This is a genomic window from Duganella rhizosphaerae (assembly GCF_040364205.1).
In the GTDB taxonomy this organism is placed as follows: Bacteria; Pseudomonadota; Gammaproteobacteria; order Burkholderiales; family Burkholderiaceae_D; genus Rugamonas; species Rugamonas rhizosphaerae.
In genome coordinates, this window is sequence record NZ_BPWK01000020.1 from 1 (window position 1) to 110,827 (window position 110,827).

Annotated in this window: 108 protein-coding genes, 1 other RNA gene and 1 riboswitch (1 of these 110 cut by a window edge); of the genes, 39 read left to right on the plus strand and 70 right to left on the minus strand. The window is 63.7% G+C overall.

The features are described 5' to 3' along the window. Positions 1–162: 162 nt before the first annotated feature. The 3 genes from RUGAMON1_RS29080 to RUGAMON1_RS29090 are packed head-to-tail and all read right to left on the minus strand — an operon-like array spanning position 163 to position 4,125. Positions 163–918, minus strand: coding sequence for a hypothetical protein (locus RUGAMON1_RS29080; RefSeq protein ID WP_445233784.1), 756 nt, complete (start codon positions 916–918; stop codon positions 163–165). A 13-nt stretch (positions 919–931) separates the two neighbouring features. Beyond that, positions 932–1,633, minus strand: a complete 702-nt coding sequence (locus RUGAMON1_RS29085) for an ABC transporter ATP-binding protein (RefSeq protein WP_445233785.1) — start codon at positions 1,631–1,633, stop codon at positions 932–934. Between the two features lie 8 nt (positions 1,634–1,641). Continuing rightward, the gene (locus tag RUGAMON1_RS29090) at positions 1,642–4,125 is read right to left on the minus strand and encodes an ABC transporter permease (RefSeq protein ID WP_445233786.1); all 2,484 of its coding nucleotides are present in this window, start codon (positions 4,123–4,125) and stop codon (positions 1,642–1,644) included. Positions 4,126–4,306: 181 nt separating this feature from the next. On the opposite strand from RUGAMON1_RS29090, the gene mgrA reads away from it, so the two are divergent. Next, positions 4,307–5,344, plus strand: coding sequence for an L-glyceraldehyde 3-phosphate reductase (gene mgrA, locus RUGAMON1_RS29095; protein WP_445233787.1), 1,038 nt, complete (start codon positions 4,307–4,309; stop codon positions 5,342–5,344). A 16-nt stretch (positions 5,345–5,360) separates the two neighbouring features. Here the strand turns inward: mgrA and RUGAMON1_RS29100 are convergent, their stop codons facing one another. Then, positions 5,361–5,684, minus strand: coding sequence for a hypothetical protein (locus RUGAMON1_RS29100; RefSeq protein WP_445233788.1), 324 nt, complete (start codon positions 5,682–5,684; stop codon positions 5,361–5,363). A 165-nt stretch (positions 5,685–5,849) separates the two neighbouring features. On the opposite strand from RUGAMON1_RS29100, the gene RUGAMON1_RS29105 reads away from it, so the two are divergent. Genes RUGAMON1_RS29105 through RUGAMON1_RS29130 form a run of 6 tightly spaced genes read left to right on the plus strand, consistent with a single transcriptional unit; the run spans position 5,850 to position 11,422 of the window. Then, positions 5,850–6,167 (plus strand): DUF4148 domain-containing protein, encoded by a 318-nt coding sequence (locus tag RUGAMON1_RS29105; protein ID WP_445233789.1) that lies wholly within the window; start codon positions 5,850–5,852, stop codon positions 6,165–6,167. Between the two features lie 14 nt (positions 6,168–6,181). Further along, the gene (locus tag RUGAMON1_RS29110; RefSeq protein WP_445233790.1) at positions 6,182–7,624 is read left to right on the plus strand and encodes an efflux transporter outer membrane subunit; all 1,443 of its coding nucleotides are present in this window, start codon (positions 6,182–6,184) and stop codon (positions 7,622–7,624) included. 50 nt (positions 7,625–7,674) lie between these two features. Further along, on the plus strand, positions 7,675–8,172 hold the full coding sequence (locus tag RUGAMON1_RS29115) for a MarR family winged helix-turn-helix transcriptional regulator (RefSeq protein WP_116992904.1): 498 nt from the start codon (positions 7,675–7,677) through the stop codon (positions 8,170–8,172). 14 nt (positions 8,173–8,186) lie between these two features. Further along, positions 8,187–10,346 (plus strand): FUSC family protein, encoded by a 2,160-nt coding sequence (locus RUGAMON1_RS29120; RefSeq protein WP_445233791.1) that lies wholly within the window; start codon positions 8,187–8,189, stop codon positions 10,344–10,346. Further along, positions 10,336–10,536: a DUF1656 domain-containing protein gene (locus RUGAMON1_RS29125; protein ID WP_116992902.1), complete on the plus strand. Its 201-nt coding sequence runs from the start codon at positions 10,336–10,338 to the stop codon at positions 10,534–10,536. Before RUGAMON1_RS29120 ends, RUGAMON1_RS29125 begins: the two co-directional genes overlap by 11 nt. A gap of 25 nt (positions 10,537–10,561) precedes the next feature. Further along, entirely contained in the window at positions 10,562–11,422 is an 861-nt protein-coding gene (locus RUGAMON1_RS29130) for an HlyD family secretion protein (protein ID WP_445233792.1), read from the plus strand. A gap of 5 nt (positions 11,423–11,427) precedes the next feature. On the opposite strand, the gene RUGAMON1_RS29135 is transcribed toward RUGAMON1_RS29130, so the two are convergent. From RUGAMON1_RS29135 to RUGAMON1_RS29160, 6 genes are all read right to left on the minus strand, one after another. After that, the gene (locus RUGAMON1_RS29135; protein WP_445233793.1) at positions 11,428–11,895 is read right to left on the minus strand and encodes an ester cyclase; all 468 of its coding nucleotides are present in this window, start codon (positions 11,893–11,895) and stop codon (positions 11,428–11,430) included. A gap of 113 nt (positions 11,896–12,008) precedes the next feature. Then, the gene (locus RUGAMON1_RS29140) at positions 12,009–12,755 is read right to left on the minus strand and encodes an SDR family oxidoreductase (RefSeq protein WP_445233794.1); all 747 of its coding nucleotides are present in this window, start codon (positions 12,753–12,755) and stop codon (positions 12,009–12,011) included. A 129-nt stretch (positions 12,756–12,884) separates the two neighbouring features. Then, on the minus strand, positions 12,885–13,217 hold the full coding sequence (locus tag RUGAMON1_RS29145) for a hypothetical protein (RefSeq protein WP_217940723.1): 333 nt from the start codon (positions 13,215–13,217) through the stop codon (positions 12,885–12,887). A 9-nt stretch (positions 13,218–13,226) separates the two neighbouring features. Continuing rightward, on the minus strand, positions 13,227–13,892 hold the full coding sequence (locus RUGAMON1_RS29150) for a thiol:disulfide interchange protein DsbA/DsbL (RefSeq protein WP_445233795.1): 666 nt from the start codon (positions 13,890–13,892) through the stop codon (positions 13,227–13,229). An 83-nt stretch (positions 13,893–13,975) separates the two neighbouring features. Next, a complete protein-coding gene (locus RUGAMON1_RS29155; RefSeq protein ID WP_445233796.1) occupies positions 13,976–14,872 on the minus strand; it encodes a cobalamin-binding protein in 897 nt (298 codons plus the stop codon). Next, positions 14,872–16,863, minus strand: a complete 1,992-nt coding sequence (locus RUGAMON1_RS29160) for a TonB-dependent receptor (RefSeq protein WP_445233797.1) — start codon at positions 16,861–16,863, stop codon at positions 14,872–14,874. The genes RUGAMON1_RS29155 and RUGAMON1_RS29160 overlap by 1 nt, the downstream gene beginning before the upstream one ends. A 66-nt stretch (positions 16,864–16,929) precedes the next feature. Continuing rightward, positions 16,930–17,104: riboswitch (cobalamin riboswitch) on the minus strand. Positions 17,105–17,215: 111 nt separating this feature from the next. Between RUGAMON1_RS29160 and RUGAMON1_RS29165 the strand changes: the two genes are divergently transcribed. Beyond that, positions 17,216–18,013 carry a DODA-type extradiol aromatic ring-opening family dioxygenase gene (locus tag RUGAMON1_RS29165; RefSeq protein WP_445233798.1) on the plus strand — a complete coding sequence of 266 codons (798 nt, stop codon included), beginning with the start codon at positions 17,216–17,218 and terminating at the stop codon, positions 18,011–18,013. Positions 18,014–18,094: 81 nt separating this feature from the next. Here RUGAMON1_RS29165 and ylqF read toward each other — a convergent pair whose 3' ends face one another. Continuing rightward, a complete protein-coding gene (gene ylqF / locus RUGAMON1_RS29170) occupies positions 18,095–19,045 on the minus strand; it encodes a ribosome biogenesis GTPase YlqF (RefSeq protein WP_217940730.1) in 951 nt (316 codons plus the stop codon). A 132-nt stretch (positions 19,046–19,177) separates the two neighbouring features. On the opposite strand from ylqF, the gene RUGAMON1_RS29175 reads away from it, so the two are divergent. Beyond that, on the plus strand, positions 19,178–21,175 hold the full coding sequence (locus tag RUGAMON1_RS29175) for an OPT family oligopeptide transporter (protein WP_445233799.1): 1,998 nt from the start codon (positions 19,178–19,180) through the stop codon (positions 21,173–21,175). Positions 21,176–21,485: 310 nt separating this feature from the next. Here RUGAMON1_RS29175 and RUGAMON1_RS29180 read toward each other — a convergent pair whose 3' ends face one another. Further along, positions 21,486–22,412: a histone deacetylase family protein gene (locus tag RUGAMON1_RS29180; RefSeq protein WP_445233800.1), complete on the minus strand. Its 927-nt coding sequence runs from the start codon at positions 22,410–22,412 to the stop codon at positions 21,486–21,488. Between the two features lie 134 nt (positions 22,413–22,546). Between RUGAMON1_RS29180 and RUGAMON1_RS29185 the strand changes: the two genes are divergently transcribed. The 6 genes from RUGAMON1_RS29185 (at position 22,547) to RUGAMON1_RS29210 (ending at position 30,580) form a co-directional block, all read left to right on the plus strand. Further along, positions 22,547–24,559, plus strand: coding sequence for an alpha/beta hydrolase family protein (locus RUGAMON1_RS29185; protein WP_445233801.1), 2,013 nt, complete (start codon positions 22,547–22,549; stop codon positions 24,557–24,559). Between the two features lie 87 nt (positions 24,560–24,646). Next, positions 24,647–25,567, plus strand: coding sequence for an AAA family ATPase (locus RUGAMON1_RS29190; RefSeq protein WP_445233802.1), 921 nt, complete (start codon positions 24,647–24,649; stop codon positions 25,565–25,567). A gap of 6 nt (positions 25,568–25,573) precedes the next feature. Then, positions 25,574–26,569 carry a DUF58 domain-containing protein gene (locus RUGAMON1_RS29195; protein ID WP_445233803.1) on the plus strand — a complete coding sequence of 332 codons (996 nt, stop codon included), beginning with the start codon at positions 25,574–25,576 and terminating at the stop codon, positions 26,567–26,569. A 40-nt stretch (positions 26,570–26,609) separates the two neighbouring features. Beyond that, on the plus strand, positions 26,610–28,688 hold the full coding sequence (locus tag RUGAMON1_RS29200) for a transglutaminase TgpA family protein (RefSeq protein WP_445233804.1): 2,079 nt from the start codon (positions 26,610–26,612) through the stop codon (positions 28,686–28,688). Then, complete coding sequence (mltB, locus tag RUGAMON1_RS29205) at positions 28,679–29,815, plus strand: lytic murein transglycosylase B (RefSeq protein ID WP_445233805.1); 1,137 nt, start codon at positions 28,679–28,681, stop codon at positions 29,813–29,815. The genes RUGAMON1_RS29200 and mltB overlap by 10 nt, the downstream gene beginning before the upstream one ends. Positions 29,816–30,244: 429 nt before the next feature. Next, complete coding sequence (locus RUGAMON1_RS29210) at positions 30,245–30,580, plus strand: hypothetical protein (protein WP_008446241.1); 336 nt, start codon at positions 30,245–30,247, stop codon at positions 30,578–30,580. Positions 30,581–30,641: 61 nt separating this feature from the next. Here RUGAMON1_RS29210 and cysM read toward each other — a convergent pair whose 3' ends face one another. Beyond that, the gene (gene cysM, locus RUGAMON1_RS29215; RefSeq protein ID WP_445233806.1) at positions 30,642–31,544 is read right to left on the minus strand and encodes a cysteine synthase CysM; all 903 of its coding nucleotides are present in this window, start codon (positions 31,542–31,544) and stop codon (positions 30,642–30,644) included. A gap of 159 nt (positions 31,545–31,703) precedes the next feature. Between cysM and RUGAMON1_RS29220 the strand changes: the two genes are divergently transcribed. Next, positions 31,704–33,473 (plus strand): FAD-dependent oxidoreductase, encoded by a 1,770-nt coding sequence (locus RUGAMON1_RS29220; RefSeq protein WP_445233807.1) that lies wholly within the window; start codon positions 31,704–31,706, stop codon positions 33,471–33,473. A 34-nt stretch (positions 33,474–33,507) separates the two neighbouring features. Here RUGAMON1_RS29220 and RUGAMON1_RS29225 read toward each other — a convergent pair whose 3' ends face one another. From RUGAMON1_RS29225 to gyrA, 19 genes are all read right to left on the minus strand, one after another. After that, positions 33,508–35,256, minus strand: coding sequence for a methyl-accepting chemotaxis protein (locus tag RUGAMON1_RS29225; RefSeq protein WP_445233808.1), 1,749 nt, complete (start codon positions 35,254–35,256; stop codon positions 33,508–33,510). 119 nt (positions 35,257–35,375) lie between these two features. After that, positions 35,376–36,269 (minus strand): polysaccharide deacetylase family protein, encoded by an 894-nt coding sequence (locus RUGAMON1_RS29230; RefSeq protein WP_445233809.1) that lies wholly within the window; start codon positions 36,267–36,269, stop codon positions 35,376–35,378. 44 nt (positions 36,270–36,313) lie between these two features. Continuing rightward, a complete protein-coding gene (locus RUGAMON1_RS29235; protein ID WP_445233810.1) occupies positions 36,314–37,636 on the minus strand; it encodes an MBL fold metallo-hydrolase in 1,323 nt (440 codons plus the stop codon). A 12-nt stretch (positions 37,637–37,648) separates the two neighbouring features. Beyond that, positions 37,649–39,013, minus strand: a complete 1,365-nt coding sequence (locus RUGAMON1_RS29240; protein WP_445233811.1) for a M28 family peptidase — start codon at positions 39,011–39,013, stop codon at positions 37,649–37,651. Positions 39,014–39,159: 146 nt separating this feature from the next. Then, the gene (locus tag RUGAMON1_RS29245; protein WP_445233812.1) at positions 39,160–39,564 is read right to left on the minus strand and encodes a ComEA family DNA-binding protein; all 405 of its coding nucleotides are present in this window, start codon (positions 39,562–39,564) and stop codon (positions 39,160–39,162) included. Positions 39,565–39,677: 113 nt separating this feature from the next. Further along, positions 39,678–40,625 carry a D-glycero-beta-D-manno-heptose-7-phosphate kinase gene (gene rfaE1, locus RUGAMON1_RS29250; protein WP_445233813.1) on the minus strand — a complete coding sequence of 316 codons (948 nt, stop codon included), beginning with the start codon at positions 40,623–40,625 and terminating at the stop codon, positions 39,678–39,680. A 20-nt stretch (positions 40,626–40,645) separates the two neighbouring features. Continuing rightward, positions 40,646–42,013, minus strand: coding sequence for a UDP-glucose dehydrogenase family protein (locus RUGAMON1_RS29255; protein ID WP_445233814.1), 1,368 nt, complete (start codon positions 42,011–42,013; stop codon positions 40,646–40,648). A 12-nt stretch (positions 42,014–42,025) separates the two neighbouring features. Further along, on the minus strand, positions 42,026–43,201 hold the full coding sequence (gene lapB, locus RUGAMON1_RS29260) for a lipopolysaccharide assembly protein LapB (protein ID WP_445233815.1): 1,176 nt from the start codon (positions 43,199–43,201) through the stop codon (positions 42,026–42,028). Positions 43,202–43,224: 23 nt separating this feature from the next. Then, positions 43,225–43,527, minus strand: coding sequence for a LapA family protein (locus RUGAMON1_RS29265; RefSeq protein WP_117014747.1), 303 nt, complete (start codon positions 43,525–43,527; stop codon positions 43,225–43,227). 174 nt (positions 43,528–43,701) lie between these two features. Further along, positions 43,702–44,007, minus strand: coding sequence for an integration host factor subunit beta (locus tag RUGAMON1_RS29270; protein ID WP_008446215.1), 306 nt, complete (start codon positions 44,005–44,007; stop codon positions 43,702–43,704). A 10-nt stretch (positions 44,008–44,017) separates the two neighbouring features. Continuing rightward, a complete protein-coding gene (gene rpsA / locus RUGAMON1_RS29275) occupies positions 44,018–45,697 on the minus strand; it encodes a 30S ribosomal protein S1 (RefSeq protein ID WP_020705490.1) in 1,680 nt (559 codons plus the stop codon). Positions 45,698–45,802: 105 nt separating this feature from the next. Further along, positions 45,803–46,471 (minus strand): (d)CMP kinase, encoded by a 669-nt coding sequence (cmk, locus tag RUGAMON1_RS29280; RefSeq protein ID WP_445233816.1) that lies wholly within the window; start codon positions 46,469–46,471, stop codon positions 45,803–45,805. Positions 46,472–46,500: 29 nt separating this feature from the next. Then, positions 46,501–47,814 (minus strand): 3-phosphoshikimate 1-carboxyvinyltransferase, encoded by a 1,314-nt coding sequence (aroA, locus tag RUGAMON1_RS29285; protein ID WP_445233817.1) that lies wholly within the window; start codon positions 47,812–47,814, stop codon positions 46,501–46,503. A gap of 73 nt (positions 47,815–47,887) precedes the next feature. Next, complete coding sequence (locus RUGAMON1_RS29290; RefSeq protein WP_445233818.1) at positions 47,888–48,817, minus strand: prephenate dehydrogenase; 930 nt, start codon at positions 48,815–48,817, stop codon at positions 47,888–47,890. A 2-nt stretch (positions 48,818–48,819) separates the two neighbouring features. Further along, positions 48,820–49,929 carry a histidinol-phosphate transaminase gene (gene hisC / locus RUGAMON1_RS29295; protein WP_445233819.1) on the minus strand — a complete coding sequence of 370 codons (1,110 nt, stop codon included), beginning with the start codon at positions 49,927–49,929 and terminating at the stop codon, positions 48,820–48,822. Positions 49,930–49,953: 24 nt separating this feature from the next. Next, a complete protein-coding gene (pheA, locus tag RUGAMON1_RS29300; RefSeq protein ID WP_445233820.1) occupies positions 49,954–51,027 on the minus strand; it encodes a prephenate dehydratase in 1,074 nt (357 codons plus the stop codon). 7 nt (positions 51,028–51,034) lie between these two features. Further along, the gene (gene serC / locus RUGAMON1_RS29305; RefSeq protein ID WP_445233821.1) at positions 51,035–52,147 is read right to left on the minus strand and encodes a 3-phosphoserine/phosphohydroxythreonine transaminase; all 1,113 of its coding nucleotides are present in this window, start codon (positions 52,145–52,147) and stop codon (positions 51,035–51,037) included. A gap of 10 nt (positions 52,148–52,157) precedes the next feature. Further along, on the minus strand, positions 52,158–52,697 hold the full coding sequence (locus RUGAMON1_RS29310) for a DUF2059 domain-containing protein (RefSeq protein ID WP_445233822.1): 540 nt from the start codon (positions 52,695–52,697) through the stop codon (positions 52,158–52,160). 122 nt (positions 52,698–52,819) lie between these two features. Then, positions 52,820–55,480, minus strand: coding sequence for a DNA gyrase subunit A (gene gyrA, locus RUGAMON1_RS29315; RefSeq protein ID WP_445233823.1), 2,661 nt, complete (start codon positions 55,478–55,480; stop codon positions 52,820–52,822). A gap of 438 nt (positions 55,481–55,918) precedes the next feature. On the opposite strand from gyrA, the gene ompA reads away from it, so the two are divergent. The 7 genes from ompA to RUGAMON1_RS29350 all read left to right on the plus strand — a co-directional run bounded on the left by ompA (position 55,919) and on the right by RUGAMON1_RS29350 (position 62,239). After that, positions 55,919–56,632: an outer membrane protein OmpA gene (gene ompA / locus RUGAMON1_RS29320; protein ID WP_445233824.1), complete on the plus strand. Its 714-nt coding sequence runs from the start codon at positions 55,919–55,921 to the stop codon at positions 56,630–56,632. Between the two features lie 147 nt (positions 56,633–56,779). Continuing rightward, entirely contained in the window at positions 56,780–57,475 is a 696-nt protein-coding gene (gene ubiG, locus RUGAMON1_RS29325; protein WP_445233825.1) for a bifunctional 2-polyprenyl-6-hydroxyphenol methylase/3-demethylubiquinol 3-O-methyltransferase UbiG, read from the plus strand. A 10-nt stretch (positions 57,476–57,485) separates the two neighbouring features. Then, on the plus strand, positions 57,486–58,178 hold the full coding sequence (locus RUGAMON1_RS29330) for an HAD-IA family hydrolase (protein ID WP_445233826.1): 693 nt from the start codon (positions 57,486–57,488) through the stop codon (positions 58,176–58,178). 219 nt (positions 58,179–58,397) lie between these two features. Beyond that, positions 58,398–59,435 carry a hypothetical protein gene (locus RUGAMON1_RS29335; RefSeq protein WP_445233827.1) on the plus strand — a complete coding sequence of 346 codons (1,038 nt, stop codon included), beginning with the start codon at positions 58,398–58,400 and terminating at the stop codon, positions 59,433–59,435. Positions 59,436–59,585: 150 nt separating this feature from the next. Further along, entirely contained in the window at positions 59,586–60,695 is a 1,110-nt protein-coding gene (locus RUGAMON1_RS29340) for a hypothetical protein (RefSeq protein WP_445233828.1), read from the plus strand. A gap of 95 nt (positions 60,696–60,790) precedes the next feature. Then, positions 60,791–61,678: an RNA polymerase sigma-70 factor gene (locus RUGAMON1_RS29345; protein ID WP_445233829.1), complete on the plus strand. Its 888-nt coding sequence runs from the start codon at positions 60,791–60,793 to the stop codon at positions 61,676–61,678. Positions 61,679–61,774: 96 nt separating this feature from the next. Further along, positions 61,775–62,239, plus strand: a complete 465-nt coding sequence (locus RUGAMON1_RS29350; protein WP_332854746.1) for a carboxymuconolactone decarboxylase family protein — start codon at positions 61,775–61,777, stop codon at positions 62,237–62,239. A 2-nt stretch (positions 62,240–62,241) separates the two neighbouring features. On the opposite strand, the gene RUGAMON1_RS29355 is transcribed toward RUGAMON1_RS29350, so the two are convergent. Continuing rightward, positions 62,242–63,351 (minus strand): DegT/DnrJ/EryC1/StrS family aminotransferase, encoded by a 1,110-nt coding sequence (locus RUGAMON1_RS29355; RefSeq protein ID WP_445233830.1) that lies wholly within the window; start codon positions 63,349–63,351, stop codon positions 62,242–62,244. Positions 63,352–63,471: 120 nt separating this feature from the next. Between RUGAMON1_RS29355 and RUGAMON1_RS29360 the strand changes: the two genes are divergently transcribed. Then, positions 63,472–64,491, plus strand: coding sequence for a sensor domain-containing diguanylate cyclase (locus tag RUGAMON1_RS29360; protein ID WP_445233831.1), 1,020 nt, complete (start codon positions 63,472–63,474; stop codon positions 64,489–64,491). 35 nt (positions 64,492–64,526) lie between these two features. On the opposite strand, the gene RUGAMON1_RS29365 is transcribed toward RUGAMON1_RS29360, so the two are convergent. The 4 genes from RUGAMON1_RS29365 to RUGAMON1_RS29380 form a co-directional block, all read right to left on the minus strand. After that, complete coding sequence (locus RUGAMON1_RS29365) at positions 64,527–64,757, minus strand: hypothetical protein (protein ID WP_445233832.1); 231 nt, start codon at positions 64,755–64,757, stop codon at positions 64,527–64,529. A 162-nt stretch (positions 64,758–64,919) separates the two neighbouring features. Further along, positions 64,920–65,954: a S41 family peptidase gene (locus RUGAMON1_RS29370; RefSeq protein ID WP_445233833.1), complete on the minus strand. Its 1,035-nt coding sequence runs from the start codon at positions 65,952–65,954 to the stop codon at positions 64,920–64,922. Between the two features lie 65 nt (positions 65,955–66,019). Continuing rightward, positions 66,020–66,772: a LytR/AlgR family response regulator transcription factor gene (locus RUGAMON1_RS29375; RefSeq protein ID WP_445233834.1), complete on the minus strand. Its 753-nt coding sequence runs from the start codon at positions 66,770–66,772 to the stop codon at positions 66,020–66,022. Next, the gene (locus RUGAMON1_RS29380; RefSeq protein ID WP_445233835.1) at positions 66,772–68,103 is read right to left on the minus strand and encodes a sensor histidine kinase; all 1,332 of its coding nucleotides are present in this window, start codon (positions 68,101–68,103) and stop codon (positions 66,772–66,774) included. Before RUGAMON1_RS29380 ends, RUGAMON1_RS29375 begins: the two co-directional genes overlap by 1 nt. A gap of 582 nt (positions 68,104–68,685) precedes the next feature. Between RUGAMON1_RS29380 and RUGAMON1_RS29385 the strand changes: the two genes are divergently transcribed. Next, positions 68,686–68,907 (plus strand): hypothetical protein, encoded by a 222-nt coding sequence (locus RUGAMON1_RS29385; protein WP_445233836.1) that lies wholly within the window; start codon positions 68,686–68,688, stop codon positions 68,905–68,907. A gap of 564 nt (positions 68,908–69,471) precedes the next feature. On the opposite strand, the gene RUGAMON1_RS29390 is transcribed toward RUGAMON1_RS29385, so the two are convergent. From RUGAMON1_RS29390 to RUGAMON1_RS29435, 10 genes are all read right to left on the minus strand, one after another. Beyond that, positions 69,472–69,915 (minus strand): hypothetical protein, encoded by a 444-nt coding sequence (locus tag RUGAMON1_RS29390; protein WP_445233837.1) that lies wholly within the window; start codon positions 69,913–69,915, stop codon positions 69,472–69,474. Positions 69,916–70,608: 693 nt separating this feature from the next. Further along, positions 70,609–70,950, minus strand: a complete 342-nt coding sequence (locus RUGAMON1_RS29395) for a hypothetical protein (protein ID WP_445233838.1) — start codon at positions 70,948–70,950, stop codon at positions 70,609–70,611. 244 nt (positions 70,951–71,194) lie between these two features. Continuing rightward, positions 71,195–71,518, minus strand: a complete 324-nt coding sequence (locus RUGAMON1_RS29400; RefSeq protein WP_445233839.1) for a hypothetical protein — start codon at positions 71,516–71,518, stop codon at positions 71,195–71,197. Positions 71,519–71,703: 185 nt separating this feature from the next. Next, positions 71,704–72,117, minus strand: coding sequence for a hypothetical protein (locus tag RUGAMON1_RS29405; RefSeq protein ID WP_445233840.1), 414 nt, complete (start codon positions 72,115–72,117; stop codon positions 71,704–71,706). A 588-nt stretch (positions 72,118–72,705) separates the two neighbouring features. Further along, positions 72,706–73,098 (minus strand): hypothetical protein, encoded by a 393-nt coding sequence (locus RUGAMON1_RS29410; RefSeq protein ID WP_445233841.1) that lies wholly within the window; start codon positions 73,096–73,098, stop codon positions 72,706–72,708. A gap of 107 nt (positions 73,099–73,205) precedes the next feature. Next, positions 73,206–73,517, minus strand: coding sequence for a hypothetical protein (locus RUGAMON1_RS29415; protein WP_445233842.1), 312 nt, complete (start codon positions 73,515–73,517; stop codon positions 73,206–73,208). A gap of 442 nt (positions 73,518–73,959) precedes the next feature. Continuing rightward, positions 73,960–74,343, minus strand: a complete 384-nt coding sequence (locus tag RUGAMON1_RS29420) for a hypothetical protein (RefSeq protein WP_445233843.1) — start codon at positions 74,341–74,343, stop codon at positions 73,960–73,962. A 579-nt stretch (positions 74,344–74,922) separates the two neighbouring features. After that, positions 74,923–75,234: a hypothetical protein gene (locus RUGAMON1_RS29425; protein ID WP_445233844.1), complete on the minus strand. Its 312-nt coding sequence runs from the start codon at positions 75,232–75,234 to the stop codon at positions 74,923–74,925. 97 nt (positions 75,235–75,331) lie between these two features. Beyond that, on the minus strand, positions 75,332–76,018 hold the full coding sequence (locus RUGAMON1_RS29430) for a DUF6348 family protein (protein ID WP_445233845.1): 687 nt from the start codon (positions 76,016–76,018) through the stop codon (positions 75,332–75,334). Between the two features lie 162 nt (positions 76,019–76,180). After that, positions 76,181–77,047: a phage integrase N-terminal domain-containing protein gene (locus tag RUGAMON1_RS29435; RefSeq protein WP_445233846.1), complete on the minus strand. Its 867-nt coding sequence runs from the start codon at positions 77,045–77,047 to the stop codon at positions 76,181–76,183. Between the two features lie 857 nt (positions 77,048–77,904). On the opposite strand from RUGAMON1_RS29435, the gene RUGAMON1_RS29440 reads away from it, so the two are divergent. Further along, entirely contained in the window at positions 77,905–78,090 is a 186-nt protein-coding gene (locus RUGAMON1_RS29440) for a helix-turn-helix transcriptional regulator (protein ID WP_445233881.1), read from the plus strand. Here the strand turns inward: RUGAMON1_RS29440 and RUGAMON1_RS29445 are convergent. From RUGAMON1_RS29445 to RUGAMON1_RS29455, 3 genes are all read right to left on the minus strand, one after another. Continuing rightward, positions 78,087–79,349 (minus strand): tyrosine-type recombinase/integrase, encoded by a 1,263-nt coding sequence (locus tag RUGAMON1_RS29445; protein ID WP_445233847.1) that lies wholly within the window; start codon positions 79,347–79,349, stop codon positions 78,087–78,089. The two genes, RUGAMON1_RS29440 and RUGAMON1_RS29445, sit on opposite strands and share 4 nt — an antisense overlap. Before the next feature lie 161 nt (positions 79,350–79,510). Next, positions 79,511–79,871, minus strand: a transfer-messenger RNA (tmRNA) gene (gene ssrA, locus RUGAMON1_RS29450). 191 nt (positions 79,872–80,062) lie between these two features. Further along, the gene (locus RUGAMON1_RS29455) at positions 80,063–80,905 is read right to left on the minus strand and encodes a hypothetical protein (protein ID WP_445233848.1); all 843 of its coding nucleotides are present in this window, start codon (positions 80,903–80,905) and stop codon (positions 80,063–80,065) included. A gap of 189 nt (positions 80,906–81,094) precedes the next feature. Between RUGAMON1_RS29455 and RUGAMON1_RS29460 the strand changes: the two genes are divergently transcribed. Genes RUGAMON1_RS29460 through RUGAMON1_RS29470 form a run of 3 tightly spaced genes read left to right on the plus strand, consistent with a single transcriptional unit; the run spans position 81,095 to position 82,406 of the window. Beyond that, on the plus strand, positions 81,095–81,739 hold the full coding sequence (locus RUGAMON1_RS29460; RefSeq protein WP_445233849.1) for a TetR/AcrR family transcriptional regulator: 645 nt from the start codon (positions 81,095–81,097) through the stop codon (positions 81,737–81,739). Positions 81,740–81,764: 25 nt separating this feature from the next. Further along, the gene (locus RUGAMON1_RS29465; protein ID WP_445233850.1) at positions 81,765–82,064 is read left to right on the plus strand and encodes an antibiotic biosynthesis monooxygenase family protein; all 300 of its coding nucleotides are present in this window, start codon (positions 81,765–81,767) and stop codon (positions 82,062–82,064) included. Positions 82,065–82,103: 39 nt separating this feature from the next. Continuing rightward, positions 82,104–82,406 (plus strand): hypothetical protein, encoded by a 303-nt coding sequence (locus tag RUGAMON1_RS29470; RefSeq protein ID WP_116993451.1) that lies wholly within the window; start codon positions 82,104–82,106, stop codon positions 82,404–82,406. 16 nt (positions 82,407–82,422) lie between these two features. On the opposite strand, the gene RUGAMON1_RS29475 is transcribed toward RUGAMON1_RS29470, so the two are convergent. From RUGAMON1_RS29475 to RUGAMON1_RS29485, 3 genes are read right to left on the minus strand one after another with little or no spacing between them, the layout of a single operon-like run. After that, positions 82,423–84,708, minus strand: coding sequence for a putative bifunctional diguanylate cyclase/phosphodiesterase (locus tag RUGAMON1_RS29475; protein ID WP_445233851.1), 2,286 nt, complete (start codon positions 84,706–84,708; stop codon positions 82,423–82,425). A 1-nt stretch (position 84,709) separates the two neighbouring features. Beyond that, the gene (pncB, locus tag RUGAMON1_RS29480) at positions 84,710–85,903 is read right to left on the minus strand and encodes a nicotinate phosphoribosyltransferase (RefSeq protein WP_445233852.1); all 1,194 of its coding nucleotides are present in this window, start codon (positions 85,901–85,903) and stop codon (positions 84,710–84,712) included. Beyond that, on the minus strand, positions 85,900–86,790 hold the full coding sequence (locus RUGAMON1_RS29485; RefSeq protein WP_445233853.1) for a cysteine hydrolase family protein: 891 nt from the start codon (positions 86,788–86,790) through the stop codon (positions 85,900–85,902). Before RUGAMON1_RS29485 ends, pncB begins: the two co-directional genes overlap by 4 nt. Positions 86,791–86,915: 125 nt before the next feature. Here RUGAMON1_RS29485 and RUGAMON1_RS29490 point away from each other — a divergent pair, with 125 nt between their 5' ends. After that, complete coding sequence (locus RUGAMON1_RS29490; protein ID WP_445233854.1) at positions 86,916–87,446, plus strand: DUF3455 domain-containing protein; 531 nt, start codon at positions 86,916–86,918, stop codon at positions 87,444–87,446. 75 nt (positions 87,447–87,521) lie between these two features. Here the strand turns inward: RUGAMON1_RS29490 and RUGAMON1_RS29495 are convergent, their stop codons facing one another. Further along, complete coding sequence (locus tag RUGAMON1_RS29495) at positions 87,522–88,133, minus strand: FMN-dependent NADH-azoreductase (protein WP_445233855.1); 612 nt, start codon at positions 88,131–88,133, stop codon at positions 87,522–87,524. Between the two features lie 140 nt (positions 88,134–88,273). Between RUGAMON1_RS29495 and RUGAMON1_RS29500 the strand changes: the two genes are divergently transcribed. Continuing rightward, positions 88,274–89,269 carry a LysR family transcriptional regulator gene (locus RUGAMON1_RS29500; protein WP_445233856.1) on the plus strand — a complete coding sequence of 332 codons (996 nt, stop codon included), beginning with the start codon at positions 88,274–88,276 and terminating at the stop codon, positions 89,267–89,269. Here the strand turns inward: RUGAMON1_RS29500 and RUGAMON1_RS29505 are convergent. The 4 genes from RUGAMON1_RS29505 to RUGAMON1_RS29520 all read right to left on the minus strand — a co-directional run bounded on the left by RUGAMON1_RS29505 (position 89,247) and on the right by RUGAMON1_RS29520 (position 91,596). Next, entirely contained in the window at positions 89,247–89,555 is a 309-nt protein-coding gene (locus RUGAMON1_RS29505) for a chaperone modulator CbpM (protein ID WP_445233857.1), read from the minus strand. The two genes, RUGAMON1_RS29500 and RUGAMON1_RS29505, sit on opposite strands and share 23 nt — an antisense overlap. 3 nt (positions 89,556–89,558) lie before the next feature. Next, on the minus strand, positions 89,559–90,497 hold the full coding sequence (locus tag RUGAMON1_RS29510) for a DnaJ C-terminal domain-containing protein (RefSeq protein WP_445233882.1): 939 nt from the start codon (positions 90,495–90,497) through the stop codon (positions 89,559–89,561). Positions 90,498–90,564: 67 nt separating this feature from the next. Continuing rightward, positions 90,565–90,900 (minus strand): beta/gamma crystallin-related protein, encoded by a 336-nt coding sequence (locus tag RUGAMON1_RS29515; protein ID WP_445233858.1) that lies wholly within the window; start codon positions 90,898–90,900, stop codon positions 90,565–90,567. A 15-nt stretch (positions 90,901–90,915) separates the two neighbouring features. Next, positions 90,916–91,596: a beta/gamma crystallin family protein gene (locus tag RUGAMON1_RS29520; RefSeq protein WP_445233859.1), complete on the minus strand. Its 681-nt coding sequence runs from the start codon at positions 91,594–91,596 to the stop codon at positions 90,916–90,918. A gap of 178 nt (positions 91,597–91,774) precedes the next feature. Here RUGAMON1_RS29520 and RUGAMON1_RS29525 point away from each other — a divergent pair, with 178 nt between their 5' ends. The 3 genes from RUGAMON1_RS29525 (at position 91,775) to RUGAMON1_RS29535 (ending at position 96,164) form a co-directional block, all read left to right on the plus strand. Continuing rightward, positions 91,775–93,187: an MATE family efflux transporter gene (locus tag RUGAMON1_RS29525; RefSeq protein ID WP_445233860.1), complete on the plus strand. Its 1,413-nt coding sequence runs from the start codon at positions 91,775–91,777 to the stop codon at positions 93,185–93,187. Between the two features lie 132 nt (positions 93,188–93,319). Then, complete coding sequence (locus RUGAMON1_RS29530; RefSeq protein WP_445233861.1) at positions 93,320–95,536, plus strand: S9 family peptidase; 2,217 nt, start codon at positions 93,320–93,322, stop codon at positions 95,534–95,536. Between the two features lie 133 nt (positions 95,537–95,669). After that, the gene (locus tag RUGAMON1_RS29535; protein WP_445233862.1) at positions 95,670–96,164 is read left to right on the plus strand and encodes an Hcp family type VI secretion system effector; all 495 of its coding nucleotides are present in this window, start codon (positions 95,670–95,672) and stop codon (positions 96,162–96,164) included. A gap of 58 nt (positions 96,165–96,222) precedes the next feature. Here the strand turns inward: RUGAMON1_RS29535 and RUGAMON1_RS29540 are convergent, their stop codons facing one another. The 3 genes from RUGAMON1_RS29540 to RUGAMON1_RS29550 all read right to left on the minus strand — a co-directional run bounded on the left by RUGAMON1_RS29540 (position 96,223) and on the right by RUGAMON1_RS29550 (position 99,410). After that, positions 96,223–96,414: a CsbD family protein gene (locus RUGAMON1_RS29540; protein ID WP_445233863.1), complete on the minus strand. Its 192-nt coding sequence runs from the start codon at positions 96,412–96,414 to the stop codon at positions 96,223–96,225. Between the two features lie 117 nt (positions 96,415–96,531). Next, on the minus strand, positions 96,532–97,152 hold the full coding sequence (locus RUGAMON1_RS29545) for a class I SAM-dependent methyltransferase (RefSeq protein WP_445233864.1): 621 nt from the start codon (positions 97,150–97,152) through the stop codon (positions 96,532–96,534). A gap of 221 nt (positions 97,153–97,373) precedes the next feature. Continuing rightward, positions 97,374–99,410, minus strand: a complete 2,037-nt coding sequence (locus RUGAMON1_RS29550) for a M13 family metallopeptidase (RefSeq protein ID WP_445233865.1) — start codon at positions 99,408–99,410, stop codon at positions 97,374–97,376. Positions 99,411–99,642: 232 nt separating this feature from the next. Here RUGAMON1_RS29550 and RUGAMON1_RS29555 point away from each other — a divergent pair, with 232 nt between their 5' ends. Both RUGAMON1_RS29555 and RUGAMON1_RS29560 read left to right on the plus strand, forming a co-directional pair. Next, positions 99,643–100,470: an HDOD domain-containing protein gene (locus RUGAMON1_RS29555; RefSeq protein ID WP_445233866.1), complete on the plus strand. Its 828-nt coding sequence runs from the start codon at positions 99,643–99,645 to the stop codon at positions 100,468–100,470. A 160-nt stretch (positions 100,471–100,630) separates the two neighbouring features. Beyond that, complete coding sequence (locus RUGAMON1_RS29560) at positions 100,631–100,909, plus strand: flagellar protein FliT (RefSeq protein ID WP_445233867.1); 279 nt, start codon at positions 100,631–100,633, stop codon at positions 100,907–100,909. Between the two features lie 106 nt (positions 100,910–101,015). Here the strand turns inward: RUGAMON1_RS29560 and RUGAMON1_RS29565 are convergent, their stop codons facing one another. Continuing rightward, positions 101,016–102,242 carry an aspartate aminotransferase type Ic gene (locus tag RUGAMON1_RS29565; RefSeq protein WP_445233868.1) on the minus strand — a complete coding sequence of 409 codons (1,227 nt, stop codon included), beginning with the start codon at positions 102,240–102,242 and terminating at the stop codon, positions 101,016–101,018. A 90-nt stretch (positions 102,243–102,332) separates the two neighbouring features. Then, positions 102,333–103,733, minus strand: coding sequence for a type IV pilus assembly protein FimV (locus RUGAMON1_RS29570; protein ID WP_445233869.1), 1,401 nt, complete (start codon positions 103,731–103,733; stop codon positions 102,333–102,335). A 154-nt stretch (positions 103,734–103,887) separates the two neighbouring features. Between RUGAMON1_RS29570 and fumC the strand changes: the two genes are divergently transcribed. Next, positions 103,888–105,285 (plus strand): class II fumarate hydratase, encoded by a 1,398-nt coding sequence (gene fumC, locus RUGAMON1_RS29575; protein ID WP_445233870.1) that lies wholly within the window; start codon positions 103,888–103,890, stop codon positions 105,283–105,285. A gap of 107 nt (positions 105,286–105,392) precedes the next feature. On the opposite strand, the gene RUGAMON1_RS29580 is transcribed toward fumC, so the two are convergent. Beyond that, positions 105,393–106,313: a hypothetical protein gene (locus RUGAMON1_RS29580; RefSeq protein ID WP_445233871.1), complete on the minus strand. Its 921-nt coding sequence runs from the start codon at positions 106,311–106,313 to the stop codon at positions 105,393–105,395. A 191-nt stretch (positions 106,314–106,504) separates the two neighbouring features. Between RUGAMON1_RS29580 and RUGAMON1_RS29585 the strand changes: the two genes are divergently transcribed. Next, the gene (locus RUGAMON1_RS29585; RefSeq protein ID WP_116993472.1) at positions 106,505–106,723 is read left to right on the plus strand and encodes an RNA-binding S4 domain-containing protein; all 219 of its coding nucleotides are present in this window, start codon (positions 106,505–106,507) and stop codon (positions 106,721–106,723) included. A gap of 157 nt (positions 106,724–106,880) precedes the next feature. Then, positions 106,881–107,171: a hypothetical protein gene (locus RUGAMON1_RS29590; RefSeq protein ID WP_445233872.1), complete on the plus strand. Its 291-nt coding sequence runs from the start codon at positions 106,881–106,883 to the stop codon at positions 107,169–107,171. Here RUGAMON1_RS29590 and RUGAMON1_RS29595 read toward each other — a convergent pair. The 6 genes from RUGAMON1_RS29595 to RUGAMON1_RS29620 all read right to left on the minus strand — a co-directional run. Then, complete coding sequence (locus RUGAMON1_RS29595) at positions 107,168–107,632, minus strand: DoxX family protein (protein ID WP_445233883.1); 465 nt, start codon at positions 107,630–107,632, stop codon at positions 107,168–107,170. The genes RUGAMON1_RS29590 and RUGAMON1_RS29595 overlap by 4 nt on opposite strands. Before the next feature lie 30 nt (positions 107,633–107,662). Next, complete coding sequence (gene bufB / locus RUGAMON1_RS29600; RefSeq protein WP_445233873.1) at positions 107,663–109,321, minus strand: MNIO family bufferin maturase; 1,659 nt, start codon at positions 109,319–109,321, stop codon at positions 107,663–107,665. A gap of 23 nt (positions 109,322–109,344) precedes the next feature. Beyond that, positions 109,345–109,617 (minus strand): BufA1 family periplasmic bufferin-type metallophore, encoded by a 273-nt coding sequence (locus RUGAMON1_RS29605; protein ID WP_445233874.1) that lies wholly within the window; start codon positions 109,615–109,617, stop codon positions 109,345–109,347. Between the two features lie 286 nt (positions 109,618–109,903). Beyond that, positions 109,904–110,104, minus strand: coding sequence for a YjfB family protein (locus tag RUGAMON1_RS29610; protein ID WP_008446074.1), 201 nt, complete (start codon positions 110,102–110,104; stop codon positions 109,904–109,906). A 53-nt stretch (positions 110,105–110,157) separates the two neighbouring features. Further along, a complete protein-coding gene (mobB, locus tag RUGAMON1_RS29615; protein WP_445233875.1) occupies positions 110,158–110,694 on the minus strand; it encodes a molybdopterin-guanine dinucleotide biosynthesis protein B in 537 nt (178 codons plus the stop codon). 70 nt (positions 110,695–110,764) lie between these two features. Continuing rightward, positions 110,765–110,827: the final stretch of a hypothetical protein gene (locus tag RUGAMON1_RS29620; protein WP_445233876.1), read on the minus strand. It continues 132 nt past the right edge of the window; the window shows 63 of its 195 coding nt (coding positions 133–195); its start codon lies off the right edge, out of view; it ends in the stop codon at positions 110,765–110,767.

Below are 110,827 nucleotides of genomic sequence, written 5' to 3' on the forward strand. Positions count from 1 at the left end.
GTCTGATCAGCGTCACTCCGCCTGACCGCACCTACGTCCTTATTATCCGATGGAGATGCGGTATGCTCAATATACGAGGTCTGACATTCGGACACGAGCTCTGCCGTAACATGCCGTTACGGCAGAGCTCGTGTCCGAATGTCAGACCTGACCCCGTTTTTTTTATTGTAGCTGCAGGGTTTTGACAGTCTTGAAGTCGCTCTTCTCGCCGGCGCCGGAGGCGGTGTTGCGGCTCTCCTTGCGGATCGACACCAACCGGTTGCCGGCCAGCGCGTAGACGCTGGACTCTTCGTTCTTCGCCTCGAAGGTGACGACGATGAAGGCGCGGCCGTAGACGTTCTGCGTGATGCGGCTGGCCAGCGGCGTGCCGTCGGCAGCGATCCACACGTTCAGGCGGCCGTCGAATTCCTTGACGTATTTGCGATCGCGGTCAGCCAGCGCGTCGATGCCCTGTGCGAAGGTCAGCATGCGCGCCGGCTTGCCCTGGTAGACGTCGGCCTTCTCGGCCAAAAAGCTCGTCTTCTCCAGCATGTGCGACAGGCTGCTGGCCGCCGAGATCATCGGCCGCAGGTCGGTCGGGCTGAATTCGCGGGCGGCGTTCAGCGTCGGCGTCTTGGCGTTGGGGTTGCGGGCCACGTTCATCGCCTCGGCATCGAGCTTGGCCAGCATCTCGCGGCTGTAGCTGAGCTGCATGCCGCGCTGGCCATCCTCGATGGCGACAACCGCCTGGCCGCTGGTTTCGTCCGCATCCTTGCCTTCGCCGTTGCGGCGCCACACGCTCGAATCCAGTGTAGCCTTCAACGGCACCGGTTCCTGCAAACGCTCCAGCGCGGCCTTCAGATCGGCCAGGCCGTCGGCATGGGCGGCAGCGCCGGCCAGCGCCAGCACGGGAGTCAACATCAGGTTTAGCAAGCGCATTCAGTCCTCTTTCTCACGCGTGGCCCAAGCGGCCCGCAGTCATCGTAACGGTACGGCCGCAACGCGCGGCCACCGATAAATCGTGGGTAACCATCACCAGCGTCGAGCCGCGCTCGCGATTGAGCGCGAACATCAACTCGATCACCGCCGCGCCGGTGGCCGCATCGAGCGCGCCGGTCGGCTCGTCGGCCAACAGCAGCGGCGGCTCGCAGACGAAGGCGCGCGCCAGCGCTACCCGCTGCTGCTCGCCGCCGGACATGTACTTGGGATAGTGCCGCAAACGGGCCGACAAGCCCACTCGCTCAAGCATCGCCTTCGCCTTCTCGCTGGCCTGCCCTTCGCCGCGCAACTCCAGCGGCAGCATGACGTTTTCCAGTGCCGTCAGATGCGGCAGCAGCTGGAACGACTGGAACACGAAGCCCACGTTCTGCTGTCGGAACACGGCGCGGCCGTCTTCGGTGAGCTGGAAGATGTCGGTGTTTTCCAGCTCCACCGTGCCGCTGGTCGGCAAGTCCAGCCCCGCCAGTATGCCCAGCAGCGTCGACTTGCCGGAGCCGGACGCGCCGACGATGGCCAGCGTCTCCCCGGCTTGCACCGTCAGGTCGATGTCATGCAGGATGGTCAGTTCGCCGGTGGCGTCGGCCACCCGCTTGCACAGGTTTTTTACCGCAATCGCAGGCCGCAGCAGGCTGGCGGCGAGATTCATATTCGTCATTGATACTCCTAAGTTTCCCGAAGACTGAGTAATGGCGGCTGGTTCAGCACACCGCGCAGACCCGCCCAACCGCCCAACAGTGCGCACAGCGCACCGGCGGCCAGGCCGGCTATCCACAACAGCGGCGACCATTGCCATTCCAAGTGAAAGCTGAAGCGCGCCAGCGCCCAGCTGGCGGCCGTTGCGCCGCCGGCCGCCAACAAGCCCGCCAGGGCGCCGGTCAGCAGATGCTCGATCCATTGGGCCTGCGACAACTGCCTGCGCGTGGCGCCCAGCGCGCGCAGCAGGGCCGCCTGGCGCTTGCGCGCATCCAGCGATCCCGCCATCGCAGCGTACAGTACCAGCAATCCCGATATCAGCGTGAACCCGAACAAGAATTCCACCGCCGCGCTGACCTGCGCCAGCGTATCCTGCATGCGCTGGATGAAGGCGCTGATATCGAACACGCTCAGGTTCGGATAGTCGCGCGCCAGCAGGTAGGCGAAGCGCCGGTCGTTGGCCGGCACATGCACCGTGGTCGCCAATGTCATCGGCATGCCGGCCATCAACCTGGGCGCCACTTCAAACGCAGCGCCCACCTGGTGCGCGCGCCAGTCGATCTTGCGCAGGCTGGTGGCCTTGACCTCCAGCGTTTCGCCGGCCACGTCGAAGGTCAGGCTGTCGCCCAGTTTGATGCCGAGGATCTCGGCGATGCCATGGTCCACCGACACTTCCGCCGCAGCGCCGTCGTACCAGCGGCCTGCGGTGATGGTGTTGGGCGCCCGCAGCTGGTCGGCCTGCTCGATTTCGAGCTCGCGCTCGACCAGCTCCTTCGCGCGCGGATCGTCCGACTTGGCGGGCTTGCCGTTAATGCCGATCAGCCGTCCACGGCTCAGCACATGCATTGGCGGCTGGCCGTATGGCTTCAGACGCTCCGCCAGCTCCTGCTGCTGGTCCGGCTGGATGTTGATGACGTAGTGATTCGGCGCGCCGTCCGGCGTGGCCTGATGCCATGCCGCCAGCAGGTCGCCGCGCACCACCATCAGCAGCAGCAAGGCGGTCAGGCCCAGCGCCAGCGCGACGATCTGCGTCACGCTGGCCGCCGGACGGCGGCGCATGTCGGTGATGGCGAAGCGCCAGGCGGGATGATTGAACAGGCGACGCAAACGCTGGAGCGAACTCACACCCAGCCACGCCACCAGTCCGAAGACGAACCCGCACGATGCGAAGCCGACGGCCGCCATCAGGCCGAGCATGACATCGTCGGTCTGCCACACCAGCAAGGCGGTGAAGGCGGCGGCGCCCAGCGCATAGGCGACGACGGTGCGCGCCTGCGGCGCCTCTTGCTCGCGGCGCAGCAGGCGCACTTGCGACACATTGCGCAGCTGGAGCAGCGGCGGCAGCGCGAAGCCAAGCAGCAGCACCAGTCCCGACGCCAGCCCTTGCAGCGCCGGCTGCCAGCCGGGCGGCGGCAGGTCGGCGTCGACCAGCTTGCCCAGCCACTCCAGCAGCACGAAGTGGCAGCCGAATCCCAGCAGCACGCCGGCCATGCTGCCGGCCACGCCCAGCATCAGGAACTCCAGCAGATACATGCGCGTCTGCTGCGCCTGCGTCTGGCCCAGGCAGCGCAGCACGGCGCAGGCGTCGAGGTGGCGCTGCATGAAGCGGCCGGCAGCCATCGCCACCGCGATCCCGGCCAGCAGCGCGGACAACAGGCTGACCAGCGACAGGAATTGCCGCACCTGGTCCTGCATGGACTGGCTGTCCTTGCCCATCGATGCGAGCGAGCTGATTTCGATGCCCTGCTTGGGCGCGGCCGCGATGCGCGCCTTGAGCCATTGTTCGAAGCCCGCCACCTGCGCCGGCTCGCCCGCCAGCAGCAGGCGGTACGTGGCGATGGCGTGCTGTTGCAGCAAATTGGTGGACATCAGGTCGGCGCTGGAGATCATGGCGCGCGGCGCCAGCGTCACGAAGGATGCGGCGGCATCGGGCTCCGAGGCGATCACTCCGGCCACCGTCAGGCTACGGTCGCCGATGCGCAGCGTGGAGCCGGTGCGCAGGTTCAGCGCAGCCACCAGCGTCGCATCCACCCACACGGTGCCCGGCGCGGGAATGGCCGCGGCCACCGCGTCCGGCTGGCCGTCGCGGCGCAGCTTCAGGTGGCCGCGCAAGGGATAGGCATCGCTGACGCTCTTCAGCGCGACCAGCATCGACACGCCCTGCTCGTCCCGGCCGGCGAGGGCCATGTTCAGCATGGCGACCGTGTCCGCACTCCTCAGGCCGCGCCGCTGCGCCTCGGCGCGCACGTCGGCGGGCAAGGGCTGGTCGGACGCGAGCACCAGGTCGGCGGCCAGCACCTGGCTGGCGTTGCGCGCGATGCCGGCGCCCATGCGCGCGGTGAAGAAGTTCACCGACGACAGCGCCGCCACCGACAGCATCAGCGCCGCCAGCAAAAACCGCAACTCGCCCGCGCGCCAGTCGCGCAGCATCATGGAAAACGATAGTCTGAACATCTCGCCGCGTCCGATATAAAAACCGCAGCATGCCCAACCTTGACCAGGCAAGCCGCCGGAATGCGACGAAACGCCATACGCCGCGACGGTTTGCAAGAACGGACGGCTGGATTGCACGGCGCAATCCGGCCGACATGCCTATAATCGCAGATACCCTGTTCAATCCTGGAGTACCCCAACCATGACCTACCACGCTTCGCCGCACCGCTACGACGCCATGCAGTACCGCCGCTGCGGCCGCAGCGGCCTGCAACTGCCGCTGATGTCGCTCGGGCTGTGGCACAATTTCGGCGACGTCAGCACGCTCGCCTCGCAACGCGACATGCTGCGCACCGCCTTCGACCTGGGCATCACCCACTTCGACCTGGCCAACAACTACGGCCCGCCGTACGGCTCGGCCGAAACCAATTTCGGCCAGCTGTACCAGAAGGATTTCACACCCTACCGCGACGAGCTGATCATCTCCACCAAGGCCGGCTGGGATATGTGGCCGGGTCCTTACGGCCAGGGCGGCGGTTCGCGCAAGTATGTGCTGGCCAGCCTGGATCAAAGCCTGCAACGCATGGGCCTCGACTACGTCGACATCTTCTACTCGCACCGCTTCGACCCGGACACGCCACTGGAAGAGACCATGGGCGCGCTGGCGCACTCGGTCCAGCAGGGCAAGGCGCTGTATGTCGGCGTGTCGTCGTATTCGGCGGAAAAGACCGCCGAGGCGGCGCGCCTGCTGGCCGAATGGAAGGTGCCGTGCCTGATCCACCAGCCGTCCTACAATATGCTCAACCGCTGGATCGAGGAAGACCTGCTCGACACGCTGGCCGCGCAGGGCATGGGCTGCATCACCTTCACCGCGCTGGCGCAGGGCATCCTGAGCGACAAATACCTGAACGGCATTCCGGAGGACTCGCGCGTGAACCGCCCCGGCGGCGGCTCCTTGCAGAAGGCGCACCTGAGCGATGAAAACCTCGAACGCGTGCGCGGCCTGAACGAGATCGCCAAGGCGCGCGGCCAGACGCTGGCGCAGATGGCGCTGGCCTGGGTGCTGCGCGATCCGCGCGTCACGTCCACGCTGATCGGCGCCAGCAGCAGCGCGCAGATCCGCGAGAACGTGGCGGCCTTGCAGAACCTGGCCTTCAGCGCAAAAGAGCTGGCCGACATCGATGTGCTGGCCAAGGAAGGCGCCATCAATCTGTGGGCCGGCTCGTCGAGCCACAAATGAGGCCAGCTAATAAGGCCTAGTTAGTCCGCGACCAGTCGCGCCGCTCCGGGCGTTCGTCCGGCGCGCCTTCGTGGAAGGCGCCGTCCACCACCGGTATCGTCTCGATGTGATCGAAGCCGATGTCGGTATCGGGCGGCAGCGATTCAACGTCCACGCTGGCGCGCTCGCCGGTGCCTTCGGCGTCGGTGTCGCTATCGAGGCCGGTGTCCGGCTCGCCGGGGACGTCGCTGCCGCTGTCGGAATTGTCGCTGGGACCGAGCGCCCGCGTTCCATGGCCGCGCCCCAGCGAGCGGTCGGTGCCTACCGGTATGTTGTCCGGGTCCAAGGTACTGTCAGACATGATCTGCTCCTCCCTGTGAAAACTTCTATTTGACCACCGTCGCCGTGGCCGTTCCGTGCGCGTCCGCGCATAAAAACTATCGTACTAATAGGAATTTTTTACTTTACAAATGTATTATTCATCTCTATAGTTAACTCATACCGCAGCCAACCCAAGGAGAGCACCATGAGCATCACGACTAAAAACCTGATCACCGCCGCCGCCACCGCCGCATTTGCCATCGCCGCCGCAGCCACCACCGTCACCAGTGCGTTTGCGCAGACCACCGCGCCGGCTGCGGCCACTTCCACCTCCGCCGCCACCGCCGCCGCGCAAACCGCCGTCGCCAACGGCGCGCTGGCCACCGCCACCAAAGCCCAACCGGCCGGCCTGACCCGCGCCCAAGTGCAGGCCGAGTTCCTCGAAGCGCGCAAGAACGGCACGCTGATCGAGACCGAAGCCGACATGGATGTCGCCCAGACCAAGAAGCACAACGTCAAGTAATCGGAAACTGCCCCGTGAAATCGCCACGCGCCGTCCAGTCCTTCGCCCTCGCAGCCTGCGTGCTGGCGGTGCTGGCCGGTTGCGCCGACATGGGCAAGATCAAGCCGCAGGCAGTCGCGCTGAAACCGGCCGAACTGAATCCCGGCAAAGCCATCGCCGCCGCCAGCGCCACTGTCGCTTGGCCGGAGCAGCAATGGTGGCAAGCGCTGCATGACGCGCAGCTGAACCAACTGGTGGCCGCCGCGCTGGCCGACAACCCGACGCTGCGCGCCACCCAGGCGCGCGTGCGCCAGGCCGAGTCGCTGGCCGGTGTCGCCAAGGCCGGCACGCTGCCGCAGGTGACCGCCTCCGCCAGCGCCGACCGCGAACTGTATTCCGCGCACAGCACCGTGCCCGCTCCATTGGCCGGCAACTACGCGTGGAAGAACACGGCCGCGCTGTCCGGCTCCTACGACCTCGATCTGTGGGGCCGCAACCGCGACGCGCTGGCCGCCGCGCTGGACGAGGTGCACATGGCGTCGGCCGAATCGCAGATGGCCCGGCTGACGCTGGAATCGGCCATCGTGCGCAGCTACATCCAGCTGTCGCTGGAATACACGCTGCAGGACAGCGTGGCGCAGAACCTGGCGCAGCGCCAGCGCATCCTGGAGATCACGCGCAAGCGCCGGGCCGCAGGCTTGGCCAGCGAGCTCGAAGTCGCGAGCATAGAAACCACGCTGCCGGCCGGACGGCGCGAGCATGAGCAGATCGGCGAGTCGATCGCCCTGCTGCGCAACCAGCTGGCGGCACTGATCGGCAAAGGACCGGGCGACGGCGATGCGATCGCCCGGCCGATGCTGGCCCTCGATGCCGGCCATGGCGATGCGGTGCCGGCCTCGCTGCCGGCGGAACTGGTCGGCCACCGGCCCGACATCGCGGCCCAGCGCTGGCGGATCGAAGCGGCCGGCGCGCGCATCGCCGGCGCCAAGGCCGATTTTTACCCGAACATCAACCTGGCGGCCTTTGTCGGCTTCCAGTCGCTGGGGTTCACGCATTTTTTGGACAGTAACTCGTCGATGCGCGGCGTGACGCCGGCCATCAGCCTGCCGATCTTCGAAGGCGGCCGACTGCGCAGTCAACTCGGCAACCAGACCGCGCTTTATGACGGCGCGGTCGAGCAGTACAACGCCGCCGTGGTGCAGGCCATGGCCGACGTGGCCAACGCGGTGGTGCGCATCGAGTCGGTTCGGCAGCAGGACAAGCTGGCGCAGCGCGCCCTGGCCTCGGCCCGCCGACAGCAGGAGCTGGCCGAACGCGCCTACCGCGCCGGCATGACCGACGCGCTGAACGTGATCAACGCCCAGCTGACGCTATTGAACGAGGAACAGCAGATGGCGCAAGTGGCTAGCAAACAACTAGATAACTACACATTGTTGATGACCGCGCTCGGTGGCGGCATAAAACTGGAATTGCCATGATGCTTAGATAGTACAATCAAAGCCTTTGAAAAACGTATGAGGAGCAGGCAATGAGCAGTTTTGAAGCGACTAAAAAACGCCTGAAAAACATCCATGCCCGAATGCCGGAGTTCCCCGAGGATTTGATGCGCGTCTTGCGCATGACTTACCACATCCAAAAACGGATGAAAGACCTGAGCAACGCGGCGCTGCGCAAATATGAGCTGGTCGACGCCAGCTACATGGTGCTGGCCGTGCTGTACGGCTCGGACGACGAGACCTCGACGGCGTCCACGCTGGGCGAGGCCTGCATGGAAAAGCCGGCCAACCTGACGCGGGTGTGCAACGACCTGGAATCGCAGGGCCTGATCTCGCGCGGCAACCGCCCCGGCGACCGTCGCTGCGTGATGATCACGCTGACCGACGCCGGCCGCGAACTGGCCGCCAAGGTGCTGCCGGAAGTCTGGGCGACCACCACCCGCGCCTACGACGGCTACACCGCCGAAGAAGTTAAAGTACTTGAAGCGCTGCTGAAAAGGCAGCTGGACAATCTCGAAGCATTGACATAGCCTGAACTGACGCCATGAACCCTCCCCAAGCCGCCACTCCCCTCCAGGACCCAAGCGCGGCAAGGGGAGCGCTGCGCTGGCTGGCGGCGCAAACCGCCGGCTGGTTCAACACCGAGGGCGAGCGCTGGGTGTTCGTCGCCAAGACCATGCTGGCGTCCTTCTCCGCGCTGTGGCTGGCCTTCCGCCTCGGCCTCGACGCCCCCTACACCGCCCTCGCCACCACCGTGATCCTGGCCCTGCCCAGCAGCGGCATGGTGCTGGAAAAGGCTTTCTACCGTTTTCTCGGCACGCTGGTCGGCTGCTCGGCATCGCTGCTGCTGGTGGCGCTGTTCCCGCAATCGCCGCCGCTGCTGTTCATCGGCGTGGCGGTGTGGATCGCCCTGTGCACCGGCGGCGCCGCCATGCACCGCAACCAGCAATCGTACAGCTTCGTCCTGGCCGGCTACACCGCCTGCATGATCGCCGTCCCCGCCATCGACGCGCCGGACCGCGTGTTCACGCTGGCCATCACCCGGGTGACCGAGGTCGGGCTGGGCATCATCTGCGCCGCCGTGGTGCACGACGTGGTGTTCCCGCGCCGCCACTCGCGCACGGTGATGCGCACCGTGCAGGCGCGCTACGCCAGCTTCATCACCTTCTGCACGCAGGTGCTGGAGCAGCGCCTGACGCCGGCCGAGACGGAACTCAGCCACCTGAAGTTCGCCGCCGACATCGCCGCGCTGGAATCGGGCCGCGCCGCCGCCTTCTTCGAGGCCGACCACCCGCGTTCGCACACACGCCAGCTGCATGCCTTCAACGCCGCCTTCATGACGGTGCTGACCACCTTCTATACGCTGCACCGCCTGATCCACCGCCTGCGCGGCGCGGCGCCGGCGCACGCGCAGCCGGTGCTGGCGCTGGTCGAGCCGATGCACGCCCACCTGGCGCAGGCCATGGGCGACGAGCTGACGGCGGCACGCATGGAACAGATGCGCGCCGGCCTGGCAGGCGACATCGCCGCCGCCCGCGCGCAACTGGCGGCGGCAGCAGGGACAAAGACCGCGCCACTCGAACGCGCGCAGCAGATCGACTTCGACACGGCGGTGGAACTGCTGGAGCGCTACGTGCGCGACATGGAGGCCTTCGCCGCGCTCTATCACGGCCTGGCGCAGGAGAAGCGGCAGCAGGTCAGCGATCCCGGCGCCTACACGCCGAAGACACCGCCGGCCATCATCGTCGCCAGCGGCTTCCGCGCCGGCGTCACGCTGCTGCTGACGGCCGGCGCGTGGTACTGGCTGGCCTGGCCGTTTCTCGGCAACGCCATTTTGATGGCGACCATTTTCTGCGCGCTGGCCTCGTCGTCGCCGCGGCCGACGGCGCTGGTGCAGCAGGTGCTGATCGGCTTCCTGGTGGCCACGCCGCTGGCCTTCGCCACCGAATTCTTCCTGGTCGCCCGCGCCAACGACTTTCCGACGCTGATCGTCGCCGCGCTGCCGATCTTCGTGCTGGGCAGCTATCTGATGACCAGCCCGCGCTGGGCCGGCGTGGGCATCGGCATCTGCATGTTCTGCGCCACGCTGGTGGTGCCGACCAACTTGATGCACTACGACGTCGAGGGCTTCATGAGCAGCGAACTGTCGCTGACGATGGGCGTGGCGGTGGCCTACCTGATGTTCAAGGTGGTCCTGCCGGAACACACGATGGGCCAGAAGGACCACGTGGCCGCCGCCCTGTGGCGCGAGGCGCAAGGCGCGTGCACTGCGTCGCTGTACCGGCTGAAGCGGCGCTTCGACAACCGCGTGCGCGACCTGCTCAGCCAACTGAACGCCGCCTCCGGCCCGGCGCCCAACGAAGCCGCGCGCGCCGTGGTGCGCCAGGGCCTGACCTTGCTGGAGCTGGGCCACGCCGTGATCGAACTGCGCCAGCTGATCGCCAGTTCGCAGCCAGGCCCGGTGCCGGTGGCGCTGAAACTGGTGGTGCGCCAGCTGGCCGCCTACCTGCGGGCGCCGGCGCGCGCCAGCGGCGAGACGGCGCTGCAGTCGATACTGGACGCCGGCGCCAGCGTGCGCGCCGCCCTGCCCTCGGCCACGCCGGAACGCCAGCTGCGCCTGCACACCGCGCTGACCGACCTGCATTCCATTTACACGTCCCTGCTGGACCAGATCACTACAGGAGTAACCGGCCATGCCGCGTGAGATCGACTTTTTCGGCGTACTGCTGCCCGGCGTGCTGCCGCTGTTCCTCGTCAGCCTGGTGCTGCAGGTCGCGCTCGACAGCGCCTTGAGCCACCTCGGCGCCTACCGCCGCAGCTGGCATCCGGCGCTGGTGCGTCTGTGCCTGTTCGTCTGCATCTTCAGCGCCCTGCTGGTCACGCTGTACAAATAAATTCAACTCAATCAGAAAGCCCGCCGTGAGTGCATCCAAAATCTTCCGCTTTTCCCTGACCATGCTGCTGCTGGCCGCCGCCCTGTGGATGGGGCGTTCGGCCTGGGACCACTACATGGAGTCGGCCTGGACCCGCGACGGCCGCATCAAGGCCGACGTGGTCACCATCAGCGCCGACGTCGCCGGCACCGTCACCGACGTGATGGTGCGCGATAACCAGCTGGTCAGGCAGGGCGAGGTGCTGTTCGTGGTCGACAAGGCCCGCTACCAGAGCGCGCTGGTGCAGGCCAACGCCGTGCTGGCGTCGCAGCAGGTGGAGAAAGGCCGGCGCAGCAAGGAAGCCAGTCGCCGCGCGGGGCTGGACAACTCCATCATCTCGGCCGAGAGCAAGGAGACGGCGGAATTCGCGGTCGGCACGGCGGCGGCGCAGTACCAGGCGGCGCTGGCGGCGCGCAGCCTGGCGGAGCTGAACCTGGAACGCACGGTGGTGCGCGCGCCCGTGACCGGCTACGTCACCAACCTGAACGTGCACGCCGGCGACTTCGCCGCCGTCGGTGCGGCCAAGCTGGCGATGATCAACAGCGCCTCGTTCTACGTGGTCGGCTATTTCGAAGAGACCAAGCTGCCGCTGCTGAAGGTGAACGACGCCGTCGAAGTACACCTGATGAGCGGCGCGGCCCAGCTGCAAGGCCATATCGAGAGCATCGCCCACGGCATCACCGACCGCGACGCCAACACCGGCCGCGAACTGCTGGCCGACGTCAACCCGACCTTCAACTGGGTGCGCCTGGCGCAGCGGGTGCCGGTGCGCATCCATATCGACCAGCAACCGAAGGGACTGGAACTGGTGGCCGGCACCACCTGCACGGTGGTGATCCACAGCTAAGGGGATCAAGGCGAGGCTGGCACGATGCCCATCTGCTGCAACAGGGTCAGGTTGTCTTCCAGGTGCCAGTTCTCGGCGATGCGGCCGTCGGCCACGCGATACAGGTCGAAGGCCTGGAAGTCTATGGACTGGCCCTTGCCTTGCGTTGCGCCGAAAGTGCCGGTGAAGTGGCCGCTGAAATGCAGGTGCACGGCGACGCGGTCGCCGTCGACGACCATGTCGGTGATTTCCGCCTTCAGATCGGGGACGGCGGTGCGAAAGCCTTTTGATGCCTGAAGCGGGCCGTTGACGCCCTGCTCGCGGCCCGCCGGCAAGGTGCGGTCCATGAAATCGGGCGACAGGGCCTGTCTGGCCAGCGCCGGATCGCCGGTGTTCCAGAAGGCGGCGTAGCGGCGGGCCGCTTGAACGGTGAGATCGTCGGCGTTGGCGGCGCCGGCCAGCAGCAAGCCGGCCAGCAGAATCGAGCGTTTCATGGGCGAGTCCTTACGTTGTTTGGATGCCCGGATTGTGCGCCAGCCGCCTCTCCGCGAGAAGTGGGCTGGCCGTTGAAACACCTGCTTGCGGCGTTTGAAAATCGCCGCGCCGGCTAGCGCGCGCCGGCGGCGTCGATGATGGCGCCGCTGACATAGGACGATTGTGGGCTGAGCAGCCACAAGATCGTCTCGGCGATTTCCTCCGGCTGGCCGCCGCGCAGCATCGGCACGTTAGCTTCCAGCCGCGCCACGCGGCCAGGGTCGCCGCCGCTGGCGTGGATTTCGGTGTAAATCATGCCCGGGCGGACGCAGTTGACGCGGATGCCTTCGGCCGCCACTTCCTTCGACAGGCCCAGCGTCATCACGTCGATCGCGCCCTTGGACGACGCGTAGTCGATGTAGACATTCGGCGCCCCATGCCGGGCCGCGCCGGACGACAGGTTGACGATGCCGCCGCCCTGCCCGCCGTCGGCGGTCGACATGCGCTTGACCGCCTCTTTGCAGCACAGGAAGTAGCTGATCACATTGGTGGTGAACACCCGCTGCAGGCGCTCCACCGACATCTCGGTCAGGCGGCATTGCTGCTCCAATATGCCGACGTTGTTGACCAGCGCCGTCAGCGGCCCCAGTTCCTCGTCGATGGTCTCGAACAGGCGCTGCACGTCGGCCTCCACGCTGACGTCGGCCTGCACGGCGATCGCCTCGCCGCCCTCGGCCACGATCTGCGCGCGCAGCTGGGCGGCCGCCTGCGCGTCGCGCAGGTAGTTGATGCACACCGCATAACCGCGGCGGCTCGCCATCAGCGCGGTCGCCGCGCCTATGCCCCGGCTGCTGCCGGTCACCAGTATCACTTGTTTCATCGCTTACCTCCCCCCCGCATGCGCCAGCGATATGCTTGCGCTCCACTTAGGGGTCGGACCCCGTACGGGGTCCGACCCCGCCCGGCCTTGCGGGGTAAAAAAGCCCGCTGCTGCGGGCTGGTGCCATGCTTATTTTTCCGGGCTGACGTGGGTCAGCGCGTAGCCGACATGCTCCCACCAGTGCTCGCGCGAATGCACGGTGCGCAGGCACTTCTTGTCGAGCTCTCCCTTGAAGACGGGATCGGCGCACTGCTTGGTCATCAGCGCGTTGCGCTGGTTCTCGGCATTGCTCAACGCGATCAGCAGCCAGACGATGAAGCCCAGCGCCAGCACCGCCAGGCTCCATGCCACGTGGTTGATGTAGGCCCACTCGAACAGGGTTTCGATAACCGGTGAAGATTCCTTGTAAATCTTCATGACTTCGCCTTCGGCCGCCTTGCGTTCATCGCTGATCTCTTTCATGTTTTTTCCTTACTTCTTGGCGGCGCGTTCCTGCGCCGACTTGGCAACCAGGCTATCCATCACCGCAAACATGGCGGCGTGCGCCTCCGGGACCGTCGCCAGGCCGTGGCCGGCGATTGCCGGCGAGGTCGTATAGTGACCATCGATCACCAGGGCCGGGGCACTGTCGAGTTTATACTGGTTTGCCACTTGCACGCCACGTTTCATCTTCGTTTGGACCGCGAACGAATTGAAAAATTCCAGATATTTGGCCTTGTCGACGCCATTCTTGACGACGAAGTCCAGGATGGACTGGTCGGTATTGAGGCGGTTGTGCTCGACGTGGACGGCGTGGAAGAACTTTTCGTGCAGGCCGTTGCCCAGCGCGTTCATCGCTTCCAGCGTGAAGAAGGCCTTGGCTTGCGCATCCTCGCCCAGGTGCATGCGGCGGAACACGATCTTGTCGCCCTGCTTCTTGACCCAGCCCGCCAGCGGCGTCTCGAGCGCGTTGCAATGCGGGCAGTGGTACATGAACACTTCCAGCACCTCGACCTTCTTGCCGGTGTCCGGACGGCTGGCCGCGTCCAGCGTATTGAAATCAACGCCGTTCTTGAAATCGGCGGCATGGGCGCCGGCGGCGGCGGCCATGAAGGCGGCGGTGGCAATCAGGGGGCGCAGCAAACTCAGGAAACGCATAACAGTCCTTCATCAAGGTAAGTGGCGAACGCCGCGAGATTACCACCTTTTCCACGATGTGCAAATTAGGCCGGCGTTAAACCTCAGGGCCGGCGCCGGCGCGCCGTCTCCAGCCGCTCGCACAGCGCGGCGACGCCGTCGGCGATGCGCGGCGTGGCGCGCACCAGTTGCTCGCCGTCCAGCGTGAACAGGTTGCCGCGCTGGACCGCCAGCATGCCCTTGTACTGCTTCCAGATATTGACGCCGGATTCGGCGTCGTGCTGGTCGCCGCCGAAGATGGCTTCCGGGTTTTGCTGCAATACCGCCTCGGTGCTGACGGTGGGCGCCGGCACCTTCAGCGCGGCGAACACGTTCTGGCCGCCGCAGACGCGGATCGCGTCGCTGACGATGTGCTCACCGCTGAGGGTGAAGATCGGCTTTTCCCAGATCTGGTAGAACACCCGTACCGTCGGCCGTTGCGCGTAGGTGGCCGAGAGTTTGGCGATCTTCTGGCGATAGTCCTGCGCGGCCTTCTGCGCGGCGGCTTCGGTGCCCATCAGCCGGCCCAGGCGGGTCAGGCTGGTGGCCACCTGGTCCAGCTTTTGCGGATCGCTGTAGAAAATCGGGATGCCCAGGCTTTTCAACTGCTCCAGCTGGGGCGCGGTGTTCCCGCTCTTCCACACCACCAGCAGGTCCGGGCGCAGCGCCAGCACGTGCTCCATGTCGATGGTGGCGTTGCTGCCGACCTGCGGGATGCGCTTGGCCGCTTCCGGGTAGTCGCTGTAGTTCATCACGCCGACCACGCGCTCGCCGCCGCCGGCCGCGAACAGCAGCTCGGTGATGTGCGGCGCCATCGAGATGACGCGCTGCGCCGGCTTGGCGACGGCGACGCTGTTGCCGGCGTCGTCCTGCACGGTGACAGCCTGCGCGCAGGCCGCCGTGCAGGCCAGCGCCAGCACCAGCGGCGAGGCCTGGCGAGCGGTCGTGGTCATGGCGCGCATCAGAACTGGTAGCGGGCCGAGAGTTTCAGCTGGCGGCCGTCGGCGGTGTAGATGCCGCCCTGGATGCCCTTGTCGCAGCTGAAGGCTTGCGAGAAGTAGCGCTTGTCGCTCAGGTTCAGGCCCGACACCGCGAACTCCCACTGGCCAAGCTTGCGGGCGTAGCGCGCGTCCAGCGTGGTGTAGGAAGGGATCTGCGCCGGGCACTTGTTGTCGAAGTCACCGCCGTTGCGCTGGCTGTCCACCCACTGCGCGCCGATATCGGCGGTGTGGCCGCTTGCCAGGGTCCAGCTCAGGCGCGCGGTCAGGGTGTTCTTCGGCACCAGCACCATCTCCTTGCCGTTGTTGACGCCGTCGGTGAACTTGGCGTCCACGTGCTGATAGTGGGCGGTCAGGTTCCAGGCGGCGTTGATGCGCTGCTCGGCGTCGATCTCGAAGCCTTGGCGGCGGGTCGGCGCCAGGTTGGTGTTGGCGCCGTAGCCGAAGTTAAGTGTCGGATCGAAGAATATCTCGTTGGTCAGGTTGTGGCGGAACACGCGGCCGGTGATTTTCTGCGCGGCGCTGCCGTAGCTGACGCCCAGCTCCAGGTCATGCGACTGCTGCGGCATCAGCAACACCGTGTTGGTGTCGACGGTGTAGCCGTTTTCATCGGCGTTGGCGACGCGATAGCTCTGGCCGGCCTTGCCGTAGACGGTCAGGTGGGCGACCGGCATGTAGCTCGCTTGCAGCTCCCAGGCGTTCAGACCTTGCGCCAATTTGTAGGCGTTGGGGCCGAAGGTGTTCAGCGGATCGACGGCGTCCTTGTTGAAGATCTCGCGGCGTACGCCGGCCGAGACGCGGCCTTCATGGGCGGCGTCGAAACGCAGTTCGTCGCGCAGGTACAGCGCTTTCGAGTGCTGGGTGGCGTCGGCCGCCGAATATAAACGGCTGGTGGTGGCGGTACGGTTCCAGACGGTCCAGTCGAAGCCGGCCACCATTTCGTTCAGCATGCCGCCGATCTTGCCCAAGCGGCGCACGCGCGGCGAGAACTGGGTCTGCTTGCTGTCGTAGGTGGTAGTCGATGGGCCGAGGCGATCGTAGTAAGTTGCTGCCGCCGTCTTCTTGCGGTACGACAGGTCGGCCGCCAGCTCGTAGGCGCCGATGCGGCGCTGGCCGAAGGCGGTGAAACGGTCGTTATCGAGTTTGCCGTTGTCGTTCGACGTGGTGGACTGGCGCGGATTGGCCTTGTATTGGTCTTCTGTCAGCGCGCCGGCGAAGCGCATATCCTGGCGCGCGCCTTCATAGCGGAAGCCGGCGCGGCCGGCGTTGTCGAACCATTGCGCGCCGCCGCTGAAGTGGGTCTGCTTGAATTCATTGTTGTCGCGGTAGTTGTCGGTGCGCTGGGTGTCGAGCGTGGCGTCGGCGGCGAAGCCGTCCCAGGCCTGGAAGCCGGAGACGCGCGCTTCGCCGGCGCGGAACTGGCCGCCCTCGACGAACACGCTGCCGCGGCGGCTGTTCTTTTCCGGGCGCTTGGTGACGATGTTGATCACGCCGCCCGTGGCGCCGTCGCCGTACAACACGCTGGCGCCGCCGCGCGTGATTTCGATGTGCTCCACGGTGTCGATCGGGATGGTCGACAGGATGGCGTTGCTCAGTTCATTTTCCGACAGGCGCACGCCATCCAGCACGATCACCATATTCTGGCTGCTGTTGCTGCCGAAGCCGCGCAGGTCCAGGCTGAAGTCCGGGCTGCCGTCCAGGCTCTGGCGGCCGTACACGCCGCCCACCTTGCGGATGGCGGTGTTGACGTCGTTGGCGCCGGCGCGCTGGATGTCTTCGGCCGTGATGACGACGGCGCCGATCGGCGTCAGCGCCGCGTAGGCGTCGAAGCGCGAGCCGGTGATGACGATGGGCGCGAGCGCCTCGGAGATCTGTGCGGCGGCGGGAACGGCGGCGGCAAAGCACAGGGAGACGGCGGCGGCCAGCAGGCGCGGTTGGAAGGCGGAGGATTGCATGTCAGGTCATTTTCAAAAGAGACATCCGCCTGCGTCCCCGCAGGCTGGAAGTGTACGGAAGCCACGCGGGCTTCCCCCTGTCTGGCCGATATCCGGGCTGGCAAGGCTGAAGGTAGCCTCGCGTTACCGTTGCGGGGGCAGCACACCTTGGCCGTCGCGCCGTGGGCGCGGGCGGCCTTGTGTTTCCCGTTTAACTGCGCATGTGAGCACATGGGCAAGCACCAGAACCCCGGCATTATACGCGCGCGCCCCGGATCATTCACTTTTTAGATAGGACCTATCTACATTTCGTGCATTGATTGCAACGGCCTCCGTCCTTATAGTGAGGTCATACTCAAACCGGAGTTTTTCCATGAATGCATTGCCTAGCTATTTCCTGTCCCACGGCGGCGGCCCGTGGCCGTTCATGATGGACCAGGTGGGCCATCTGTACGGCCAGCTGGACGCGTCGCTGCGCGACATCCCGCGCCAGCTCGGCGTGACGCCGAAGGCGGTGCTGGTGATTACCGCGCATTGGGAGGAGCGTGATTTCACGCTGTCGTCGTCGGTCAAACCACCGATGATCTATGACTATGGGGGCTTCCCGCCGCACACCTACGAGGTGCAGTACAGCGCGCCGGGTTCGCCGGAGCTGGCGGCTCAGGTCAAGCAGCTGCTGGACGCGGGCGGCTTCCCGGCGCAGCTGGACGCGCAGCGCGGTTTCGACCACGGCACCTTCAGCGCCATGTATCCGATCTATCCGAATGCGGACGTGCCCATCGTGCAGCTGTCGCTCAAGCGCGGCCTCGATCCGTTGACGCATCTGGAGGTGGGCCGTTTGCTGGCCCCCTTGCGCGAGCAGGGTGTGCTGATCGTCGGCAGCGGGCTGAGTTACCACAACCTGCGCGCCTTCAACGCGCAGGGCGCGGCTGCCTCGCACGCCTTCGACGGCTGGCTGCGCGCGACGATGGCGTTGCCGCCGCAGCAACGCACGGCGCGCTTATTGGAATGGGAGCAGGCGCCGGCCGCGCGCATGGCGCATCCGCGTGAAGAGCATTTGCTGCCGCTGATGGTGGCGCTGGGCGCGGCGGAGAACGACGCGGCGGCCGTCCCCTACCACGAGGATGCATTCATGGGATCGCTGGCCGTGACCAGCTTCCGCTTCGGCTAGTCGGGCTGCCACCCCGCAATGCGGACGCGGGGTCGGACCCCGTACGGGGTCCGACCCCTGCCCGGCTCTGCGGGTTGGGTGCTAAGTACCGCGCTTGCCGTTGGCGTAGGCTTCGGCCTTGGCGGCGGCGATGGCGGCTTTCTCGGCGTTCTTGACCGCCATCTCGGCATCGTGCACTTCCAGCCGCCCCTTACGGCTGGCCGGCGTCTCCAGCGAGATGCGGCCCAGGATGCCGCTGCGGTAGTCGCCCAGGAAGGTGTGCGAGGCTTTTTCGAAATCGAGGTCGCCGCCCTTCTGGCGGAAGCCGCGCTTGGCCGCCACCCCCTCCACCACGGCGATGCCGTCGAAGCTCTCGATATCCTTGAAGCCGTAGCGCGCCACCAGCAGCTGCGGGTAGTACTTCAGCATCTCGTCGGCCAGGAACACCGCCACCTCCTCTTCGATCAGCGCGTTCGAGCCGATCGCGTGGCTGGCCGCCAGCATCAAGCCGTCGCTCGGCAGCGCGATCTTCGGCCACAGCATGCCCGGCGTGTCGACCAGGATGGTGTTCTTGTCCAGGTAAAGCTTCTGCTGCTGCTTGGTCACCGCCGGCTCGTCGCCGACCTTGGCCACCTTGCGCTTGAGCAGCGCGTTCATCAGCGTCGACTTGCCGACGTTGGGTATCCCCATGATCATGATACGCAGCGGCTTGGTCGGCACGCCGCGGTGCGGCGCCAGCTGCTTGGCCAGCTCCGGCACGCGGGTGACGTCGGCCGGCTTCTTGGTGGTCATCGCGAACGCGGTCACGCCTTCCTGGGCGTTGTAGTAGGCCACCCAGGCCGCCGTGGCGGCCGGATCGGCCAGGTCGATCTTGTTGAGGATCTTCAGGCACGGACGCTGGCGGAACTTGCGCAGCTCCTCCACCATCGGATTGGTGCTGGCCTCGGGCAGGCGCGCGTCGACCACCTCGATCACCAGATCGGTGTTCTCCATCTGCTCGGCCGCCTTTTTCTTGGCGGCGTTCATGTGCCCTGGGTACCATTGTATCGACATGCTCTGACCTTCAAAATCGTTCTGACAATCCGCTATTTTACCTGCTGGCTCGCCTGGACTTCGGATATCATGAGGCGCTTTTCCCTTTTTCTGACCATATAAATAACATTATTCTCCACCGGAGTGCTGAAGATGAGCATAGCTGCACCGTCCAACCCCAAGGAAATCACCGTACGCGGGATTATCCTGGGCATACTGATTACGCTGGTCTTCACGGCGGCTCAGGTCTACCTCGGGCTCAAAGTGGGCCTGACCTTCGCCACCTCGATCCCGGCGGCCGTCATCTCGATGGCGCTGCTGAGCGCCTTCAAGGATGCCACCATCCAGGAAAACAACATCGTCCAGACCATCGCCTCGGCCGCCGGCACGCTGGCGTCGGTGATCTTCGTGCTGCCTGGCCTGCTGATGATAGGCTGGTGGGCCAAGGTGCCGTTCTGGCCGACCTTCGGCGCCTGCGCCATCGGCGGCGTGCTGGGCGTGATGTACACCATGCCGCTGCGCCGCGCGCTGGTGTCGCAGTCCGACCTGCCCTATCCCGAAGGCGTGGCCGCCGCTGAAGTGCTCAAGGTCGGCATGGCCTCGCGCGCCGGCGCCGCCGAAGGCAAGGCCGGCCTGTGGGCCGTGATCTGGGGCAGCGTCGCTTCCGCCGCCTTCGCCGCATTCGCCGCCGTCAAGCTGATGGCCGGCGAAGTGTCGATCTACTTCCGCACCGGGGTTGGGGCCAATGCAGGCGCCACCGGCATCGGCGCATCGAGCTCGCTGGCCCTGATCGGCGCCGGCCACCTGATGGGCATCACGGTCGGCATCGCGATGCTGGCCGGCCTGGTCATCGCCTGGGGCATCATGGTGCCGTTGATGACGTCCCTGAGCCCGGCCGCCGCCGGCGTCGACGCCAGCGCCCACGCGCTGGGCATCTGGTCCAAGGAAGTGCGCATGATGGGCGCCGGCGTGATCGGCATGGCCGCGATCATCACGCTGGCCGGCCTGGCCAAGCCTATCTTCGGCGGCCTGAAGTCGGCGATGGACTCGGCCCGCAAGGCCAAGCTCAATGGCGGTGTTTTAGACCGCACCGAGCAGGACCTGCCGATCTTCGTGGTCGGCCTGGTCACGCTGCTGTCGATGGTGCCGGCCGGCTGGCTGCTGGCCAGTTTCCTGCAAGGCGGCCCGCTGGCGTCGCTGGCGTTCCCGCTGGTGGCGGTCGGCATCGGCTACATCCTGATCGCCGGCATGTTCGCTGCCGCCGTCTGCGGCTACATGGCGGGCCTGATCGGCTCCTCCAATTCGCCGGTGTCCGGCATCGCCATCCTGACCATCCTCGGCGCCGCGCTGAGCGTGGGCATGGTCGGCCGCAGCATCATGGGTCCGGAAGTAGCCCAGGCGCTGATCGCCTACGCGCTGTTCGTCACCACCGTGGTGCTGGCCGTGGCCGTGATCGGCAACGACAACCTGCAGGACTTGAAGACCGGCCAACTGGTCGACGCCACGCCGTGGAAGCAGCAGGTCGGCCTGCTGATCGGCGTGGTCGCCGGTTCGTGCGTGGTGCCGCCGGTGCTGGAGCTGCTGAACCATGCGAACGGCTTCGTCGGCGCGCCCAACCTCAATTCGATCTCGGACCAGCCGCTGGCCGCGCCGCAGGCGCTGCTGATTTCTACGCTGGCCAAGGGCGTCATCGGCGGCCAGCTGCGCTGGGACCTGCTGGGCTACGGCGCGCTGGTCGGCCTGCTGCTGGTGGCGATCAACTTCGCCTTGAAGAAGTCCAGCAACGACAAGTACTCGCTGCCGCCGCTGGGCGTGGGCCTGGCGATCTACCTGCCGAGCGCCGTGATCACGCCGGTGTGCATCGGCGCGGTGGCCGGCTACCTGTTCGACCGCGCGATGGAGCACAAGGTCGGCGGCGACACCGCCAAGCGCCTGGGCGTGCTGGTGATGTCCGGCTTCATCGTCGGCGAGAGCTTGTTCAACGTCGCGCTGGCCGGGTTGATCGTCGTCTCCGGCAAGGGCGAGCCGCTGGCCATCGCCAATTCGCTGAGCGAAGCGCAGGGCATGATCGTCGCGCTGATCATCGGCATCGCCATGGTGTGGGGTCTGTACCGCTGGTCGGCCAAGAGTGGCCGCAACGTCGCCGCCTGATTCAGCAAGCCGCGTTACCACCAACGCCCTGCCGCCCGGCAGGGCGTTTTCATTTCAGGGCCGGAATCCTTGCCGGCAGTATAGACGCCGGGTTCGAAAATCAACCCTTGCGGCAATCGTGCTGGTTTGCGTTTCTGGTTCTGTCTCTTTTTGACTCGTTCTTACTTTGTGCAGCGCACCGTCCCCTACGAGACAGAACGAGACAAAACCAGACCAAACGCGCAAGGCAAACGAGCATGAATGCCGCAAGGCCCCGTGAACGGCCACCTGCCGCATACGCCGCAGGCAGCCCCGGCACCAACATCCGCGCTCACAGGTCGGCCAGCGCCTTGACGTGCGCCACCACGCTGCGGCCCAGCGCCGACAGGTTGTAGCCGCCTTCGAGGCAGCTGACGATGCGGCCCTTGGCGTACAGCCGGGCCACCTCCATCACCTGCTGCGTCATCCACGCGTAATCGGCTTCGACCAGGCCCATGCCGCCGATGTCGTCCTCGCGGTGGGCGTCGAAGCCGGCCGAGATGAAGATCATCTCCGGCTGGAACGCGTGCAGCGCCGGCAGCCATTGCTCCAGCACGATCTGGCGCACCGCATCGCCCCGCGTGTGCGCCGGCACCGGCACGTTGACCATGTGCGCGCTGACCGGCAACGGCTCGGTGTACGGATAAAACGGATGCTGGTAGAAGCTGACCATCAGCGCGCGCGGCTCGTCCAGCAGCGCCTCCTCGGTGCCGTTGCCGTGGTGGACGTCGAAATCGACCACCGCCACCCGCGCCAGGCCGCGCGCGTCCAGCGCATGCTTGGCCGCCACGGCGACGTTGTTGAACAGGCAGAAGCCCATCGGCTCCACCGGCCGCGCATGGTGGCCGGGCGGACGCACCGAGCAGAAGGCGTTGGCGATCTCGCCGTCGATGACCGCGTCGGTCGCGGCCACGGCGGCGCCGGCGGCGCGCTGGGCGGCGCGCCAGCTGTAGTGGTTGAGCGAGGTGTCGCCGTCGATCGGATAGCTGTCGCCCGGCGCCGGCACGTTGTCGCGCACGATGGCGATGGCGTTGCGGCTGTGGTTGCGCTCCAGGTCCGCGATCGCCACCAGCGGCGCCTCGCGGTGCTCCAGCAGGTCGTGGATGTGCGATCCGATCAGCTGGTCGGCAATCGCTTGCAGGCGCGCGGGGGATTCGGGATGCCACTCGCCCATGTCGTGGCGGGCGCAATCGGGATGGCTGTAAATGGCTGTGGTCATGTGGCTGGTATCTGCTGCTTGTAGGCGCTAATCTACCATAGATATCCGGCCGGCCGGATTGCCCGCCACCTTCGGGTGGACAAAAAAACAATTGCCGCATATCATTGCCGTTTATTTAACAATGAAGGTCATGCATGGCAGTTCTTCCTTTCTTCCGCTCCCTGGCGCTGGCGTCGGCCGCGCTGCTCAGCCTTGACGGCCATGCCGCCGACGCCCTCCCGGCCGTCGCCAGCTTCTTCGATACGCCCCAGGTCAGCCAAGCGGAGCTGTCGCCCAAGGGCGGCTACGTGGCCATCACCACCATGCTGCCTGGCGGCGTGCAGGCGCTGGCCGTGCGCGACACCAGCGACCTGACCAAGGTGACCGTCGTCGCCAAGACCGCCATCGAGCGCGCCGCCATCATCAGCATCCACTGGATCAACGAGAACCGCATCGGCTTCACGGTCAAGAACCTGGAGAACGAGTTCGAGGGCAACCTGGACGAGTTCGCCATCGACCGCAACGGCGACAACCGCGTGCACCTGATCGCCGGCAACTGGGGCCACCAGCAAAAGCAGCTCGGCAGCAATATGGTCAACCGCACCCTGACCGCCGAATACGCCTACCACGGCGTCACCCACGACGGTTCGGACGACATCCTGGTCGAGCGCTACATGTGGAACAATACCGACCTCGCGCCCGACCATTCGCGCCTGATGCGCCTCAATACCCGCACCCAGTCGCTGCGCAGCGCCTTCGAAGGCACCCAACCGGCAGCGGTCAAATCCTGGCTCACCGACGGCAACGACGTGCCGCGCGTGGTCACCTCGCAAGTCAAGGGCCACTGCATCGCCTCCTACCGCAACGTCGACGACACCAGCTGGACCGAGCTCAGCAACGGCGTCTGCTACCAGGACCAGCGCTTCGTGCCGCTGTTCTTCGACGGCGCCGACACGCTGTATGTGCGCGCCAACTACAAGGGCTATGCCGCGCTGTTCCGCTACAACCTGAAGACCATGAAGATGGACGCCGAACCCTTCGTCGAGACGCCGGGCTACGACTTCACCGGCGGCCCCGAAGTGGACCGCGTCACCAAGAAGGTGCTCGGCATTCACCTGCGCACCGACGCCCGCACCACCGCCTGGCTCGATCCGGCGCTGAAGGCCGAGCAGGCCAGGATCGACGCCGCCCTGCCCGGCACCATCAACACCGTGCACTGCGCGCAGGATTGCGCCGCCAGCCCGGTGCTGCTGATTTCCTCCAACTCCGACCGCCAGCCGCTGCAATTCATCCTGTACACCCGCGCCAGCGGCGCCCTGATCGGCCTGGGCGGCACCCATCCCGACCTCAAGCCGGCCCAGATGGGCCGGCGCAGCTTCCACCGCTACGCGGCGCGCGACGGCCGTTCGATACCCGTCTACGTGACGCTGCCGGCCGCCAAGGCCAGCGGGCCGCAACCGGCCGTCGTGCTGGTGCACGGCGGCCCGATGGCGCGCGGCGGCTCGTGGGAGTGGGATGACGAGGCGGCCTTCCTGGCCTCGCGCGGCTATGTCGTGATCCAGCCGGAATTCCGCGGCGGCACCGGCTTCGGCGCCGCCCACTTCCGCGCCGGCTGGAAGCAATGGGGCGGCACCATGCAGGACGACCTGGCCGACGCCGCGCGCTGGGCCGCCCAGCAGGGCTGGGCCGACCCCAAGCGGGTCGCCATCATGGGCGCCAGCTACGGCGGCTACGCCACGCTGATGGGCCTGATCAAGGACCCGGCCGTGTTCCGCTGCGGCGTCGAATGGGCCGGCGTCACCGACATCAAGCTGCGCTTCACCTCCACCGAGTCGGACGCGTCCAAGGAAACCCTGGGCTACAGCCTGCGCCTGCTGGTCGGCGACCCCGACAATCCGGCCGACGCCGAGATGATGCGCCAGAACTCGCCGCTGCTGCGCGCCGCCGAGCTCAAGCAACCGCTGCTGATGGCGCACGGCCTGAAGGACCGCCGCGTGCCGATCGAGCACGCCAAGAGCTTCGCCGCCGCCGTCAAGGCCCACAACCCGAACGTGACCTCCATCATCTACGACGATGAAGGCCACGGCTGGCGCCACCCGGAAAACAGCATCGCCTTCTGGAAGCAGGTCGAGACCTTCCTCGACCACAACCTGAAGCACGCCGAGTAAGCGGCGCCAGCCGCGACATCGCCGCATGGTATCGCCTGGGCAGTTTCTCGCATAGAATCTGTACAGCGCACAACTCCCATCGATACCATGTACACAAAACTGCACGCCGTGGCCCGGCAGGTCGGCAGCATCATCGTCGGCAAGGACCTGCACATCCGCCAGGCGCTGACCTGCCTGCTAGCCGGCGGCCACCTGCTGGTCGAGGACGTGCCGGGCGTGGGCAAGACCACGCTGGCGCACGCGCTGGCGATCTCGCTCGGGCTGCGCTTCAACCGCATCCAGTTCACCAGCGACCTGCTGCCGGCCGACGTCAACGGCATCTCCATCTACGAGCGCGAGAAGAACGGCTTCGTGTTCCACCCCGGCCCCATCTTCACGCAGGTGCTGCTGGCCGACGAGATCAACCGCGCCACGCCCAAGACCCAGTCCGGCCTGCTCGAGGCGATGGAAGAGCGCCAGGTCAGCGCCGACGGCGTCACCCGGCCGCTGCCGGAACCGTTCTTCGTCATCGCCACGCAAAACCCCACCCACCAGATCGGCACCTTCCCGCTGCCGGAATCGCAGCTGGACCGCTTCCTCATGTGTTTGTCGCTGGGCTACCCGGACGCCGCCGCCGAACGCGCGCTGCTGATGGGCGAAGACCGCCGCCTGCTGCTCAAGGCGCTGCAGCCGGCGATGGCGCCGGCCGAGCTGGCCGAAGCCCAGCTGTCGCTCCGGCGGATCCACGCGGCGCCGGCGCTGATCGACTACGTGCAGGCGCTGGCCGCCGCCTCGCGCCAGAACGGCCTGTTCGCCGAGGGCATGAGCCCGCGCGCCGCCATCGCGCTGCTGCAGGCCGCGCGCGCCTGGGCCGCGCTCGAGGGCCGCGACCACGTGCTGCCGGAAGACGTGCAGGCGGTGCTGGTGCCGGTCTGCGCGCACCGCCTGCGGCCGCTGAAATCGGCGCACGGCGTGGCGCTGGCCAGCCGCGACCTGGTGCTGCAACTGCAAAAGTCGGTGCCGGTCTAGGCGGCCATGAGCGGCCCGCTGCCATCGCTGTATCGCAAGGCGCGCGACAAGTGGCTGTTCCAGCTGGGCGCCAGCGAGCCGGGCGAGGTCACGCTGACGATGCGCCGCGTGTTCATCGTGCCGACCCGGCCGGGCCTGGCCTTCGCCGGCCTGCTGCTGCTGATGCTGATCGGCGCCCTCAACTACAACCTCGGCCTGGGCTTCGCGCTGACCTTCTTTGCCGGCGCCTGCGCCGTGGCCGACATGTATCAGACCGCCGGCAACCTGGCCCGGTTGCAGCTCGCGCCCGGCCGCGCGCAGGCGGTGTTTGCCGGCCAGGAGGCGCAGTTCGAACTGCACCTGCACAACCGTAGCAAACTCGATCGCTACGCCGTCTGGCTGGGCTTCCAGGCCGACGGCGAGCCGCGCCAGGTCACCGACATCCCGGCCGGCGGCGCCAGCGCGGTGCGGCTGTCGGCCGCCACCACCGAACGCGGCTGGCTGGAGGCGCCGCGCATCCGCCTCGTCACCCGCTTCCCGCTGGGCCTGTTCCGCGCCTGGAGCTACTGGCGGCCGCAGCTGAAGGCGCTGGTGTATCCGGCGCCCGAGTTCCCGCCGCAGCCGCTGCCGTCCAGCGGCGCCGCCAGCGAGGACGGCCACGGCACCGTGGGGCTGGACAATTTCGCCGGCATCCGCAGCTACCAGCCGGGCGACCCGATGCGCCGCCTGGCGTGGCGCCAGATCGCCCGCCACGATCCGGCGCTGGGCGGGCAACTGGTCACCAAGCATTTCGACGGCGGCGCCGTGGCCGAGCTGTGCCTCGATTTCGCCGAGCTGCCCTTGTCGATGGCGCTGGAACACAAGCTGTCGCGCATGACGCGCTGGGTGCTGGAGGCCGAGCGGCGCGCCCTGCCCTACACCTTCCGCCTGGCGCAGCACGAATACGGCCCGGCGCTGGGCGACGCCCACCAGGCCGCCTGCCTGCGGGCGCTGGCGCTGTTCGGCATCGAGGCCAACGCATGAACGCGCCGGCGCTGCCGCGGTTCCGCCGCGAGGGCAAAGCATGAGCGCCTCCTTGCCGCCGCCAGCGCCGCCCGCCGGCGCCGGCCCGCGCGCGCGCCTGGCGCTGCGCCTGACGCGTGACAAGTCCGACACCCTGCTGCTGCTGGCCGCCGCGCTGATGGTGCTGGCGCCGCACTTCGAGCACCTGCCGCTGTGGACCAGCGCCGTGGTGTGCGGCACGCTGCTGTGGCGCGCCGCCATCACCTGGCGCGGCAAGCGCATGCCGCCGCTGTGGCTGCTGCTGCCGATCTCCGTGGCCGCGATGGCCGGCGTCTACCGCAGCTACCACACGCTGCTGGGGCGCGACGCCGGCGTCGCCATGCTGGCGCTGCTGCTGGCCTTCAAGCTGCTGGAAATGCGCGCCAGGCGCGACCTGTTCGTGGTGATCTTCCTCAGCTTCTTCGTGCTGCTGACGAACTTCTTCTACTCGCAAACCATGCTGACCGCGCTGTGCATGGGCGCCACGCTGATCGTGCTGCTGACGGCGCAGCAATCGTTCCAGTACACCGGGGCCGTGCCGCCGCTGCTGCGGCGCCTGCGCACCGCCGCCAAGACCGCGCTGCTGGCGGCGCCCTTGGCGCTGCTGATGTTCGTCGGCTTCCCGCGCATCCAGGGCCCGCTGTGGGGATTGCCGGGCGACGCCCACAGCGGCCACACCGGCATCTCCGACAGCATGGCGCCGGGCACGCTGTCGTCGCTGGCGCAGTCGGACGCGGTGGCCTTCCGCGTGCGCTTCCTCGACCCGGTGCCGTCGCAGGACCGGCTGTACTGGCGCAGCATCGTGCTGGGCGACTACGACGGCCGCACCTGGACCCGGGTGCCGCGCCGGCGCGGCCTGCAGCGCCTGGACGTGGGCATCGCCACGCGCGGCCAGCCGATCCGCCACGAAATCACGATGGAGCCCACCAACACCCGCTGGCTGGCGGCGCTGGAACTGAGCGGCCCGACGCTGTCGCTGCCCGGCTACCGCGTGCGCGACAGCGACGAACTGGAATTCTTCACCAGCGAACCGGTCACGCAGCGGCTGCGCTACGACGCCCAGGCCTGGACCGATTTCCGCGTGCAGGCCGACGAGCAGCCGCAGCGCATGATGCGCTGGACCGAACTGCCGTCCGGCTTCAACCCGCGCACGCTGGCGCTGGCGCGCATGCTGCGCCAGAGCACGGTCCCGCCGGCCGCCGCCAACGCCCCGCCGTCCGCGCGCGAGGCCGCCGGCGCCGCGCTGCAAGTGATGCAGCGCTTCCACGACGGCGGCTACGTCTACACCCTGCAACCGCCGCTGCTGGGGCGCGACGCGGTCGACGATTTCCTGTTCGGCAGCAAGGCCGGCTTCTGCGAACACTACGCCGGCGCCTTCGTGGTGCTGATGCGCGCCATGGGCGTGCCGGCGCGGGTGGTCACCGGCTACCAGGGCGGCGAACTGAACCCGGTGGACGGCTACCTGACCGTGCGCCAGTCCGACGCCCACGCCTGGGCCGAGTTCTGGGCACCCGGCGCCGGCTGGCGCCGCGTCGACCCGACCGCCGCCGTCGCTCCCGAACGCATCGCCCACAACCTGGCCCAGGCGCTGCCGCAGCCGTCCGGATTCGGCCTGGGCCCCTTGCTGAACCTGCAAAACGACCCCAATTCGTGGCTGGGCAAGCTGAGATTCAACTACGCCGCGTTGAATAATGCTTGGAATCAATGGGTCCTGGATTACAATCCAGAGAGGCAGCGAGGTTTCCTTGAAGAACTAAGCTCGGCCTTCGCCAACTGGCGCAGCGCACTCGGTGCGGCGCTGGTGTGCGGCCTGCTGTATGGTCTGTACTGGCGGCGGCAACGGCGGCCATTGGCGCCGCTGGACGGGCTGTACCAGCGTTTTTGCCGGCAGCAGGCGCGCCACGGTTACGCGCGCCGCCCGGACGAGGGTCCGCTCAGCTACGCCGCCCGCCTGCGCACCATGCAGGCCGGCGCGGACAAACATGCCGCGATGGAGAAATTTTTAACACTGTACGGCGCGCTAAAGTATGGCGACGCCGGTTCCGAACCACGCTCGGCGTCGCTGACGACGCTGAAAACACTGCTACCCTTATGCCGATGAAGACTCTGATTACCGCCCTGCTGCTGGGCGCCGCCACCCTGAGCCAGGCCAGCCAGGCCGCCGCCGTCGACCCCTACGGCTACAAGCTGCCGCCCAGCATGCAGCCGAAGAAGAAGAAAGCGCCGGTCGTCAAGAAGGGCCCGCCGCCGATCGACTACGTCGGCGAGTTCGTCAACTTCGGCGAATGGAAGGAAGTGCGCGCCTTCCTCGACGACGTCGCCAGCCGCGACGGCTTCGACCGCGCCGCCCTGAACGCGCTGATGGGCCAGGTGCGCTACGTCGACTCGGCGGTGCAGCTGGTCAAGCCGGCGCCGCCGGGCAAGCCGAAGAACTGGCAAGCCTACAGCCGGCTGATCGTCGACCCGGTGCGCATCGACAACGGCGTCAAATTCTGGAACGAGAACCGCGAAGCGCTGGAGCGCGCCGAAGCCCTGTACGGCGTGCCGGCCGAAATCCTGGTCGGCATCATCGGCGTGGAAACCGTGTACGGCCGCAACACCGGCCGCTTCCGCGTGGTCGACGCCCTGACCACGCTGGCCTTCTCCTATCCCGAGGCGCCGCAGCGCAGCGAGCGCATGGCCTTCTTCCGCGGCGAGCTGGAGGCGACGCTGCTGTTCGCGCGCCAGAACGAGCTCGATCCGCTGTCGCTGCGCGGCTCGTTTGCCGGCGCCATCGGCATGCCGCAATTCATGCCCAGCAGCGTGATGAAATACGCGGTCGACTTCGACGGCAGCGGCAAGGTCGACCTGCTCAACTCCGGCACCGACGCCATCGGCAGCGTGGCGGCCTTCCTCGTCGCACACGGTTGGCAGCGCGACATCGGCGGCCCGCTGGTATACTCGGCCGCCGTGTCGCCCAACCGCGCCTGGGAAAGCATGACCAACCAGGGCCTGAGCGCCAAGTACCGGCCGCAGGAGCTGGCGGCGGCGGGCGTCACCACCACGGTGCCGGTGCCGGAACAGCAGACCTACGGCCTGGTGGATTTGCAGAACGGCGCCGAGCCCACCGAGTACTGGCTGGCGAACAATAATTTCTTTGCGATCACTCAATACAACCGCAGTTATTTCTATGCGATGTCGGTGGTGGAGCTGGGGCGCGCCGTGCGTCTGGCGCGCGGCGGTTTGTAAGGAAGCGTAAAGTGTGTTGCCGCGCAGACTTATCGGCTGTATTGTTTAGTTGACACTTGGAAATTATTTGTACAAACTGACAGTCACTGTGCGGCAATCGTAAGCTGTTCTACAACAAAATTAATTTATAATTAACTTTGTGTGTTCATTAAAAGTGTGCACGGGCAGCTTAGCATATCAGTGGGTGTATAATTCTCACACAATGTTGCAACCGGACAACAATAACCCATGGCAATCAGGTTTTTTTATTGCTTATGAGTATTAGAAGGCGTGTTGTTGTACAATTGTGTATATATTATGAAACTTGTTATCCCGGAATCCCGTCCGTGTGTGAATTCGTTCCTTGGTAAGGATGAACATTAACGCAGCAAAGCGAGCTCCGAGTGTTTTACTTTGCAGGACAACTTTACAGAAGGAAAAGACGAAATCATGACAAACCAAGTCGGCATAGATATGAACAACGATGCGGATGGCGATGATCTGCTGCAATACAATCCCAACCGCCTGCTCGATACCCTGATCGAGAACCTGCGTCTGAAAAACGATGCAGCCCTGTCGCGCGCATTGGAAGTGGCGCCGCCGGTCATCAGCAAAATCCGCCACCACCGCCTGCCGGTTGGCGCTTCGCTGCTGATCCGCATGCACGAAGTGAGCGACCTGAGCATTCGCGACCTGCGTTACTTGATGGGCGATCGCCGCAACAAGTTCCGCATCAGCGACAAGCAGTTCAAGCCTAAAGAAGGCGAGCCAGGCGGCCAGGGCTGATTGTAGCCGTCGTCCTGTAGCGACTCCCTCCCCCTTATCCAGGGGAGAGGGAAGCAACACCTTACGCCGGGAATACTCCGGTCGACAAGTAGCGATCGCCGCGGTCGCAAACGATGAACACGATGGTTGCGTTCTCCACCGTTTGCGATATGCGCAGCGCAATCTCGCAGGCGCCCGCCGCCGAAATCCCACAGAAGATGCCTTCCTCGGCCGCCATGCGGCGCGCCATGCGTTCGGCCGCCGCTTGCGACACCGGCTCCACCTGGTCGACCCGCGCGCGCTCGTAGATCTTCGGCAGATAGGCTTCCGGCCATTTGCGGATGCCGGGGATCGACGACCCCTCTTCCGGCTCGGCGCCGATGATCTGCACCGCCGGATTCTGTTCCTTCAAATACCGCGACACGCCCATGATGGTGCCGGTGGTGCCCATGGCGCTGACGAAGTGCGTCACGCGGCCCTCGGTGTCGCGCCAGATCTCCGGACCCGTGCCTTCGTAGTGGGCGCGCGAATTGTCGGCGTTGCCGAACTGGTCGAGGATGATGCCCTTGCCGTCCTTCTGCAATTGCTCGGCCATGTCGCGCGCGTACTCCATGCCGCCGGTCTTGGGCGTCAACATGATCTGGGCGCCGTAGGCGGCCATGCTCTGGCGCCGTTCCACGCTCAGGTTCTCCGGCATCAGCAGCAGCATCTTGTAGCCGCGCAGCGCGGCCGCCATCGCCAGCGCGATGCCGGTGTTGCCGCTGGTCGCTTCGATCAGCGTATCGCCGGGCTTGATGTCGCCCCGTTCCTCGGCGCGCTTGAGCATGGACATGGCGGCGCGGTCCTTGACGGAACCGGCCGGATTATTGCCTTCGAGCTTGCCCAGTATGACGTTGTTACGGGCCAGCGCGTCGGCGCCGGGCAGGCGCGTCAGCTGCACCAGCGGCGTATTGCCTATCGTATCTTCCAGAGTCTTGTAAGCCATCGTGTTCTATCTTCAGTTATTTCGCCAAAAGAGGCATTTTAATCCGAGTTCAGATTGCGCGTATGGCAAGCTGCCTGAGGTTGAAGATTTTGCACCGCGCGGCCGCCATGCGCTAGACTTGCAACACTTCTGTCACCCCTTTCATTTCCCGGAATCGTCATGGCTACAACCCCTATGGAACTGCTCCCCGAAGACACGCCGGACGAGCCGACGTCGCTCACCGGTATCGACCTGGAAAAGCGCCGCCACCAGATCTTCCCCGTGCTCAGCGCGGCCGACATCAAGCATATGCACCGCTTCGGCCATGTGCGCCATTTCAACGACGGCGAAATGATCTTCGAAGCCGGCAAGACCAGCTTCGGCCTGATGCTGGTGCTCAAAGGCGGCATCGAAGTCAGCCGCTACGACGGCCTGGGCAACACATCCTACATCACCACCCACGGTCCCGGCCAGTTCAGCGGCGAGGTAGCGCAACTGTCGGGCCGGCCGTCGCTGGGCAACGGCTTGGCGGTCGGCGCGGTCGAGGTGCTGGTGGTGCCGTCCGAATCGCTGCGCGCGCTGCTGGTGGCGCACGCCGACCTGGGCGAGCGCATCGTGCGCGCGCTGATCCTGCGCCGCGTCGGCCTGATCGAGCAGAATTCCGGCGGCCCGGTGATCGTCGGCCCGCGCGGCCACGGCCGCATCCACACGCTGCAAAGCTTCCTGTCGGCCAACGGCCACCCGCACAGCGTGCTCGATCCGGAACTGGACCAGCAGGCCGCCGACCTGATGGCGCACTACCAGCCCAAGCCGGAAGAGCTGCCGCTGGTGGTGTGCCCGGACGGCGTGGTGAAAAAGAATCCGACGGTGGTCGACATCGGCCGCTGCCTCGGCATGCTGCCCGAGATCGACGGCGAAAAAGTCTGGGACGTGATCGTGGTCGGCGCCGGCCCGGCCGGCCTGGCGACGGCGGTGTACGCCGCGTCCGAAGGCTTGTCGGTGCTGGCGCTGGAAACGCGCGCCTACGGCGGCCAGGCCGCGGCCAGCGCCCGCATCGAAAACTACCTGGGCTTCCCCACCGGCGTCTCCGGCCGCGCGCTGGCCGGCCGCGCCTACGTGCAGGCGCAGAAGTTCGGCGTCGAGGTGGCGATCCCGGCCCCGGCCGGCCGCCTGGTCTGCGACACCTATCCGCTGCAAGTGGAAATGTGCGGCAGCCTGCAACGGCTGAAGGCGCGCACCGTGGTGCTGTCGTGCGGCGCGCGCTACCGCAGGCCGTCGCTGGCCAACCTGCGCCAGTTCGAGGGCAAGGGCGTGTACTACTGGGCGTCGCCGATCGAGGCCAAGCTGTGCAAGACCGAAGAGATCGTGCTGGTCGGCGGCGGCAACTCGGCCGGACAGGCGGCGGTGTTCCTGGCCGGCCACGCGTCCAAGGTGCACATGCTGATCCGCAAGGACAGCCTGGCCTCCACCATGTCCAGCTACCTGATCGAACGCATCCAGGCGACCCCGAATATCGAGCTGCACACGCACACGGAAATCATCGCGCTGGAAGGCGATGACGACGGCTTGAAGCAAGTGCGCATCCGCAACTCGCAGAGCGAACAGGAATGCGACTACGACGTCTGCCGCGTGTTTCTGTTCATCGGCGCCGATCCGAACACGGACTGGCTCAGCGACTGCGGCGTCGACGTCGACGCCCACGGCTTCATCCGCACCGGCTTCGACGTCACCAAGGCGCAGTGCAAGGCCAACTTCGCCACCGGCGTGTACCCGCGCGACCTGCCGTCGCGCGCGGCGCTGGAGACCAGCGTACCGGGCGTGTTCGCCATCGGCGACGTGCGCGCCAGTTCGACCAAGCGGGTCGCCGCGGCGGTGGGCGAAGGCGCGGCCGTGGTCTCGCAGATCCACGCCTTCCTGGCCAACCTGCCGGCCGATAAGGTATTCAGCTAAATCGTTTAGCTGTATCGTGTAGCTGAACCCGGCGCTAGGTCCGGCCTGGCAGCGCCAGCCGGGCCGGCGCCGCCGCCCGCGCGGGTTGCTGCGGCCGCTGCATGTGGGCCGCCGCCTCCCCCTTCAAATGGAATACCTTGACGGACTGCGCCAACGCCTGCGCGTGCTCCTGCAAGCTTTCCGCCGCCGCCGCCGCCTGCTCCACCAGCGCGGCGTTTTGCTGCGTGATGTTATCCATCTCCGTCACCGCACGGTTGACCTCACCGATGCCGGTGCTTTGCTCCTGGCTGGCGGCGGTGATCTGCGCCATGATGTCGGCCACTTTCTGCACCGAGGCCACCAGCAGCGTCATGGTGCTGCCGGCATCGTTGACCAGCTTGCTGCCGGCATCGACCGTTTCCACCGAGGCGCCGATCAGCTGCTTGATCTCCTTCGCGGCCGCCGCGCTGCGCTGCGCCAGGTTGCGCACCTCCGACGCCACCACCGCGAAGCCCCGCCCCTGCTCGCCTGCGCGCGCCGCTTCCACCGCGGCGTTGAGGGCCAGGATATTGGTCTGGAAAGCGATGCCGTCGATCACGCCGATGATGTCGACGATGCGGCTGGAACTGGCTTTGATCGAGCCCATCGTATCGACCACCTGCGCCACCATCGCCCCGCCCTGCACCGCCACGGTCGAAGCGTCGGCGGCGAACTGATTGGCCGAGCGCGCGCTTTCGGCGTTCTGCTTGACGGTGTCGGTCAATTGTTCCATCGAACTGGCGGTCTCTTCCAGCGAGCTGGCCTGGGCCTCGGTGCGCGACGACAGGTCGGCATTGCCGCGTGCGATCTCGTCGGTGGCCACCATCATCTCGTCGGTGCTGGAGCGGATGCGGCCTATCATCCCGGTCAGGTTGGTGTTGATGGTGTTCATCGCATCCATCAGGTGACCGACCTCGTCGTCGCGCTCGATGCGGATGTCGTGGTCCAGGTCGCCTGCCGCGATATTGCGCGCGGTGTCGATCGCGTGGTCGAAGCTGAGTTTGATATGGCGGTAAATCATGAACAGGCAGAACAGCGACACGCCGACCAGCAGCGCCAGCAAGGCGATCGCGGTCCAGAACGCCATATTGGTGCTGTGGGTCGAGGCCGCGACCGCCGAGCCGGTGCGCTCATCGAGCAGCACCAGGAATTCATTCACCGGCTGCATGATCTTGGCTTTGTTCTTGTGATACTGCTCGTCGTGCATGATCTTGCGAGCCATCTCGGGATCGGGAGGGCCGGTCTTGGTGAACTTGCCGGTGCCGTCGTCGAACAGGCCTTTGACGGCGTTCATGGCGATGACCTCGGTTTTCACCAGTCCGTCCGAATTGGCCTGCGCCTCTTTCAGCTTGCCGAATTCCTCATCGGTGAAGCCGGCCTGGCGCATCAGCTCGGCCAGCGCGACGGCGCTGCCGTCGGGCGTCGGCTTGTCGATGCCGGCGGCCACAAAATCCCAGTAGATGCGCTCGTAGTGCTGCGGCCGCGGCTTCTTGCCGTTGCGGATATCGAGGATGTCCAGGTATTCTTTTTCGTACTTGGGATCGCCTGTGACGACGTAGGTGCGGGCCAGCCGGGTCAGGTCGTCTGAGCTTTGCCGCAATTCGTCGGCCAGCAGATAGGAGTGGTAGCGCGCTTCGTTCGCACGGTTGAGCTCGCCCTCCTTGGTCGAGATGCGCACCAGCGCCCACAAGGTCAGACTGGACAGCGCGAGGCTGACCAGAAAGAACACGATGAAAATATTCTTGATGGAGAATTTGCTTTTCATGAACGCCCCCGTTGACCAGTTCTCGGATCATTGTAGACCCAAGCGCACCAATCTGGCGCGTTGCACGAAACGATAGGCAATACTGTTGCTTCCCGGTGATATTGATTGGCTAACGAAACCTATTTCGGCGGCGCCGCCGCAGCTTCCAGCGCGTCGATCTCGAAGTCGCCGTCGTCGACCACCCGCTCCCATCCCTCGAACTTGCCCATGCCGCGCGTGCGCGCGATCGACAGCAGCAGGCTTTGTCCCGGCGCCTTGCGATCCGGCTGCAACTGGTAGAGCGGATCGGCATACGCCTGCGCCGGCGCGATGATGGTCCAGCCCATGTCGACGAACTGCTGGATCGCGTCCTTGAGCCACAGCGCGTTGATCAGGTTATGGTGCAGCAGCAGGACCTGCGGGATGTCGCGTCCCTCCAGCTTGCGCGACAAGTCGCGGTAAGCGATGGCGCGCTGGCGCAAATGGGAAAGGTAGGCCTGCCGGATCGGAGCGATATCGGCCTTGGGATCGGCGCGCAGCACCTCGTTCAATTTCTCGTCCAGCCGCCAGTCGCTGGTATCGAGGCTGACGTAGCCGTTGCGGTAACCGCTCTGCTGGAGGAAGGCGCGCATGCCGTCGCGCTTCTCCGGCGTATTGCCTTCGCGCAGGAAGGTGAAGCGGAACCACTTCTGATAGCCCGGCAAGGTCGAGGTGATGCGGTCGCAGTCCTGCACCTCCTGCCGATACTGCGCCAGGCTGAGCTTGGCGTCGTTCAGGTCGGGATGGGTCATCGTGTGGTTGCCGAGCGCATGCCCCGCCCGCCCCCAGGCCTTGGCCAGCGCATAGCCGTCCGGCTGGTCGGCGCCGAAGCCGCAGGTCACGAACAGCGCCGCCTGCACGTGGTGCGCGGCCAGCGCGTCGAGCAGCGCCTGGTTGCGCTGCTGCGGCGACAGCAGCGGCGTCGCCTCCAGCCTTGGTCCGTCATCGAAGGTGAATGCCACCGATTGCGCCTGCGTCGCCGGGGTGCAGATCATTGCGGCGATAACCCACGTGCGGCGTAAAGCCGGTATCCATGACGTCATTGCGTGGAGCGCTCCTTGATGCGTTTGAGTTGAGCCGACTGGTAGGCGCCGAAGGCGTCGTTGAACAGGCAGCGTATCAGCGGATCATCGACGATGTCGGCATCGGGCGGCGCACCGTTGATGCGCATGTACATCGACGTCAGCGACTCGCCCAATGCCAGGCCCGCGTACAGCTTGGCGATGGGGATTTCAGTCATCCACGTCGGCGCTTCCTCGTCGCCGGCCGGCGCGATGTCGTCGCCGTGGATGTGGTAGCGGAACTGCTGCGCCACGCCCTCGTGGTCGTAGACCGACAGCTGCCAGATGCAGGGCGTTTCGAAGTAGCTGTCCGGCGTCAGTTCCATGTCCCGGTATTTCTCGAGCAGGCCGGTGCGGCAGTAGTCCAGCGCCAGCGCGGTGTGTTCGGCGCTCAGCGGGGCGAAGTGGCGGGCGATGTCGGACGTCGGCGGCGGCGCGATAGCGGCGTCGTACTCGTAGTCGACATCCTGCTCGCCGACCGGCATCACCCACGGCAGCGGCGCGGCTGGCGCCAGCCCTTGCGGCGTCAGCTCCACCGACACCGAAGGATTCAGGCGCACCACGGCGGCGCCGGGCAGCCAGGCGCTGACCTCGTCGGCGAACTGGCGGTAGGTGATCGGGAACAGCGCGTGGTTGTACCAGGACCAAGGCTCCTGCACAAACTGGCAGGAGCTCGGCACCACATAGCGCGGCGCCAGCGCCTGCAGCTGCTCCGGCCATTCTTCCGGCAGCTGCGGCACACCGCCCTCCGCGCGCGACGGCGCGATGACGTCGATCTCGCGCATGGTCTGGAACGGCCACAGCACCATATCCCACGGCGCGTAGGGCTTGAGCTGCTCCAGCGTTTCCGGGTCCATCCACGAGTCGACCACGTTGAGCACATTCAGTCCGGCGGCGCGGATGTGGAACATCGAATCGACATCGGAATCCAAGGCCTTGCGCGGAATGACTTCGATCGCGCCGACCTGCACCGGCGCATCCACCTTCAGCGGCAGCACGTTGACGAAGCCCAGCTCCCGTATCATCGCGAACAGTTCGTCGAACAGGCAGTACAGGTAGATCGGCGTATCGCGGTCGAGCAGGTCCAGGCTCTCCAACGAACAGTGGTCGTCATGGAAATGCGAGATGAACACCGCATCCGGCTTCATCCCGCGTATCAGCGCAAGGTCGAAGCGCACGTCGGGGAAGGCGTGGCAATTCCTGCTGAACGGGTTCTCAAATATGGGATCGAATGCGATCAGCGTGCCGTCGCATTCGAAGACATAGCCTGCGTGCAGGATGCGGGAGATTTTTAGCGTCATCCCGCCATGTTATCACCGCAACGGCGTCGGATAGCTGGCCGGGCTGGCGTTGCCGTCGTTGTCGATGGCTTGCACGCCGAAGTAGTAGTTGTCCTTCGACAGTGGCACCGTGAACTCGGTGGCCTTGCCGACGAACTGGCTGCCCTGCCATTCGGCCGACGAGGTGTCGCGCCAGACGATGCGGTAGCCCGCCAGGTCCGGCTCGGCGTTGGCTTGCCATACCAGCTCGGTATCGTTCTGCAGCTTGGCGGTGCGCACCTGCACCTTGGCCGGCGCGGCCGGCGCCAGCGACAGCGAGGACAAGGCCGCCGCGTTCACCCGCGCCACCTGGGCGATGTAGTTGAAGTCGTCGTACTGCGGCAGGTCGCCGATCAGCACGCCTTTCTCGGTGCGGATGTTCTGGTGCTGGTGGTTGAAATCCTCGGCCGGCTCGGTGAAGCGCAAGGCCGCGTAGCCGCGCTCCAGGAACGGCATGTGGTCGCCGCCGCGCAGGTAACGGTCGCGGCGCTGGATGACGTTGACCCGGAACTTGGGCACGTAACGCTCGCCCGCCTCCTTCACGGCCCGCGCCAGCTGGCGCGACAGCGAATCGTTCTCCCCGCCGGTCTGGATCAGCGTGCGCACGGCGTCGCTGTTTTCCTTCTGCACCGGCAGACCTTCAGCGAACAAGCGCACTTGCGTGTTATCGATCTTGCCGTGCTCGTCGTGCGAGCTGCCGATGATGTCATTGGTGAACATGCCGGCGATGTTCAGGTTTTTCTGTTTGGCCTGCTCGGCCCAGTGCGCCGCGCCCAGCAAGCCCTGCTCTTCCGCCGCCACCGTCATGAAGACCAGCGTGGCGTCGAATTTGTACTTGGCCATCACGCAGGCCATCTCCATCACGGCGGCGGTGCCGGAGGCGTCGTCGTTGGCGCCAGGCGCGTCGCCCTTGGCGTCCATGATGTCGGTGTTGCGCGAGTCGTAGTGGCCGCTGACCACGTACATGCGGTCCACGGACGCCGGCTGCGTGCCCGGCAGCGTCGCCACCACGTTGACGATTTCGGTCGGGCGACTGATGCGCGCCGAGACCGGCGCGATGTGGCTGTCGAACGCCACTTGCAGGCGGCCGCCCCGGGCCGCGCCGCAGCGCTCCAGTTCGCTCTTGATCCAACGCCTGGCCGCACCGATGCCTTCGGTTTCGGAGACCGTGTCCGACATCGTGTGGCGCGTGCGGAAGCCAACCAGCTTGTTGATATAGCCTTCGATGCGGGCCGGAGAAATCTCCTGGACGATCTGGTCGATCTGGGCCTGGTGGCGGCTGGTGTCGGGCGTGGCCGCTGCGGCGGGCACGGCGGCCAGCACGGTCAGGGCGGACAAGATGAGCGAATTTTTATGCATCTGCTGTCTCCGGTGAAATGGTCGCAATATCTTCTCACGTAACCGCGAGTAATTTATGCCCGGAAACAAATCATCAACAAAAAAACCCACCAGCCTGAACGCGATCTTGAGCGCGTTCAGGCTGGTGGGTTTCAGCAACTGCAGGATTACTTGGCAGGCGGAGCTGCTGGCGTGGAAGCGGCTGCGGCTTTGTCGGCCTTGGCGGCTTTCGCTGCGGCCTTGTCGGCTTTGGCGGCGGCTTTATCGGCCTTGGCGGCCGGAGCAGCTGCGGCCGGCGCACCTTCCAGCGGCTTGCCGTTCACCACCAGGCCCGCTTGCGACAGCTTGACGGCGCTTTTCTCGCCGATGCCCTTCACGCGCTTCTCCAAATCCGCCCAATCCTTGAAATCGCCCTTTTTACGCTCTTCCAGGATGGCCTTCGATTTGACCGGACCGATGCCCTTGACCGCATCCAGCGCGGCGGCGTCAGCCTTGTTGACGTCGACCTGCGCGAAAGCGAAGCCCATCGTTACGATCAGGGTCGCAACTGCCAGCAAAATTTTCTTGAACATGTCTCAATCTCCATGGTGGGTGAAAGCAAGGGCGACAACCGCGCCTTGAACACCCTTAACGGCCAGCCTCGACGACGGTTGACAGATAATCCATGAAGCTTTTATGACATCGCTCAAAGGGTGAACAACTCCTCGCGCGTGACCGTCGCCGTACCCAGCTTGCCGACCACGATGCCGCCGGCGCGATTGGCCGTCTGCACCGCTTCGTTCCAGCCGACACCGGCGCCCAGCATGGCGGCCATGGTGGCGATCACCGTGTCGCCGGCGCCGGAGACGTCGAACACCTCGCGCGCCTGCGCCGGCATGTGGAATTGTTCGCCGTCGGTGTACAGGGTCATGCCCTCTTCCGAGCGGGTCAGCAACAGCGCATCCAGTTTCAGCTCGGTACGCAGTTGCTGCGCCTTGGCGGTCAATTGCTCTTCGCTGTTCCAGCTGCCGACGATGCGCTTCATTTCCGACTTGTTCGGCGTCAGCACGGTGGCGCCGGCGTAGCGGCTGAAGTCGTCGCCTTTCGGGTCGACCATCACCACCTTGCCGGCGGCGCGCGCCGAAGCGATCATGTCGGCCACGTTGACCAGCGAACCCTTGGCGTAATCCGACAGCACGATCACGTCGTAGTCCGCCAGCAGCGCCTTGAATTGCAGCAGCTTGTCGCGCAGCACGGTGTCGGTCGGCGCTTCCTCGAAGTCGATGCGCACCATCTGCTGCTGGCGGCCGATCACGCGCAGCTTGATGATGGTGGAGATGGCGTCGTCGCGCTTCAGGTAGCTGTGGATGCCGCCGCTTTGCAGCATCTGCTCCACTTCGTTGCCGGCTTCGTCGGCGCCGACCACGCCCAGCAGGCCGGCGCGCGCACCCAGCGCCGCGGCGTTGCGCGCCACGTTGGCGGCGCCGCCGAGGCGCGCTTCGCGCTTCTCGATGCGGACGATGGGCACCGGCGCTTCCGGCGAAATGCGGCTGACGTCGCCGAACCAGTAACGGTCCAGCATGACATCGCCCACCACCAGGATGCGCACTTTATCCAGTGCCGGTGCTTGATAAGTCGTGACGTTGGTGCTCACAGTTGCCTCTTCTTTCAAAATCACACGCGGGTCAGGATGGAACGGCCGATGCCGTGGTATTCGAAGCCTGCTTCGGCCATCACTTCCGGCTCGAACAGGTTGCGGCCGTCGAAGATGATGGCTTGCTTCAGCGACGCCTTGATGCGGTCGAAGTCCGGGCTGCGGAAGGCCTTCCACTCGGTCACGATCACCAGCGCCTCGGCGGCGGTCAGCGTGTCCATCGGCGTGGTGGCGAAACGGATGCGCGCCATTTCGTCGGCGGTCAGGTCCAGCTCCAGCACGCGCTTCGCTTCCGTCATCGCGACCGGGTCGTAGACCGCCACCGTCGCGCCGCCGTCCAGCAGCTGCTTGATCAGCACGCGGGCCGGGGCCTCGCGCATGTCGTCGGTGTTCGGCTTGAAGGCCAGGCCCCAGACGGCGAAATGCTTGCCGCTCAAATCCTCGCCGAAGCGCTTGACCACTTTCTGGCCCAGCACCAGCTTCTGCTTGTCGTTGACAGCTTCCACCGCGCGCAGGATCAGCAGGTCCTGGTCGTACTGGCGCGCGGTGCGTTCCAGCGCCTGCACGTCTTTCGGGAAGCAGGAACCGCCGTAGCCGGCGCCGGCGTACAGGAAGCTGTGGCCGATGCGCGGGTCGGAGCCGATGCCGTGGCGGACCGCTTCGATGTCGGCGCCAACCTGGTCGGCCAGGTTGGCCAGTTCGTTCATGAACGAGATGCGGGTGGCCAGCATGGCGTTGGCGGCGTACTTGGTGAACTCGGCCGAGCGCACGTCCATCCAGAAGGTGCGCTCGTGGTTGCGGTTGAACGGCGTGTACAGCTTCTTCATCAGGCCGTGGGCCTTCTCGCCTTCCGGCGTATTGTCGCAGCCGATGACGATGCGGTCCGGACGCATGAAGTCCTCCACCGCCGCGCCCTCTTTCAGGAACTCGGGGTTCGACACCACCGAGAACTTGGAGGCGTCGCCGCGCGTGGCCAGCTCGGCCTGCACCGCGGCCTTGACGCGGTCGGCGGTGCCGACCGGGACGGTCGACTTGTCGACGATGACTTTGAACTCGGTCATGTGCTTGCCGATGTTCCTGGCGGCGGCCAGCACGTATTGCAGGTCGGCCGAGCCGTCTTCGTCCGGCGGCGTGCCGACGGCGATGAATTGCAGGCAGCCGTGGGCGACCGAGGCGGCGACGTCGGTGGAGAATTGCAGACGGCCGGCGGCGCGGTTGCGCGCCACCACTTCTTCCAGGCCCGGTTCGTGGATCGGGATGCCGCCGTTATTCAACAGGTCGATTTTCTTCTGGTCGACGTCGAGGCAGAAAACGTCGTTGCCCAGTTCGGCGAGGCAAGCGCCGGTGACGAGGCCTACATAGCCGGTGCCGATGATGGTGATTTTCATGTTGGTGCTCTTTTAGTTCATGACGTTGAGTTCTTCGGTGCGGCGCGGCGGGTAGGTCTCCCAACGGCTGCATCCAGGGCACTGCCAGTAGAACTGGCGCGCCTTGAAACCACAGTGGCTGCACTGGTAGCGCGCCAGCTTCTGCGTATAGCCGTGTACCAGGTTCTTCACCATCGACAGTTCCGGCACCAGGTTGGCCGGCGCGTCCATCAGGCGCGCCTCCAGCAATTTGTCCAGGCCCAGCAGGGTCGGCGTGCGGCGCAGCTCATTGCTGACCAGCTGCTTGGCGGCGTCCACGCCGTCCAGCTCCAGCACCGCCTTGTACACCACTTCGATCAGGTCGATCGACGAAGCCTGTTCCAGATAGGATTTCAGCAGGTTGACGCCTTCCTGCGGACGGCCGACCTTGCGGTAGGCATCCATCATGCGCTGCGCCACCAGCGCCGTATGCGGCACGCTGATCTGCTCGACGCGGCGCCACGTCAGCAGCGCGGCTTCGACCTCGCCCTGCGCCAGCTGGGCATCGCCGCTCAGCATGGTGGCGCGCACGTTGACGCGGTCCGCCTGCAGCGATTTCTCCAGCAGCGGCAAGGCCTCTTCGGGATGCATGTGCACCAGCGCGTCCTGCGCCAGCTCGCAGTAGAACTGGGCGATTTCCTTCTGGCGCGAACCGGCGCCCGATTCCTGCAGGCCCAGCGCCGCCTCGATGGCGCGCGGCCACTCCTTCTCGCGCTGGAAGATCTCCAGCAGCGCGCGGCGCGCCTGCACCGCGTACTGGCCGCTGACCATGGCGTTGAAGGTTTCCTCGGCGCGGTCCAACAGGCCGGCCTTCAGGTAGTCCATGCCCAGCTCATACTGCGCGTGTTCCTTCTGCTCCTGCGGCAGGTCGGGACGCGACAGCAGATTCTGGTGCACGCGGATGGCGCGTTCGGTCTCGCCGCGGCGGCGGAACAGGTTCCCCAGCGCGAAGTGCATGTCGGCCGTTTCCGGGTCCATGCGGACGATCTCGATGAAGGCGTCGATGGCCTTGTCCGGCTGCTCGTTGAGCAGGAAGTTCAGGCCCTTGAAATAACCGCGCGGCAGCGTGCGCGATTCCGACACCAGTTGACGTATGTCGACGCGCGCGGCGACCCAGCCCAGTCCGAAGAAGACCGGGATCCCCAATAACCACCAGAGTTCGAATTCCATGCTTTGTATTTTTTATTGTGCGTTTATTGAGTATTGACGCTGTCCGGCTGCGGCTGGGCGTTGGCTTGCAGCGCGCTCGATTGCAGCGTGGTGATAGTGGTTTTGTGCTTGTTCGTTTCGCGGCGGTGGCGGAACACGGTCGGCGTCAGCGCCAGCACGCCCAGGAAGGCGCCGGCCACAAAAAAGCCCAGCAGCATCAGGACCAGAGGTCCGTGCAGATCATAGTGAAGGAAGAAATGCAGATCGACTTCCTGCGTGTTCTTCAGGGCAAAGCCAAAAAACAGGACGAAAAGAACGAATCCAATAATCGTGGATATGAATTTCATTAGCCAGGTTTCCTGTTCAGTAGTTCTAAGAGCGCAAGTATCGCATAGATGCCGAAACCCGCAAACCGCTGCGGCGCGGGGTCGGACCCCGTACGGGGTCCGACCCCATCGGTTTGGGGTAAAAAAAAGCGGCATCCAGGGGACGCCGCTTTTTGTTCCAAACTATCAGACGCTTCAGTCCTCAATGATCGGTTGCCCGACCATCGCGTCAACCCGCTCGCGCAATTGCTTGCCCGGCTTGAAGTGAGGCACCCGTTTTTCGGGCACCATCACTTTGTCGCCCGACTTCGGATTACGTCCGATACGCGGTGGCCGGCTATTCAGAGCAAAACTGCCAAAACCGCGGATCTCGATGCGTTGACCGGTCGCCAGGGCGTTGGTCATCGCATCCAGAATGGTCTTGACGGCATACTCCGCATCTTTGGCCACCAGCTGAGAATAACGCTCAGCCAGGCGGTTGATCAATTCGGACTTAGTCATCGACTAGTTCTTAGTTCTTGTTATCGAACTTGGCTTTCAACAGCGCGCCCAGGCTGGTGGTGCCCGAAGCTGCGTTGTTGTCGGTCGCTGCCATTTTCTGCATGGCTTCCTGGGTCTCGACATTGTCTTTCGCTTTGATCGACAGCTGGATGCTGCGAGCTTTGCGATCGATGTTGATGACCAGGGCTTCAACGGAATCGCCAACCTTCAGGTGGGTACCGGCATCTTCCACGCGGTCGCGGGAGATTTCGGATGCACGCAGGTAGCCTTCAACTTCTTCGGACAGTTGGATCACGGCGCCTTTAGGCTCAACCGATTTAACGGTGCCGGTTACCAGCGCGCCCTTGTCGTTCATGGCTGCGAAGTTGTTGAATGGATCGCCTTCCAGTTGCTTGACGCCCAGGGAAACGCGCTCGCGCTCAACGTCGATGGCCAGAACGATGGCTTCCAGTTCGTCACCTTTCTTGAAGCGACGCACGGCTTCTTCGCCGGTTTCGGTCCAGGACAGGTCGGACAGGTGTACCAGGCCGTCGATGTTGCCGGCCAGGCCGATGAACACGCCGAAGTCGGTGATCGATTTGATCGCGCCACGGACTTTATCGCCCTTCTTGTGGGTCACGCCGAAGTCATCCCATGGATTTGCTTTGCACTGTTTCATGCCCAGCGAAATACGGCGACGCTCTTCGTCGATTTCCAGAACCATCACTTCAACTTCGTCGCCCAGCTGGACAACTTTGTTTGGAGCGACGTTTTTGTTGGTCCAGTCCATTTCGGAAACGTGAACCAGGCCTTCGATGCCTTGTTCAACTTCAACGAACGCGCCGTAGTCGGTCAGGTTCGTTACTTTACCGAACAGACGGGTGCTTTGTGGGTAACGACGGGACAGACCGGTCCAAGGATCGTCGCCCAGTTGCTTGACGCCCAGGGACACACGGTTCTTCTCTTGATCGTACTTCAGAACCTTGGCGGTGATTTCCTGGCCAACGGTCAGTACTTCCGATGGGTGACGCACACGACGCCATGCCAGGTCGGTGATGTGCAGCAGGCCGTCGATACCGCCCAGATCCACGAACGCGCCGTAGTCGGTGATGTTTTTGACGACGCCGGTAACCACGGTGCCTTCTTTCAGGGTTTCCATCAGTTTCTGACGCTCTTCGCCCATCGAAGCTTCGATGACGGCGCGGCGGGACAGAACCACGTTGTTACGCTTGCGATCCAGTTTGATCACTTTGAATTCGAGGGTTTTGCCTTCGAATGGGGTGGTGTCTTTCACTGGACGGGTGTCAACCAGGGAGCCTGGCAGGAACGCGCGGATGCCGTTGGTCAGAACGGTCAGGCCGCCCTTGACTTTACCATTGACGGTACCGACGACGATTTCGCCCGATTCCATTGCTTTTTCCAGTGCCAGCCACGAAGCCAGACGCTTGGCTTTGTCGCGCGACAGGATGGTATCGCCGAAACCGTTTTCGAGCGATTCGATCGCCACGGAAACGAAGTCGCCTACTTTGACTTCCAGTTCGCCGTGGTCGTTCTTGAATTCTTCAACTGGGATGAATGCTTCCGATTTCAGGCCGGCGTTGACGATCACGAAGTTGTGATCCAGACGAACGACTTCAGCCGAGATCACTTCGCCCGAACGCATGTCTTGACGCGACAGGGATTCTTCGAAGAGGGCTGCAAAACTTTCCATATTAGACATTGTAACTTCCAGGTTACCAACAAGGCTCGCGATATGCGACTTCAGTTGGGTTAGGGTTAATAAACGTTGCGGACATCAGAGCGACCGCAACACCAGCTATTTACCGATGGCCGCATACCACTGCAACACCTGGGCGACCGCTTCGTCAGCGGTCAAATTCGAGGTATCGAGCACATGCGCCCCCTCTGCGGGGACCAGCGGCGCGATGGTCCGGCTTGTATCCCGGTCGTCACGCGCCTGCAAATCCATCAGTAGGTCTTCCATATTAGCAGAAATTCCTTTGCCAATCAATTGCTTATAGCGACGTTCCGCACGGGCCGCGACACTCGCCGTCAAAAATACCTTCAAAACCGCGTTCGGGAAGATCACCGAGCCCATGTCGCGGCCGTCGGCCACCACGCCCGGCGCCTTGCGGAAGCCCAGCTGCAGCCCCAGCAGCGCGTGGCGCACGGCGTGGAATGTTGCAATTTTTGAAGCGGTATTGCCGACCTCTTCGGCACGGATGGCCTCGGTGACGTTTTCGTGCGACAGGATGATGTCGCCGCCCTGGAAGCTGCACTGCAGGTGCTCGGCCAGCTTGGCCAGCGCGTGCTCGTCGTTCAAGTCGGTGCCGCGGCGCAGTGCCGACAGCGCCGTCAAACGGTACAGGGCGCCCGAATCCAGGTAATGGAAGCCGAGCTTATCGGCGACGCGGTGCGCGACGGTGCCCTTGCCGGATGCGGTAGGGCCGTCGATGGTGATGACTGGAATTGGGGATGTTGTCATTGTTACTTTAATTATTTTGCTTGTTTTGCTTATTTTGCAATCGCGGCAAATGCCGCGAAATACTCGGGGAAGGTCTTGCCGACGCACTTGGGATCGTTGATGCGCATGACATTGCCCTTGCGCGCGGCGCCGTCCAGCGACACCAGCGAGAAGCACATCGCCATGCGGTGATCGTCGTAGGTATCGATAGTAGCAGGCGTGATGACGGCCGGCGGCGTCACCTTGATGTAGTCGGCGCCCTCCTCCACGATGGCGCCGACCTTGCGCAGTTCGGTCGCCATGGCGGCGATGCGGTCGGTTTCCTTGACGCGCCAGCTGGCGATGTTGCGCAGCGTGCTGGTGCCGTCGGCGTACAGCGCGGCGATGGCGATGGTCATCGCGGCGTCGGGGATGTGGTTGAAGTCGGCGTCGATGGCTTTCAGCACGCCGTTCGACTTGGCTTCGATCCAGTTGTCGCCCATGGTGATCTGCACGCCCATCTGCTCCAGCGCGGCGGCAAAGCGCACGTCGCCCTGGATGCTGTCCTTGCCCACGCCTTCGACCCGCACCGGGCCGCCGGCGATCGCGCCGGCCGCCAGGAAGTAGGAGGCCGACGAGGCGTCGCCTTCGACGTGGATGGTGCCCGGCGACTGGTAGACCTGGCCGGGCTGGATGGTGAATGACTCCCAGCCGTTCTGCTCGACCGTCACGCCGAAGCGGCGGATCAGATTCAGCGTGATTTCGATGTAGGGCTTGGAGATCAGCTCACCGACCACGTCGATGCTGATCGCATGCTCGCGCGCCATCAGCGGCGCCACCATCAGCAGCGCGGTCAGGAACTGGCTGGACACGTCGCCGCGCACCGACAGCCGCTGCGCGTGGATCTTGCCCTGCTTGATGTGCAGCGGCGGGAAGCCTGGATTGCCGGTGTATTCGACGTTGGTGCCGGCGGCGTTCAAGGCGTCGACCAGGTCGCCGATCGGACGCTCGTGCATGCGCGGCACGCCGTGCAGCGTGTAGTCGCCGCCGATCACGGCCAGCGCCGCGGTCAGCGGACGGATCGCGGTGCCGGCGTTGCCCATGAAGAGGTCGGCCGATTTGTTCGGCAGCACGCCGGCCACGCCCTTGACGTGGTGGATGGTGCCGGTGGCGGTTTCCTCCTCGGTCCACTGCACGCCCAGCGAGCGCAGCGCGGCCAGCATGACGGCGGTGTCGTCGGAGGCCAGCAGGTCGACGATGGCGACGTCGCCCTGCGACAATGCGGACAACAGCAGGATGCGGTTGGAGATGGATTTGGAGCCGGGCAGGCGCACGGCGCCCTGCACATGGGCGACGGGTTGGAGATCGATAAATTCGTGGTTCATGCTGTTCCGTTCTAAAGTGTGCGGCGCCCGCAAAACCCGCACTGCGCGGCGGCCGGGGTCTGACCCCACGGGGTCAGACCCCTTGGTTTGCGGGGTTCGGCGGCGCCTCGGCCGCCTCGATCGCTGTAATCCACTGGTGGCGGGCGCGCTGGGCGTTGCTGTACACGCGCTCCAGCCCTGCCCCGTCCCCGGCGGCCAGACGGGCGCGCAGGCCCGTCAATTGTGCCAGATAAGCATCCAGCTCCGTCAACAACGCCGACTGGTTGGCTAGGCTAATGTCGCGCCACATTTCGGGCGACGATCCCGCGATCCTTGTGAAATCGCGGAAGCCGCTGGCCGCATACTGGAACAGTAAATCTGCATGCGGTTTGTTCGCGATGTCGTCCACCAGCGCATACGCCAGCAAATGCGGCAAATGGCTTACGGCGGCAAACACCTTGTCATGTTCTTGAGGCGTCAAACGATGGATGATCGCATCGCAGGCGCGCCAGGCGGCGGCCACGCGCTCGACATCCTCCGCCGCGTTTTCGTCCAATGCCGTCAGCACCACCTTCTTGCCGACGTACAGATCGTCGATCGCCGCCTCGGGGCCATTGGTCTCGCGGCCGGCGATCGGATGGCCCGGCACGAACTGGGCGATCTTGCCGCCCAGCGCGCGCCGCGCCGAGGCCACCACGTCGCACTTGGTGCTGCCGGCGTCGGTGACCACGGTACCCGGCTGCAAATGCGGCGCAAGCGCCGCCAGGATCGCTTCGGTCTGCGCCACCGGCGCGGCCAGCAGCACCAGGTCGGCGCCGGCTAGCGCCTCGGCCATCGTGCAGCCGCCACCGCCCGCATCGGCTACACCGATGACGTCGATGATGCCCAACTCCTGCGCGCGTTTCAGCGAGGCGGCGGAGCGCCCCATGCCGACCACGCTGCCGACGGCGCCGGCCTTCTTCAGCGACCGCGCAAACGATCCGCCGATCAGGCCCACGCCAAAGATGACGACCTTGTTCAGCATTCTTACTCCGCCAGTGCCTTGGTCAGCGCCGCGATCAGCACCGCGTTTTCCTGCGGCAGGCCGATGGAAATACGCAGCCATTCCGGCAGACCGTAGTTACCGACCGGACGCACGATCACGCCCTGCTTCAACAGCGCCAGGTTGACGCGCGCGCCGGCGCCGACATCGCTGCCGACCTTGACCAGCACGAAGTTGCCGTACGACGGCACGTATTGCAGGCCCAGCTTGTCGAACGCTTCGGTGAACTGCTGGTAGCCGGCGGCGTTGTTGGTGGCGCTCTGCGCCAGGAAGGCCTTGTCGTTCAGCGCGGCGATCGCCGCCGCCTGCGCCATCGAGTTGACGTTGAACGGCTGGCGGATGCGGTTCATCAGGTCCGTCAGCGCCGGCTGGGCGATGCCGAAGCCCACGCGCAGACCGGCCAGGCCGTAAGCCTTGGAGAAGGTGCGCGAGACCAGCAGGTTGGGATACTGCTTGACCCAGGAAGCCGATTCGAACTGGTTCTCTTCCGCCAGGAATTCGTTGTAGGCCTCGTCCAGCACCACCACCACATTGGCCGGCACCTTGTCCAGGAAGGCCTGGATGTCGGCGGCCGGGATGAAGGTCCCGGTCGGGTTGTTCGGGTTGGCGATGAAGACCAGGCGGGTGTCTTCCCCGATCGCGGCCAGCATGGCCGGCAGGTCGTGGCCGTGGTCCTTGGCCGGCACCACGATGTGGCGCGCGCCGACGCCCTGGGTCGCCAGCGCGTACACGGCGAACGAGTACTGCGAGTACACCACCGACTGGCCGCGCTCGACGAAGGCGTGGGCGGCGATTTCCAGGATGTCGTTGCTGCCGTTGCCCAGCGTGATCCACTCGGCCGGCACGTCGTAGCGCTTGGACAGCGCGCCCTTCAAATCGAAACCGTTGGCGTCCGGGTAGCGGCCCAGGTCCGCGGCGGCGGCGGTCATCGCCTGCACTGCCGACGGCGGCACGCCGAACGGGTTCTCGTTCGACGCCAGTTTGACGATGGCCGCTTCATCGAGGCCAAATTCGCGCGCGACTTCCGCAATCGGTTTGCCGGCCTGGTAAGGAGCGATGGCGCGGACGTATTCGGGGCCGTAGTTCTTGGACATGGTCTCTCTCTATAGAAATAACGATTAAGTCAGGCTGACCGGGTAGGAACCCAGTACCTTGAAGAAGGCTGCGTTGCTTTGCAATTCGTCCAGCGCCTTGGCCACGCCTTCATCCTGCACGTGGCCTTCGACGTCGACGTAGAAGTAGTATTCCCACGTGCCGGTGCGGGCCGGGCGGGATTCGAAGCGCGTCATCGACACATTGTGCTGGGCCAGCGAACCAAGCAGGCGGTAGATGGACCCCGCTTTGTGCGGCGCGGCCAGCGCCAGCGAGGTGCGGTCCTGGCCCGACGGGCCGGCCTGCAGGTGGCCGATCACCGCGAAGCGGGTGCGGTTGTGCGGATCGTCCTGGATGTTGGCTTTGACCGTGCCCAGGCTGTAGCGCACGCCGGCGCGTTCGCCGGCGATGGCGGCGATGCCGTGGTCGTCGCGCGCCATGCGCGCCGCCTCGGCGTTGGACGACACGGCGCGGCGTTCGATTTCAGGGTAGTTGTTGTTCAGCCAGATCTGGCACTGCGCCAGCGCCTGCGCGTGGGCGCAGATGGCGGTGATGCCGTCCATGTTGCCGGTGCCGGTCAGCAGGCTGTGACGCACGGCGATCGACACTTCGCCGCTGATGGTCAGCGGCGTGTGCAGCAGCAGGTCCAGCGTGCGGCCGATGGCGCCCTCGGTCGAGTTCTCGACCGGCACCACGCCGAATTCGGCGGTGCCGGCTTCGGTGGCGCGGAACACTTCGTCGATCGACGAGCAAGGCAGCACGTCGACGGCGGTGCCGAACTGCTGGTACACCGCCTGTTCGCTGTAGGTGCCGGCCGGGCCGAGGAAGGCGATGGTGACGCGCTTCTCCAGCGAGCGGCAGGCGGACATGATCTCGCGCCAGATGGTTTGCAGCTCGGTGTCGCCCATCGGGCCGGGATTGCGCTCGGCCACGCCGCGCAGCACCTGCGCCTCGCGTTCGGGACGGAATACCGGCGCGTTGGTCTCGGCCTTGACGTGGCCGACTTGCTGCGCCACTTTGGCGCGCTGGTTCAACAGGTCGAGGATCTGGGCATCGATGGCGTCGATCTGCTCGCGCAAGGGTGTCAGTTTGTCGTTCATGATGGGTTTATTTTCCGGTGCCGGCACTGGCGGCGAATTCGTTCAAGTAGTCTACGAGCGCTTGCACGCCCTCGATAGGCATCGCGTTGTAGATCGATGCGCGCATACCGCCGACGGACTTGTGGCCCTTCAGTTGCAGCAGGCCGCGCGCTTTGGCGCCGGCCAGGAATGCCTCGTTCTTGCTTTCATCCTTCAGGTAGAAGGGAACGTTCATGCGCGAGCGGCTGGTTTTCGCTACGCGGGTCTGGTAAAAATCGCTGGCGTCGAGCGCGTCGTACAGCAGTTTGGCCTTGGCGATGGCGCGTTGCTCCATCTCGGCCACGCCGCCCTGCTTCTTCAGCCACTGGAACACCAGGCCGGCGATGTAGATGCCGTAGGTGGGCGGCGTGTTGTACATCGACTCGTTGTCGGCCACCAGCTTGAAGTCGAACGCCGACGGGCAGACCGGCAGCGCCTTGCCCAGCAGGTCTTCACGGACGATGACGATGGTGACGCCGGCCGGGCCGATGTTCTTCTGCGCGCCGGCGAAGATCAGGCCGTACTTCGAGACGTCGACGCGGCGCGACAGGATGTGCGAGGACATGTCGGCCACCAGCACGGTGTTGGCAAACTCGCCCGCTTGCGGCGCCGGCACGCCGGCGTCGAAGTCGAACTCGACGCCGTCGATGGTCTCGTTGGTGCACATGTGCAGGTAGGCCGCGCCGGGCGTGAGCTTCCACTCCGACTGCGGCGGCACCGACGTCATCGACGAGGCGGCGACGTTCACGTTGGCGTACTTGGCGGCTTCCTTGATGGATTTGCCCGACCACGAACCGGTGTGGATGAAATCGATGGTCGCTGGCTGCGGCTTGTGGCCGACGAGGTTCAGCGGCACCAGGGCGTTCTGCGATAGTCCGCCGCCCTGCATGAACAAGATCTTGTAATTGTCCGGTACTGCCAGCAGCTCGCGCAGATCGCGCTCGGCCGCCTTGTAAATCGAAATAAACTCCGGTCCGCGGTGGCTCATCTCCATGACGGACATGCCGCTGCCATGCCAGTCCAGCATTTCGGCGGCGGCTTGTTCCAGCACTTCCTTCGGCAATACGGCGGGGCCGGCCGAAAAATTATAGATATGAGTCACGTTGCGGTCCTTATTTGGTGGCTGGCTTTTGTTGCTGCAGTTTCTGCAGCAGCGGCGTGATGCGGCGCGCCGCGACCTGCTGGCCGATCTGCATCGCCTCGGCCGTCAGCTTGGGCATGGTGGCCAGCATCTTGGCGCCGATCGGGGTGCGGTAGAAGGCGGCGATCTGTTTCAGTTCGTCGGCGCTGTAGGTGCGCGCGTACAGCGGCACGGTTTCGGTCAGGATGTCCTCGATCAGGGCCGGATCGTTCATCGCGCCCTGCAGCACGCCGATGGCGGCCGGCAGTTCGGCATCCACCTTGGCCAGCTCCTGTTGTTTTTGCTCGGGCGTGGTGTTCGGGTTGCCCTTGATGGCCGCCTCGGCGCCGGCGCGCATCGACTGGCCGATGTTCTGCGACATCTGCTGCATCACGCCGGTCATCAGGGTGCGGTAGTTCATCGCCTCGAACAGCTCTTTCGCCGCTGCCGTGGAGGCGGCGTCGGCCTGCGCGAACGCCGGGGCGCTGACCAGCGCAAACGCGGTAACGATGCTTGCTACAATTTTTTTCATAGTCGTCTCAAAAGGTCGTTCGAAAATAAAAAGCGGGATCAGTCTTATTGTCGCATTTATCCGCGCAATAAACCTGACCCCGCTCTCCCCGGACCTGCGTCCGGGGCGGTGTGTGCTAGGACTTACTCAGCTGGAGCTTCGTCTGGCTGAGCGTCGTCCGGCTTGGCGTCAGGACCCGGTTCCAGCTCGACTTCGTCGATGTCGGTCTCCACCACGCGCTGCAGGCCGGACAGCTTGGTGCCGTCTTCGACCGCGATCAGGGTCACGCCCTGCGTGGCGCGGCCCATCTCGCGGATCTCGGACACGCGGGTGCGGATCAGCACGCCGCCGGTGGTGATCAGCATGATCTCGTCGGTCGAATCGACCAGCGTCGCCGCCACTACCCTGCCGTTGCGCTCGGAAGTCTGGATCGCGATCATGCCCTTGGTGCCGCGGCCGTGGCGGGTGTACTCGGTGATCGGAGTACGCTTGCCGAAGCCGTTCTCGGTCGCCGTCAGCACCGACTGCTGCTCGTTTTCCGCCACCAGCAGCGCGATCACGCGCTGGCCTTCGTCCAGGTTCATGCCGCGCACGCCGCGGGCGTTGCGGCCCATCGGACGCACGTCGTTCTCGTCGAAGCGCACCGCCTTGCCGGCGTCGGAGAACAGCATCACGTCGTGCTGGCCGTCGGTCAGCGCGGCGCCGATCAGGAAGTCGCCCTCGTCCAGGTCGACCGCGATGATGCCGGCCTTGCGTGGATTGCTGAAGTCCTTCAGCGGCGTCTTCTTCACGGTGCCCAGGCTGGTCGACATGAACACGTAGTGGTCTTCAGGGAAGACGCGGTTATCGCCGGACAGCGGCAGGATAACGGTGATCTTCTCATTGTCCGCCAGCGGGAACATGTTGACGATAGGCTTGCCGCGCGAGTTGCGCGAACCTTGCGGCACTTCCCATACCTTGAGCCAGTACATGCGGCCGCGGTTGGAGAAGCACAGGATGTAATCGTGCGTGTTGGCGATGAACAGCTGGTCGATCCAGTCTTCCTCTTTGGTCGCCATGGCCTGCTTGCCGCGTCCGCCGCGTTTCTGCGCGCGGTACTCGGTGATCGGCTGCGCCTTCATATAGCCGGTGTGCGACAGGGTCACCACCATATCCTGCGGCGTGATCAGGTCTTCGGTGCCGAGGTCGGTCGCGTTGTGCTCGATGTTGGAGCGGCGCGGATCCTTCTGCGGGTCGCCGAATTCGTTGACCACGTGGGTCATCTCGTCGGTGATGATGGTGGTCACGCGTTCCGGCTTGGACAGGATGTCCAGCAGGTCGGCGATTTCGGCCATCACGTCCTTGTATTCGTTGACGATCTTGTCCTGCTCCAGGCCGGTCAGGCGTTGCAGACGCATCTGCAGAATCTCTTGCGCCTGGTCGTCCGACAGCTTGTACATGCCGTCCTGCTGCATGCCGTAGTGCTTCGGCAGATGCTCGGGACGGAAGGCGTCGATGCCGCCGACGGTGGTGCCGTCGCCGGTACGGGCCAGCATCTCGCGCACCAGCGACGAATCCCACGAGCGTTCCATCAGGCCGGTTTTCGCGACCGGCGGGGTGGGCGCGGCCTTGATGATGGCGATGAAGTCGTCGATGTTGGCCAGCGCCACGGCCAGGCCTTCGAGCACGTGGCCGCGCTCGCGCGCCTTGCGCAGCTCGAACACGGTGCGGCGCGTGACCACTTCGCGGCGGTGCGACAGGAAGCACTGCAGCATTTCCTTCAGGTTCAGCAGGCGCGGCTGGCCGTCGACCAGCGCCACCATGTTCATGCCGAAGGTGTCCTGCAGTTGCGTCTGCTTGTACAGGTTGTTGAGCACCACTTCCGGCACTTCGCCGCGCTTGAGCTCGATGACCACGCGCATGCCCGACTTGTCGGACTCGTCGCGGATGTCGGAAATGCCTTCGAGCTTCTTGTCGCGCACGTTTTCGGCGATGCGCTCCAGCAGCGATTTCTTGTTGACCTGGTACGGCAGCTCGTCAACGATGATGGCCGTGCGGCCGCCGTCCTTGCCGTACTCTTCGTAGTGGGTCTTGGCGCGCATCACCACGCGGCCGCGGCCGGTGCGGTAGCCGTCGCGCACGCCGGAGACGCCGTAGATGGTGCCGCCGGTCGGGAAGTCCGGCGCCGGGATCAGTTCGATCAGCTCGTCGATCGAGCAGGTCGGATTGCGCAGCACGTGCAGCGCGCCGGCGATCACTTCGTGCAGGTTATGCGGCGGAATGTTGGTCGCCATGCCGACCGCGATACCGGACGAGCCGTTAATCAGCAGGTTCGGGATGCGGGTCGGCAGCACCGTCGGTTCTTTTTCCTTGCCGTCGTAGTTGGGCTGGAAGTCGACGGTTTCCTTGTCGATGTCGGCCAGCAGTTCGGCGGAAATCTTGTCCAGGCGGCACTCGGTGTAACGCATCGCCGCGGCGCCGTCGCCGTCGACCGAGCCGAAGTTGCCCTGGCCGTCGACCAGCATGTAGCGCAGCGAGAAGTCCTGCGCCATGCGGACCAGCGTGTCGTAGATCGACGCGTCGCCGTGCGGGTGGTACTTACCCATCGTCTCGCCCACCACACGGGCGCATTTGACGTAAGGGCGATTCCACACGTTGTTCATTTCGTGCATCGCGAAGAGGACCCGGCGGTGCACCGGCTTGAGGCCGTCGCGCACGTCCGGCAAGGCGCGGCCGACGATCACGCTCATGGCGTAATCGAGGTAGCTCTTGCGCATCTCTTCTTCGAGGGAAATAGGGATTGTTTCTTTTGCGAATTGATCCATTGGCGGGTCGACTGATCTTTGACTGTGGTTTATTAAGCAATGTATGCCGCACTTACTGCATTTCTAGCGTCGCCCCTCACTACGGACAGGCAAGCGTGCGATTTTAGCATGCGCGCACAGCAACCAGCACAATTCCGGCGCCGCCCCGCCGCCACAAGGCGCGCCCACCTTGTAACGCCATGTAATATTCATGACACATTACTCAATTATTATCGATAATCACGTTGCAACAAAACAACATTTTGGTCGGAATCAAAAAGGACTCGTGTTGGTCCCTTTTCACGCCCAAACATAGCTTGTGGCAAAATGGTTTAGAAGTTAATTGCTCGTTTCGCAATCGGGAGACAGGCGTGACGCCCCTGCGTGGTAGAATTCGCCCCACGTATTACTACGTCGCGCAGTTTTTCTGCGGATATCACCCCCGAAAGGAAGAAAAATATGAAAAAACTGATTTCTATGTTGGCCGTGTCGGCTGCATTCGCTGGTTCGGCTATTGCACAAACCGCACCTACCGCGCCTCCATATGCTCCGGTTACCCAGGACATCAAGGCAGCAACCCCTAAGAGCGCCTACGTCCAGGATGCACGCGGCGTTATCGCCCGTGACCCGTTCGGCCTGTGCTGGCGCACCGGCTACTGGACCCCGGCTGACGCCGTTCCAGGTTGCGACCTGCCACTGTGCGTAGAACCAGAGAAACTGGTGGACGGCAAGTGCGTCGCTCCAGCCGCTCCAGCCGCACCAGCACCAGCAGCACCAGCTCCGGCACCGGCGCCTAAGCCAGCCGCCGCCGTGCCTACCGCACAGAAAGTCAGCTTCGCAGCCGACGCGTTCTTCGACTTCGACAAAGCCGTTCTGAAACCAGAAGGCAAGGCGAAACTGGACGACGTGACCTCGAAACTGGGTTCGATCAACCTGGAAGTCATCATCGCCGTCGGCCACACCGACTCCGTTGGTAGCGATGAATACAACCAGAAGCTGTCGGTACGCCGCGCTGAAGCCGTCAAAGCCTACATCATCTCCAAAGGCGTTGAAGCTAACCGCGTGTACACCGAAGGCAAAGGCGAGAAACAGCCAGTAGCAGACAACAAAACTGCCGAAGGCCGCGCCAAGAACCGTCGCGTAGAAATCGAAGTAGTCGGCACCAGCAAGTAATTGCTCGTACCGCAGTTCAAACCCCGCTCCGGCGGGGTTTTTTTTTAACCCGCACCCCGCATGCCGGGGTCTGACCCCGCACGGGGTCAGACCCCTTTTTGCGCCGTGCGGGTTAAAATGACGCGCATATCCAACACGACTGCACTCATGAACGCCGATCCCCTAGAACTGCAAAAATTCTCCGACCTCGCCCATCGCTGGTGGGATCCGACCTCGGAGTTCCGTCCGCTGCACGAAATCAACCCGCTGCGCCTGGAATGGATCAACGCGCGCGCGCCGCTGGCCGGCAAGAACGTGATCGACATCGGCTGCGGCGGCGGCATCCTGAGCGAATCGATGGCGCGCAAGGGCGCCAAGGTGACCGGCATCGACCTGTCGGAAAAAGCGCTGAAGGTGGCCGACCTGCACAGCCTGGAATCGGGCGTGGCGGTGCGCTACAAGCTGATCGCCGCCGAAGAGATGGCGGCCCAGGAGCCAGGCCAGTACGACGTCGTCACCTGCATGGAAATGCTGGAGCACGTGCCGGACCCGAGCGCCATCGTGCGCGCCGCCGCCACCCTGGTCAAGCCGGGCGGCCACGTCTTCTTCTCGACGCTGAACCGCAATCCCAAGGCCTATCTGTTCGCCATCCTGGGCGCCGAATACCTGTTGCGCATGTTGCCCAAGGGCACCCACGACTACGACAAGTTCATCACGCCGTCCGAGCTGTCGCAATACATCCGCAGCGCCGGTCTCGACGTGCAGGGTTTCAAGGGCATGGGCTACAACCCGCTGACCAAGATCTATTCCCTCAACGAAGACACCAGCGTCAACTACCTGGTCGCCACCACCCGTCCGCTGTAAAGTACCTTTTATGACCCAGATCAATCCTCCGCGCGCCATCCTGTTCGACCTCGACGGCACGCTGGCCGACACCGCCCCCGACCTGGCGGCCGCCGTCAACCTGCTGCGCACCGAGCGCGGCCTGGAACCGACCGCCTACGAACTGCTGCGCCCGACCGCCTCGGCCGGCGCGCGCGGCATGATAGGCGCGGCCTTCGGCCTGAAGCCGGAAGACGAGGGTTTCATCCCGCTGCGCGACGGCTTCTTCGCCAACTACCAGGCGGCGATGGCGGTGCACAGCTCGCTGTTCCCCGGCATCGTCGAACTGCTGGCCGGCATCGAGCAGGCCGGGCTGCAATGGGGCATCGTCACCAACAAGCCGGCCCGCTTCACCGATCCGCTGCTGCCGCAGATCGGCCTGGCGCACGCGGCCTGCGTGGTCTCGGGCGACACCACGGCGCACGCCAAGCCGCACCCGGCGCCGCTGTTCGAGGCGGCCGCCCGCCTCGGCCTGGCGCCGGAACAATGCTGGTACGTGGGCGACGACCTGCGCGACATCCAGGCCGGCAAGGCCGCCGCCATGCCGACCATCGCCTGCGGCTGGGGCTACTGCGGCCCGGTCGAACCGCAAGGCTGGCAGGCCGACTATTTGTTTGATAGTCCTGCGCAACTATTGGTACTATTGCAAGAGTCGTTGTCCGGAAGATCCGAACTGGCGGCCTGATATTAGCGATTTTGCATTTGATAACGCTAACTGTTGTATAGATGAGGCTATGGTATCGCTGCCATTTGAAGAGGCGCACTAATCGGTTGTTTTGGCAGTTTAACTACGCAATAATCGGCACCGACTGCGTAGTATTACTTATTTCCTGCAAGCCACAACCTCGCTGAATGGGAAGGGAGACAGTCACCACACTATCTCAACTTTCCAATCAGGAGCATTATGACTTTTCCTGAGCTGGCTGCCATGACCTCGCAGCCTCACTCTGAGCAGTTCGCTGTCTTAGCCTCTCCCTCGTCCGAGCCGGGCGCGCCGCAAAGCTGGATGGTCAGCGTGGCCAACGCCAAATTCCACTGGTACGACCTGGTGGCCGGCTTCCAGCAAGCCCCGGACATCCGCGACCCGATCGGCCGCTACCAGCGCCGCATGCAGTTCGAGCTGGAGGTCGCCGCGGCCCAGCGCCACCTGTTCTTCGCCGTGGTCCGCCCGCGCGTGCGCTTCGACATCAAGGGCACGATCCAGTGGGGCTTCTTCTCGCTCAAGCTGACGCTGCCGCTGCTGCTGGGCGCGGACGAGGCCAGGGAAAGCATCACGATCGAGCTCAAGGTGCCGTTCGCGGCCACCATGAAGAAGCCGACCGTGACGCTGACGCCGAACTTCGTCACCCTGAACTGGGGCGGCCTGATCGAAGCGCTCTCGATCCACGACATCCTGCAAACCTACGCCCACACGCTGAAGATCCCGAGCAAGGTGGTGTATGTCGGCCAGACCCGCGACGATGACGCCCGCCTGGGCAAGGGACGCCTGCCGGCGCTGCAAAAGCTGCACGCGCAGCACAGCGAGCATTTCGACACGCTGCTGCTGGTGCAGCAGCTGGACGTGCAGGTCAGCTGTGCCGACGGCGATCCGGCCGAGGCGCCGCACAACGCCCACCCGCTGGCGGCCGACACCTTGCTGGCCGAACGCATGGACGTGATCGAGGCCGCGCTGTCGAGCTATTTCGAGGGCGCCAATCCCCGCAGCCGCAACCAGGAGCAGCGCCTGCTGCGCACTGCCCGCCTGACCGAAGTCCAGGCCGAGCACAACCTCGCCCAGTTCACCATCGACCTGCAATACGAGGATGCCGGCCGCTACAAATACCTGTGCTCCGAGCACGCGGCCAGCGCCAAGCGCCACCTGCTGAGCTGCCACATCGCCAACGGCCAGGCCATGGCCGCGCCCATGCCGCTGCCGCCGGCGGCGAAAAACGCCAAGTCCTGATGTCTGCTTGCCGGCGCGCGCGTGCGCGCCGGCCTTCGCAGTGTTACATTGTTGAGAGAATTCACATCGTGCTTACTTGCAATATGGAAATATCTGCAGGGACGTACTATACTGTGGGCAACCAATACTTGAGACCCTGGAGCGCACGCCATGACGAGCGATTACAAAGCCATAATCGCTGATGACGACTACCCTGATCCGTCGCCGGATGAGTTGGGCGTGGGCGCATTATTCGCCGAGGCGCCTGAGCCGTTCCATGACTTGATGGCCGCGCCGGCCGAGCAGATCGACGAGCTGCTGCCGCTGATGCCGCAGCGCACCAGCGCGCCGCAAACCTGGGCGGTGACCGTGGCCGACGCCAAATTCCACTGGTACGACCTGGTGGCCGGCTTCCCCGAAACGCCCGACATCCGCGACCCGGTCGGCCGCCACCTGCGCCGCATGCAGTTCGACCTCGAAGCGACGATGGAAAAGCGGCTGATCTTCTTCGCCATCAACCGCCCGCGCGTGCGCTTCGACACCAACCGCAGCACCAGCTGGGGCTTCTTCTCGCTCAAGCTGACGGTGCCCATCCTGGTGGGCGCCGAGGAAAAGCGCGACAGTGTCACGCTGGACCTGGAAGTGCCGTTCGCCGCCACGCTGAAGAAGCCGAGCGTGGTGGTCACCGACCGCTTCATCACCCTGAACTGGGGTGGCCTGATCGAGGCGCTGTCGATCCACGACGTGCTGCAGCACTACGAGAATGGGCTGACCTTCCAGAGCAAGGTGCAATACGTCGGCCAGACCAAGGACCCGCTCGGCCGCCTGGCGCGCGCGCGCCTGCCGGCGGTGCAGCGCATCCACCAGCAGAACAGCGACGACAACGACATGCTGCTGCTGATCCAGCGCATGAACGTGGAAGTGATCTCCGACGACGGCGACCCGGCCGAGCTGCCCGCCAACGACAACCCGGTGGCGGCCGACGTGCTGCTGAAGGACCGCATCGACGTCATCGAATGCGCGCTGATACGCTACTTCGAAGGCCCGGAGATGCACGGCCGCAGCGACAAGGAAGCCGAGATCCGCAAGCAGCGCGTGCGCCAGATCAAGGAATCCAACAAGCTCGATATCTTCCGCATCGACCTGCGGCTGGAGGATCCGGGCAAGTACCACGACCTGTATTCCAGGCACGCGCCGGCTTCACGCAACCACATCATCGACTGCACCATCGTCGACGGCGATGTACTGGTCACGCGCGTGCAGGAAAAGGTCAAGCCTTAAACCATGTCCGGCGCCCTTGCAGGCGCTGGCAAGTAAAATGTCACAAAACAGGTGGCTGGCGCGTCTGCGCTGGAAGACCACTACTTTTACTCGCCATGACCGACACCACCACCTCCGCCGAACTGGCCACCTTTGCCGCGCTGCGCCCACGGCTGTTCTCCATCGCCTACCGCATGCTCGGCACCCGCGCCGACGCCGAGGATGTGGTGCAGGATGCCTGGCTGCGCTGGCACGGCAGCGAACAACAGGCGGTGCAATCGGCCGAAGCATGGCTGGTGACCATCACCACCCGCCTCGCCATCGACCGCCTGCGCTCGCGCATGGCGGAGCGCGAATCCTATGTCGGCTGGTGGCTGCCGGAGCCGATCGTGGAGCTGGACGAACGCACGCCGGAGAGCAGCGCGGAGCTGGCGAGCGAGGTGTCGATGGCCTTCCTGTGGGTGCTGGAACGGCTGTCGCCGGAGGAGCGCGCGGCGTTCCTGATGCGGCAGGTGTTCGACCAGGACTACTCCGATATCGCGGGCATGCTGGGCAAGAGCGAATCGGCCTGCCGGCAGATGGTGCATCGCGCGCAGGAGCGCGTGCAGCAGCAGAAGCCGCGCTTCGACGTGCCGAAGGAGCAGCATCGCGAGTTGCTGGTCAAGTTCATGGAGGCGGCCAAGGTCGGCGACCGCGCGGCCATGAAGGCGATGATGGCCGGCGATGTGCAGCTGGTGGCGGACGGCGGCGGCAAGGTCAACTCCTTCCTGCACATCCTGCACGGCGCCGGGCGTGTGGCGGGCGTGTACTGGTCGCTGGAACACCAGAACCCGAACCAGGTCGCCTACCGGCAGGCGCGCGTCAACGGCGTGCCGGGGCTGGTGCGCTACGTGGGCGGCAAGCTGGAGTCGGCGCAGTCCTTCCAGGTGGAGGATGGCCGCATCGCGGCGATCTTCATCGTGCGCAATCCGGACAAGCTGACCGGCGTGCCGCAATTTATTTGAGATTTTTTTAAAAAGCCGTCACAGAACGCGAAGCCGGGGCGTCTTACAGGTATGGAGGGCGCAATGGTGTGCCCTCAGTGACTGAAAGGCACCATCATGAACCACTCTGCCCGCATTCCATTCTTCCAACTGGCACAACCCCAACTGCACGCGATGATCGCGTTGTCCGGCTCCGTCAAAAAAAGCTCGCTGGGCGCGCGTCTGGTGGAGTTGATCAATCTGCGCGTGTCGCAGATTAACGGCTGCGGCGTGTGCATCGACATGCACTGGCGTGACCTGATCAAGCAGGAAGCAAATCCGCGCCACCTGAACGCCATCGCCGGCTGGCGCGAAGCGCCATTTTTCAGCGACCGCGAACGCGCGGCGCTGAACTGGGCCGAAGCGGTCAACGCGATCCCGCACCAGCATCCGAGCGACGACGATTTCGCCCTGCTGCAGCAGCACTTCACCGATAACGAAATCGCCGAGATCAGCTACACCATCGCCGTGATCAAGGGTTGGAACACCATCAACGCCAGCCTGCGCAACCAGATCCCGGAAGTGCCGGCGCCCGGTATGTAAAGTCAGCGCTTGAGGACTTGTGCGACCACGGCGCAGACGTGGTCGACATCCTCCAGCGTCATCGCCGCGTGCAGCGGCAAGGTGACGGTTTCGCGCGCGATGCGTTCGGCGTTGGGGAACTGGCCCTCGGCGTAGCCGTAGCCGCGGCCGACGGTGGTCAGGTGGCAGGCTTCATACGACATGCCGGTGCCGACGCCCTGCGCCTGCAAGGCGGCGCGGAAGCTCTGGCGCGTGAGGCCGAACTGTTCGTACGGGATCAGCACGTTGAACATGTTCCAGCTCTGGCGCGGCACGCCCTGCGGCGGCAGCACCACGCCCGGCACCGGCGGGAATTTTTCGAAATAGCGTTCGACCAGCGCGGCGCGCTGCGCCAGGAAGCGCGGCAGCTGCTTCAGTTGATGGACGCCGATCACCGCCGACACGTCGGACATATTGAATTTGCCGGCGGCGACGGCGACGTCGCGGGTGTCGTCCGGCAGGCGCTTGATGCCGTGGAAGCGCAGCAGGTCCACCAGTTTTGCCTCGTCCTCGCTGGCGACGACGATGGCGCCGCCTTCGATGGTGGTCATGTTTTTATTCGGGTGGAAGCTGAAGACGGCGATGTCGCCGAAGCCGCCCACCGGCTGGTCTTTCCAGTACGAGCCTTGCACCAATGCGGCGTCTTCGATCACGCGCAGCTGGTGGCGCCTGGCCAGCGCGTACAGGGCGTCGATGTCGCCCAGCGCGCCGGGGAAGTGGGTCGGCATGATGGCCCTGGTGCGCGGCGTGATGGCCGCCTCCACCTGCGCCAGGTCGATGGCGCGGGTGTGCAGTTCACAATCGACGAACACCGGCGTGGCGCCGACCTTGACGATCATGTTCATCGCGGAGAAGAAGGTTTGGGCGGAGGTGATCACCTCGTCGCCGGGGCCGATGCCGCACACTTGCAGCGCGATCTCCATCGCGCCCGTCGCCGACGTCAGCACCCGCGTGGGACGCGCGCCGAAACTCTCCGATAGCGCGCGCTCCAGCTCAGTGACATTGGGGCCGGTGGCTATCCAATTGGAACGCAGCACGGCGGCGACGGCCTGGATGGTGTCTTCATCAAGTTGGGGCTGGGCGAATTTGAGCATGGGTGTGGTTTGGGCAACGAAACTGGGGAGGTTGATTCTACCAGCGAGGCGACGCCCGGTGATACCATAAAACTGCGACAAACTTCAGACGTCAGTTCTCAACTTGTAGCGACCTCGAAAATGACCTATCAGCCGGCGAACAACATCTCGCAACTCAGCACTATCGAGTTGGTCGAAGCGATGCAGTGCATGCCCGTGGGCGTGACCATTATCGATCGCAGCTTGCAGATGCGATTCTGGAACGACGCGTTCTGCCGCCTGCTGGATTTCCCGCAAGAGGTTATGCATGCGGGTGTGACGTTGCAGGAATTGTTCCTGTTTAACGCCAAGCGCGGCGACTATGGCCCCGGCGATCCCGACGACCAGGCCAGGGAACGCATCCGGCTGAGCATGATGTTTCAACCGCACCAGTTCACCCGCACCCGCGCCGATGGTACCGTGCTCGACATTACCGGCCGGGTGATCCATGACCCGGATGGGCAGGCGATCGGTTTCGTCACGATCTATCAGGATGTCACGCGCGAGCATCAGCATGCGCAGCATCTGGTGGCCGCCAACAAGGAGCTTCAGGTTGCCTATGACGATCTGCGGCTGGCCCAGATCAGCTATGCCGCGATGGAGGAAGACCGGCGCCGCTACTACCAACTGGCGGTGCGCGATCCCCTGACCGGCCTGTTCACCCGCTACTACATGGAAGACGCGGCCGCGCGCCTGATCGAACTGCATGAGCGCGATGAAGGCACGCGGCTGGCCTTGCTGGTGTTCGATGTCGATCGCTTCAAGGACATCAATGATGCGCACGGTCATCTCGGCGGCGATACGGTGCTGCGCCATATCGCGCTGCTGCTCAAGCAGCACTCGCGCCGGTCCGATGTCGCGGTGCGTTTTGGCGGCGATGAGTTTGCGGTTTTTCAATCAGGTATCGGTGACATGGAATGCATGGCGTTTGCCGAGCGCTTTCGCGAGGCGGTGTGCGCCACCCGGCTGGACGGTGAGATGTCCGGGCTCAGGCTATCGATCAGCGCAGGGGTGGCGGAGCATCGGATCGGTGAATCGATGACCGATCTTTTGTCGCGTGCCGACGCGGCGCTGTATGCCGCCAAGCGCGCCGGCCGCAATCGCGTGCAAAAAGCGGATTAAGCTGGTGAACTTCTCCCGCGACTACGCGCTATTGCCTAGCGCGCTGATTTGCGCCGTTCGTAAGGCACGTTCGGTGGCAAGGACGAACGGCGCAAACGAACGCCTTGGGTTTCGATGCCGGCCAGAAGTCCCCAGGCGGCGGCCCAACGTGACGCCCGGTCTTTCATTGGTATCGATTGCGTGGCAATAGCGCGGCCAAGCGCAATGATCATTCTATTCATCGCGTAAGACTTCTTTTGCGGACACAAACTGGCAATGCGGGCCATAGAAGCTCCGTATTTACTGGGTCGACGTCGTACATCATCCCCCGCTGAGGAAGAAGCGACCGTGCGCCATCTCACTTATGTTCGTATAAGCTTGCGGCGATTTTGACGACGGCGTGCGCTTGGCAGCTGTCCCGCCTGCCATAGTGCACGTCCAGCGCCATACTAAAGATGTTGGCCATTCAGTTGTCGCTGCATCAGATCTTTGGCCGCCGCGAGTGCATCGTCCACCTTTGCCGCAACATCCGGGATGACGCCCACGCCCTCCCAGTTTGTATGGGTGATTGGGCTGATCGAGCGCTTGCTTGGGATAAAGGCAAAAAAGTGCTCGCTGAGACGATATGGGCGCGAAGCGTTAGCGCCGCCCCAGGTGCGTTCACCGATCACCGTGGCGCGTTTCAGCACCTGCATTTGGTACGCGAATGATTCGGCGGCGGACTTCGTATCGGGGCCTGCCAGGATGAGGACCGGCTTCTTGCTACCATAGCGCTTGCCGTCAAGCTTGTCCCGCGTCCAATACTGCGTGGTGATGCCGGTCGCACGTTCCCAGCTGTCGTCGAGGCGGGTGCGCTCGTCAACAAGATAGCTGATCAGTAGCGCCACTGCGTCTCCCCCGCCACCGCCGTTGTTGCGCAGATCGATGATGAGGCCATCGGTGTCAGCGAGTTCGTTCATCGCCGCGGCGAACTTGTCGGAGACGAGGAAAACCGGCCCGAAAGAGGAAATCTGCAGGTAGCCAATATTGGGGCCAAGGTGATCAACCTTTTCCACGCCAAGGTTTGATGCGAGGACCCTTTCAAGCACGGCAGGCGGCACCTGTTTTTCCCACTCCGCCCGCGTCTTGGGTGGCGGCGGCATTGCATCATCGGGCGGCACCGGGCGGGCACTGACATCTACCAACATATGCTTGTCGTGAACAACGCCATTAATGTCATCCAACAGCTGTTTGGCCAGTTGTTTACCGTCCGTGATCCCATCGTACTTGCCCTCGCGCTGGTGCTGGCGCAAGACGACCTCGGCTTGTTGGGCTTTGTCCGGAAAAACGTAGTTGGCATTCAACTTGGCAACCAGCGTATCGATGACCTCCAGCCGGGTCGCCCGGTCAACCTCCAATGTCGGCGGCGACGGGGGCGTGCTGGCAATTGCTCCTGTCTCGGCCAGCAATAACAAAGACAGTGTGACCATCCATTTCTTTTTCATTATTTTCCTTTCAGATCATTATGTGGAAACGATTAATTGCTCGCCGTCGGCACGAGGGCGGCCGATTACATCTGGCGGAACTGCCTGGTAAACCCCTCACTAACGGTCAAGCGCTCGGTCCGGCCTTTCAGGATCACCTCCAGGCCGGCGCCGCCGCGCGCCCCCTGCTCACTGCGCTCGATCCGGTCGACAGCCTGGAGGTTGACGATGGCGCTGCGGTGAATTTGCGCGAACAGCTGCGGGTCCAGCTGTTCGAGCAGGGACTTGATAGGCAACCGAATCAGCGCATCGCCTCTCTCCGTCACCACCCGTGTGTACTTTTCGTCCGACTGGAAGTACAGCACTTCGCTCACCATCACCAGCCGCACCGTATTGCCGCTCGAAGCCTTGATCCACTTGAGGTACACCGGCGCGCTCTCCTGCTCGAACAGCTTCTCCCACACGGCCGGCGGCGGGCTTGCGGCCGCGCGCGACTTCAGGCGGCGGATCGTCTGCAGCAGGCGCGCGGTCGTCAAAGGCTTGACCAGGTAGTCGGCCGCGCCGGCATCGAAAGCGGCCAGCGCATAGTCCGCGTAGGCCGTCACGAACACCACCTGGCAGGACTCGGGAATATGGCGCGCCACTTCCATGCCGTTCAGGCCGGGCATCTGGATGTCCAGGAATACGATGTCCGGTTTCAGTGCGTCGATGGCCGCCATCGCGTCGATGCCGTTGTCGACTTGGCCGGCGATCTGCAGCTCGGGCCACAGGATGCGCAGCTGGTCCGTCAGCTCCGCCCGCAGCAGAGGCTCGTCTTCGACGATCAGGGCGCTGGGCATCAGGCGCGGCTTCCTGCCACAGGCACCGTCAGCACGGCGCGCACGCCTTGTCCGTCACTGGGCGCCACGAACAGGCTGGCCTCGCGCCCGTACAGCAGCAGCAGGCGCTCTGTGATATTCGCCAGCCCCGTGCCCTGCCCGGCCTGTTCGGTCAAGCCGACGCCGTCGTCGACCACAGACACGCTCAGCAGCTCGCCCGTCCCGTCGCTTTCATGCCTTGCGCCGATGGTGATCAAGCCAGGCCGGCTGGCCCGCTCCAAACCGTGTTTGACGGCGTTTTCCACAAGCGAGATCAGCATCGCCGGCGGGAACGGCAGGCTGCGCAATTCCTCGGCCACTTCGACGTCGAAGCGCAGGCGCGCGCCCATGCGGATGCGCATCACCGCCAGGTAGTCGCTGACAAGATCCATTTCTCGTCCCAGGGTCGAGGACACCGAGCGCATGTCCGGCAGCGCGTTCTGCAGGTAGCCGACCAGGTGGTCGAGCATGTCTTGCGCGGCCACCTGGTCGGTGCGGATCAGGTACTTTAGATTTGCCAAGGTATTGAACAGGAAGTGCGGCTCGACCTGGGCCTGCAAGGCCGACAGGCGCGCCTGCAGCGAGGTGCGTTCCAGCTCGCGTTCACGCCGAACCGCATCCAGCGCGTTGGCATGGCGCGCGAGGTGCTGGCGCAGTTGGGCGGACACCATCTCGGCGGTCTTCAGCGACTCGCCCTGCTGGATCGCGAACCAGGCCAGGCCCGGACGGCAGCGCAGCTCGATGTGGCAGCTGGGGCCCAAATCGGACGATACCCTCACCTCGACATGGCGCCCCAGCGCCAACGGGCGCCAGCGGCCCAGCACGATCCGGCCCTTGAAAGGGTCGTGGAAGAACGCCGGCGGACCGGAGTAGCCAAGTGCCGTGCCGAGCGCGAGTCCCGACAGGGATTCGGTGCACAGGTCAAAGGTGGTATAGGGATTGAACGGCGCATCGATGCGGCGCGTCACCGAGGAAGCCATCGCCTCGGCACTCAGTGGCTTGCCCTCCTCGCCCAGCCGGGCGAGAAAGCCGCGGGCGATCCCGTTCGACATCAGCGCGAGCCAGGCCATCACCGCCAGCACAACGCCGCCGACAATGTACGGAGTCAGCTTGCGAGTCTCTACTTCGCCCGGCGCAGTCGGGCCGAGTTTCAGCCAGAGCGGCAGCAGCGCGATCGCCAGCGACACGAACAGCAGCGAACCGGCGTTGAAGCGCAGCGCCGATTGCAGCAGGTAGCGGCGCACCAGGCGGCGGTCGTGCTTGACCTCCGGTACGGGAGGAGCGTTGAATGGCAGAAATGCGGGAGAACTCATTAAATTCCTCGAGTTGAGCTTGTCCCGCCATTCTAGCGGCTCGGGTGCGCGGGTTTTCGCCCATGCGACGAATGACCGCAAATCGGGGAGGAAACCGGCGCCGGGCGGATGAATGCCGGCGGCCGGATCGCGGCTTGGGCCTGGGGGTGACTGCGGCGATTTTTTTTATAGATGACGCCAGCGCAAAATCGCCAAAGGCGATTTTGAAGTCAGTCGAATCGGAGAGGGTTGCGCTTGCAAGCGCAACCCGCTGCGCGGGCGCCCCGCATGCGGGGCGAAGCCCCCGCTCCGCCCCGACGTCCGTGCCGGACGCGGATTCGATTCCCGCCCGGCGACAGCGCTGATTAAAAACAAAGGCCCCTGCGCTTGCGCGCAGGGGCCTTTGTTTTTAATCAGTGGTGGGTCGGCGTCAATCGAACTCAGTAAATAAATCTATTAAAAATCAGCGAGTTAAAGAAAAAATGTAAGGTTCGCGAATATAAATATCCCCATCAATACCCCTTTAGCAATAGGAAGGGATGGCATCGGCTTGGTTTCAGATAAAAACTGCGGATCGGCTCTCGTCGTAGAACCTAAAACAACATGCCTACCGCTGCCAAAGCACAATACTCAACCGACGATCAGCAGGCGTATCGCAGCTCAATGGATGGAAATAGTTCGATTCCGCAATTTATTCAAATACTCCCGACGGAGCGTCACTTGATTTCGGGTGCAGCGGCTTCAGTAATATTCCCTTATGAAAAATTCATGGATTTTTCATTTTCCCATATTTTCACCCACCAGCCTCAAGAAAATACAATTTAATTAAAAAGTTAAATAGATTTAATTTACAACCAATGGAAACCCGACTTCCGCTTACGCCCCGTTGCGGACGTTGACTTAGACGAAAGGGCGACATTACATCTGAATTTATGCACGCGATTTAACGTGTCCCACTTACATAACGGTTAGGCCACTGAGTTGTTACGAGCAGTGCAAAAGTACCCCAACCTACTGAAAGAGGGAAGAAAATATACCGAACTGCATTTGCTAACGTCAACGGCCCTTGTGTGTAGTGAAGAAGGAATGTGAATGCACCTGCCCAGATGAACGCTACCGCGATGGCAAAAAAAAGGGGAGTTTTTTTTGACCGCAAGAACAGAACGCTTGGCAGTATGAATACCAACGTAAGAACAGATAGTTCAATCACACTAAGAGTTGTGATTAGCCAGCTACGAAAATACGAGTTAGAAAGCGGGCACTTTACAAAAACGCACTCAATTTCATTTAAAAATAGGATGCCGAGCGAAATCGGTAGTGAGGCAAGAATTGTTGATCGTCGTTTCATGATGGCCTGTGAAATTACAAAAGTTCAGCCGGTAGTTGCCGTTAGCGCTTTTCAAAACCCAGAAAATGTTCTCGCATACCATCAACATGTTCGATTCGTATCTCACGGCCATTCGACTTCATTGTTACAACGCGGCATGAGCCAGGATTGCCACGTTGGCTGGTATAATCAAATGCCACACTCCATCCTGCTTGACCATTTTTGCGACTATATTTCGCTCCAATGGCCGTCGGCAACAAGGTGTTACGTCGTTGCTTCAAAAGCTCTTTTCGGGCAAAGGTCCACTCAATGCTCTCGTTATCGAGTGCCTGCTTAACGTCTGACTCAGGCAGGTCTGTATAGCCGTTTTCCGCAACAAAGACTTCGGCAAGCTTTACGGCGGCCCCCATGGTCATGGTTTCAGCGGCATTCACATGAAGACATGCCAGCGTAACGAACAGACTCACAACCAAATTCCGCATCTTAACGCCCTTAATATCGCTCAACGGCTGCTCCTGGCCGAATTCGGTCCGTCTCGTTCCATGCCCTATATCGGGTCTAGGTCTGTAGGAAACTGACTGGCTCGTTGCCAAGTCTCTTCATCAACGTCATCAGCGTGGTTCCGTCGATGCCAAGCTCTATTCAAATGCGAAAAAACGTGCCCAAGGTCAATTCGCAAATTTGCTTCGTCATATTCGGGGTCTTTGTTCATCTCCGAAATAAGAGTCGCTAAATGCTCCTGTGCGTCTTCCAGTTCGTACATAAGTGCAGCCCAACCAACTGGAGCGCTTTCCTTGCTAATCATCGGTTTCCTTCAATTCCATTGTTCGTGGGCTAGCGACTTCCGCTTTTGGCCGGTTGCGGCATATCTACGAGAGGCTCCAGGCTGCCTCGAAATCTTGTGATGAGATTGAAGTGTACCCGACCTCAGATAAACCCAACGGGGCTTGGCTTAGTCCGCCAAACTCATCTTCTATATGCTGTTCACCATAACATAGGCGAACACCCGAATCGTACTGCTCAATCTGACGAAGTACCACGCCTTCATCATCAACTTCGAAGTACCACCAAGAGGTGCCCCAGGCGTCATGTTCATCACCTCGAAGCTCATTCCAGTGTCTTTTAACGTAAGTCAGCATATTCAAATCAAGTGGATAACACCAGTGGCGACTAGTGGCCGAGCACAGCCAAGCAGGGTCTTAAATCTTTTGGCCTTCTCTCAACCGAAATCGCTTTAATGCATTGACGACGACAGCAATAGCAGTTCCCCAGCATAGGCTAGTTACAAGGGCAGGAATCAAAAAGCCACCATCCCCCTCCCAAGTAAAGTAACGCCCTGGCGTTGTCAACGTGTTCGCTAACGGCAGTGCAGTTTCCGAGACTAAATGGTCTAGCCAAGTCCATGTTTCTTTGTCCTTGAAACCTAACCCCAACGCAGCATAACTAAGTGGTCCAAGCCATGCCGCCGCAGTCACAATCGCGTGCAGAAAGGCATACTTTGAGACTGTCTTTAAACCATCCAATAGGCTTTTCGTATCCACGTCGTTCTTTAGTTATTGACAGGCAGCTTTTGGCCGGATTCAGTCTTACATTTTATTTCCAATGGATTTCCCATCCAGACTCGGCAATGAACTGAGACACAGCATCCAAAGTCTCGACCCACGAGTCAAAAGCTCCGTGTCGGTTTGGGCCATCACTACCGTCCCACCATTCATGGATAAGATAGCTGGCCGCGTGAAGGCGCGCGGTAGTCAATTCCATCCACTAAGCGGACGCCGAGATACCCTAAAGTAGAGAATAGATCGTCGATGCAATGAGACAGAGGAGAGCCACCGCGGTCATCGCCCCTAGAACCTTGGATTCCGTGCTTCTCTCCTCGCCCTTTCTTTGCCTATTATTTGACAGCGCCGCTCTTGCATCGCTGCCGAGCATGGACGCAATTCGTGCGTTCGATTCCGAAATAATACCGGCCGTGCTGAGCAGGAGAAACAGCATGGTCCAGTCGAAGCCGTGCGTTGCTAGCATCCTGGCCGAAATTAACAACCCGATGAAGCAAAGAATCTTGAATGAGATGGCGATAACTCTTAATTTCTTGGATGGATTATTCATTTGAGATCCGACTTTCAATTATTTGGCAAGGTTTTCGAAATGCAAACTTATCGTATCAGAGCATCAAACAAACACACATCTTCTCGTTCCGCAAAATAGCTCGCATCGTATGCGAACGGTTCGATCTTGCGCGCAATATAATCGATATAGTATGTTGCATAGACCGGTTGAATCCGCAGCTGATTTCAGCCCAACTGACTACCGGGCAAATCTTGTGTCGGTATCTCAGCTTCGACAAGAACCTCGCGGATAGTTTTAATCAACACCGACGCCATATTAAAGGATGGTTTATCGCGCCCAAACATTTTACGTCCGTAACGACGCAAGGATAGTAGCCAAACATCGTCTTTTCCATCGACGTTACCGCAATGAATTGCAAACTCGGAACCGTCGCTCGATGCGTAATCTAAATACCATCCCCAATCCTCATATTCAGGATAGCTGGTAACTATGCCGTGAGCCGCTAACTTTTGCACGAGCCAGAAAGCGAGCTCAGCACCATACACCCCAGGGTTGACCTGTGAGTCATCAGGCAGAAATGGAGCAAACTTATTGGTTCGCAACTCGACCAAATCGATCAAGTCATCTTGCACGCCCACGCTTATCCTATCAATGTCTGTTACTGGCCGAAAGGGAACTTATCATTCGCAGACTTCTGTTCCACTCAAAGCGTTACATCTTGATTCAGAACGCCGGTATAGAAGCCACCCTGCGCCCAAGGCCAAAGGAATCTCTAAATAGAATATAGCCTTTCGAACCAGCATCGAAGTCTCGGGCGTACTGCCCAAGGTCATCAGTACCAAGAACACTAGACCTATGGCGAGCAACGACCTATTTGAGCCCGTCTTATCCCAACGGCACGCAGCATACCCGCCCGCGACCCAGCTTAAGAAACCAATCCCCTGCGACACAAGCCACTCACCCGAATTTGGATCCATCGGGCCTTTCACCGGCTGAAATGGTACTCCGTAAATTGCAGCCCATACAAAAGGCCGCATCAGCCAAAAAAGAAGAATCAGGCCGAAAAGTACAATGTAGTGCGAAACTATGGCGGCCAAAACGCCACGAACAATACTTCTTTTTCTCATTCTTATTTTTCTCTATTTTTTAGTGGAGAGGCATCTCGCAAATCTAGGCCAAGGACTGGTTCTGGCTGCTTGCGGTACAAGCGACAGCGTGAAAGCCGCCTAATTACTGCCGTTTACTGCATCGCCAAAACCTCTTCCCAGATCATATGTAACACGGCTCCCCCAAGCAAGAAAATCGCTCTCGTTACCCGCATAGGAACCAAAAGTCTCAATTTCACTAGGCGCGGGATGCCGGAAATCAGCCATGCGATGTAGCGTGATTCTTATCATAGCCGGGTGAGCAGGTTCCGCGGCAGTGGTAAAAATATAAATAAATGAGTTCGCATTTGGATCTATTTTCGTGTAGCCATTTGCTGTCTCGCTCACCTTCTTCTGATAGCTCGCTAACTGAGCTAAATGTGCTTCACATTTTCGTATAGCTTCAGCCGAGGAAAAGCCTTCCGGCGGAAGCATAATTTCATCTGCGCCAAATGCTAGTTTGGCGATAAACAATATTGAAATAAAAAATATTTTTTCATGCTATTTTCTAGGTTGGTCATTTAAGTGTCACGGAACACGAACCGTCTGCTCTTGGCCGGTTTGCGACGAACCGGCTTTTGTTAGCTTTGTTTCTTGAATTCGTTGCTCGGCAAAATCATACTGAAAATCTGGCGTAGTATCTCATCTCCGTCTTTAGAGTTGGACAGTAGGTACTGCCCCGACCAATTATCCCATCCGGCTGCAAGAACAATTTCACCTCGAACGAAATTTGGAGAGATACCTTCATCCACTCCAAGAACTGCCGGCCCCTGGCGACGAAAGCCCCAATCTGTTTCCAAGAAAAGTGAGATAGACATTGCCAATGCAGAATCGTCGTCGCCAGAGTCAAGGCTCAAAAATCCGTTTGATGCGATATGCAGTTCCGGCTTCATAGTGTAAACATAAATTCATGTCGAACGGCGGCTCCGGGCCGAGTGCCGACCTAGGCTCAGCTTCACAGCATTACGTTTTACTGATGTGCTTCTGTATAGGAGAAATCAGACGTTCCGCGAAAAATAAAGCACTCGCCTGCCCAATCCCACACAACGTAATCCAAGTAAGTTCAGCAAAAGGCATGTCAAAAAAAGTAGGAAAACATTCATAGAGTGGTCCCAACGAAAGAGACGCCGGAGATGAGACAAAAATGAGCAAGAAGTCGGGCAACATATGTTCGTACCCCGAATTCAAAAGACGAATGTCGGTGTACCAAGCGAAGCTAGCCGCCACAAAGACGATAACGGCATAAACCCACGCGATTAGACGACATACTTTCATTGCATCCTGACAGTGTTTAGGGTGAATCCGGTGCGTCTGCTGTTGGCCGGCTGTCGACCATCAATCTCGATAAGCGTCCGTAAGTATCTGTTCCGCAGACTTCCCCTTCAGCGCAGGCGGCCAGATGATTTCCTGGGAATTCTCGTCCGTTGGCTTAACTAGCGCCACAAATAGAACTTGGTATGAATCCGCATCTTGTTCAGATGCAGCTTCCACAGCTGGCTTTTTCCACCAAAACCATACTTCTTTACCAGATGCTTCCTTGTACCAGCTAACGGGACCGTGTCCTTGACACCATTCACCATAGCGCTTTTTCAAGGTGCCCAGGGTCAGCGAGCCTTCATAGCTAAGGAAATTGGTATCAATCGAAATCTGTTTCCCGCACTCAGCCTTGCTTGGCAAGCACACCAGCATCATCAGCATAGTGAACAATGAACGTAACATGATTGCCTAAATCTTCTGTGAAACTACAAATTGTCAGTGACGGCTTCTGGCCGTTAGCACCTAGTCAGCGAAACAAGCTAATAATAAACAATACCAGAACGATGCCTACCACGGTGAAAATGGAAATCCAATAACCTCGCTTTTGAGCTGGCGTCATCTTGCTCCAAGTTTCCTCGTCCGGGCCGCCTTGTCCTGCCATTCTCAACTCCTCAAATCTTCAAATTTCAACGTCGGGTTGTGGCCGAAATAGGTCGCCAGGGACCACAAGCTTCAGCAAAACCTATAGTTATTTCCTCAATGCAGCGCTACATTGGACGCACAGTCCTTCCGAGTCTAGCGCCAACGGCTGAAAATACCGTCGCAGGTTCTGCCCTTTAAAAAGAGGCTCATCATTTGGCGGCATCTCCGGCTTGTAACCTGTAAACTGACAGCAGGCGCAGCTATTAATCCAACGTCTCAGATCGGGGTACATCGTAAGGTAACCTGCTCCGTCGGCAAATCTCGCACTCATATTAATTCCAAATTACATCACAACCGGATGTGTCCGCTGTTGGCCGGTTCCCGCCGAACCGCCTTTCGTTAGCTGGTTTTCTTGAACTCGTTACCAGGCGAAATCATGCCGAAAATCTGACGCAGTATCTCATCTCCCTCTCTGGAATTGGATAGGAGATACTGCCCCGACCAATTATCCCATCCGGCTGCTAACACAATTTCACCGCGCACGAAATTAGGAGAAACGCCTTCGTCCATTCCAAAAACTGTCGGACCATCGCGCCTAAAGCCCCAATCCGTCTCCAGGAAATCTGAGATGGACGTTGCCAACGGAGAATCGTAGTCGCAAAAGTCAAGGCTCAAAAATCCGTTTGGTGCGGTATGCAGGTCGGGCTTCATAGTATCAAAATAAATGCATGTCGAACGGCTGCTGCTGGCCGAACCTTGCCTCACGTTTCATTGCAGCTCTAATTTGGCCATCCTTTGCGACCATCGGCTAGCTGGCGCGGAGTGCCACAAACAATCGGACGCTGTAGTAGCCCATACTGTCCGCCCATTGAGCGCCTTCAAGACAGCGGGTTCCTGCCTCCCAAATTTCATTATCCTTTAATGCTTCAAATGTGCGTTGTCCAGCGACGTTGCAGAAGAAGAATCGAAACCAATGCAGGTCGCCCATCAGAGAGTCAAGTTTGATGACGTTTTCTAGCTGAGCAAATAAGTCAGCCGGTATGTCCGCTGTAACTCCTTCTGAGCCACGAGTCCCGAAGTTTCCTATAAATGCCGTGTATCGCCTCCCACCAATACTCCAGTCTTCCGTGGTTACTTGCGTGTCATCGTTCTGATTCCAAAGTGCAGCAAGCAGGACATGAAAGGAGTTAACGGTGAAGTTCGTCAGGGCATCGTTTAGACCAACTTCACCTTCGCCGATGCCTGCAAAGCACTCGTCAATCGTCACACCCTCTCTGACAATCGCTTGTACATCTAAACGCCCGCTCGATGAACCTGGGAACCACGTCGCTCTTAAGGCCGGAAGTTCAGAATTTGGAACAACCCAATCGTTGTGGGTCGTACACTCGATACCGTGCCCCTCGAACAAGCGAACAAGAAAGTCTGAGGTCCTAGGATTCGCAGATTCTGGGATGACCTGTCTCGTAGAAAATCGTCTAAGTAGATATCGCAGCATTTACCATGTAATGAAATTTTTCGAGTGACCGTTTTTGGCCGAACTCGGCCCATCGAATCAATACCGCTTCTGCAGCCAGCATAACATTCTTGCCGCCAAGGAAAATTCACAATTTGTCACAATAATCTGACTAACGCAAACCTGAGAACACCGCGCCGTGTTCTAACGGCCCAAGTACACCGCCGTGATTTGCTCTCTGCCGTGCCCCATTTCGTCCGACAGTAGCAACCGCGCCGAGAGATCACGCTGCCTTTGTTCCGGCCCTAACTGAGATGATCGGGGGCCGCCTCGCGCCGGGCATTGCCAGCCGGTGAGCTGGCGGTAGCGTTCTTGCGCGTAGTTGTGGCGCAGCCCATGAACACCGTGGATTCCCGCCTTATCACACTGAGCTCGAAAGCGCTGAAGCTGATCGCGATAACTGAGGTTAGACGGAATGAGACTACCGCCAGCGGCAAGCCGCTTGGCCTCATTGAGCACGGTGCGTTGTTCCGGCGTGCGGATGGCGATTTCTCGATACTTGCCGCCCTTGGTCCACGTATCCTTGAGCTTCAGTCGATCGCCGCCGTCGGCCCACGCCGGCACGATCTTGATGCTCTCCTCGCGCCTCAAGCCAACCGCGGATTGCAACCGCAGAGACATGGCCGTATAGGCATCCGTGATCTTCGCCAGGCGCGCATCGTCAAGCACCTTGGCCTTGGAGATATTGGTGACGAAGGTGCGCTTGTCGATGTCATAGCTGCCGTTGTCGCGCGCGATGATGTTGTCCTTGCCGATCTTCTGCGCCCACCATCGCATGGCGCTCATACGGTTCTTCATCGTGCCGGCGCTGACTCCATCGGCCTTCCACTGCTGCACCAGCGCGTCCACATGCTTGGGACGCAGACTGTCAGCATTCATATGGCGATATCCGAGATCGTGCAACTGGTTGGCTACGTGCGAGAGTATCCGCGCGCGATCGGACTGCGTGGCATAGCTGCCATCGCGATTACGGTCGCACAGCTGCTTGAGTTGATAGTTCAAGTCGCGCATCGCATGCTCCTAAAATCAAACTTGGTGTAGTCGAGTCAGATGAGTGTTTCTGGCCACCGTGCTTGCCGCAGCAAGGACGGTTTGTAAAGGCCCCGGGACACCACTCCCGTGTATGCGGTCTATTCACTGCTTGCCCGCGCCGCATGCGCGTATGGCGCCGCGATCCGCTCCTTGTAGAAGCCTGATCGCGGTGGGACCAGTTACCCAGGGTCCATGGGGTGTGCCTCGCACACGTTGTCGGCCCACGAGGGGCAAGGTTGGCAAGCAGCGTTCTGCTGCGCTGATAGCGGTAGATCCACTGTCACTTGCCGCCGTCACTGAGAAAACAGCGGCGGAGCCCATATAGCGCTTGGTTGCTAGCGCGTCGTCACTGGCAGCAGGCCGCCAGTAACGACGCGCGATTTGCGCCGCGGACTATGGCGGCGTATCGACATGCACGCGGCGGCAGATCGCCGCGTGAGGTGGTGACGGTGCGTGAATGCGCACGATGTGAAGCGCAACGTCCTCAGGGGAAGGATGCGCAATATGGATGCAGCCAGTCCAGGCTGATCGCAGGTTCGCTCAAAGGCGAAGCCAATCTAAAAACGAATGTGGAGACTAAGGGCGCGTGACGAGCGCTACGCCTGGCGCGATGCCAAGTTGCGCGAAGGGCGATCCTTCGCGTCGAAAAGCATATTATCCTCCACCGGGCATCGCGCCGGGATCACGAGTTAAAATTCTCATCGATTTATTTGTCGCCGACGCTAATGCGAAAACACCCCCAAAAAAAGGTCCTATTTCGAGTGGAGCTTGCGCGACCACCAGCGCATCGTATCGTATCCAAACAGACGAAGGAGGTAATCATGGGACCTACGAATATGCACCTGATACGCTTACCCGAAGTGCTCGCGATCTGCGGGCTTTCGCGCAGCACGGTCTACGCTTACGCGAAGCGCGGACAGTTCCCGAGCCAGATCAAGATCACACCCAATACAGCGGGATGGGTGAAAGAGGAAGTGCAGGCATGGGTCGAGAGCCGTGTTCGCGCAAATCGTCGGACCTAGTGGCGTGCGGCGTCGAGCGGGATAATCCGAGCGCCACTTTGCGCGGCGTACAGCATATCGCCCCACCAACGATAGAGCAGAACCCGCTGCGCGAAACGTTCGCCCCGGTCGTAGGCGCGTACAACTTCGTTGTCGTGGGCGTGATCCAGCGCCAGCTCCACTACATCGCGTTCAAAGCCGTTGTCGCGTGCCAGTGTAGAGAAAGCGCTGCGCCAGCCATGCGGTGTATGCTTGCCAGCCAGGCCAAGTGTCACACGGTAGACCTTCTCGACGGATTCACGGCCTATGTGACGTGCGCCAGTTGGTGACGGAAACACGTAGAGGTTTTTCCGCAAGCGCGTCATGGTTTGCCACTGGCGCATCTCTTCAGCGATCTGCGTGCACAGTGGGATGCGATGATCAATCGCCCTGCTGACTACCTTCATTTTAGAACGCGGAATTATCCAGGTCGGCTGTTCATCGTCGAGATGAAATTCGCTCCACTCTGCCTCAACGACATTTCCGATGCGCGCGGCAGTGAAGGCGCATAGCCTGTGGGCGAGACGCACGGCGTTCGACAGCCGGGCCAGTTCTGCACGACGCAGGACATCCCCCAGCGATGGCCAATCAAGCAAGGCAGCCATATGGCTGCCGTTCTTCTTGCGCGGCAGGATTTCTTTGACCGGTGCGGCCGGGTTGTCGCGGCATAGCCCTTTTGCCTGCGCGTAGCGAAATACGCCGTTGAGATGCTGCAGGATACGAGAAGCTGTTTCCAACACTTCCCGATTCTGGATCGTCTGAATGGTCGTCGCAACCATTGCGGGGGTGACGGCGCTAATCGGTAGTTTGCCCAGCAAGGGAAAAACGTCGCGCTCGAACGCTCGAGCGGACTTGACGTGGTGCGTCTCGCTCCACTCCGTCCGTTTCATGTTCAGCCAATCTCCGGCCACCACTTCGACGGTATGGCCAGCGGCAGTGGCACGGGATACGCGCGCCAGGCGACGGCTATCAACAGGATCTTTGCCTGCCAAAATTTTTGCCTTGACCTCGCCCCATTCCAGCCGGGCAGCGGCAAGCGATATCAGCGGGTAAGGGCCTATGGAATAAACCTTCTCCCTGCCGTCCAGCCGATACTTGATGCGCCAGGTTGGGTTGCCGGCTTGCGTGATGAACAGGTACAGGCCGCCACCGTCGGCTAGCTTCCTGCCAATTTCAGCTTTGGCAACAAAAGCTTTGATCGCCTTGTCAGTCAATTTCCCTGTCGCAATACCCCCGCGCATGGTATTACCCTCCATCTGTTTTTGGAGAATACCCCCACTAAGCCCCCCGCAGTATTGAGCTGGCACAGGAAAATTATGGATGCCTGGAGACGTCTCCCAGAGGGAGACCCAAAGAAAAACGCCGTCACGAGGACGGCGTTGGATGGTCTTGCATTGTTCAGTGGTGGAGTCGGCGGGAATCGAACCCGCGTCCGCAAGCACTCTACAGACAGTTCTACATACTTAGCACTATCATTTAATTTAACCAGTACAACACGGATGTGCACGTTTTGGACTAGCGATTCACCTTAGATTTAGCGCGGATTGAAGTGACCCCTCACAGCGCGAGTCCCTGTAAATGACTCCACAGCTTTTAACGGCCCACCCCAGGGACGAGGTGTTGTGGAGCTAACAGCAATTAAGCTGCCAGTGCGTACGAGTTATCGTTTGCAGTTAAGTTTTTTCAGGTTGTATTTACGAGGTAGCCCGCCCTCGGTATGCCCTGCGCTGCTTTGCAACCCACGTCGAAACCAGGTCGACCCCACAGAACTCCATTCTACCGCACTTTGCCCGCCTTCGCACCCTCCCCCTGAAGCGCACGTCAAACGCCCGTCATATTTGCCCGTTATGATGATTGCAGTTCTCACACAGAACGACCATTTAGCGCCTCCCGGAGGCGGCTACTACCGGCGCCGGCGGTCGGGAAATATACCGGCACCAACATTCTCCGCTCGTTACAGCAACTGTCCAGCTTTGGCCAACAGCCCCAAAATCCCGAGAAAACCAGAGATCATCAGCGCGACCAGCCAACGAAACTGGGCGTCACTGCGATCCATCCGCTTCTGACTTTCATGTATCACTGTGTCGATGCGGATGGTGGTTTCACGGTGCAGATTGTCGATACGACCACTAATTTCCCTGTGCATGCCATCTAAGCGACTTGACGTGTCTCTTTGCAATTCGTAATTTTGAGTATTCATCGCCAAGAAATGGGCCGCAGTCTCCTGCCGACTCTGCTCTATCTTGACATCGACCAATTTGAAGTTCTCCGTAGTCTCCTGCCGAACCTGCTCTATCTTGACATCGACCAGTTTGAAGTTCTCCGCAGTCTCCTGCCGAACCTGCTCTATCTTGACATCGACCAGTTTGAAGTTCTCCGCAGTCTCCTGCCGAACCTGCTCTATCTTGACATCGACCAGTTTGAAGTTCTCCGCAATCTCCTGCCGAACCTGCTCTATCTTGACATCGACCAGCTTGAAGTTCTCCGCAGTCTCCTGCCGAACCTGCTCTATCCTGGCATCGACCGCCTTGAAGTTGTCTGCAGTTTCCTTACGCAAATCGTCTATCCGCGCGGTGACTTCGCGACGCGTCTCATCTATCCGCGCCAAGGTCTCGTGACGCAGTTCATCTATCCGCGCCGTGGTCTCGTGACGCAGTTCATCGATCCGGGCGTTGACCTCCTTGAAGCCGGCACCCATCTCCTGCCTTAATATTTCCATGTCCGGGCTCATATCCTCATCCTCGGCACCACTGCGGCCGTTGTCAAGCTGAGCTAACGCGTTATTTTTCGCATGCATGGAACGGCCCCTACCCTATCCAGCCAGCTTAATCCCGGCTCCACGCCACATCTCTGATCTGCCTCAAGGCCATCCTTGCGCAGCGTTGTTGCGACGCAGCATAAAATAGGATTTCTGCATGCTTTTTCGGGTGCAAGCGGTGCTCTGCATTAAAATGAAAGCCACACTATCCGCGCCCGCGCCCACGCCATGCCCGATGCCGCCGTCCTCGCCGCTGCCAGCCCCAAGAAACGCGGGCGGCCCCACAAGGGGGAAGGCGGCGGCCTGCGCGCCGAATTGCTGGAGAAATCGGCCCAGCTGTTCCGCGCCAAGGGCTACGACAACACCACCGTGCGCGAGATCGCGGCCGCCGCCGGCATCCAGGCCGGCAGCTGGTTTTACCATTTCAAGTCCAAGCAGGACATCCTGGCCGCCATCATGGAGCAAGGCCTGGCCCGCTCGCTGGCCGAGATCGAAGCCATCGCCCGCCAGCCGCTGCCGCCCTGCGAGCTACTGCGCCAGCTGGTCGAGGCCCATCTGCATACCCTGCTGGCGCCCGACCATCATTTCATCGCCGTGTTGCTGTACGAGTGGCGCTCGCTGGACAAAGCATCGCGCGCCCGCCTCGTCGCCCTCAAGGACCGCTACGAGGCGGTGTGGGACCAGGCCATCGCCGCGCTGCACCGTTCCGGCGACTGGGCCATGCCCTCGCAATTCGACCGCCTGCTGATCTTCGGCGCGCTGAACTGGACGGTGCAATGGTACCAACCCGGCCGCGGCGTCGACGTCCAGCAACTGGCCCGGCAGGCAATGCTGTTCATCTTGCGCACGCCGGCCGCGCTTGAGGCACAATAGAGGCGTATCTTGAAAGGAATGCCCTATGATCTATGAAATCGCCGAGTTGTACATCAAACCCGAATCCCACGCCGCCTTCCAGGCCGCGGTGGCCGAGGCGGTGCCGGTCTTCCGCGCCGCCACCGGCTGCCTGTCGATGCGCCTGGACCGCGACATCGAAGTGCCGGACACGTATCATCTGGTGGTGGGCTGGGAAACGCTGGACAACCATCTGGTCGATTTTCGCGCCAGCCAGGGCTTCCTGGTCTGGCGCGGGCTGGTGGGCGGCCATTTCGCCCTGCCGCCGAAAGTGGAACATTTCGAAACCGTGGTCCCCGGCTTTTAAGCCGCCCATCGCTGTCCAGTCTCAAGACGGAGGCTCATCATGACACGTACCATCCATCGCAATTTCGACCAGGTGACGGACGCCGAAAGCGCCCGCAGCGCTCTGCTGTCGAGCGGCTTCCCGCCGTCCTGCGTCAAGCTGACCAAGCATACGACGCTGCCGCCCAGCGTGTCGACCAGCATGGTCGGCAACCTGCTGGACTCGCTGACGCCGGGCGGGCCGGCCGCCGCCGCGCAGGCGCGCCAGCGCAGCGGCGCCATGCTGACCATCGATATCTACGACGAGGACGAGGGCGCCAAGGCGGACGCCATCATGGGCGGCTTCGGCTCCACCGCCGCCTAGGCCTGCCGTCCACGAATCAGCTGGCCAGCAGGCCGGCCGCTTCGGCCTGCTGGCGCCGCATCCATTCGCCGGCGTCGGCCACGGTCAGCGCGCGCGCGTAGAAGAAACCCTGCAAGGCGTGGCAGCCGGCGTCGCGGGCGGCCACCGCTTGCTCCAGCGTTTCGATGCCTTCGGCCACCACCTGCAACTCGAGCGCGGCGGCCAGCTGGCAGATCGCCTTGACCACCGCCACCGCGTCCGGCGCCGGCAGCGGGTCGATCAGGCCGCGGTCGATCTTCACCGTGCTCAAGGGCAGCTGGCGCAGCATGCTCAGCGACGAGAAGCCGGTGCCGAAATCGTCCATCGCGACGTCGATGCCCAGCGTGCTCAGATGTTGCAGCTGCAGCCGGGTGTCGTCGAGGTTGTCGACCGCGGCGCTTTCGGTGATCTCCAGGGTCAGGCAGCGCGGCGGGATCGCGGTGTCGGCCAGCGTCTGCTCGACGATCTGCAGGAAGCCGCGGTTGAGCAGCTGCATCGGCGAGACGTTGACCGCCACCGGCACGCAGTCGCCCAGTTCGGCGCACCAGGCGGCGATCTGGCGGCAGGCCTGTTCCAGCAGCATCGCGCCCAGTTCCGGGATCAGTCCGGTGCGCTCGGCGATGGCGATGAATTCCACCGGGCTGACCCAGCCGATGCCCGGCCGCACCCAGCGCGCCAGCGCCTCGAAGCCCAGCAGCTTGCCGGTGACGGCGTCGATCTTGGGCTGGTAGTCCAGGTAGATCTCGTGGTTCTTGATGCCCTTGCGCAGCGCCTGTTCGTTGTCCAGGGTCTGGCTCGACATCTGCTCGAAGCGCTGCTCGGCCATGGCCAGCGCGGTGCCCGGCGTGCGCTTGGCCTGGTACATGGCGGCGTTGGCGGCGCGCAGCAGCGCCTCGGCGTTGCCGGCGTTGTCGGGGAACACCGCCATGCCCATCGAGGCGTCGATGAAGTATTCGCCGCCCGGCACCGTCAGCGCCTGCACGCAGGCGTTTTTCAGGCGCTCGCCGATGTCGCGCGCGTTGCCTTCGTCGGGATCGACGATGGCGAATTCGTCGCCGCCCAGCCGTATCAGTTCGGCGCGCGCGCCGAGCGCGTCCTTGAGCTTGGCGGCGAAGGCCTTGAGCACGTGGTCGCCCGCCACATGGCCCTGGCTCTGGTTGAACAGTTTGAAGCGGTCGATATTGAGCACCACCAGCGTGCAGTGCAGCGAGCCGTCGGCCAGGTAGCAGTATTCCCGCAGGCGCTGCATCAGCACGGCGCGGTTGGGCAGGCCGGTGAGCTTGTCGTGCGTGGCCTGGTGCACCAGCGCGCGGGCGCTGGCGTTGCGCTCGGTGTCGTCGGTGATCAGGATCTGGGTGGCGCCGACGCCATCCCACTCCACCCGCCACGCCTCGAAGCGCAGCTCGAGCTCGCGCCCGCCGGCCACTTCGCGCCGGCCTTCCCAGCTGGCGATGTCGAGCTTGCCTTCCTGCAGCAGCCGGTGCTGGCGCTGCAATTGCTCGTCGCTGAAGCTCTCCGGCGGCAGGTCGGCAAACACCGTGTAGTTGCCCTGCCCCAGCGGCATGCCGTAGATGGCGCGCACCGCCGGATTGGCGTACAGGATACGCTGGCCGTCGGTGACCACCACGCCCTGCACCGAGTGCTCGGTCAGCAGCTGGAAGCGGGTGGCCAGCTTGCCGGCGTCGCGCAGCGCGCCGTCCAGCGCGCTGAGCACGAAGACGGTGCCGATCGCGGCGCGCAGCACGGTGCCGAACACGATATTGGCGGCGATGCCCTGCTCGCCGTACAGCACCAGCAGCAGCTGATTCAGGCCCAGCAGGATCAGCAAGGGGCCGACCAGGCGTTCCAGCGCGTGGGTGCGCCACAGCCAGCGCGTGGCCAGCGCGCCCAGCGCGCACAGCACCAGCAGATTGCACAGCGGCCAGTAGAACAGTTTGCCGGCGACGTCCGGCGCCACCAGCGCGGCGGCGGCGGCCACGCCGATGGCGATGGCGGCACCGCGCGCCAGGCGGCGCCCGGCCAGCTGCATCACGCCGGAGCCGAGGAACAGCAGGTTGGGGATGGCGCCCACCAGCACCAGCGGCACGCCCAGCTTGTCGAACGGCGACGGCGCCGTGGTGTGGATCAGGTAGGCGAGCGGGATCAGCGCGGCGAACAGCGTCGAGCAACCCATGTGGTGGGCGAAGGCCTGAGTGCGATGGCGCCGCCATACCAGCAGCAGCGCCGCGCCGATGACGGCGTACATGGCGGCGTTGAGCAGGTACAGGTAGCGCATGCTGTCCATGTCAGGCCGCCGGGTGGTTGAACACTTGCCGCAGATAGGCCAGGAAGGTCTCGTCCTTGCACAGCGTCTTGCCGGGCGAGTCGGACAGCTTGGCCACCGACTGGCCGTTGCAGCACACCAGCTTCATGACGATGTTCAGCGGCGTCAGGCCGACGTCGTTGGTCAGATGGGTGCCGATGCCGAAGCCGGTCATGATGCGGTCGGCGAAGTGGCGGTACAGCGCGAACGCGGTGTCGAGCTTCAGGCCGTCGGAGAACACCAGGCGCTTGGTGTTGGCGTCGACCCGCAGCGCGGCGTAGTGGGCCAGCGCCTTTTCGCCCCACACCACCGGGTCGCCGGAATCGTGGCGCAGGCCGTCGAACAGCTTGGCGAAGTACAGGTCGAAGTCGTCGAGGAAGGCGTCCATGCCGACCACGTCGGTCAGGGCGACGCCGAGGTCGCCCCGGTATTCCTGCACCCACGCCTCCAGCGAGGCTTTCTGGAAGTCGCGCAGGCGCACGCCGAAGGCCTGGAACGATTGCATGTATTCGTGCGCCATGGTGCCGATCGGCACCAGGCCGAACTGCATCGCCTGGTAGACGTTGGAGGTGCCCTTGAAGTATTGCGGCACTTCGCGCGCCAGCCGCTGCACCACTTCGTCGTGCCAGGCGGCCGAGTAGCGGCGGCGGGTGCCGAAGTCGGAGAATTCGAAGGGGTGGCGTTTGGCCGGCTCGGCGCCGAAGGCTTGCAGCGCGGCGATCTTGGCGGCGAGGCGCGCGCGGCCTTCCGCCAGCGCGGCGGCGGCGTCGAAGCGGCGGAAGTACAGCTCGTTGACGATGTACAGCACATAGATCTCGAAGCCCATCACGTGCACCTGCGGGCCGCTGGCGTGGATCACCAGCGTGGCGCCGTCGGCCCGCACCTCGATGAACTTGCGCTGGAAGCGGAACACGGTGAGGAAGTCGACGAAGTCGCTCTTGATGTAGCGTAGCGAGCGCAGGTAGTTCAGCTCGTCGTCGCGGAAGCTCATCGAGCATAGATGGTCGAGCTCGCGTTCGATGTCGGGCAGCAGCTCGGTCAGCGGATAGGCGGTGGCGTTGCGGCAGACGAACTCGTACTCGGTGTGCGAGTTCGGGTGGCCGTGCAACAGCGCCTGCCACATGGTGAACTTGTATAAATCGGTTTCCAGCAGGCTGCGGACGATGGGCTGGTTCATGCGGGATCGGCTCCCAGTGCGCGGTTGGCGTTGGCCAGCAGTTCGGGCAGCACGTCGGCCGCCTGGCGCAGCTGCACGCCGCGCGCCTGCATCGCTTGCAGGAAGGCCTGGTATTGCGGCTCGAAGCCGGTCACCGGGCTGATGCAGTCGGTGATCAGGACCAGCTTGGACAGGGGCTGGCCGCCGAAGTGCTCGACGATGTGCTCGACCGTGGCCTTGACGCAATGGCTGCCGGCCTCGCCGGCGATGTAGACCTGGTCGGCCTCGGCCAGCGAGGCGATGAACTTGCTGTTGAGCTGGGTGTCCGGGTCGTCGGCGTCCGGCACCTCGGCCATCACGGCGGAATAGTGTTCGGTCCACGGGTTCGAGCCCTTGGCCAGCTTGGCGACGATGCCCAGCGAGGCTTCCTCCCAGGCGCCGTAGGCGGCGCGCACGTGGTCGTGGACGTTGTGGCCCCAGGTGCCGATCTCGCAATGGACCGGCCACACCATCAGCCGGTAGCGGCCGGCCGCCTCCAGTTTGTCGAGGTAGTTCAGCGCCAGCGGCAAGGCGCCGGCATGGCGCGGCAGGAAGCGTTCGGCGCGCACGTCGGCCGCGCTGATCTGCGTGAACGGCGCCACCGGCGCGCCGTCGCGGGCGATCCAGAAGGTCGGGTGGGCGATGTCGAAGCGGTGGTGCGAATCGAGCGTGATGCTGATGGCGGTCAGGCCGGCGCGGCCGCGGTTGATCAGGCCGGCCAGGCGCAGCATGTCCTGGTGGGCGCCGAGCACCGGCAAGGCCGGCGCGTGCGGCGCGCGGGCGGCCGCGTCGAGCGGCAGGTGGCTGTCCGGCAGATCGCAAAAATCGTTTTGCGGATCGATGATCAGCAGATGCAGGTTGCGTTTCATGTGAGCTCCGATGCTTGCTTAACTGTATATGATTTTGCCCGATAGCGCGGGCCGACGGTGAGGATTATCGGCCAAGCCGCACGAATTTGCGTAAAATGCATTTTCAATAACATGGAGGAAACCCTATGCACACTCGCCTGCTCTCCGCCGCCGCGCTGGCGGCCGTACTGTCCGGCTGCGCCAGCGCCGCTTTTCCACCGGTGACCGTGCCCGATGCGCTGCAAGCGCCCGCCGGCCACAAGCTGTCGCTGGCGGCCAACGCCAGCGGCGTGCAGATCTACGTCTGCAGCGCCGCCAAGGCCAACCCGGCGCAGGCGGAATGGGTGTTCAAGGCGCCCGAGGCGGCGCTGTTCGACGCCGCCGGCGCCAGCCTCGGCAAGCACTACGCCGGCCCGACCTGGGAGGGCAACGATGGCAGCAAGGTGGTCGGCGAGGTCAAGGCCAAGCAGGACGATCCGGCCGGCCAGGCGATCCCGTGGCTGCTGCTGGCGGCCAAGTCGGCCAGCGGCGACGGCGTTTTCGGCCGCGTCAGCTATGTGCAAAGGCTGGCGACCGAGGCGGGCAAGGCGCCGGCCGGCGGCTGCGCCGCGGCCGAACTGGGCAAGGAAGCGCGGGTGCCGTACAAGGCGCTGTACCGTTTCTACGTGCCCGGCTGACAGGCCGCCCCGGACGCAAAAAAACTCCCTGCCGGCAGCCGCCGGCAGGGAGTTTTTTTATCGCGGAGCCGAAGCTCAGGCGGCGATCGCGTCGATCTTCGAGCGGCCCTTGGCGACGGCGGCGGCCACCGCTTCTTCGCCCATGGCCACGCCTTCGGCCACCACGAAGGTGACGTCGGTCATGCCCAGGAAGCCCAGCACCGAGCGCAGGTAGGTGGTGACGTGGTCGTAGGCGGCCGCCGGGCCTTCGCTGTAGACGCCGCCGCTGGCGACGAACACGATGACTTTCTTGCCGTGGACCAGGCCTTCAGGGCCGTTGGCGCCGTACTTGAAGGTGCGGCCGGCGCGCGCCACGTGGTCGATCCAGGCTTTCAGGCCGGAGGTGACGGAGAAGTTGTACATCGGCGCGCCGATGACGATGGTGTCGGCGGCCAGCAGTTCGTCGACCAGCGTGTCCGAGGTCTTGATGGTGTGGGCCTGATCGGCGTTGCGCTGCTCGGCCGGGGTGAAGTAGGCGCCCATCATCTGTTCGGTCAGGTGCGGCACCGGGCTGGTGGCCAGGTCGCGGGTGACGACGGTGCCGGACGGGTTGGCCGCCTGCCATTTGGCGACGAATTCGCCGCCCAGCTGGCGCGACAGGGAGCCGTTTTGACGAACACTGCTGTTGATGTGGAGTACGGTTGCCATGATGCTGTTTCCTTTCGGGTGGGAGGGATTGCATTCATCATAGAACGAGTTTAATATCGATGAAACTAGTTAAATTTAAATCTTACCTATCGATATATTCGATAACCTCGTTCGATATCAATCTCTCAACAAGGTGCTGTATGCGCGATCCCGGCCTTCCCTCCCTCGACCAGCTGCGCGTGTTCATCGCCGTCATCGACCATGGCGGCTTCGCCCACGCGGCGCGGGCGCTGCACCGCACGCAGTCGGTGATCAGCTACACCATCGCCAACCTGGAGGAGCAGCTCAACATCGAGCTGCTCGACCGCAGCAAGCGCAAGCCGGTGCTGACCGAGGCCGGCAAGGCGCTGCTGGCCGACGCCCGCGCTGTGTCGCTCAAGGTGGACGGCATGCGGGCCCGCGCCAAGGCGCTGTCGGCCGGGCTGGAGGCCGAGGTGTCGGTGGTGGTCGACGTGATGTTCTCGACCTGCAAGCTGGTGCGCATCCTGCACGCCTTCCAGAAGGAGTTCCCGACCGTGGCGATGCGGCTGCGCACCGAGGCGCTGGGCGCGGTCACCCAGCTGGTGCAGGAGCGGCAGTGCCACATCGGCATCAGCGGCTGGATGCCGGGCACGCCGGACACCATCGAGCGCCAGAGCTGCGGCTTCGTGACGATGGTGCCGGTGGCCGCGCCCGAGCATCCGCTGGCGCAGATCGACGGCATCATCCCCAGCACGGTGCTGCGCGAGCACACCCAGCTGGTGCTGACCGACCGCAGCACGCTGACCAAGGGCCAGGACTTCGGCGTGCTGGCGCTGCGCGACTGGCGCCTGGGCGACCTCAGCTCCAAGCACGCGCTGCTGCGCAGCGGCATCGGCTGGGGCAATATGCCGGTCGAGTTCGTGCAGTGGGATTTGGATGCGGGGCGGCTGGTGCAGCTGCGCATCAGCGAGGGCAGCGCGTTCAGCTTCCCGCTGTATGTGATACGGCGCGGCGACGAGGAGCCGGGGCCGGCCACGCGCTGGCTGATGCAGCAATTCCTCGAGCTGGAGCAGGCCGGCGCGCCGCTGCCCAACCACGACATGCGGCCGGTGCCGGTGGCCGACGCGCCGCCGGGCTTGACGGCGCCCTCGCCTATTTCACTCCGGCGGCGCTGAGCTTGCCGCGCAGGCGGCGGATTTCCTCCGACAGATCGACCACCAGCGCGGCGACGTCGTCGTTGGCGTCGAAGTCGCGCTCGACCTGGCACAGCCGGCGCGCGCGCACCAGGTCGGCGCTGGTGAAGCGCCAGGCCACGTAGTCGCCGTCGGCGCTGTCGAGCAGGATGCCGGTGCGCACCCGCTGCACCACCCAATCCGGCTCGACGGCGCAGGCTTGCGCCAGTTCTTCCACCGTCAGCGCGGCCTCATCGACCAGCACCGGGTTCAAAATTGCCTGTCCCATCGTTCATCCTCCCGCGCGCGGGTTGAAAGCCAGTTCGCGCGCCATGGTTTGATACAGTTCGCGTGCCTTGTCGCTGGTGGCCGGCGGCAGCACCACCTCCAGCAGCAGGTACAGGTCGCCGGCCTCCTTGCCGGGGATGCCGCGCCCGCGCAGGCGCAGCTTGCGCCCGCTCTGCGAGCCGGCCGGCACCGTGACGGTGACCTTGCCGGACGGCGTGCCGACGTCGATCTCGCCGCCCAGCGCCAGCTCCCACGGCGCCACCGGCACCGTTTCGTAGACGTCGCGGCCGTCGATGCGGTAGCGGGCGTTGGGGCGGAACTGGATTTCCAGGTACAGGTCGCCCGGCCCGGCCGCGCCCGGCTGGCCCTGGCCCGACAGCCGCAGTTGCTGGCCGGCCGTCACGCCTTTCGGAATGTTGACGCTGAGGTTGCGCTCGCGCGTGACGATGCGGTCCTGGGCGTCGCGTTCGGCCACCGTCAGGCCGATGTTACGGGTGGCGCCGTGGTAGCTGTCGGCCAGGTCGATGGTGATGCTGGCGTGGCTGTCCTCGCCGCGCCGGGGCGGCGCCTGGCGGCGGCGACCGCCGCCGCCCAGGTTGGCGAACAGGTCGGCAAAGAAGTCGCTGCCCATGGCGTCGCCGCCGAAGCCGCCCGCGCCGGCACCGCCGTTGCCGAAACCGCGGCCCCAGTCCGGCGGCGGACGGAATTCCTGGCCGGCGCGGTACTGATGGCCGCGCCCGAGCTCGTCGTAGGCGGCGCGCTTTTCGGCGTCGCCCAGCACGCCGTAGGCCTCGTTCAGTTCCTGGGTCATGTGCTGGGCGTCGGCCTCCTTGCTGACGTCCGGATGGTATTTCCGGACCAGCTTGCGGTAGGCTTTCTTGATTTCATCCTCGGTGGCCGTCTTGGCCACGCCCAGGGTCTGGTAGTAATCCTTGTATTCCACGTTGCGCGCTCCCGTCATGCGTATGCCACAGTCTAGCGCCGATTGGCCGCGCGCGCCGTCCGTCTCTTCATTTGCGCTCGCGTTTGTCCTTGGGGGCCGGCCTGGCGTCGACCTCCCGCACCGACGACATCATGTCGTTGAAGTTTTTCAGTTCGGCGTACTCGCCCTTTTCCAGCACCAGGCAACGCCCCTTGTAGTGCTTGTTCTCGCAGACCTCCCAGGTGCCGTTCTGCACGATCACGCTGGAGGTCTTGTCGTTGAAGCCCAGCTTGTCGAGGTCGGGCTCCGAGCCGTGCAGCTGCAAGGCCGGGCCGCCGAAATGCTCGCGCGTGTAGAGCGTGATGTCGCCCGCCTGCGCCGCCGCGGCGGCGCCCAGCAGGGTGGCGCACAGTAGTCGGTTCATGGCCGGGCCTCCAGCTCAGCGCACCCGGCGCAGCGAGGAGATCTGGTTGTTCATGTCCTCCAGGCGCTCGTAGCGGCCCGGATCGAGCACGATGCAGCGGCCGCCGAAGTCGGCGTGCTCGCACAGTTCCCAGCGGCCTTCGTTGACGATGACGGAGCCGGCCTGGTCGTTGAAGTCGTAGCGGTCCAGCGTGCGCACCTCGTTGTTGTGCAGCTCCAGCCTGGCGCCGCCGAAGCGCGACTTGGAGAACAGCACGATGGCTTCGCGGCGATGGCCGTAGCCGCGGTCGTCGTCGCGGTCCCAGCGGTTGCCGCCGCGCTCGTCGCGGTCGCCGCGATCGTCACGGCCGCCGCGGTCGTCGCGGCCGCCGCCGCTGACTTCGCGCACCGAGGAGACGGCGTCGTTGAAGCCGTCCAGCTGCCGATACTCGCCGCGTTCGAACGTCATGCAGCGGCCCTGGAAATTGGCGTGCTCGCACAGCTGCCAGGTGCCGGAGCGCACGATCACCGACGAGGTGCGGTCGTTGAAGCCGAGCGGCGCCAGGTCCGGCGTGTTGCCGCGCAGCGTCAGCGGCTGACCGGAGAAGTTGGAGTCGGTGTACAGCGTCAGCTCGCCCGCGTGGGCGGCGCTGGCGGCCAGCAGGGGCGCGGCCAGCAGCAGGGCGGCGCGGGTCAGACGGTGCAGGAATGGTTTCATGATGAAGCTCGCTCAGGTAAAAAGTTGATCAGCCAGTGCCATGCACCAACAACGCGTATGCTAGCGCTTCGGCCGACAAGTCAATATGGCTAAATTGCAAGAAAATGTAATGATACAGCGCGGCGGACTGGAGCGGACCGGGTTAGAATTGTCGCCCGCCCCATTTTGACCGCCGCGCATGCCCCACGCCTTCACCCTGCCCAATCTCCGCCGTGAAACCGCCGCCCTGTGGCGGCTGGCCTGGCCGATGCTGGTCGGCCAGCTGGCCACGGTCGGCATGGGCGTGGCCGACGTGGCGATGACCGGCCACGCCAGCGCCGACGAGCTGGGCGCGGTGTCGCTGGGGGCGTCGATCTGGTCGATCATCCTGGTCACCGTCAGCGGCACCATGATGGCGATCAACAGCGTGGTGGCGCACGACGTCGGCGCCGGCGAGCTGGGGCGCATACCGCACGCGGTGCGGCAATCGCTGTGGAAGGCGCTGGGGGTGGGCGTGGCGGCCATGCTGCTGGCCAACCTGGCGACCCTGCTGTTCGACCACCTGTACCTGACCCCGTACGTGCAGCGCCAGGCCACCTTGTTCGTGCACGTGATCAGCATCGGCCTGCCGCCGTTCGCGGCCTACCGCGCGCTGTACGGCTACAGCACCAGCATCAACCAGACCAAGCCGGTGATGCTGATCGCCCTGCTCGGCCTGGCCTTCAATGTGCTGGTCAACTGGCTGCTGATCTTCGGCCACTGGGGCTTGCCCAAGCTGGGCGGGGTCGGCTGCGCGGTGGCCACCGGGCTGTGCATGTGGCTGATGCTGGCCGCCATGCTGGGCTGGATGCGCATGGCGCCGGCCTACCGCGCCACCTATCCGTTCACCCACTGGGAGGGGCCGCACTGGCCGGAGATCCGCTCGATGCTGCGGCTGGGCCTGCCGATCGGCGTCACCTATTTCGCCGAGGTCAGCGCGTTCGGCGCGGTCAGCCTGCTGATCGCGCGCTACGGCGTGGTGCAGATTTCCGCGCACCAGATCGCGCTGAACTTTTCGTCGCTGGTGTTCATGGTGCCGCTCAGCTTTGGCATCGCGCTGATCACCCGCGTCGGCCAGGCGGTGGGCGAAGGCAATCCGGTGCGGGCGCGCTTCGTGGCCTGGACCGGGGTGTGGATGTCGCTGGCGTTTGCCGTGCTGTCGGCGCTGTTCATCGTGGTGTTCCGCCAGCAGATCGCCGAGGCCTACACGTCGGACCCGGCGGTGCAGGCGCTGTGCGTGCAGCTGCTGCTGTTTGCCGCGCTGTTCCAGCTGTCGGACGCCACCCAGGTGGCGACCTCGTGCGCGATCCGCGGCTACAAGGTCACGCGCCAGCCGATGCAGATCCAGCTGCTGGCGTTCTGGGGCTTCGCGCTGCCGCTGGGCTGCTGGCTGGGGCTGGCGCCGCAGTGGCTGCCGTGGGCGCCGGCGCAGCCGATGGCGGCGGCCGGCTTCTGGATCGGGCTGGTGCTGGGGCTGACGGTGGCGGCCGTGCTGCTGAGCTGGGCGTTGCAGCGGCTGTCGCTGGCGCGGGTGGCGCAGGATCAGGAGCAAGCGCGGGCGCCGGCCGGCTGAGGTCCTACACTGTGTTACCGACGCCGAAGGAAAAACGGTTTTCCCGCGCGGATTCAGAACATTGCCGTCTCGCCACAAGCGGGCCGGTCTGGTATCGTCTTGGGTTCTGATAACCAAGAGACACTCACTCCAATGCGCTTCATCCTCTGCTTCCTCGCCCTGCTGGCCGGCTCCCAAGCCTCGGCCGAAAAACTGACCCTGGACCGCCTGCATGCCGACCCGTCGCTGAGCGGCCCCGGCGTGCGCAGCCTGAAGGTGTCGCCGGACGGCGCCCGCGTGACCTTCCTGCGCGGCCGCGACGACAACCAGTTCCAGCTCGACCTGTGGGAATACAACCTGAAGGACAAGAGCACGCACCGCCTGGTCGACTCCAAGATCCTGGTGCCGGAAGAGAACTTGTCGGACGCCGAGAAGGCGCGCCGCGAGCGCGAGCGCACCGCCAGCCTGAAGGGCATCCTCAGCTACAGCTGGTCGCCGGACGGCAAGCAGCTGCTGGTGCCGATCGCCGGCAATCTGTACCTGATCGACGCCAGCAAGCCGGACGCCGCGCGCATGGTGGCCTCGGGCAATGTGCTCGATCCCAAGATTTCGCCGAAAGGCCGCTACGTGTCCTTCGTGCGCGACCAGAACCTGTACGTGATCGACCTCGCCAGCGGCAAGGAAAAGCAGCTGACCAGCGACGGCCAGGGCACCATCCACAACGCCGAGGCCGAGTTCGTGGCGCAGGAAGAAATGGCGCAGACCAGCGGCTACTACTGGGCGCCGGACGATTCCGCGATCGCCTACAAGCGCTACGACGAGGCGCCGGTGCCGGTGGTGCGCCGCTTTGAAATCTTCGCCGACCGCACCGACGTGGTCGAGCAGCGCTACCCGGCCGCCGGCGATCCGAACGTGCTGGTGCAGCTGAAGATCGTCTCGCCGACCAGCGGCGAGATCCGCAACGTCGAGCTGGGCGCCAACGCCGACATCTACCTGGTGCGCGCCGACTGGAGCGGCAGCGCCAAGGCCTTGCTGTTCCAGCGCCAGAGCCGCGACCAGAAGACCTTGGAGCTGGTGTCGGTGGACGCCGCCACGCTGGCGCAGAAGGTGCTGATCACCGAAACCTCGCCGACCTGGGTCAGCATCTTCGACGACCTGCGCTTCCTCGCCAACGACAAGGGCTTCATCTGGTCGTCCGAGCGCAGCGGCCGCAAGCACCTGTACCAGTACGACATGCACGGCAAGCTGCAACACGCCATCTCCAGCGGCGAATGGGGCATCGACCGCGTGCTGGCGCTGGACGAAAAAGGCGGCCGCGTGTTCGTGCAGTCGAACCGCGACGCCGTGGTCGACAGCCAGACCTACGCGCTGAAACTCGACGGCAGCAGCGCCAACAAGCCGCAGCGCATCACCCAGGGCGACGGCTGGCACGATTCCGCGTTCGCCCGCAACGGCGAGGTGTTCGTCGACACCTATTCCGATCCGGACACCCCGCCGCAGGTCAGCATCCGCCGTCCGGACGGCGCGATGATCAGCTGGCTGGAGCACAACGAGCTGAACGCGTCGCACCCGTACGGCAAGTACCTGGACGCCCACCTGCGCACCGAGTACGGCAGCCTGAAGGCCAAGGACGGCCAGACCCTGTACTACTCGATGATCAAGCCGAGCGGCTTCGACGCGGCCAAGAAATACCCGGTCTACCTGTCGACCTACGGCGGGCCGCACTCGCAGCACGTGGCTCGCCGCTGGGGCAACTTCTTCGACCAGTACATGGCGCAGCAAGGCTTCGTGGTGTGGCGCCTGGATAACCGCGGCTCGTCGCGCCGCGAGCGCGTGTTCACCGACGCCAACTACCACAAGCTCGGCAAGGTCGAGGTCGAAGACCAGATCACCGGCATCGAGTGGCTGGGCAAGCAGAGCTTCGTCGACGCCAAGCGCGTGGGCGTGTTCGGCTGGAGCTACGGCGGCTTCATGACCTTGCGCCTGCTGGCGGAAGCGTCGGACAAGATCGCGATGGGCGTGTCGGTGGCGCCGGTGACCGACTGGTCGCTGTACGACACCCACTACACCGAGCAGTTCATGGGCACGCCGAAAGAGAACGCGGCCGGCTATGCATCGGGCGGCGTGTACTCGCACCTGGACGGCCTGAAATCGCCGCTGCTGCTGATGCACGGCATGGCCGACGACAACGTGCTGTTCACCAACACCACGCGCATGATCGACGCGCTGGTCAAGCGCAATGTGCACTTCGAGCTGATGACCTACCCGGGCGCCAAGCACGGCATCTCGGGGCGCGGTCCGCAGCGCCATGTGTACGGCAACATCGAAGCCTTCTTCAAGAAGAATTTGATGCCGGAAACGGCGAAGTAAGCCAAGCATCAAAGGGCCTGCGGGCCCTTTTTTTTGGCCGCGGTTGAGCGGCCACAAGCGCCAATTTGTTAGCCATTCGATAATGCCCGCTGCGGTGCATTCCGCACCGCTCCATTCATATCTTGGAGGAATTATGGCTATCGATGTCTACCTGCAAATTGACGGTATCCGCGGCGAATCGGCCGACGATAAACACAAGGATTGGATCGAATGCAAGTCGGTCAGCTGGGCGGTCAGCCAGCCCAAGTCCGCCACCGCGTCGACCGGCGGCGGCCACACCGCCGAGCGCTGCGAACATCACGACATCACCTTGATGAAGCTGGCCGACCTGGCCTCGCCGGTGCTGCTGCAAACCTGTTCGTCGGGCAAAACCATCCCCAAGGCCAGGTTTGAATTCATGCGCGCGGACGGCCAGGGCGAGCGCGTCAAGTATTTCGAGATCGAACTGGAAAACGTGCTGGTCGGCGCGGTGTCGCCCAGCGTGGAGGAAGGCGACATCCTGAGCGAGCATGTGGCGCTGAAGTTTTCGAAAGTGAAGTGGCGCTACACGCAGCAAAAGATCGGCGGCGGCGCGGGCGGCAATACCGCCGGCGGCTGGGACCTGAGTACCAACCGCATCGCGGCTTGAAGCCCGCGCCAATAAAAACAGCCGCTACAAGCGGCTGTTTTTATTGGCGCGGCAACGATTAGTTGCGGTTGCCTTTGGTGATGTCTTTCACGGCTTCCTTGGCGTCGCCCAGGCCTTTTTGCAGCTTGCCTTCAGCTTGCTTGTTCAGGCCCTTGGCTTGCTGCTCCGAGCTGCCGACCAGCTTGCCAGCCTCTTCCTGGATTTTGCCGCCGACATCCTTTGCCGTACCTTTAACTTGATCTTTGTTCATGGTGAACTCCTTAATGGGATGAAGCTACAGGACACGCAGCGCTGTGCTGTGTGCATGAGGTCCACTATAGGCAGGCGGCGGATGGCGCTCTGTGCGATTGCGCACCCACGGCGGCAATCAGATCTTGCGCCAGACGCTGGCCAGCCAGGGCTGCTGGTCGCGCGGCAAGCCTTCGGGACGATAGTAATGTTGGACTGCGATAAATCCTGCTGCCAGCAGGTAACGCTCCCAGGTTTCGTAGTCGTAGTAGCTGCCGTAGCGCGGGCCGTTCCAGCCTTCGCGGTTGTCGCCGCGCGGATTGGAGCTGAACAACACGCCGCCGGTTTTCAGTGCGGCATGCAGGTCGCGCAGCACCTGCGGCAGCGCGGCGCTGGGCACGTGGAACAAGGAGGCGTTGGCGTAGACGCCGTCGAAAAAACCAGCGGGCAGATCAAGTTTGACGAAGTCCTGCCGCCACGCGTCGCAGCCGCTGTAGGCGCGCGCCATCTCGACGAATCGCGCCGAGCCATCGACGCCGATCGCTTCGTGGCCCATGCTCTTGAAAGTCTTCAGGTCGCGGCCGGGGCCGCAGCCCAGGTCCAGCAGGCGGTATGGCGCGGTGCCGTGTATCGCGCCTAGCAAGGCGGCGATGTTTTGGCTGACGTCGTGGTCGATGGTGCCGGCGAAAAACTGCTCGGCATTGCGCTCATAATGCTGCAGCGTGGTTTGAGTGATCTGCTCGATAGGGTCGGGTTCCATGCCGCCAGTATATACGGCGGGTGCCGAATTCACTCCTTCGACAGACGATCCTATTTCGGCTCTCTGAAACCCTCTATTTTTCTAGAATCCGTACTTTGTGCGGCGCACAAGCCAACCCTAGAGAGGACCGAACAAAAATAGAGAGTTTCAGAGGGCCGGAATAGTAAGGTCCGGCGAAGGATGTGCGACAGGGCGCCCACCGCACATCCTTCCTGCTCAGCTTACCAGACGCGCACCCGGTCCTTCGGCGCAAGGTACAAGGTCTGTCCCGGCTGCACGTTGAAGGCCTGGTACCACGCGTCCATATTGCGGACGGTGGCGGTGCGCCATTTGTCGGGCGCATGGCCGTCGGTCAGGATCGCGCGGCGCAGCGCGGCTTCGCGCTGTTTCTCGCGCCAGCTCATCGCATAGCCGGTGAAGAATTGCTGGTCCGCTTCCGCCGTCACGCGCTTGTTGTCCAGCGTGGTGTGGTAAGCGTCATACGATGCCGCCAGCCCGGCCAGATCGGCCAGGTTCTCGCTCAAGGTCTGCTGGCCGTTGATGGCCAGATCCGGGAACGGCTTGTACGCCGAATACTGCGCCGCCAACGCCGCCGAGGCCTGCTTGAAATGCTTGCCGTCGGCCGCCGTCCACCAGTCGCGCAGGCGGCCTTGCGCATCGAACTGCGCGCCCTGGTCGTCGAAGCTGTGGCTGATCTCGTGGCCGATGGTGGCGCCGATGCCGCCGTAGTTCATCGCGTCGCTGGCGCCGGCATCGAAGAACGGCGGCTGCAGGATCGCGGCCGGGAAGTTGATCGCGTTCTGCATCGGCATGTTCACCGCGTTGACCAGCTGCGCCGGCATGCACCACTCGGCGCGGTCCACCGGCTGATGCAGCTTGGCCAATTGCTGCTGCGTATGCACGCGTTGCGCGCGCAGCAGGTTGCCCAGCGCATCGCCCGGCGCCACGTCCAGCTGCTCGTAGCTGGCCCACTTTTCGGGATAGCCTATGCCCACGTACAAGGTCTTCAGCTTGGCGTGCGCCTCCTTCCTGGTGGCCGGGGCCATCCACGCCAGCTGGTCGATGCGGGCATGGAAGGCGTCGATGATCTTGCCCACCATCTGCTGCAAGCGCTGCTTGGACTCCGGCGGGAAATACTTGGCGACATAGACTTTACCCAGCGCATCGGGCATGGCGGCGTTGACGGCGGCCAGGCTGCGCTTCCAGCGCACCGATTGCTGCGGCGTGCCGTTCAGCGTGCGGCCATAAAAGTCGAAGTGCTGGTCGGCCAGCGCCTTCGGCAGCGCGCTGCTGACCTGGTTGATGCGGTGGAAGGTGAGGAAATCCTTCCACGTTTCCAGCGGCGCCGACTGCACCAGCTTGGCCGCGCCGACTATGGCGGTCGGATGCCAGACGATGAATTTTTTCTGCTCGCCCAGGCCGGCGCTGGCGAAGAAGGCTTGCCAGTCCAGGCCCGGCGCCTTGCGCGCGAAATCGGCGGCGCTCCAGTTGTTGTTGGCCTTGAGCACGTCGGACGACACTTCGCGGCTGGCGTGCGCCAGCGCGATCTTGCGTTCCAGTTCGAACACGCGCGCGGCGCGGGCGTCGGCGTCGGCGATGCCGGCCAGCTTGAAGGTGGCGGCGATGTGCGCCTGGTATTGGCCGCGCAGCTTTTGCATGGCCGGCGTGGCGTCCAGATAGTAGGCGCGGTCCGGCATGCCCAAGCCGCCCTGCAACAGGTAAGGCGTGTAGTGCGCCGAGTCCTTCAGGCCTTGCGCGATCCACAGGCCGAACAGGTTTTCGGTGAAGAAGTTGGTGGCGTTGAGCGGATCGACATCGGCTTGCAGCGAGCCGCCCAGCGCCTGGGCCAGCGCGCGCTTGTCGCCGATGGCGGCGATCTGTTGCAGCAGCGGTTGCAGCGGCGCCAGGCCCTTGGCTTCGATCCCAGCCTCGTCCATGAAGGCGGCGTAGTAGTCGGCGATTTTTTTCGCCTCGGCGTCGGCCGGCTGCGCCGCCATCGCCTCGATCAACTTGACGATGCGCTGGTTGGTGTCCTCGATCAGCGCGTTGCCCACGCCCCAGCCGCTGCGGTCGGCCGGAATCTCGACGCTGTTGAGCCAGTCGGCGTTGATGTAGTCAAAGAAATCGTCGCCCGGCAGCACCGCGCTGTTGGCGGCGGCGGTCGATGGGGCGGCGGAGGTCGGCTCGGCGCGCAGCGGCGCGGCCAGCATCAGGGCGGCGCATATGGCCAGGCTTAACTTGCTTGCGGATGGGTGCATGGGAGTCCCTTGGTCGTGGATCTGGTTGAGTGTCAGGCGTGGTACGCCAGCGTGCACTGTATCGCCGCGGCGCGCCCGGCGATGCTGCTTTGCGACGAACGGCGGATTTGACGGAATAGATGGTAGCAACTCGGCAGAAAAGAGACGCCAGCCCCGCAAAATTGTTTCATTCAACGGGCGAATCGCTATATAGTTAGCCTATAGCAACGCGCTAACAACCCAGGAGATAAATATGAAACTTGATGCCCTGTTCCAGAATCCAACTGCGTTGCCCACCGCGCCCAAGGTCGTGGAAGAGCTGATCAGCAGTTTCGACAAGGCCAGCGTTTCGACCGAAGAGATCGCGAAGAAACTGTCGACGGATCCGGTGCTGAGCGCCAAGCTGCTGCGCCTGGCCAACTCGGCCTACTACCACGTCTCGCGCAGCATCGGCACGGTGGAAGACGCGGTGCTGATGCTCGGCTTCGTGACCGTGCGCACGCTGGTCATCAGCTCCGGCCTGGTCAGCGGCTTCAAGACCGTGCCCGGTCTCGACCTCAAGCAATTCTGGCGCTACAGCCTGCACACCGCGGTGTCGGCCAAGTGGATCGCCAAGAAAACCAAGGAAAACACCGACCTCGCCTTCACCATCGGCATGATGCACGCCATCGGCCAACTGGTGATCCACTCGGCGATGGCCGAGCAGGCGATGGCGCTCGACAAGGTGGCCGGCCCGCTGGACTCGCGCCGCCTGGACGCCGAGCAAGCCTCGTTCGGCTACACCTTCGCCGACGTCGGCGCCGAGCTGGCCAAGCGCTGGAAGTTCCCGCTGACGTTCTCGGAAACCATCCTGGCCTTCCCCGAGCCGCACCACAACGGCGAGCTGAACCGTCTGGCCGCCGTGGTCTCGCTGGCCGCCTGGCGCGCCCGCGTCGAGCAGGCCGGCCTGAGCGAAGACGAAATCGCCGCCTGCTACCCGTCCGACCTGGCCGAGGAACTGGGCCTGGACGACAACGCGCTGATCGACGAGATGCCGTCGCCGGACGAACTGAGCGCCGGCCTGGAAGAGCTGGTCAAATAAGCCAGCTTGCTGTTATCGCCACGGAAAGCCGCCGGTTTTGCCCCGAGCGGCTTTTTTTCGATCTTTTTCAAATATTTTTTCAAAACACCCTAAAGTTCCCATTTAAGGCGACGTTAATCAGGACATGCGGTAATCCGTTTTAACTAGCCAGGGTGAGAACATGACCTCCACCGAAGTCCTCTCGATGTACGAAAATATTGCCGGTTTGACCAATCAAATGGCCGCCGCCGCACGTCTGGGTGATTTCGACGGCCTGAACCGCCTGGAAGCGCAATGCGCCAGCGAAGCCCGCGCCACCGCCACCGGCGTACCGGCCCTGAGCGGCGCCCCGCGCCTGCGCAAGATCGACCTGCTGAAACAAATCCTGGCCAACGACCGCGCCATCCGCGACGTCACCGAGCCTTGGTTGAACAATGTACCGGGCGTGACGCATCAGTAAAATGCTGAGCTCCAATTAAAAAAGCGCCGTCAAGGCGCTTTTTTCATGGTGGGGTCAGTTCCGGCATCGTGCCATGTGGCGCAATGCCGGAACTGACCCCAAGTACTTAGCCCGCCAACGCTACCTTCAGCGACAACGCGATGCCCTGCGCCGCCTTGGTGATCTCGTCCAGCGACGGGAAACTCGGCGCGATACGGATATGGCTGTCCTTCGGATCGTTACCGTAAGGGAAAGCCGCACCAGCCGGCGTCAACGTGATGCCCGCCTCCTTGGCCAGCGCCACGGTGCGCTTGGCCGAACCGTCCGGCGTCACCAGATCGATGAAGTAGCCACCCTGCGGACGGGTCCACGACACGCCCGGCACGTCGGCCAGATAGTGCTCGAACTGCGCCAGCACCGCATCGAACTTCGGCTTCAGCAACAAACGATGCTGTTCCATCAACGCTTCCACCGTCGCCACATCCTTCAGCAGGCGCACATGGCGCAGCTGGTTGATCTTGTCCGGGCCGATGCTGCGGATACCCGCATGCTTGGTCCACCAGGCGATATTGGCGGGCGAAGCGGCCAGCGCGGCGATGCCAGAACCGGCCCAGGTCACCTTCGACGACGACGCGAACACGATCGCGCGGTCCGGGTTGCCGGCCTTGGCGCAGGCGTCCAGGATGTTGGCCACTTCCAGCTTTTGCTCGCCCAGATGATGGAAACGATAAGCGTCGTCCCACATCAGGCGGAAGTCCGGCGCCGCCGTCTTCATCGCCGCCAGGCGGGCCACCACGGCGTCCGAATACACCACGCCACCCGGATTGCTGTACTTCGGCACGCACCACATGCCCTTGATGCTGGCATCCTCGGCCACCAGTTTTTCCACCAGATCCATGTCAGGACCGGCTTCGGTCATCGGAATGTTGATCATCTTGATGCCGCGCGCTTCGCAGATGGCGAAGTGGCGGTCGTAGCCCGGCACCGGGCACAGGAAGGTTACCGGCTCGCGCACCCACGGCGCATTGCCGGGCGTGCCGTTGAGCAGGCTGTAGATGATCACGTCATGCATCAGCGACAGGCTGGCGCTGCTGTCGACCACCACTTGCGCGGCCGGCACGTCCAGCAGCTTGCCGAACAGTTCGCGCGCTTCCGGCAGGCCGATGGTGCCGCCGTAGTTGCGGCCATCGGTGCCGTCGGCGGCCTTGTAGCCGTCCAGCGACGCCATCAGGCCATTCGACAGATCCAGTTGCTCGGGCGCGGGCTTGCCACGGGACATGTCCAGTTTCAGGCCGAGTTGTTTGAAAGCCTGGTATTGCTCGTGATGCTGAGAAGGGAGATCTACTGCGGTCATAGCGCTCTTTCAGTATGGGGAAGACGGAGGGGGTCGAATACTATACCCCAGATTGTCTGGCCTCGATAAGAGCGTACAGTTATATACTTATTACTGCTGCATCATTGATTCCGGCGTGACTTCGTGCAGCGGCGGCGCCTCCATCGGCTGGTCGCCCTCGCCGGCCGGCTTTTTCTTGCGGAATCCCTGCCAGATTTTCAGCGGCCCGCTGCCGCGTTTCTTGCGCAGGTAGAAGTAGCCGCCGGCCCCCAGCAACAAGGCCAGCACACCGGCGCCGGCGGCGATCAGCGGCAGATTGCTGGCGGCCGGTTCCGGCGGTTTTTCCTTTTTGTACTTCAACTTGGGCAACACGCGCACCTTCTTGACCGGCGCCGAAGCCGTTTCAGAAGCCGCTGCGGAGACCGACGCCGCCCCGCCGGAAGCCGCCGCGCTTGCGGCCGCCGCGTGCGCCGCCGATGCTGACGCCGATGCCGGCGCCGCGTGCGCTGAAGCAACCGCAGCATGCCCCGCAGCCGTCCCGCCCTTTGCCGCCAGCGCCCCTTGCAGCAGCTTCACCTTGCCCTCCAGCTCGACGAGCTTGCTGGACAACTCCACACTGTGCGTATCCAGCGCCGCGCATTCCTTAGCACTCATGCCCGACGGGGCGCAGGCGGCCGGAGCCGCCGGCCGCTTCACGCCCTTAGGCAGCGGCAACGGCGCCAAGGGCAACAAAGCCTGCGCCACGCCCAGCGGCACGCCGCCGTCGGCCTGCGCCGCTTCGCTGCTGGCCGACGGTTTGGCCGGCGCCGGATGTGGCGCCAGGCGAGCCGTCGAGCCCATCGCATCGGCTATGCGCTCAGGCAAATTCCGCACCGCCGCCGACGGCCGCCGCGACGGCGCCGTCCGCACACCAGCCGGTTCGCCCACCTCGGACTCATGCGCCGACGGCATCGGCGCCGGCCGCGTCCGGTCCCGCACCGCCGCCACGGCCGGCGCCTCCGCTACCGCGACCGGTACCGGCGCCGGCGCCGCCTCCCTGACCGCCCGCTCCGCCCTGGCCAACGCGGCCGCCTGCGCCGCCGTCATGGCCGGCGGTGGCGGCGGCGCCGGATTCGGATCCGCCTGCAGCCACACGGTGGCCGCGCGCACATCCTGGCGCCCGGCGGCGCTCAGCTCCAGGAACAAATGCACATACTCGGCATCGATGGCGCGGGTGGTGGTGACATGCAGGAACTGCCGGCCATCGCGCCGCACCACCGACAGGCGCAGCGAGGCCAGCGCCGGATTCATCGTGATATTGGCGCCGCGATACACATCCTGCTGCGCCAGCCGGACCTGCAGGGCCGACACCTCGTCCGGCGCCAGCTGCACCAGTTCGATATCGGCCGCCAGCGGCTGGCCGATGTAGGAACGCACGGCGATATCGCCCAGCTCCGCCGCCGGCGCGGCGGCCGCCAGCAGCAAGGCGCCGGCGCAAGCAAAGATCGTGGTCAGGAATGGTGTGCGCTGCATGTCGGGGTCGCTTGGACGCGAATTCTTAAAGTGTATCAGCTATAACGGCTGATTTTCCCGGTTTTGTAGCCCTAGGTTAATTTTTCAAGACTGCGCTACACTGGCAGCCAGTTAGCAAACACACATGATTGCCTCCGCGCGCAAAGGAAAAACCATGAACACCAGAAGTGAACGTGACAGTTTTGGCCCGATCGACGTCCCCGACCACCAGTTGTGGGGCGCGCAAACCCAGCGCTCGCTGGAACACTTCCACATCTCCACCGAGCGCATGGCGCCGGAGCTGATCCACGCGCTGGCCAGCGTCAAGCGCGCCGCCGCCCGCGTCAACCTGGACCTGGGCCTGCTCGAAGGCGCCAAGGCCATCGCCATCACCCAGGCCGCCGACGAAGTACTGGCCGACAAGCACCCGACCGAGTTCCCGCTGGCCGTCTGGCAGACCGGCTCCGGCACCCAGTCCAATATGAACATGAACGAAGTGCTGGCCAACCGCGGCTCCGAGCTGATGGGCGGCGTGCGCGGCGAAGGCCGCAAGCTGCACCCCAACGACGACGTCAACAAGGGCCAGTCGTCGAACGACATCTTCCCCACCGCCATCCACGTGGCCGCCGCCCAGGCGCTGGCCAACCACGTGCTGCCGGCGCTGCGCGCGCTGCGCGACAGCCTGCACGCCAAGGCCGAAGCGTTCGCCGACATCGTCAAGATCGGCCGCACCCACCTGCAGGACGCCACGCCGCTGACCCTGGGCCAGGAATTTTCCGGCTACGTCGCCCACCTCGACTTCGCCGAGCGCGCCATCAGCACCGCCCTGCCCGGCGTGCTGCAGCTGGCGGCCGGCGGCACCGCCGTCGGCACCGGCCTCAACGCGCACCCCGAATACGCGCACCGCATCGCCGCCGAGCTGGAGCACACGCTGGCCCTGCCCTTCCGCAGCGCCGACAACAAATTCGCCGCGCTGGCCGGCCACGACGCCCTGCTGTCGGCCCACGGCGCACTGAAAACCCTGGCCGCCGCGCTGATGAAGATCGCCAACGACGTGCGCTGGATGGCGTCCGGCCCGCGCTCGGGCCTGGGCGAGATCAGCATTCCGGAAAACGAGCCGGGCAGCTCCATCATGCCGGGCAAGGTCAACCCCACCCAGTGCGAGGCGCTCACCATGCTGTGCTGCCAGGTGTTCGGCAACGACGTCGCCATCACCATCGGCGGCGCCTCCGGCAACTTCGAGCTGAACGTCTACAAGCCGCTGATCGCCCACAACTTCCTGCAAAGCGCGCGCCTGCTGGCCGACGGCATGCGCAGCTTCGAGCAACATTGCGTGCACGGCATAGAACCCAACCTCGGCCGCATCGCCGAGCTGATGGAACGTTCGCTGATGCTGGTCACCGCGCTGGCGCCGCACATCGGCTACGACAAGGCCGCCACCATCGCCAAGCAGGCGCAGCACGAGGGAACCACATTGAAGCAAGCCGCGCTGGCGCTGGGCTACGTCAGCGCCGAGCAGTTCGAGCAGTGGATCGTGCCGCTGGACATGACCCGTCCCGGCGCCAAGGGCTAGCCCCAAGAAGGCGGTTCAAAATGAGCGTGGCTAGGCGCGGCGACGAAGACAGTGCGCTTGCACGGCAAGGAGCTGCAACGACGCCACGGTCATTTTGAGCCGCCTTCTTAGAAGCCGTAGGAGTAGCGCACCCCGGTCAGCCAATCCGGCCGGGCGCTGGCGTCGTGGCCGGGATTGACCCGCCACATCACCGCGCCGGTCAGCTTGCCCCCGCGGCCATCGCGGCCGAACGAGGTGGTGTAGCCGAACTCCAGGTCGCGCTCGGTCGCGGTCGGCCGCAGGTTCAGGGTCGGCGCGCCGAACGCCGGCGCGCCCGGATCGCCGGACTGCGGCGCCGAGCCGCTGTATTGCAGCGTGCCGGAACGCACCTTGGCCGGCACCGACAGGGTCACCGCAAAGCGGTCATGGCTGTTGAACACCTGGCGGGTCGACAGGCCCACGCTGAACGCCATCGTCCGCACCGACGACACTTGCGCGATCAGGCTGTCGGGATTGCCGATGCCCTCGGTCTTGCCGTAGGACGCCATCAACATCAGCGCGCTGCGCGAACTGAGCGCATACCCCAGCGACAGCGAGGTGAAGGTGGTGGTCGGCCGCGTGCTCATGGCCAGCGCCGGCGACTGCTGCGAACCCAGCGCCGAACCGGTCTCGCGCAAGATGCCGATGGTCACGATGCCGACCGCGCGCCCCATTTTCTTTTCAAAATCCGCGCTGGTGAGGAAACGCTTGCTGTGCTCGTTAAGCATGGGCCCCAGCGGATCGAGCAGCGCCAGATTGTCCGGCAAGGCGCCGAAATGCAGCCGTGGCACGCCGCTGTAGGCGGCGCCGTAGCGCGGCGCGGCGTCGCTCTGCAGTTGCTCGCTGAGCGCCAGCTGCCGGTCCGCCGCCTCGAACAGCAAGGACGAATTGGCCCGTTTTTCAAACGCGGGCGGCGGTTTTTGCAGGGCAAAGGGATCGGATGCGGCGGCGCCCGCCAAGCCGGATAGCGGACAAATCAGGACTGCGACTGGCCAGTAGAGCTTATTCATGATGCAACTCACTGAGGGCAAACCATGCTGCACAAAAATTCAGCAGTTAACTCAGGATAGCAACTTTTTTTCCAGACGGCAACCTCAACCGTGCGGGATTCGAGGAGTAAACTGCGGCCCTGTCGGAATGCCGCTACACTACTGAAAGTAAGCGGCGACGCCGATTTCACATCATAGCAACAGAGGATAAAATGCAGAAAGTAAGTTTTGAATTGAGCGGGGAGTTTGTTGAGCTGAATCAGCTGCTCAAGCTGGTTGGCCTGTGCGACAGCGGCGGCGCCGGCAAGATGCTGGTCGCCGGCGGCGGCGTCAAGGTCGACGGCAAGCAGGAATTGCGCAAGACCGCCAAGATCCGCGCCGGCCAGCAAGTGAGCGTGGGCGACATCCGCATCAGCGTCGAGGGCGCGTGAATTGATCTTGCATTTGGGCAATAACGACCTAAGCTGAAGGTCAGGACGGGTGGGCGCGTTTGATCCGGCGCAAACCGGCGGACCTGACCGCCGATATATTGGGGATGGCCTGCTACCCGGCTTGTTCAACCAGCTTTCTTACGACCAGGGGAACGTCATGGACGATCCTGCACACAATATGCAAACGCAGGAACGCCTGCTCGACGACCTGCGGCAAGTGATCGAAAACGCCGAGGAGTTGCTCAAGAACACAGACCAGTACAACGGCGCGCTGTACCAGACGGCCCGCGCCAAGCTGGCGCAGGCGCTGCTGACCGCCACCGAAGAACTGGCGCGCTTCGAAGACACCCAGCTCAACCGCATGATCGAGCTGACCGCCGCCGCCAACCGCCTGCACCGGGACCTGACCGGCGAAGCGAAAATCCTGCGCGCCTTCCGCCCGACCTAGGCCGCCCGGCGACCGGCCAGCCATGCATCCAGCGAAAATTTACCCGGGCCAAAGGCCACCAGCACCAGCAGCATCGCGCCCCAGTAGAAGTGGTCGTTGATCGCGGCCGGGCATTCAAAGCTCAACAGCTGCGGGTAGGAAATCACCGCCATCGCATTCACCAGGAACAGCGCCAGGGCCGCCGGCCGCGACACCAGTCCCACGCACAGCAGCAGCGGCAGCGCCAGCTCGCCGGCCGCGCCGCAGTAGGCCGCCAGCTCGGGCGGCAGCAACGGCACCCGGTACTCGTCGCGGAACAGCGCCAGCGTCGCGCTCCAGTCGCCGACCTTGACCAGGCCGGCCTTGAAGAATTGCCAGCCCACATACCAGCGCAGCGCCAGGCTCATCAGGGAACCGCCCCACGCGGTCAGTGCCGCGTCGTAGCGGGTTAATTGTCGGTGCAGTCCGAGGATAGTTTTCATCATTGCGCTTTCAAAATTAGTTAGTCGCCGCTAGGCGTCTATCCTGACAATCAAGGCGAAATCTATCCATAGGCGCAAATTGGCGGCGAAGTCGTAGTCATCGTCACGGTCGAAGGCCGCGTCCAGCGCCGCCCCCAGCGTGTCGCCGGCCGCCAGCACCGACAGCGCCGCATGGCTGGCCGCGCTCAGCGGCAGGACCTGGGTTTTCCAGTGCGGCCGCGTGACCAGCCCGTGGGACGGCGCCGCCAGCTCGTCCGGAAACGGCACGCCGCTGCCGGGCTGGTGCGCCTGCCACAGCGCGACCGTCGCCCAGTCCGACGCCAGCAGCGTGCAGGCCGGATGCAGTTGCAGCCGCGCCGTTTCGATCTGCTCCGGCGTCAGCGCCGCCATCTGCTGCGCCGTCACGCCGGCGGCCGACGGCGCGTAGTGGGCGCGGTGCAAGGTCCACTCCAGCGCCGCCATGTCCGGCAGATACGGGTAATCGGCCACATGCGGGAAACTGCGCAGGAAGGCGCCGAAGTGCGCGCCGAAGCGGTTCAGGTCGCCGCTATCGGAAGGATGGGCATGGCCGTAAGCCTGCGCCAGGCCGCCGAAAAATTCTTCGCCCACCAGCATCTGGATCACCGGATAGGCCGCGCCCAGCACCTTGCTCCAGGTGGCGCCGAGGTTGCCGCGGTACAGCGCGTAGCGATGTTCCTGGTGCTCCCCCTTGAACAGCGCCAGCGCCGCCGGCGTCAGTCGCGCGTCGAACAGCGCTTCGGCGAACACTTGCTGGCTGGCGGCCAGCGCCGGCGCCTGCTCGCCCACCGCTTCGTCCTCCGGCACGGCCGCGCGCGGCGCGCCGGCCACGGCCAGCGCGGCATGGCGGCGATGCAGCACCGCAGCCTTGTCCGCCTCGCCCAGCAGCACGCCCAGTTCGGGAATATCGGTGTCCCACTCGATCAAGGTCGGCAGCGCGCCGAAGCGCTGCAGGGCCGCCTCGTACAGGCGCCAGACCGGCTCGGCCACCGTGTCGCCGTGATGGTCGATCACCGCCCGCGGCGTCACCAGATGGCCGGCCAGATGCATCTCGCCCACCATGCCGGGCCGGATCGCGGCCAGCGCGGCCAGCGCGTCCTCGCCGTGGTTGCATTGATTGACGTACAGGTTGTTAATGTCCAGCAGCAGCCCGCAGCCGGTGCGCGCCGCCAGGGCCGCCATGAATTCCGCCTCGCTCATGGCGTCCTGGCGGAAGCGCACATAGGTCGACACGTTTTCCAGCAGCAGCTGGCGCTTGAGCGTGTCCTGCACCCGGCCCACGCGCGCGCACAGCAGGTCGAGCGCGGCCTGGTCCAAGGTCAGCGGCAAAAGGTCGTTGAGCTGGCGGTCGCCGACGGCGCCCCAGCACAGATGTTCGGACACCAGCATGGGTTCGACCCGCTCCACCAGCGCGCGCACGCGTTCCAGGTGATGGTCGGAAAAGCCGCGCGCCGAGCCCAGCGCCAGCCCGACGCCATGCAGGCTGATCGGATAATCGCGTCGCAACTGCTGCAACACGTGCCAGTCCCAGCCGGCTTGATCGAGATAGTTTTCGGTATGGACTTCGAGCCAGGCGGCGCGCGGCCGCTGCTCGACAAACTGGCGGTAATGCGGAGCCCTCAGCCCCACGCCCACGCCCGCCAAAGACTGCGCTGGACCGGGCAAGGACATGGCTCCGCGACCGCCGGTTGCGATTACTTGGCTGGCGCTGCGGTTTTGCCGCCGGCTTTTTCGCACGTGCCCTTGGCCACGTATTTCCACTCGGCGGCGCCGTTGTCGGTCTTCGACTGGCCGGCGCAGGAGTGCGAACCGTTGGCGGCGGCGCAATCGTTCTGGCCGGCCTTGGCGATGCCGAAGCATTTCTCTTTTTCAGCGGAAGCCGACGCGGTGGCGGCGGCAGCGGTGCCGACGGAAGCGGCGCATACGGTGGCCAGGGCGGCGGCGATCAGGGCTTGACGTTTATTCATGGTAAGTCTCCTCAATGATGGAAGTTAAGTTCAACGTGCAACGAAAATCGTCTGCAACTGTACGGTAGTCGGCAAACAGCGCTCCGGCCTTACACTTTTTTTAGAATTTTTTTCGCAAGATCTGCAAGCAGAAGCAGCGTACCAGCAATAACGCGCGCGCGCATCATTCTGTTGACAGGATTCAATTCGGGAGGGGAGTACCGGGCGCGAACACACGCCGGCACGCTGCGCACCGGCCGGCGCGCAGAGCGTTCACGCGGCGCCTGGCGGGCCGCGGCGATGCCGTTCAGGCAGTCGTGTTGATGGTGTTGCCGAGATGCGAAGGCAGATTCGGCGCCGACGGCACCGGAGGAATCGCCTCGATCAGGGCAGCCGCGCTCGACGCCTGGATATCCTGGGCTTTTTTCAATACCGCGATGCCGACCGCCTGCTTGGTGCCGGTGTCTGCAATCGTGGTTGCTACTTGAGCAATACCTGAAACGTCCATGTGATTCTCCAGTAAGGCGTATCACTTTATTTACGGACGTTCCGGGCGTAACTTTAGGCGTTTGCTGAAACTTTTTTCAGATGGCCGGCCAGCCAGGCCAGCACGGCCTGCGGCTGGTTCAGATCCAGCCAGGCCAGGCCCGGGCGCAAGTCCGCCGGCGCCGGCTGGTCGGAAGCGACCGCGATCACGCGGTCATCGCCGGGATACAGCGGCGGCTTGCCGGTCGCGGCGCGATACACCTCCAGCTTGGCCACCGGATAGGACTTGAAGCCTTCCAGCAGGGTCAGGTCGGCCGGAGCGAGGCGGTCCAGCTGCTCGTCCAGCGACGGCTCGGGCGCGCCGCGCAATTCGCGCACGATCGCCACCCGGAACGGCGAGGCCACCATCACCTCGGCCGCGCCGGCCCGGCGCAGACGGGAACTGTCCTTGTGCGGCGGTTCCAGCTCCAGGTCGTGGTGGCTGTGCTTGACGACATTGACTTTCAAGCCCTGCGCGGCCAGCCCGGCGATCAGCAATTCCAGCAACGTGGTCTTGCCGCTGCCCGACGTTCCGGTGACCGCCAGCACGGTGCGCTCGATTTCTCCCTGCATTGCCTGACTCTCCACTGCATCATGTTGCCGCCATTATACGCAGCAACATCGGAGCGGGGACGGCGGCGGCTTACTCTTCGTTCAAGGCCTTGAAGCGTTCGCTGCGGGCGCTGCGCGCGCCCAGCAACAGCAA

Excerpts from the sequence above, each read along its gene's own strand:
- RUGAMON1_RS29430 (WP_445233845.1), bottom strand. The coding sequence starts at position 76,018 with ATGCTGCGATATCTACTTAGACGATTTTCTACGAGACAGGTCATCCCA.
- RUGAMON1_RS29385 (WP_445233836.1), top strand. The coding sequence starts at position 68,686 with ATGCCTACCGCTGCCAAAGCACAATACTCAACCGACGATCAGCAGGCG.
- RUGAMON1_RS29335 (WP_445233827.1), top strand. The coding sequence starts at position 58,398 with ATGACTTTTCCTGAGCTGGCTGCCATGACCTCGCAGCCTCACTCTGAG.
- RUGAMON1_RS29570 (WP_445233869.1), bottom strand. The coding sequence starts at position 103,733 with ATGCAGCGCACACCATTCCTGACCACGATCTTTGCTTGCGCCGGCGCC.
- gyrA (WP_445233823.1), bottom strand. The coding sequence starts at position 55,480 with ATGGATCAATTCGCAAAAGAAACAATCCCTATTTCCCTCGAAGAAGAG.
- mgrA (WP_445233787.1), top strand. The coding sequence starts at position 4,307 with ATGACCTACCACGCTTCGCCGCACCGCTACGACGCCATGCAGTACCGC.
- aroA (WP_445233817.1), bottom strand. The coding sequence starts at position 47,814 with ATGAACCACGAATTTATCGATCTCCAACCCGTCGCCCATGTGCAGGGC.
- RUGAMON1_RS29465 (WP_445233850.1), top strand. The coding sequence starts at position 81,765 with ATGATCTATGAAATCGCCGAGTTGTACATCAAACCCGAATCCCACGCC.
- RUGAMON1_RS29560 (WP_445233867.1), top strand. The coding sequence starts at position 100,631 with ATGACCTCCACCGAAGTCCTCTCGATGTACGAAAATATTGCCGGTTTG.
- RUGAMON1_RS29460 (WP_445233849.1), top strand. The coding sequence starts at position 81,095 with ATGCCCGATGCCGCCGTCCTCGCCGCTGCCAGCCCCAAGAAACGCGGG.
- RUGAMON1_RS29345 (WP_445233829.1), top strand. The coding sequence starts at position 60,791 with ATGACCGACACCACCACCTCCGCCGAACTGGCCACCTTTGCCGCGCTG.
- RUGAMON1_RS29120 (WP_445233791.1), top strand. The coding sequence starts at position 8,187 with ATGAACCCTCCCCAAGCCGCCACTCCCCTCCAGGACCCAAGCGCGGCA.
- RUGAMON1_RS29140 (WP_445233794.1), bottom strand. The coding sequence starts at position 12,755 with ATGAAACAAGTGATACTGGTGACCGGCAGCAGCCGGGGCATAGGCGCG.
- RUGAMON1_RS29475 (WP_445233851.1), bottom strand. The coding sequence starts at position 84,708 with ATGGACAGCATGCGCTACCTGTACCTGCTCAACGCCGCCATGTACGCC.
- RUGAMON1_RS29180 (WP_445233800.1), bottom strand. The coding sequence starts at position 22,412 with ATGACCACAGCCATTTACAGCCATCCCGATTGCGCCCGCCACGACATG.
- RUGAMON1_RS29445 (WP_445233847.1), bottom strand. The coding sequence starts at position 79,349 with ATGCGCGGGGGTATTGCGACAGGGAAATTGACTGACAAGGCGATCAAA.
- RUGAMON1_RS29495 (WP_445233855.1), bottom strand. The coding sequence starts at position 88,133 with ATGGCAACCGTACTCCACATCAACAGCAGTGTTCGTCAAAACGGCTCC.
- RUGAMON1_RS29500 (WP_445233856.1), top strand. The coding sequence starts at position 88,274 with ATGCGCGATCCCGGCCTTCCCTCCCTCGACCAGCTGCGCGTGTTCATC.
- RUGAMON1_RS29230 (WP_445233809.1), bottom strand. The coding sequence starts at position 36,269 with ATGATCTGCACCCCGGCGACGCAGGCGCAATCGGTGGCATTCACCTTC.
- mltB (WP_445233805.1), top strand. The coding sequence starts at position 28,679 with ATGCCGATGAAGACTCTGATTACCGCCCTGCTGCTGGGCGCCGCCACC.
- RUGAMON1_RS29440 (WP_445233881.1), top strand. The coding sequence starts at position 77,905 with ATGCACCTGATACGCTTACCCGAAGTGCTCGCGATCTGCGGGCTTTCG.
- RUGAMON1_RS29470 (WP_116993451.1), top strand. The coding sequence starts at position 82,104 with ATGACACGTACCATCCATCGCAATTTCGACCAGGTGACGGACGCCGAA.
- RUGAMON1_RS29415 (WP_445233842.1), bottom strand. The coding sequence starts at position 73,517 with ATGAAGCCGGAACTGCATATCGCATCAAACGGATTTTTGAGCCTTGAC.
- RUGAMON1_RS29255 (WP_445233814.1), bottom strand. The coding sequence starts at position 42,013 with ATGAAAATCACCATCATCGGCACCGGCTATGTAGGCCTCGTCACCGGC.
- RUGAMON1_RS29565 (WP_445233868.1), bottom strand. The coding sequence starts at position 102,242 with ATGACCGCAGTAGATCTCCCTTCTCAGCATCACGAGCAATACCAGGCT.
- RUGAMON1_RS29350 (WP_332854746.1), top strand. The coding sequence starts at position 61,775 with ATGAACCACTCTGCCCGCATTCCATTCTTCCAACTGGCACAACCCCAA.
- RUGAMON1_RS29220 (WP_445233807.1), top strand. The coding sequence starts at position 31,704 with ATGGCTACAACCCCTATGGAACTGCTCCCCGAAGACACGCCGGACGAG.
- RUGAMON1_RS29135 (WP_445233793.1), bottom strand. The coding sequence starts at position 11,895 with ATGAAACGCTCGATTCTGCTGGCCGGCTTGCTGCTGGCCGGCGCCGCC.
- RUGAMON1_RS29400 (WP_445233839.1), bottom strand. The coding sequence starts at position 71,518 with ATGAATAATCCATCCAAGAAATTAAGAGTTATCGCCATCTCATTCAAG.
- RUGAMON1_RS29190 (WP_445233802.1), top strand. The coding sequence starts at position 24,647 with ATGTACACAAAACTGCACGCCGTGGCCCGGCAGGTCGGCAGCATCATC.
- RUGAMON1_RS29580 (WP_445233871.1), bottom strand. The coding sequence starts at position 106,313 with ATGAATAAGCTCTACTGGCCAGTCGCAGTCCTGATTTGTCCGCTATCC.
- RUGAMON1_RS29310 (WP_445233822.1), bottom strand. The coding sequence starts at position 52,697 with ATGAAAAAAATTGTAGCAAGCATCGTTACCGCGTTTGCGCTGGTCAGC.
- RUGAMON1_RS29610 (WP_008446074.1), bottom strand. The coding sequence starts at position 110,104 with ATGGACGTTTCAGGTATTGCTCAAGTAGCAACCACGATTGCAGACACC.
- RUGAMON1_RS29105 (WP_445233789.1), top strand. The coding sequence starts at position 5,850 with ATGAGCATCACGACTAAAAACCTGATCACCGCCGCCGCCACCGCCGCA.
- RUGAMON1_RS29225 (WP_445233808.1), bottom strand. The coding sequence starts at position 35,256 with ATGAAAAGCAAATTCTCCATCAAGAATATTTTCATCGTGTTCTTTCTG.
- pncB (WP_445233852.1), bottom strand. The coding sequence starts at position 85,903 with ATGAACCAGCCCATCGTCCGCAGCCTGCTGGAAACCGATTTATACAAG.
- RUGAMON1_RS29435 (WP_445233846.1), bottom strand. The coding sequence starts at position 77,047 with ATGCGCGACTTGAACTATCAACTCAAGCAGCTGTGCGACCGTAATCGC.
- RUGAMON1_RS29425 (WP_445233844.1), bottom strand. The coding sequence starts at position 75,234 with ATGAAGCCCGACCTGCATACCGCACCAAACGGATTTTTGAGCCTTGAC.
- RUGAMON1_RS29535 (WP_445233862.1), top strand. The coding sequence starts at position 95,670 with ATGGCTATCGATGTCTACCTGCAAATTGACGGTATCCGCGGCGAATCG.
- RUGAMON1_RS29200 (WP_445233804.1), top strand. The coding sequence starts at position 26,610 with ATGAGCGCCTCCTTGCCGCCGCCAGCGCCGCCCGCCGGCGCCGGCCCG.
- RUGAMON1_RS29265 (WP_117014747.1), bottom strand. The coding sequence starts at position 43,527 with ATGAAATTCATATCCACGATTATTGGATTCGTTCTTTTCGTCCTGTTT.
- RUGAMON1_RS29235 (WP_445233810.1), bottom strand. The coding sequence starts at position 37,636 with ATGACGCTAAAAATCTCCCGCATCCTGCACGCAGGCTATGTCTTCGAA.
- RUGAMON1_RS29100 (WP_445233788.1), bottom strand. The coding sequence starts at position 5,684 with ATGTCTGACAGTACCTTGGACCCGGACAACATACCGGTAGGCACCGAC.
- RUGAMON1_RS29520 (WP_445233859.1), bottom strand. The coding sequence starts at position 91,596 with ATGAAACCATTCCTGCACCGTCTGACCCGCGCCGCCCTGCTGCTGGCC.
- hisC (WP_445233819.1), bottom strand. The coding sequence starts at position 49,929 with ATGTCCAAGAACTACGGCCCCGAATACGTCCGCGCCATCGCTCCTTAC.
- RUGAMON1_RS29525 (WP_445233860.1), top strand. The coding sequence starts at position 91,775 with ATGCCCCACGCCTTCACCCTGCCCAATCTCCGCCGTGAAACCGCCGCC.
- RUGAMON1_RS29370 (WP_445233833.1), bottom strand. The coding sequence starts at position 65,954 with ATGAAAAAGAAATGGATGGTCACACTGTCTTTGTTATTGCTGGCCGAG.
- ubiG (WP_445233825.1), top strand. The coding sequence starts at position 56,780 with ATGAACGCCGATCCCCTAGAACTGCAAAAATTCTCCGACCTCGCCCAT.
- RUGAMON1_RS29545 (WP_445233864.1), bottom strand. The coding sequence starts at position 97,152 with ATGGAACCCGACCCTATCGAGCAGATCACTCAAACCACGCTGCAGCAT.
- RUGAMON1_RS29270 (WP_008446215.1), bottom strand. The coding sequence starts at position 44,007 with ATGACTAAGTCCGAATTGATCAACCGCCTGGCTGAGCGTTATTCTCAG.
- RUGAMON1_RS29195 (WP_445233803.1), top strand. The coding sequence starts at position 25,574 with ATGAGCGGCCCGCTGCCATCGCTGTATCGCAAGGCGCGCGACAAGTGG.
- RUGAMON1_RS29165 (WP_445233798.1), top strand. The coding sequence starts at position 17,216 with ATGAATGCATTGCCTAGCTATTTCCTGTCCCACGGCGGCGGCCCGTGG.
- RUGAMON1_RS29360 (WP_445233831.1), top strand. The coding sequence starts at position 63,472 with ATGACCTATCAGCCGGCGAACAACATCTCGCAACTCAGCACTATCGAG.
- RUGAMON1_RS29485 (WP_445233853.1), bottom strand. The coding sequence starts at position 86,790 with ATGAAACGCAACCTGCATCTGCTGATCATCGATCCGCAAAACGATTTT.
- cysM (WP_445233806.1), bottom strand. The coding sequence starts at position 31,544 with ATGGCTTACAAGACTCTGGAAGATACGATAGGCAATACGCCGCTGGTG.
- RUGAMON1_RS29530 (WP_445233861.1), top strand. The coding sequence starts at position 93,320 with ATGCGCTTCATCCTCTGCTTCCTCGCCCTGCTGGCCGGCTCCCAAGCC.
- RUGAMON1_RS29420 (WP_445233843.1), bottom strand. The coding sequence starts at position 74,343 with ATGTTACGTTCATTGTTCACTATGCTGATGATGCTGGTGTGCTTGCCA.
- RUGAMON1_RS29490 (WP_445233854.1), top strand. The coding sequence starts at position 86,916 with ATGCACACTCGCCTGCTCTCCGCCGCCGCGCTGGCGGCCGTACTGTCC.
- RUGAMON1_RS29115 (WP_116992904.1), top strand. The coding sequence starts at position 7,675 with ATGAGCAGTTTTGAAGCGACTAAAAAACGCCTGAAAAACATCCATGCC.
- RUGAMON1_RS29240 (WP_445233811.1), bottom strand. The coding sequence starts at position 39,013 with ATGCATAAAAATTCGCTCATCTTGTCCGCCCTGACCGTGCTGGCCGCC.
- ylqF (WP_217940730.1), bottom strand. The coding sequence starts at position 19,045 with ATGTCGATACAATGGTACCCAGGGCACATGAACGCCGCCAAGAAAAAG.
- RUGAMON1_RS29090 (WP_445233786.1), bottom strand. The coding sequence starts at position 4,125 with ATGTTCAGACTATCGTTTTCCATGATGCTGCGCGACTGGCGCGCGGGC.
- RUGAMON1_RS29365 (WP_445233832.1), bottom strand. The coding sequence starts at position 64,757 with ATGGCCCGCATTGCCAGTTTGTGTCCGCAAAAGAAGTCTTACGCGATG.
- RUGAMON1_RS29455 (WP_445233848.1), bottom strand. The coding sequence starts at position 80,905 with ATGCATGCGAAAAATAACGCGTTAGCTCAGCTTGACAACGGCCGCAGT.
- ompA (WP_445233824.1), top strand. The coding sequence starts at position 55,919 with ATGAAAAAACTGATTTCTATGTTGGCCGTGTCGGCTGCATTCGCTGGT.
- RUGAMON1_RS29595 (WP_445233883.1), bottom strand. The coding sequence starts at position 107,632 with ATGAAAACTATCCTCGGACTGCACCGACAATTAACCCGCTACGACGCG.
- RUGAMON1_RS29375 (WP_445233834.1), bottom strand. The coding sequence starts at position 66,772 with ATGCCCAGCGCCCTGATCGTCGAAGACGAGCCTCTGCTGCGGGCGGAG.
- RUGAMON1_RS29590 (WP_445233872.1), top strand. The coding sequence starts at position 106,881 with ATGGACGATCCTGCACACAATATGCAAACGCAGGAACGCCTGCTCGAC.
- RUGAMON1_RS29150 (WP_445233795.1), bottom strand. The coding sequence starts at position 13,892 with ATGCGTTTCCTGAGTTTGCTGCGCCCCCTGATTGCCACCGCCGCCTTC.
- lapB (WP_445233815.1), bottom strand. The coding sequence starts at position 43,201 with ATGGAATTCGAACTCTGGTGGTTATTGGGGATCCCGGTCTTCTTCGGA.
- RUGAMON1_RS29175 (WP_445233799.1), top strand. The coding sequence starts at position 19,178 with ATGAGCATAGCTGCACCGTCCAACCCCAAGGAAATCACCGTACGCGGG.
- rpsA (WP_020705490.1), bottom strand. The coding sequence starts at position 45,697 with ATGGAAAGTTTTGCAGCCCTCTTCGAAGAATCCCTGTCGCGTCAAGAC.
- RUGAMON1_RS29330 (WP_445233826.1), top strand. The coding sequence starts at position 57,486 with ATGACCCAGATCAATCCTCCGCGCGCCATCCTGTTCGACCTCGACGGC.
- RUGAMON1_RS29080 (WP_445233784.1), bottom strand. The coding sequence starts at position 918 with ATGCGCTTGCTAAACCTGATGTTGACTCCCGTGCTGGCGCTGGCCGGC.
- RUGAMON1_RS29245 (WP_445233812.1), bottom strand. The coding sequence starts at position 39,564 with ATGTTCAAGAAAATTTTGCTGGCAGTTGCGACCCTGATCGTAACGATG.
- RUGAMON1_RS29540 (WP_445233863.1), bottom strand. The coding sequence starts at position 96,414 with ATGAACAAAGATCAAGTTAAAGGTACGGCAAAGGATGTCGGCGGCAAA.
- RUGAMON1_RS29340 (WP_445233828.1), top strand. The coding sequence starts at position 59,586 with ATGACGAGCGATTACAAAGCCATAATCGCTGATGACGACTACCCTGAT.
- RUGAMON1_RS29125 (WP_116992902.1), top strand. The coding sequence starts at position 10,336 with ATGCCGCGTGAGATCGACTTTTTCGGCGTACTGCTGCCCGGCGTGCTG.
- RUGAMON1_RS29185 (WP_445233801.1), top strand. The coding sequence starts at position 22,547 with ATGGCAGTTCTTCCTTTCTTCCGCTCCCTGGCGCTGGCGTCGGCCGCG.
- RUGAMON1_RS29290 (WP_445233818.1), bottom strand. The coding sequence starts at position 48,817 with ATGCTGAACAAGGTCGTCATCTTTGGCGTGGGCCTGATCGGCGGATCG.
- RUGAMON1_RS29210 (WP_008446241.1), top strand. The coding sequence starts at position 30,245 with ATGACAAACCAAGTCGGCATAGATATGAACAACGATGCGGATGGCGAT.
- mobB (WP_445233875.1), bottom strand. The coding sequence starts at position 110,694 with ATGCAGGGAGAAATCGAGCGCACCGTGCTGGCGGTCACCGGAACGTCG.
- RUGAMON1_RS29155 (WP_445233796.1), bottom strand. The coding sequence starts at position 14,872 with ATGCGCGCCATGACCACGACCGCTCGCCAGGCCTCGCCGCTGGTGCTG.
- RUGAMON1_RS29605 (WP_445233874.1), bottom strand. The coding sequence starts at position 109,617 with ATGAATAAACGTCAAGCCCTGATCGCCGCCGCCCTGGCCACCGTATGC.
- RUGAMON1_RS29515 (WP_445233858.1), bottom strand. The coding sequence starts at position 90,900 with ATGAACCGACTACTGTGCGCCACCCTGCTGGGCGCCGCCGCGGCGGCG.
- pheA (WP_445233820.1), bottom strand. The coding sequence starts at position 51,027 with ATGAACGACAAACTGACACCCTTGCGCGAGCAGATCGACGCCATCGAT.
- RUGAMON1_RS29555 (WP_445233866.1), top strand. The coding sequence starts at position 99,643 with ATGAAACTTGATGCCCTGTTCCAGAATCCAACTGCGTTGCCCACCGCG.
- RUGAMON1_RS29355 (WP_445233830.1), bottom strand. The coding sequence starts at position 63,351 with ATGCTCAAATTCGCCCAGCCCCAACTTGATGAAGACACCATCCAGGCC.
- bufB (WP_445233873.1), bottom strand. The coding sequence starts at position 109,321 with ATGTCCTTGCCCGGTCCAGCGCAGTCTTTGGCGGGCGTGGGCGTGGGG.
- RUGAMON1_RS29085 (WP_445233785.1), bottom strand. The coding sequence starts at position 1,633 with ATGACGAATATGAATCTCGCCGCCAGCCTGCTGCGGCCTGCGATTGCG.
- RUGAMON1_RS29380 (WP_445233835.1), bottom strand. The coding sequence starts at position 68,103 with ATGAGTTCTCCCGCATTTCTGCCATTCAACGCTCCTCCCGTACCGGAG.
- fumC (WP_445233870.1), top strand. The coding sequence starts at position 103,888 with ATGAACACCAGAAGTGAACGTGACAGTTTTGGCCCGATCGACGTCCCC.
- RUGAMON1_RS29550 (WP_445233865.1), bottom strand. The coding sequence starts at position 99,410 with ATGCACCCATCCGCAAGCAAGTTAAGCCTGGCCATATGCGCCGCCCTG.
- RUGAMON1_RS29145 (WP_217940723.1), bottom strand. The coding sequence starts at position 13,217 with ATGAAAGAGATCAGCGATGAACGCAAGGCGGCCGAAGGCGAAGTCATG.
- RUGAMON1_RS29505 (WP_445233857.1), bottom strand. The coding sequence starts at position 89,555 with ATGGGACAGGCAATTTTGAACCCGGTGCTGGTCGATGAGGCCGCGCTG.
- RUGAMON1_RS29160 (WP_445233797.1), bottom strand. The coding sequence starts at position 16,863 with ATGCAATCCTCCGCCTTCCAACCGCGCCTGCTGGCCGCCGCCGTCTCC.
- cmk (WP_445233816.1), bottom strand. The coding sequence starts at position 46,471 with ATGACAACATCCCCAATTCCAGTCATCACCATCGACGGCCCTACCGCA.
- RUGAMON1_RS29585 (WP_116993472.1), top strand. The coding sequence starts at position 106,505 with ATGCAGAAAGTAAGTTTTGAATTGAGCGGGGAGTTTGTTGAGCTGAAT.